This window comes from Micromonospora sp. R77 (assembly GCF_022747945.1).
Taxonomy (GTDB): domain Bacteria; phylum Actinomycetota; class Actinomycetes; order Mycobacteriales; family Micromonosporaceae; genus Micromonospora.
Window position 1 is genome coordinate 1,660,600 of sequence record NZ_JALDST010000001.1, and the last position, 111,741, is coordinate 1,772,340.

The 111,741-nt window shown below is 73.8% G+C and carries 105 protein-coding genes, 3 tRNA genes and 8 pseudogenes (2 of these 116 cut by a window edge); 48 read left to right on the forward strand and 68 right to left on the reverse strand.

The features are described from left to right. Positions 1–80: the 5' end (the start) of a diaminopimelate decarboxylase gene (lysA, locus tag MRQ36_RS07535; protein WP_242794145.1), read on the reverse strand. The gene continues 1,303 nt to the left of window position 1, outside the view; only the first 80 of its 1,383 coding nucleotides appear in the window; its start codon is at positions 78–80; the stop codon falls past the left edge of the window. Between the two features lie 62 nt (positions 81–142). After that, positions 143–1,807, reverse strand: coding sequence for an arginine--tRNA ligase (gene argS, locus MRQ36_RS07540; protein WP_242794146.1), 1,665 nt, complete (start codon positions 1,805–1,807; stop codon positions 143–145). A gap of 99 nt (positions 1,808–1,906) precedes the next feature. Between argS and MRQ36_RS07545 the strand changes: the two genes are divergently transcribed. From MRQ36_RS07545 to MRQ36_RS07560, 4 genes are all read left to right on the forward strand, one after another. After that, on the forward strand, positions 1,907–2,725 hold the full coding sequence (locus tag MRQ36_RS07545) for a DUF3105 domain-containing protein (RefSeq protein ID WP_242794147.1): 819 nt from the start codon (positions 1,907–1,909) through the stop codon (positions 2,723–2,725). A gap of 10 nt (positions 2,726–2,735) precedes the next feature. Continuing rightward, the gene (locus MRQ36_RS07550; RefSeq protein ID WP_242794148.1) at positions 2,736–3,404 is read left to right on the forward strand and encodes a DUF305 domain-containing protein; all 669 of its coding nucleotides are present in this window, start codon (positions 2,736–2,738) and stop codon (positions 3,402–3,404) included. 172 nt (positions 3,405–3,576) lie between these two features. Continuing rightward, positions 3,577–4,269 carry a winged helix-turn-helix domain-containing protein gene (locus MRQ36_RS07555; RefSeq protein WP_242800912.1) on the forward strand — a complete coding sequence of 231 codons (693 nt, stop codon included), beginning with the start codon at positions 3,577–3,579 and terminating at the stop codon, positions 4,267–4,269. A gap of 165 nt (positions 4,270–4,434) precedes the next feature. Continuing rightward, positions 4,435–4,506: transfer RNA gene (locus MRQ36_RS07560), tRNA-Arg, on the forward strand. 61 nt (positions 4,507–4,567) lie between these two features. On the opposite strand, the gene ligD is transcribed toward MRQ36_RS07560, so the two are convergent. Both ligD and MRQ36_RS07570 read right to left on the reverse strand, forming a co-directional pair. Next, complete coding sequence (ligD, locus tag MRQ36_RS07565) at positions 4,568–5,527, reverse strand: non-homologous end-joining DNA ligase (RefSeq protein WP_242794149.1); 960 nt, start codon at positions 5,525–5,527, stop codon at positions 4,568–4,570. A gap of 80 nt (positions 5,528–5,607) precedes the next feature. Further along, positions 5,608–6,381 carry an isocitrate lyase/phosphoenolpyruvate mutase family protein gene (locus MRQ36_RS07570; protein WP_242794150.1) on the reverse strand — a complete coding sequence of 258 codons (774 nt, stop codon included), beginning with the start codon at positions 6,379–6,381 and terminating at the stop codon, positions 5,608–5,610. Between the two features lie 438 nt (positions 6,382–6,819). Here MRQ36_RS07570 and MRQ36_RS07575 point away from each other — a divergent pair, with 438 nt between their 5' ends. Both MRQ36_RS07575 and MRQ36_RS07580 read left to right on the forward strand, forming a co-directional pair. Beyond that, entirely contained in the window at positions 6,820–7,365 is a 546-nt protein-coding gene (locus MRQ36_RS07575) for a TetR/AcrR family transcriptional regulator (protein WP_242794151.1), read from the forward strand. 33 nt (positions 7,366–7,398) lie between these two features. Further along, positions 7,399–9,579, forward strand: coding sequence for an MMPL family transporter (locus tag MRQ36_RS07580; protein WP_242794152.1), 2,181 nt, complete (start codon positions 7,399–7,401; stop codon positions 9,577–9,579). 103 nt (positions 9,580–9,682) lie between these two features. Here MRQ36_RS07580 and MRQ36_RS07585 read toward each other — a convergent pair whose 3' ends face one another. Beyond that, the gene (locus tag MRQ36_RS07585) at positions 9,683–10,939 is read right to left on the reverse strand and encodes an erythromycin esterase family protein (protein WP_242794153.1); all 1,257 of its coding nucleotides are present in this window, start codon (positions 10,937–10,939) and stop codon (positions 9,683–9,685) included. 69 nt (positions 10,940–11,008) lie between these two features. On the opposite strand from MRQ36_RS07585, the gene MRQ36_RS07590 reads away from it, so the two are divergent. After that, entirely contained in the window at positions 11,009–11,200 is a 192-nt protein-coding gene (locus MRQ36_RS07590; RefSeq protein WP_242794154.1) for a DUF2795 domain-containing protein, read from the forward strand. 54 nt (positions 11,201–11,254) lie between these two features. Here the strand turns inward: MRQ36_RS07590 and MRQ36_RS07595 are convergent. The 6 genes and pseudogenes from MRQ36_RS07595 to MRQ36_RS07620 form a co-directional block, all read right to left on the reverse strand. After that, positions 11,255–12,806: pseudogene (locus tag MRQ36_RS07595) on the reverse strand (molybdopterin-dependent oxidoreductase). Positions 12,807–12,835: 29 nt separating this feature from the next. Then, the gene (locus MRQ36_RS07600) at positions 12,836–13,474 is read right to left on the reverse strand and encodes a fasciclin domain-containing protein (protein ID WP_242794155.1); all 639 of its coding nucleotides are present in this window, start codon (positions 13,472–13,474) and stop codon (positions 12,836–12,838) included. Between the two features lie 156 nt (positions 13,475–13,630). Continuing rightward, positions 13,631–14,353 carry an anti-sigma factor domain-containing protein gene (locus tag MRQ36_RS07605; protein ID WP_242794156.1) on the reverse strand — a complete coding sequence of 241 codons (723 nt, stop codon included), beginning with the start codon at positions 14,351–14,353 and terminating at the stop codon, positions 13,631–13,633. Then, positions 14,350–14,814, reverse strand: coding sequence for an ECF RNA polymerase sigma factor SigK (gene sigK / locus MRQ36_RS07610; protein ID WP_308194787.1), 465 nt, complete (start codon positions 14,812–14,814; stop codon positions 14,350–14,352). The genes MRQ36_RS07605 and sigK overlap by 4 nt, the downstream gene beginning before the upstream one ends. Before the next feature lie 248 nt (positions 14,815–15,062). Then, positions 15,063–15,848 (reverse strand): annotated as a pseudogene (erm, locus tag MRQ36_RS07615) (ErmE/ErmH/ErmO/ErmR family 23S rRNA (adenine(2058)-N(6))-methyltransferase). A 357-nt stretch (positions 15,849–16,205) separates the two neighbouring features. Beyond that, positions 16,206–17,108 carry a Gfo/Idh/MocA family protein gene (locus MRQ36_RS07620; protein ID WP_242800914.1) on the reverse strand — a complete coding sequence of 301 codons (903 nt, stop codon included), beginning with the start codon at positions 17,106–17,108 and terminating at the stop codon, positions 16,206–16,208. A 178-nt stretch (positions 17,109–17,286) separates the two neighbouring features. Here MRQ36_RS07620 and MRQ36_RS07625 point away from each other — a divergent pair, with 178 nt between their 5' ends. Both MRQ36_RS07625 and MRQ36_RS07630 read left to right on the forward strand, forming a co-directional pair. Then, positions 17,287–17,682, forward strand: a complete 396-nt coding sequence (locus MRQ36_RS07625; protein ID WP_242794157.1) for a hypothetical protein — start codon at positions 17,287–17,289, stop codon at positions 17,680–17,682. Continuing rightward, entirely contained in the window at positions 17,675–18,121 is a 447-nt protein-coding gene (locus tag MRQ36_RS07630; protein ID WP_242794158.1) for a hypothetical protein, read from the forward strand. The genes MRQ36_RS07625 and MRQ36_RS07630 overlap by 8 nt, the downstream gene beginning before the upstream one ends. Positions 18,122–18,336: 215 nt before the next feature. On the opposite strand, the gene fabG is transcribed toward MRQ36_RS07630, so the two are convergent. Continuing rightward, positions 18,337–19,095 (reverse strand): 3-oxoacyl-ACP reductase FabG, encoded by a 759-nt coding sequence (gene fabG / locus MRQ36_RS07635; RefSeq protein WP_242794159.1) that lies wholly within the window; start codon positions 19,093–19,095, stop codon positions 18,337–18,339. A gap of 109 nt (positions 19,096–19,204) precedes the next feature. Then, positions 19,205–20,857, reverse strand: a complete 1,653-nt coding sequence (locus MRQ36_RS07640; protein ID WP_242794160.1) for an alpha-amylase family protein — start codon at positions 20,855–20,857, stop codon at positions 19,205–19,207. 82 nt (positions 20,858–20,939) lie between these two features. Here MRQ36_RS07640 and MRQ36_RS07645 point away from each other — a divergent pair, with 82 nt between their 5' ends. Then, complete coding sequence (locus tag MRQ36_RS07645) at positions 20,940–21,539, forward strand: DUF1349 domain-containing protein (RefSeq protein ID WP_242794161.1); 600 nt, start codon at positions 20,940–20,942, stop codon at positions 21,537–21,539. A 94-nt stretch (positions 21,540–21,633) separates the two neighbouring features. Further along, the gene (locus MRQ36_RS07650; RefSeq protein ID WP_242794162.1) at positions 21,634–22,305 is read left to right on the forward strand and encodes a DedA family protein; all 672 of its coding nucleotides are present in this window, start codon (positions 21,634–21,636) and stop codon (positions 22,303–22,305) included. A 70-nt stretch (positions 22,306–22,375) separates the two neighbouring features. Here the strand turns inward: MRQ36_RS07650 and MRQ36_RS07655 are convergent, their stop codons facing one another. The 6 genes from MRQ36_RS07655 to MRQ36_RS07680 all read right to left on the reverse strand — a co-directional run bounded on the left by MRQ36_RS07655 (position 22,376) and on the right by MRQ36_RS07680 (position 30,127). Further along, complete coding sequence (locus MRQ36_RS07655; protein WP_242794163.1) at positions 22,376–23,941, reverse strand: cellulose binding domain-containing protein; 1,566 nt, start codon at positions 23,939–23,941, stop codon at positions 22,376–22,378. A 163-nt stretch (positions 23,942–24,104) separates the two neighbouring features. Beyond that, positions 24,105–25,535 (reverse strand): carbohydrate-binding protein, encoded by a 1,431-nt coding sequence (locus MRQ36_RS07660; protein WP_242794164.1) that lies wholly within the window; start codon positions 25,533–25,535, stop codon positions 24,105–24,107. Positions 25,536–25,610: 75 nt separating this feature from the next. Continuing rightward, the gene (locus MRQ36_RS07665) at positions 25,611–26,354 is read right to left on the reverse strand and encodes a membrane protein insertase YidC (RefSeq protein WP_242794165.1); all 744 of its coding nucleotides are present in this window, start codon (positions 26,352–26,354) and stop codon (positions 25,611–25,613) included. A gap of 94 nt (positions 26,355–26,448) precedes the next feature. After that, a complete protein-coding gene (locus MRQ36_RS07670) occupies positions 26,449–26,745 on the reverse strand; it encodes a DUF6412 domain-containing protein (protein WP_242794166.1) in 297 nt (98 codons plus the stop codon). A gap of 74 nt (positions 26,746–26,819) precedes the next feature. Further along, positions 26,820–28,280, reverse strand: a complete 1,461-nt coding sequence (gene lysX / locus MRQ36_RS07675; protein WP_242800916.1) for a bifunctional lysylphosphatidylglycerol synthetase/lysine--tRNA ligase LysX — start codon at positions 28,278–28,280, stop codon at positions 26,820–26,822. Further along, entirely contained in the window at positions 28,181–30,127 is a 1,947-nt protein-coding gene (locus MRQ36_RS07680) for a phosphatidylglycerol lysyltransferase domain-containing protein (protein ID WP_242794167.1), read from the reverse strand. Before MRQ36_RS07680 ends, lysX begins: the two co-directional genes overlap by 100 nt. A gap of 213 nt (positions 30,128–30,340) precedes the next feature. Here MRQ36_RS07680 and MRQ36_RS07685 point away from each other — a divergent pair, with 213 nt between their 5' ends. The 3 genes from MRQ36_RS07685 (at position 30,341) to MRQ36_RS07695 (ending at position 34,509) form a co-directional block, all read left to right on the forward strand. Next, positions 30,341–31,489 carry a glutamate--cysteine ligase gene (locus tag MRQ36_RS07685; protein ID WP_242800918.1) on the forward strand — a complete coding sequence of 383 codons (1,149 nt, stop codon included), beginning with the start codon at positions 30,341–30,343 and terminating at the stop codon, positions 31,487–31,489. A 95-nt stretch (positions 31,490–31,584) separates the two neighbouring features. Next, positions 31,585–32,958: an FAD-dependent oxidoreductase gene (locus tag MRQ36_RS07690; RefSeq protein WP_242794168.1), complete on the forward strand. Its 1,374-nt coding sequence runs from the start codon at positions 31,585–31,587 to the stop codon at positions 32,956–32,958. A gap of 129 nt (positions 32,959–33,087) precedes the next feature. Continuing rightward, positions 33,088–34,509 (forward strand): WGR domain-containing protein, encoded by a 1,422-nt coding sequence (locus MRQ36_RS07695; RefSeq protein WP_242794169.1) that lies wholly within the window; start codon positions 33,088–33,090, stop codon positions 34,507–34,509. On the opposite strand, the gene MRQ36_RS07700 is transcribed toward MRQ36_RS07695, so the two are convergent. Both MRQ36_RS07700 and MRQ36_RS07705 read right to left on the reverse strand, forming a co-directional pair. Beyond that, positions 34,473–35,345, reverse strand: a complete 873-nt coding sequence (locus MRQ36_RS07700; protein ID WP_242794170.1) for a DNA-formamidopyrimidine glycosylase family protein — start codon at positions 35,343–35,345, stop codon at positions 34,473–34,475. The two genes, MRQ36_RS07695 and MRQ36_RS07700, sit on opposite strands and share 37 nt — an antisense overlap. 28 nt (positions 35,346–35,373) lie before the next feature. After that, the gene (locus tag MRQ36_RS07705) at positions 35,374–35,901 is read right to left on the reverse strand and encodes a hypothetical protein (RefSeq protein ID WP_242794171.1); all 528 of its coding nucleotides are present in this window, start codon (positions 35,899–35,901) and stop codon (positions 35,374–35,376) included. Positions 35,902–36,075: 174 nt separating this feature from the next. Between MRQ36_RS07705 and MRQ36_RS07710 the strand changes: the two genes are divergently transcribed. The 4 genes from MRQ36_RS07710 to rocD all read left to right on the forward strand — a co-directional run bounded on the left by MRQ36_RS07710 (position 36,076) and on the right by rocD (position 39,614). Next, positions 36,076–36,309 (forward strand): GntR family transcriptional regulator, encoded by a 234-nt coding sequence (locus tag MRQ36_RS07710; RefSeq protein WP_242794172.1) that lies wholly within the window; start codon positions 36,076–36,078, stop codon positions 36,307–36,309. Positions 36,310–36,473: 164 nt separating this feature from the next. Then, the gene (locus MRQ36_RS07715; protein ID WP_242794173.1) at positions 36,474–37,148 is read left to right on the forward strand and encodes a DMT family transporter; all 675 of its coding nucleotides are present in this window, start codon (positions 36,474–36,476) and stop codon (positions 37,146–37,148) included. A gap of 439 nt (positions 37,149–37,587) precedes the next feature. Continuing rightward, complete coding sequence (gene ddaH, locus MRQ36_RS07720) at positions 37,588–38,403, forward strand: dimethylargininase (protein ID WP_242794174.1); 816 nt, start codon at positions 37,588–37,590, stop codon at positions 38,401–38,403. Next, positions 38,400–39,614 carry an ornithine--oxo-acid transaminase gene (gene rocD / locus MRQ36_RS07725; protein WP_242794176.1) on the forward strand — a complete coding sequence of 405 codons (1,215 nt, stop codon included), beginning with the start codon at positions 38,400–38,402 and terminating at the stop codon, positions 39,612–39,614. The genes ddaH and rocD overlap by 4 nt, the downstream gene beginning before the upstream one ends. 159 nt (positions 39,615–39,773) lie before the next feature. Here rocD and MRQ36_RS07730 read toward each other — a convergent pair. The 9 genes and pseudogenes from MRQ36_RS07730 to MRQ36_RS07770 form a co-directional block, all read right to left on the reverse strand. Further along, positions 39,774–40,920, reverse strand: a pseudogene (locus MRQ36_RS07730) (FHA domain-containing protein). After that, the gene (locus MRQ36_RS07735; protein ID WP_242794178.1) at positions 40,917–41,210 is read right to left on the reverse strand and encodes a 4a-hydroxytetrahydrobiopterin dehydratase; all 294 of its coding nucleotides are present in this window, start codon (positions 41,208–41,210) and stop codon (positions 40,917–40,919) included. Before MRQ36_RS07735 ends, MRQ36_RS07730 begins: the two are co-directional and overlap by 4 nt. A 36-nt stretch (positions 41,211–41,246) precedes the next feature. After that, positions 41,247–42,299, reverse strand: coding sequence for an acyl-CoA desaturase (locus MRQ36_RS07740; protein ID WP_242794179.1), 1,053 nt, complete (start codon positions 42,297–42,299; stop codon positions 41,247–41,249). A gap of 128 nt (positions 42,300–42,427) precedes the next feature. Further along, a complete protein-coding gene (locus MRQ36_RS34355) occupies positions 42,428–43,831 on the reverse strand; it encodes an SCO7613 C-terminal domain-containing membrane protein (RefSeq protein ID WP_374249909.1) in 1,404 nt (467 codons plus the stop codon). A gap of 541 nt (positions 43,832–44,372) precedes the next feature. Further along, positions 44,373–44,984: a hypothetical protein gene (locus MRQ36_RS34360; protein WP_374249910.1), complete on the reverse strand. Its 612-nt coding sequence runs from the start codon at positions 44,982–44,984 to the stop codon at positions 44,373–44,375. 164 nt (positions 44,985–45,148) lie between these two features. Then, positions 45,149–46,012 carry a hypothetical protein gene (locus tag MRQ36_RS07755; protein WP_242794184.1) on the reverse strand — a complete coding sequence of 288 codons (864 nt, stop codon included), beginning with the start codon at positions 46,010–46,012 and terminating at the stop codon, positions 45,149–45,151. 47 nt (positions 46,013–46,059) lie between these two features. After that, complete coding sequence (gene cutA / locus MRQ36_RS07760; protein WP_242794185.1) at positions 46,060–46,380, reverse strand: divalent-cation tolerance protein CutA; 321 nt, start codon at positions 46,378–46,380, stop codon at positions 46,060–46,062. Between the two features lie 56 nt (positions 46,381–46,436). Continuing rightward, a complete protein-coding gene (locus MRQ36_RS07765) occupies positions 46,437–47,456 on the reverse strand; it encodes a 1-acyl-sn-glycerol-3-phosphate acyltransferase (protein WP_242794187.1) in 1,020 nt (339 codons plus the stop codon). Then, entirely contained in the window at positions 47,456–48,289 is an 834-nt protein-coding gene (locus tag MRQ36_RS07770) for a patatin-like phospholipase family protein (RefSeq protein WP_242794188.1), read from the reverse strand. Before MRQ36_RS07770 ends, MRQ36_RS07765 begins: the two co-directional genes overlap by 1 nt. A gap of 199 nt (positions 48,290–48,488) precedes the next feature. Here MRQ36_RS07770 and MRQ36_RS07775 point away from each other — a divergent pair, with 199 nt between their 5' ends. After that, positions 48,489–49,706, forward strand: a complete 1,218-nt coding sequence (locus tag MRQ36_RS07775; protein ID WP_242794189.1) for a serine/threonine-protein kinase — start codon at positions 48,489–48,491, stop codon at positions 49,704–49,706. Next, the gene (locus tag MRQ36_RS07780) at positions 49,700–49,996 is read left to right on the forward strand and encodes a hypothetical protein (protein WP_242794190.1); all 297 of its coding nucleotides are present in this window, start codon (positions 49,700–49,702) and stop codon (positions 49,994–49,996) included. The genes MRQ36_RS07775 and MRQ36_RS07780 overlap by 7 nt, the downstream gene beginning before the upstream one ends. A gap of 4 nt (positions 49,997–50,000) precedes the next feature. Here MRQ36_RS07780 and MRQ36_RS07785 read toward each other — a convergent pair whose 3' ends face one another. From MRQ36_RS07785 to MRQ36_RS07825, 10 genes and pseudogenes are all read right to left on the reverse strand, one after another. Next, positions 50,001–51,047, reverse strand: coding sequence for a glycosyltransferase family 4 protein (locus tag MRQ36_RS07785; RefSeq protein ID WP_242800920.1), 1,047 nt, complete (start codon positions 51,045–51,047; stop codon positions 50,001–50,003). Between the two features lie 125 nt (positions 51,048–51,172). Beyond that, positions 51,173–51,841 (reverse strand): BON domain-containing protein, encoded by a 669-nt coding sequence (locus tag MRQ36_RS07790; RefSeq protein ID WP_242794191.1) that lies wholly within the window; start codon positions 51,839–51,841, stop codon positions 51,173–51,175. Between the two features lie 195 nt (positions 51,842–52,036). Continuing rightward, positions 52,037–53,601, reverse strand: a pseudogene (locus MRQ36_RS07795) (trypsin-like peptidase domain-containing protein). A gap of 62 nt (positions 53,602–53,663) precedes the next feature. Then, positions 53,664–54,908, reverse strand: a pseudogene (locus tag MRQ36_RS07800) (sensor histidine kinase); the annotation flags it as partial. Between the two features lie 149 nt (positions 54,909–55,057). Next, positions 55,058–55,223 (reverse strand): annotated as a pseudogene (locus MRQ36_RS34365) (two-component sensor histidine kinase); the annotation flags it as partial. Beyond that, the gene (locus MRQ36_RS07805) at positions 55,220–55,921 is read right to left on the reverse strand and encodes a response regulator transcription factor (RefSeq protein WP_242794193.1); all 702 of its coding nucleotides are present in this window, start codon (positions 55,919–55,921) and stop codon (positions 55,220–55,222) included. The gene MRQ36_RS07805 and the pseudogene MRQ36_RS34365, both read right to left, overlap by 4 nt. Before the next feature lie 72 nt (positions 55,922–55,993). Then, positions 55,994–56,602 carry a PadR family transcriptional regulator gene (locus MRQ36_RS07810; protein ID WP_242794194.1) on the reverse strand — a complete coding sequence of 203 codons (609 nt, stop codon included), beginning with the start codon at positions 56,600–56,602 and terminating at the stop codon, positions 55,994–55,996. Further along, the gene (locus tag MRQ36_RS07815) at positions 56,599–57,435 is read right to left on the reverse strand and encodes a DUF4097 family beta strand repeat-containing protein (protein ID WP_242794195.1); all 837 of its coding nucleotides are present in this window, start codon (positions 57,433–57,435) and stop codon (positions 56,599–56,601) included. The genes MRQ36_RS07810 and MRQ36_RS07815 overlap by 4 nt, the downstream gene beginning before the upstream one ends. Positions 57,436–57,563: 128 nt before the next feature. Continuing rightward, positions 57,564–58,424, reverse strand: a pseudogene (locus tag MRQ36_RS33200) (lysophospholipid acyltransferase family protein); the annotation flags it as partial. Continuing rightward, positions 58,421–59,198 (reverse strand): annotated as a pseudogene (locus MRQ36_RS07825) (GNAT family N-acetyltransferase). The pseudogenes MRQ36_RS33200 and MRQ36_RS07825, both read right to left, overlap by 4 nt. A 193-nt stretch (positions 59,199–59,391) precedes the next feature. On the opposite strand from MRQ36_RS07825, the gene MRQ36_RS07830 reads away from it, so the two are divergent. From MRQ36_RS07830 to MRQ36_RS07865, 8 genes are all read left to right on the forward strand, one after another. Then, positions 59,392–60,048 (forward strand): hypothetical protein, encoded by a 657-nt coding sequence (locus MRQ36_RS07830; RefSeq protein ID WP_242794197.1) that lies wholly within the window; start codon positions 59,392–59,394, stop codon positions 60,046–60,048. 162 nt (positions 60,049–60,210) lie between these two features. Then, positions 60,211–61,149, forward strand: coding sequence for an ABC transporter ATP-binding protein (locus tag MRQ36_RS07835; protein ID WP_242794198.1), 939 nt, complete (start codon positions 60,211–60,213; stop codon positions 61,147–61,149). Next, positions 61,146–61,967, forward strand: coding sequence for an ABC transporter permease (locus tag MRQ36_RS07840; RefSeq protein WP_242794201.1), 822 nt, complete (start codon positions 61,146–61,148; stop codon positions 61,965–61,967). The genes MRQ36_RS07835 and MRQ36_RS07840 overlap by 4 nt, the downstream gene beginning before the upstream one ends. Before the next feature lie 246 nt (positions 61,968–62,213). Then, positions 62,214–65,960: a multifunctional oxoglutarate decarboxylase/oxoglutarate dehydrogenase thiamine pyrophosphate-binding subunit/dihydrolipoyllysine-residue succinyltransferase subunit gene (locus tag MRQ36_RS07845; protein WP_242794202.1), complete on the forward strand. Its 3,747-nt coding sequence runs from the start codon at positions 62,214–62,216 to the stop codon at positions 65,958–65,960. Between the two features lie 74 nt (positions 65,961–66,034). After that, positions 66,035–66,214 carry a DUF6104 family protein gene (locus tag MRQ36_RS07850; protein ID WP_013735712.1) on the forward strand — a complete coding sequence of 60 codons (180 nt, stop codon included), beginning with the start codon at positions 66,035–66,037 and terminating at the stop codon, positions 66,212–66,214. Between the two features lie 75 nt (positions 66,215–66,289). Then, entirely contained in the window at positions 66,290–67,000 is a 711-nt protein-coding gene (locus MRQ36_RS07855; RefSeq protein WP_242794204.1) for a hypothetical protein, read from the forward strand. 61 nt (positions 67,001–67,061) lie between these two features. Then, complete coding sequence (gene pta / locus MRQ36_RS07860) at positions 67,062–69,137, forward strand: phosphate acetyltransferase (RefSeq protein WP_242794205.1); 2,076 nt, start codon at positions 67,062–67,064, stop codon at positions 69,135–69,137. After that, the gene (locus MRQ36_RS07865; RefSeq protein WP_242794207.1) at positions 69,134–70,255 is read left to right on the forward strand and encodes an acetate/propionate family kinase; all 1,122 of its coding nucleotides are present in this window, start codon (positions 69,134–69,136) and stop codon (positions 70,253–70,255) included. Before pta ends, MRQ36_RS07865 begins: the two co-directional genes overlap by 4 nt. Before the next feature lie 56 nt (positions 70,256–70,311). On the opposite strand, the gene MRQ36_RS07870 is transcribed toward MRQ36_RS07865, so the two are convergent. Beyond that, positions 70,312–70,485 (reverse strand): hypothetical protein, encoded by a 174-nt coding sequence (locus MRQ36_RS07870; protein WP_242794208.1) that lies wholly within the window; start codon positions 70,483–70,485, stop codon positions 70,312–70,314. Positions 70,486–70,700: 215 nt separating this feature from the next. Between MRQ36_RS07870 and MRQ36_RS07875 the strand changes: the two genes are divergently transcribed. Beyond that, positions 70,701–71,255: a nucleotidyltransferase domain-containing protein gene (locus MRQ36_RS07875; RefSeq protein ID WP_242794210.1), complete on the forward strand. Its 555-nt coding sequence runs from the start codon at positions 70,701–70,703 to the stop codon at positions 71,253–71,255. 52 nt (positions 71,256–71,307) lie between these two features. Then, on the forward strand, positions 71,308–72,273 hold the full coding sequence (locus MRQ36_RS07880; protein ID WP_242794211.1) for a chlorophyllase: 966 nt from the start codon (positions 71,308–71,310) through the stop codon (positions 72,271–72,273). A gap of 38 nt (positions 72,274–72,311) precedes the next feature. Here the strand turns inward: MRQ36_RS07880 and MRQ36_RS07885 are convergent, their stop codons facing one another. The 3 genes from MRQ36_RS07885 to MRQ36_RS07895 form a co-directional block, all read right to left on the reverse strand. Continuing rightward, complete coding sequence (locus MRQ36_RS07885) at positions 72,312–73,274, reverse strand: zinc-binding dehydrogenase (protein WP_242794212.1); 963 nt, start codon at positions 73,272–73,274, stop codon at positions 72,312–72,314. Positions 73,275–73,451: 177 nt separating this feature from the next. Beyond that, positions 73,452–74,627, reverse strand: coding sequence for an NADP-dependent malic enzyme (locus tag MRQ36_RS07890; protein WP_242794213.1), 1,176 nt, complete (start codon positions 74,625–74,627; stop codon positions 73,452–73,454). 159 nt (positions 74,628–74,786) lie between these two features. Continuing rightward, a complete protein-coding gene (locus MRQ36_RS07895) occupies positions 74,787–75,140 on the reverse strand; it encodes a S24/S26 family peptidase (RefSeq protein WP_308194788.1) in 354 nt (117 codons plus the stop codon). Between the two features lie 84 nt (positions 75,141–75,224). On the opposite strand from MRQ36_RS07895, the gene sodN reads away from it, so the two are divergent. The 3 genes from sodN to MRQ36_RS07910 all read left to right on the forward strand — a co-directional run bounded on the left by sodN (position 75,225) and on the right by MRQ36_RS07910 (position 76,590). After that, positions 75,225–75,629: a superoxide dismutase, Ni gene (gene sodN, locus MRQ36_RS07900; RefSeq protein ID WP_242794214.1), complete on the forward strand. Its 405-nt coding sequence runs from the start codon at positions 75,225–75,227 to the stop codon at positions 75,627–75,629. Between the two features lie 65 nt (positions 75,630–75,694). Continuing rightward, positions 75,695–76,150 (forward strand): GNAT family N-acetyltransferase, encoded by a 456-nt coding sequence (locus tag MRQ36_RS07905; RefSeq protein WP_242800925.1) that lies wholly within the window; start codon positions 75,695–75,697, stop codon positions 76,148–76,150. Positions 76,151–76,182: 32 nt separating this feature from the next. Next, positions 76,183–76,590, forward strand: a complete 408-nt coding sequence (locus tag MRQ36_RS07910) for an ATP-binding protein (RefSeq protein ID WP_242794215.1) — start codon at positions 76,183–76,185, stop codon at positions 76,588–76,590. 180 nt (positions 76,591–76,770) lie between these two features. Here MRQ36_RS07910 and MRQ36_RS07915 read toward each other — a convergent pair whose 3' ends face one another. Further along, complete coding sequence (locus MRQ36_RS07915; protein WP_278187458.1) at positions 76,771–77,205, reverse strand: hypothetical protein; 435 nt, start codon at positions 77,203–77,205, stop codon at positions 76,771–76,773. Here MRQ36_RS07915 and MRQ36_RS07920 point away from each other — a divergent pair. Next, positions 77,204–78,154: a diacylglycerol kinase family protein gene (locus tag MRQ36_RS07920; protein WP_242794219.1), complete on the forward strand. Its 951-nt coding sequence runs from the start codon at positions 77,204–77,206 to the stop codon at positions 78,152–78,154. The genes MRQ36_RS07915 and MRQ36_RS07920 overlap by 2 nt on opposite strands. A gap of 447 nt (positions 78,155–78,601) precedes the next feature. Further along, the gene (locus MRQ36_RS07925; protein ID WP_089012725.1) at positions 78,602–78,859 is read left to right on the forward strand and encodes a WhiB family transcriptional regulator; all 258 of its coding nucleotides are present in this window, start codon (positions 78,602–78,604) and stop codon (positions 78,857–78,859) included. A gap of 126 nt (positions 78,860–78,985) precedes the next feature. Here MRQ36_RS07925 and MRQ36_RS07930 read toward each other — a convergent pair whose 3' ends face one another. The 4 genes from MRQ36_RS07930 to MRQ36_RS07945 are packed head-to-tail and all read right to left on the reverse strand — an operon-like array spanning position 78,986 to position 82,414. Next, positions 78,986–79,771 carry a sirohydrochlorin chelatase gene (locus tag MRQ36_RS07930; RefSeq protein WP_374251101.1) on the reverse strand — a complete coding sequence of 262 codons (786 nt, stop codon included), beginning with the start codon at positions 79,769–79,771 and terminating at the stop codon, positions 78,986–78,988. A gap of 23 nt (positions 79,772–79,794) precedes the next feature. After that, the gene (locus MRQ36_RS07935; RefSeq protein ID WP_242794221.1) at positions 79,795–80,550 is read right to left on the reverse strand and encodes a phosphoadenylyl-sulfate reductase; all 756 of its coding nucleotides are present in this window, start codon (positions 80,548–80,550) and stop codon (positions 79,795–79,797) included. Continuing rightward, a complete protein-coding gene (locus MRQ36_RS07940; RefSeq protein WP_242794223.1) occupies positions 80,547–80,705 on the reverse strand; it encodes a hypothetical protein in 159 nt (52 codons plus the stop codon). The genes MRQ36_RS07935 and MRQ36_RS07940 overlap by 4 nt, the downstream gene beginning before the upstream one ends. Beyond that, a complete protein-coding gene (locus tag MRQ36_RS07945; protein ID WP_242794224.1) occupies positions 80,702–82,414 on the reverse strand; it encodes a nitrite/sulfite reductase in 1,713 nt (570 codons plus the stop codon). Before MRQ36_RS07945 ends, MRQ36_RS07940 begins: the two co-directional genes overlap by 4 nt. A 381-nt stretch (positions 82,415–82,795) precedes the next feature. Here MRQ36_RS07945 and MRQ36_RS07950 point away from each other — a divergent pair, with 381 nt between their 5' ends. Continuing rightward, positions 82,796–84,400: a glycosyltransferase family 39 protein gene (locus MRQ36_RS07950; protein ID WP_242794225.1), complete on the forward strand. Its 1,605-nt coding sequence runs from the start codon at positions 82,796–82,798 to the stop codon at positions 84,398–84,400. Positions 84,401–84,441: 41 nt separating this feature from the next. On the opposite strand, the gene MRQ36_RS07955 is transcribed toward MRQ36_RS07950, so the two are convergent. Together MRQ36_RS07955 and MRQ36_RS07960 are read right to left on the reverse strand one after the other, a co-directional pair. After that, positions 84,442–85,983, reverse strand: coding sequence for a sensor histidine kinase (locus tag MRQ36_RS07955; RefSeq protein WP_242794227.1), 1,542 nt, complete (start codon positions 85,981–85,983; stop codon positions 84,442–84,444). Positions 85,984–86,008: 25 nt separating this feature from the next. Then, positions 86,009–87,040 carry an SIS domain-containing protein gene (locus MRQ36_RS07960; protein ID WP_242800929.1) on the reverse strand — a complete coding sequence of 344 codons (1,032 nt, stop codon included), beginning with the start codon at positions 87,038–87,040 and terminating at the stop codon, positions 86,009–86,011. A gap of 183 nt (positions 87,041–87,223) precedes the next feature. Here MRQ36_RS07960 and MRQ36_RS07965 point away from each other — a divergent pair, with 183 nt between their 5' ends. Beyond that, positions 87,224–89,056 carry a tetratricopeptide repeat protein gene (locus tag MRQ36_RS07965; protein WP_242794228.1) on the forward strand — a complete coding sequence of 611 codons (1,833 nt, stop codon included), beginning with the start codon at positions 87,224–87,226 and terminating at the stop codon, positions 89,054–89,056. Positions 89,057–89,145: 89 nt separating this feature from the next. Here MRQ36_RS07965 and MRQ36_RS07970 read toward each other — a convergent pair whose 3' ends face one another. Next, complete coding sequence (locus tag MRQ36_RS07970; protein ID WP_242794229.1) at positions 89,146–90,729, reverse strand: MDR family MFS transporter; 1,584 nt, start codon at positions 90,727–90,729, stop codon at positions 89,146–89,148. A gap of 111 nt (positions 90,730–90,840) precedes the next feature. On the opposite strand from MRQ36_RS07970, the gene MRQ36_RS07975 reads away from it, so the two are divergent. Beyond that, positions 90,841–91,410: a TetR/AcrR family transcriptional regulator gene (locus MRQ36_RS07975; protein ID WP_242794230.1), complete on the forward strand. Its 570-nt coding sequence runs from the start codon at positions 90,841–90,843 to the stop codon at positions 91,408–91,410. Between the two features lie 18 nt (positions 91,411–91,428). Here MRQ36_RS07975 and MRQ36_RS07980 read toward each other — a convergent pair whose 3' ends face one another. Continuing rightward, positions 91,429–91,938: a GNAT family N-acetyltransferase gene (locus MRQ36_RS07980; RefSeq protein ID WP_242794232.1), complete on the reverse strand. Its 510-nt coding sequence runs from the start codon at positions 91,936–91,938 to the stop codon at positions 91,429–91,431. Then, positions 91,935–92,150 (reverse strand): biotin/lipoyl-binding carrier protein, encoded by a 216-nt coding sequence (locus MRQ36_RS07985; protein WP_242800931.1) that lies wholly within the window; start codon positions 92,148–92,150, stop codon positions 91,935–91,937. The genes MRQ36_RS07980 and MRQ36_RS07985 overlap by 4 nt, the downstream gene beginning before the upstream one ends. A gap of 228 nt (positions 92,151–92,378) precedes the next feature. On the opposite strand from MRQ36_RS07985, the gene MRQ36_RS34370 reads away from it, so the two are divergent. Next, a complete protein-coding gene (locus MRQ36_RS34370) occupies positions 92,379–92,453 on the forward strand; it encodes a 50S ribosomal protein bL37 (protein WP_369700219.1) in 75 nt (24 codons plus the stop codon). 135 nt (positions 92,454–92,588) lie between these two features. On the opposite strand, the gene rsrA is transcribed toward MRQ36_RS34370, so the two are convergent. From rsrA to MRQ36_RS08010, 5 genes are all read right to left on the reverse strand, one after another. After that, positions 92,589–92,876, reverse strand: coding sequence for a mycothiol system anti-sigma-R factor (rsrA, locus tag MRQ36_RS07990; RefSeq protein ID WP_242794233.1), 288 nt, complete (start codon positions 92,874–92,876; stop codon positions 92,589–92,591). A 2-nt stretch (positions 92,877–92,878) separates the two neighbouring features. Further along, on the reverse strand, positions 92,879–93,688 hold the full coding sequence (locus MRQ36_RS07995) for a sigma-70 family RNA polymerase sigma factor (protein ID WP_308194789.1): 810 nt from the start codon (positions 93,686–93,688) through the stop codon (positions 92,879–92,881). A 253-nt stretch (positions 93,689–93,941) separates the two neighbouring features. Beyond that, the gene (locus MRQ36_RS08000; RefSeq protein ID WP_242794235.1) at positions 93,942–94,559 is read right to left on the reverse strand and encodes an alpha/beta family hydrolase; all 618 of its coding nucleotides are present in this window, start codon (positions 94,557–94,559) and stop codon (positions 93,942–93,944) included. 148 nt (positions 94,560–94,707) lie between these two features. Beyond that, a complete protein-coding gene (locus tag MRQ36_RS08005; RefSeq protein WP_242794236.1) occupies positions 94,708–95,103 on the reverse strand; it encodes a WhiB family transcriptional regulator in 396 nt (131 codons plus the stop codon). 209 nt (positions 95,104–95,312) lie between these two features. Continuing rightward, positions 95,313–96,014 carry an SOS response-associated peptidase gene (locus MRQ36_RS08010; protein WP_242794237.1) on the reverse strand — a complete coding sequence of 234 codons (702 nt, stop codon included), beginning with the start codon at positions 96,012–96,014 and terminating at the stop codon, positions 95,313–95,315. Positions 96,015–96,116: 102 nt separating this feature from the next. Between MRQ36_RS08010 and aroA the strand changes: the two genes are divergently transcribed. The 4 genes from aroA to MRQ36_RS08030 all read left to right on the forward strand — a co-directional run bounded on the left by aroA (position 96,117) and on the right by MRQ36_RS08030 (position 100,302). Further along, positions 96,117–97,418 (forward strand): 3-phosphoshikimate 1-carboxyvinyltransferase, encoded by a 1,302-nt coding sequence (aroA, locus tag MRQ36_RS08015; protein WP_242794238.1) that lies wholly within the window; start codon positions 96,117–96,119, stop codon positions 97,416–97,418. 120 nt (positions 97,419–97,538) lie between these two features. Next, positions 97,539–98,534: a ribosome small subunit-dependent GTPase A gene (gene rsgA / locus MRQ36_RS08020; protein WP_242794239.1), complete on the forward strand. Its 996-nt coding sequence runs from the start codon at positions 97,539–97,541 to the stop codon at positions 98,532–98,534. 31 nt (positions 98,535–98,565) lie between these two features. After that, positions 98,566–99,375: a histidinol-phosphatase gene (gene hisN / locus MRQ36_RS08025; RefSeq protein ID WP_242794240.1), complete on the forward strand. Its 810-nt coding sequence runs from the start codon at positions 98,566–98,568 to the stop codon at positions 99,373–99,375. 60 nt (positions 99,376–99,435) lie between these two features. Then, positions 99,436–100,302: a hypothetical protein gene (locus tag MRQ36_RS08030; RefSeq protein ID WP_242800933.1), complete on the forward strand. Its 867-nt coding sequence runs from the start codon at positions 99,436–99,438 to the stop codon at positions 100,300–100,302. 4 nt (positions 100,303–100,306) lie between these two features. On the opposite strand, the gene MRQ36_RS08035 is transcribed toward MRQ36_RS08030, so the two are convergent. Continuing rightward, on the reverse strand, positions 100,307–101,551 hold the full coding sequence (locus MRQ36_RS08035; RefSeq protein ID WP_242794242.1) for a glycosyltransferase: 1,245 nt from the start codon (positions 101,549–101,551) through the stop codon (positions 100,307–100,309). 232 nt (positions 101,552–101,783) lie between these two features. Here MRQ36_RS08035 and MRQ36_RS08040 point away from each other — a divergent pair, with 232 nt between their 5' ends. The 3 genes from MRQ36_RS08040 to MRQ36_RS08050 all read left to right on the forward strand — a co-directional run bounded on the left by MRQ36_RS08040 (position 101,784) and on the right by MRQ36_RS08050 (position 104,235). Beyond that, a complete protein-coding gene (locus MRQ36_RS08040; RefSeq protein WP_242794243.1) occupies positions 101,784–102,782 on the forward strand; it encodes an SDR family oxidoreductase in 999 nt (332 codons plus the stop codon). Beyond that, positions 102,779–103,570 carry an ATP-binding protein gene (locus MRQ36_RS08045; RefSeq protein ID WP_242794244.1) on the forward strand — a complete coding sequence of 264 codons (792 nt, stop codon included), beginning with the start codon at positions 102,779–102,781 and terminating at the stop codon, positions 103,568–103,570. Before MRQ36_RS08040 ends, MRQ36_RS08045 begins: the two co-directional genes overlap by 4 nt. A 92-nt stretch (positions 103,571–103,662) precedes the next feature. Next, a complete protein-coding gene (locus tag MRQ36_RS08050; protein WP_242794245.1) occupies positions 103,663–104,235 on the forward strand; it encodes a DUF5709 domain-containing protein in 573 nt (190 codons plus the stop codon). On the opposite strand, the gene MRQ36_RS08055 is transcribed toward MRQ36_RS08050, so the two are convergent. Then, the gene (locus tag MRQ36_RS08055; RefSeq protein WP_242794246.1) at positions 104,232–104,891 is read right to left on the reverse strand and encodes a response regulator transcription factor; all 660 of its coding nucleotides are present in this window, start codon (positions 104,889–104,891) and stop codon (positions 104,232–104,234) included. The genes MRQ36_RS08050 and MRQ36_RS08055 overlap by 4 nt on opposite strands. Beyond that, a complete protein-coding gene (macS, locus tag MRQ36_RS08060; protein ID WP_242794248.1) occupies positions 104,888–106,012 on the reverse strand; it encodes a MacS family sensor histidine kinase in 1,125 nt (374 codons plus the stop codon). The genes MRQ36_RS08055 and macS overlap by 4 nt, the downstream gene beginning before the upstream one ends. Positions 106,013–106,133: 121 nt before the next feature. Here macS and MRQ36_RS08065 point away from each other — a divergent pair, with 121 nt between their 5' ends. Beyond that, positions 106,134–106,574 (forward strand): ATP-binding protein, encoded by a 441-nt coding sequence (locus MRQ36_RS08065; protein WP_242794249.1) that lies wholly within the window; start codon positions 106,134–106,136, stop codon positions 106,572–106,574. Between the two features lie 61 nt (positions 106,575–106,635). On the opposite strand, the gene MRQ36_RS08070 is transcribed toward MRQ36_RS08065, so the two are convergent. Together MRQ36_RS08070 and MRQ36_RS08075 are read right to left on the reverse strand one after the other, a co-directional pair. Continuing rightward, the gene (locus MRQ36_RS08070; RefSeq protein ID WP_242794251.1) at positions 106,636–107,574 is read right to left on the reverse strand and encodes a ribose-phosphate pyrophosphokinase; all 939 of its coding nucleotides are present in this window, start codon (positions 107,572–107,574) and stop codon (positions 106,636–106,638) included. 54 nt (positions 107,575–107,628) lie between these two features. Then, positions 107,629–108,462, reverse strand: coding sequence for a phosphoribosylaminoimidazolesuccinocarboxamide synthase (locus MRQ36_RS08075; protein ID WP_242794252.1), 834 nt, complete (start codon positions 108,460–108,462; stop codon positions 107,629–107,631). A gap of 185 nt (positions 108,463–108,647) precedes the next feature. On the opposite strand from MRQ36_RS08075, the gene MRQ36_RS08080 reads away from it, so the two are divergent. After that, positions 108,648–109,970 carry an extracellular solute-binding protein gene (locus MRQ36_RS08080; protein ID WP_242794253.1) on the forward strand — a complete coding sequence of 441 codons (1,323 nt, stop codon included), beginning with the start codon at positions 108,648–108,650 and terminating at the stop codon, positions 109,968–109,970. 41 nt (positions 109,971–110,011) lie between these two features. Here the strand turns inward: MRQ36_RS08080 and MRQ36_RS08085 are convergent, their stop codons facing one another. The 4 genes from MRQ36_RS08085 to MRQ36_RS08100 all read right to left on the reverse strand — a co-directional run. After that, positions 110,012–110,263: a hypothetical protein gene (locus MRQ36_RS08085; protein WP_242794254.1), complete on the reverse strand. Its 252-nt coding sequence runs from the start codon at positions 110,261–110,263 to the stop codon at positions 110,012–110,014. A gap of 113 nt (positions 110,264–110,376) precedes the next feature. Then, positions 110,377–110,450: transfer RNA gene (locus tag MRQ36_RS08090), tRNA-Met, on the reverse strand. A 137-nt stretch (positions 110,451–110,587) separates the two neighbouring features. Continuing rightward, positions 110,588–110,664 (reverse strand) — tRNA-Met (locus MRQ36_RS08095). A gap of 147 nt (positions 110,665–110,811) precedes the next feature. Beyond that, positions 110,812–111,741 carry the 3' end of a UPF0182 family protein gene (locus tag MRQ36_RS08100; protein ID WP_242794256.1) on the reverse strand. It continues 2,040 nt past the right edge of the window, so only the last 930 of its 2,970 coding nucleotides appear in the window; its start codon lies off the right edge, out of view — the gene reads right to left on this strand; the stop codon is at positions 110,812–110,814.

The window sequence follows — 111,741 nt, forward strand, 5'->3', positions numbered from 1 at the left end:
TTGACGTCGCCCGGGGGCCGCAGCCACGGCGGCCGGCTGCCGATGTCACCGTGCAGCGCCCCGGCTTCATGCGCACGCATCAGCTACCTCCGCTTCGCGACTGCGGGGCTCGCAAGCTCACTCCTCGCGCTCGCACGAACGGTCACATCCTCTCGGGGGCGGAGACGCCCAGCAGGCGCAGCCCGTTGGCGATGACCACCCGGGTGGCGTCGTTCAGCCAGAGCCGGGCCCGGTGCAGGTCGGTGACCTCCTCGTCGCCGCGCGGCAGGATCCGGCAGTTGTCGTAGAACCGGTGGTAGGCCCCGGCCAGCCGCTCCAGGTAGCGGGCGACCTGGTGCGGCCCGCGCAGCTCCGCCGCCGTGGCGACCACGGCCGGGAACTCGGCGAGCGCCTTGAGCAGCTCGTTCTCCTTCTCGTGGGAGAGCAGCTCGGCGTGGAAGTCGGCGGCGTCCCCCCGGGTCAGCCCCACCTCGGCGGCGTTGCGCCCGACGCTGGCGGTCCGGGCCGCGACGTACTGGACGTAGTAGACGGGGTTGTCGCGGGTGGCCCGGGTCCACAGCTCCACGTCGATGTCGATCGGCGAGTCGCTGGAGTAGCGGGCCAGCGCGTAGCGGGAGGCGTCCACCCCGATCGCGTCGACCAGGTCCTCCAGGGTGACCACGGTGCCGGCCCGCTTGCTCATCCGGACCGGGGCGCCGTCGCGGACCAGGTTGACCAGCTGGCCGATGAGGATTTCCAGGTTGCGCTCCGGGTCGTCGCCGAAGCACGCCGCCATCGCCTTCATCCGGCCGATGTAGCCGTGGTGGTCGGCGCCCAGCATGATCACGACCCGGTCGAAGCCGCGCTCGCGCTTGTCGAGGTAGTAGGCGCAGTCGGCGGCGAAGTAGGTCCATTCGCCGTTGGACTTGCGCAGCACCCGGTCCTTGTCGTCGCCGAAGTCGGTGGTGCGCAGCCAGGTCGCCCCGTCGGACTCGAAGACGTGCCCCTGCTCGCGGAGCCGGGCGAGGGCCTGGTCCAGCTCGCCCCGGTCGTGCAGGTCCTTCTCGTTGAAGTAGGTGTCGAACTCGACGCCGAAGTCGCGCAGCGAGGACTTGATCTCGGTGAACATCAGCTGCACGCCCTCGACCCGGAACACCTCCTGGGCGGCGTCGTCGCCGAGCTCCAGCACGTCCGGCCGGCGGTTGCGCACCTCGGTGGCGATCTCGGCGATGTACGCCCCGCCGTAGCCGTCCTCGGGGGCCGGCTCACCCTTCGCGGCGGCGAGCAGGGACCGGGCGAAGCGGTCGATCTGCGAGCCGGCGTCGTTGAAGTAGTACTCGGTCCCCACGTCGGCGCCGGTGGCGCGGAGCAGCCGGCTGAGCGCGTCGCCGACGGCCGCCCAGCGGACCCCGCCGATGTGCACCGGCCCGGTCGGGTTCGCCGAGACGAACTCCAGGTTGATCTTCTGGCCGGCGAGGGTGTCGCTGCGGCCGTACTCCGGGCCGGCCTCCACGATCACCTTGGCGAGCTGCCCGGCGGCGGCCGCGTCGAGCCGGATGTTGAGGAAGCCCGGGCCGGCGATCTCCACCGACTTGATCCCCGGCGCCCGGCCGAGCTGCTCGGCCAGCGCGGTGGCCAGCTCCCGCGGCGGGACGCCCACCTTCTTGCTGAGCTGGAGCGCCAGCGTCGAGGCGTAGTCGCCGTGCTCGGGGTTGCGGGGCCGCTCGACGACCGTCTGCGCGGGCAGCGCGGAGCTGTCCAGCCCCCGGTCGGTGAAGACGGCGTGGGCTGCGGAGAGGACGACCTCGGCGAGTTCTGCGGGAGTCACCGAACCATGTTATCGGGGGTAGACTCGGGCACCGCGGCGGCGACCCAGCATGTGAACAGGCCCGCCGGCTCCCCTGACCGACCGACCTGACGAGGCCCGATGAGCATCAGCACCCCGGGCGGCCCGGAACGCCGCCCGACCGTGGTCAGCACCGGCAAGAAGCCGGCCGCCGGCCGGCCCGCCGCTGCCGACAAGCCGTCCGGCGACAAGGCCGGCAAGGGCACGCCACGGCAGGCCGGGGGCGGCAAGGGCCGCAAGCCGATCACGCCGGTCAAGGTGAGCCAGGGCCGCAACTGGGGTCCGATCGCCCTCTTCGTCGCGGTCGGTGTGCTCGCCGCCGGCATCATCGGGTACGGCGCGTACGCCGCGGTCCAGGGCTCCAAGCCGTGGGACAAGCGGGCCGACGCCATCGACGGCATCGTCGACTTCCGCAAGAAGGACAAGGACCTGGTCAAGGGCGGCAACCACCAGCCGGGCCCGATCAAGTACTCGGTGCTCCCGCCGGTCGCCGGCCCGCACAACGCCGCCTGGCAGAACTGCATGGGCGACGTCTACGACGCCCCGATCGCCAACGAGCACGCGGTGCACAGCCTGGAGCACGGCACCGTCTGGATCACCTACCGTCCGGACCTGCCGGCCGACCAGGTGGCCAAGCTGAAGGCCAAGGTGCAGGGCAAGGAGAAGCTGATGCTCAGCCCGTTCGAGGGGCTGGACAAGCCGATCTCGCTGCAGGCCTGGGGCTTCCAGCTGAAGGTCGACAACGCCGACGACGGCCGGATCGACGAGTTCATCAAGACCCTCCGGGTCAACGCCTCCATCGAGGGCCCGAACGCCAACTGCGCCCAGGGCGTCACCGCCACCGGCACCACCCCGCGTGATCTGGGCGACCAGATGGGCGACCAGCCGGTCCAGCAGTAAGGACATCACGATGACCGCTGCTCCCGTGACGGAGAGCGCGCCGGAGGAGACACCGGCCACCGACGACGGTGGCCGGGGCTCCGTGCGCCGGTTCGGCACGCTCGCGCTGGCCGCCGCCGTCGTGGTCGGCCTCCTCCTGGGGTACGCGGGCGGTCTGCTCACGCCGACGTTCACCCGGCCGGGCGAGAACTCCGCCGAGGCGGGCTTCGCCCGGGACATGAGCACCCACCACGCCCAGGCGGTGGCGATGGGGCTGATGGCCTTCCAGCAGGGCGAGGACGCCGAGGTACGGCAGATCGGCGGGGACATCGCCACCGGCCAGCAGGGCGAGATCGGCACCATGCAGACCTGGCTGCGTTCGTGGAGGTTGGACCCGACGGGCACGCAGCCGGCGATGGCGTGGATGCCGGACGGCGCCGGGCTGGTCAGGAACGGCCTGATGCCGGGCATGGCGACGCCGGAGCAGATGGCGAAGCTGCGCGAGGCCAAGGGACGCGCGTTCGACGTGCTCTTCCTCCAGATGATGATCCAGCACCATCTGGGCGGCATCCACATGATCCAGGGGATCCTGGACGAGGGGCACGACAAGGACGTGCTGGCGGTGGCGCAGGTCATGAAGAACACCCAGCAGACGGATCTGACCAACCTGCAGGCCGCGCTCAAGCGCCTGGGCGGCTGATCCGCGTACCACCCGCTCGGCAGGGGCCCGCGTCGTCCGCGACGCGGGCCCCTTCGCTACCGCCGCCCGCACCGCTCCGTGCCGCCTTGGGGCGTATGTCCGATTGAGCTGCTTGGAGAGTTTTCTACCCACATATCGTGACCAGTTGCGATTCGGGCTCGTTGCGCAGGACGTGGGGGTTGCACTCAGAGACGCAGGGCGCTCGGTCACCAGTTGGTGCCGGCGCCACACCATCGGCGGTGACGGGGCGGTGGCAGCCGTCCGTCGCGGACAGCGGCAGGGTGAGTCGGGAACGCTCAGCCGCGAACAGGAACTCGAACTGATCGACGTGCTGCGGGGCGTCCACCCCGACGAGTTCGGCCTGGACGAGGAGCTCTGGACGCGACAGAGCCTGACCAGCCTCATTCAGCGCCGCTTCGACCTGGCGATGGACGCCGGGACGGTCTCGGCGTACCTGCGGGCCTGGGGGTTGGGTCCGCGCGAGCCCCGGGAGCGGGCCTGCGGGCTCTGCGTCGGCGCCGTCGAGCGCTGGGTACGCCTGGAGTACCCGGCCATCACCCGGGCCGCCCAGGAACACCAGGCCGAGATCTACTGGATCGGCCGGGTACGCCTGCGCGGCACCATGCCGGCGGCCGACGTGATCTCGGCGGTCTCCTCCCGGGGGCGGGTCCGTTTCATGATCACCACTCCGTCGGTGGACCCGCCGCTGCCCCGCGACTTCGTGCTGCGGCTCAGCGGCGCCGAGGAGCGCACCGTGCACCTGATCGTCGACGGCTCCTGGCCCCGCAACGAGTGGCCCCGCCGACTCCCCCGCCGCATCGCCCTGCACCCCCTCCCCAGCTGCGGTCGCCCCCTGGCCGCCTGACCCACCCCACCCGACCCCAGCTCGATGATCATGAGGTTGGCGGCGATGTCGATCTCCGTTACTGCCGTCAACCCCATGATCACCGGAAATGGATGGGGTTGGGGGCGCGCCGGATACCGATTCGGTGATCGGGGAGGGGGTTTGCTACTCTTCTCGGGTCGCTGAGCCCCCGTAGCTCAGGGGATAGAGCACCGCCCTCCGGAGGCGGGGGCGCAGGTTCGAATCCTGCCGGGGGCACCGGACGCGAGAAGCCCGGACCGAGTCGGTCCGGGCTTCTTCGCATCCCGGGCGGAGACCGTCAGCCGGCCTCGCGGCGGGCCTTCGCCCGGCGTTTCCCCTCGTGCATGGCCTGCACCCGGGCCACCGGGATGGTCCGCCCCTCGGCGACCAGGTCGGGCGGCAGGGACTGCGGCGCGGGCAGCGCCTCCGCCCACGGGTCCCGCTCGGCGACCAGCGCCGGCACCGTCCGTACGGTGAAGTCGGCCGGCGTCACCGAGGTCAGGTCGTCCCAGCCCACCGGGTACGACACCGGCGTGCCCGGCCGCACCCGAGGGCTGTACGCGGCCACCACCGTCGCCCCGTGGGCCCGGGTCGAGTCGACGAAGACCCGGCCGCCCCGGTCCGCCACGATGAACGCGGTGGTGGCGAGCGCGGGGTCGAGCCGTTCGGCGTGGACGGCGAGGGCCCGGGTGGCGGCTGCCGCCTCCTCGGCGGTGGTCGCCGGTGCCACCGGCACGATCACGTGCACCCCCTTCGCGCCGCTGGTCTTCACCGCCCCGGCCAGGCCGGCGTCGGTGAGCGCCCGGCGGACGAGCAGGGCGGCCCGGACCGCCATCCCGAACGAGTCACCCGGCGGCGGGTCCAGGTCGAGCACCAGGTGGGTGGGGTGGTCGGACTCCCCCGCGCGGCGCAACGTCGGGTGGTACTCCACGGCACGCTGGTTGGCGAACCAGAGCAGCGTCCGGCGATCGTCGCAGAGCGCGTACGAGATGCTCCGGTGCGACGCCTCCGCCCAGACCGAGGTGCGGCGCACCCAGTCGGGGGTGTACTTCGGCAGGTTCTTCTGCATGAACGGCTCCTGCCCGGGCCGCACCCGGACGACCGAGAGCGGCCGGTCCCGCAGCTCGGGCAGGATCCGCTCCCCGACGGCATCCAGATAGTCGACCAGGTCACGCTTGGTCGCCCCGGCCCCGTCGAAGAGCGGTTGGTCCAGGTTGGTCAGTGACACCCCGTCGCGGGTCTCGTCAGCGGCACCCATCCGCCCACCTTCCCGGCCCGTCGACCCGGAGGCAACCCGACGCGGCGACGACTCCCGATTCCCCTCCGGCGGACGGTGGTTCAGGAGCCGAACGGATCCGCGCCCGCGCGGATGGCGGCGAGCAGCTCGGCGGCGCGGGCGCGGGCGGTGGCGTACACCCGGGAGCCGTAGCTGATCCGGGCCACGCCGAGGGCGGCCAGCTCGGCTGGGGCCGGTGCGCCGGGGCGTGCCAGCACGTTCACCGGGCCGGCCACCTCGGTCACCAGGGTGCGGATCTCGTCGGGGTCGGCCAGCACGATCGGATAGACGCTGTCCGCGCCGGCCGCCAGATAGCAGCGGGCCCGGCGGACCGCCTCGGCGAGCCGACCCTCGGCCGGTCCGGCGGCCTGCAGGTGGACGTCCACCCGGGCGTTGAGCACCAGGTCCACGCCGGCGTCCCGGGCCGCCGCCCGGATCCCGGCGAGCAGGTCGGCCTGCTCCTGCGGGTCGTACAGCGCACCGGTGCGGGGGTCGGAGTCCTCGATGTTGCAGCCCACCGCGCCGGTGCCGAGCAGCCGCTCGACCAGTTCGGCGGGGCGCAGGCCGTACCCCCGTTCGAGGTCGGCGGTGACCGGGACCTCGACGGCCGCGGCGACCCGGGCCACCGCGGCGAACATCTCGTCGACCGGGGTGGCCTCGCCGTCGGCGTGGCCGAGCGCGTCGGCGACCGCACCGCTGCTCGTCGCCACGGCCGGGAAGCCGGCGGCCACGACGGCGCGGGCCGAGCCGGCGTCCCAGGCGTTGGGGAGGATCAGCGGGTCACCGGGGCGGTGCAGCGCACGCAGCGCGGCGGCCCGGTCGCTCAGCTCGCTCATGCGCCGATTCTCGCCGGATCGGCGACCGCGCCGGAGTGCCAATCCAGCGGCGCTGGACTGCGCCGATTCTCGATGGACTCAGCCGGTTCGGACGTCGATCTCCGCCTGGTCCGGACGACCGGCGGTCGGCGAGCCGGCCTGGGGCACGTCCGCGCGTCCGGCGGCAGACACGGCTCTGCACGAGCACGGCGTCCCGGCTCGGCCGGGGCCGGCAGGGGGGTCGCAGGCGCACGTCGGTCCGGTAGCGGGGTGGGTTGGGGTGACTACGAGTTTGATGACGTAGCTGAATCAGCCGTCGTACGGGCCGCGATTCATGCACGTCATCAAACTTGTAGCGGGCGAAAGGTGACCCGCCGCCGCCACGCTGTGGCGAACGCCACCCAATCCGTCTGACCGATCGGTCAGGTGCTGACCGATCGGTCAGGCATGCTGGTGGACATGGCTCGTGCGATACCGGAGACCCACGGCGAGATCCTCGCCGCGGCGGGGCGGCGATTCGCCGTCACCGGCTACAAGGGCACCTCGTTGCAGGACATCGCCCGCGAGGTCGGCTGCTCCAAGGCCACCGTGCTCTACCACTTCGCCAACAAGGAGGCGCTCCTCTGCGAGCTGATGGCACCCGCCATCGCCCTGCTGGAGGAACTCGACGCGCGGATCGCCGCCAGCCCGGCGGCGGACGCCCAGCGGGTCGCCGCCGAGGGCTTCGTCGACCTGGCGGTGCGCTTCCGGCGGGAGATCGCGCTGCTCCGCGGCGAGTTCCCCGACCTGCTCCAGCAGCCGGCGTTCGCGCACATCCAGCAGATCTCCGAACACCTGGTCGCGGCGTTCGCCGGCCACTCCGACCGGCCGGCGGCGCGGATCGCCGCGCTGGTCGTCCTCGCCGGGATCGCCGAGACCTGCGGCGAGTTCCTCGACATCCCCGACGACGAGTTGCGGCCCGCCCTGCTGGCCGTGGCCTGTCGCGCGCTCGAACCCACCACCTGACCCAGTTCCGACCCCGAGGACAAAGGAACCTTCATGGCCACCCTGCTGTACCGGCTCGGCCGGGCCTCGTTGCGCCGCCGATGGCTCGTCGCCGTCGTGTGGCTCGTCGTACTCGTCGGCCTCGGCGTGGCCGCGGCGACGCTGCGCGGCCCGACGGCGAGCAACTTCACCATGCCCGGCACCGAATCGCAGCGCGCGATCGACCTGCTCGCCGACCGCTTCCCGGCGGCCAGCGGGGCCACCGGGACCATCGCGGTCAAGGCTCCACAGGCCGGCCAACTGCTCAGCCCCGAGGGGCAGGCGGTGGTCAAGCAGGTCACCCAGGAGGCGGCCACCCTGCCCGGCGTGGTCGGCGCGGTCGACCCGTACCAGGTCAAGGCGCTCACCCCGGACGGCCGGTACGCGCTGATCCAGGTGCAGTTCGCCGGCCGGGCCGACGACGTGACCGACGACCAGCGCACCGCGTACGAGCGGGTCGGCGCGCAGGCCGAGGCGCAGGGGTGGCAGATCGCCCCCGGCGGTGAGGTGCTCAACGGCGAGCCGGAGGTCGGCTCGACCGAGGCGCTGGGCGTGGTGGTCGCCGCGATCGTCCTGGTCGTCACCTTCGGCTCGCTGGTCGCGGCCGGGATGACCATGCTGAACGCGCTGATCGGCGTGGGTGTCGGCATGGCCGGGCTGTTCGCGCTCAGCGGCGTCGTCGAGCTGACCAGCACCGCGCCGATCCTGGCCCTGATGCTGGGCCTCGCCGTCGGCATCGACTACTCGCTCTTCATCACCTCCCGGCACCGGCAGAACCTGCTCGACGGGCTCTCCCCCGAGGAGGCCGTCGGCCGGGCGGTCGGCACGGCCGGCTCCGCCGTGGTCTTCGCCGGCGCGACCGTGGTGATCGCGCTCGCCGGTCTCGCGGTGGTGGACATCCCGTTCCTCACCGTGATGGGTCTGGCCGCCGCCGGTACGGTCACCGTCGCCGTGCTGGTCGCGATCACCCTGGCCCCGGCCCTGCTCGGCTTCGCCGGCCGCCGGGTGCTCCCCCGCAAGCTGCGCGGCCGGGAGGCCGTCGAGTCCGACGCCACCGGCTCGGAGGACCGCTCCGGCTTCGGCTTCCGCTGGGCGCACTGGGTGACGAAGCTGCGGATCCCGGTGATCCTGGTCGGCCTGCTCGGGCTCGGGCTGCTCGCGCTGCCCGCGCAGGACATGCGGCTGGCCCTGCCGGACGCGTCCACGGCGGCGGAGGGCAGCCCGGCCCGGGTCAGCAACGACCTGATCCGGGAGGGCTTCGGCCCCGGCTTCACCGGCCGGCTCGCGGTGGTCGTCACGGCCGACTCCCCGCAGGCCACCCAGGCCGCCGTCCCGCAGGTCGCGGCGCTGATCCAGCGGACCGACGGGGTGCTGGCGGTGGCCCCGCCGCAGACGGACCCGACCGGTCGCACCGCGCTGCTCGGGGTCATCCCGAAGACCGGCCCGACCGACGAGGCCACCGAGACGCTGGTGCACGACATCCGCCGCCAGGTCGCCGACGTGTCGGGGGCCGAGGTGCTGCTGACCGGCGTCACCGCGATCGGCATCGACGTGTCGGAGAAGCTCTCCGACGCCCTGCCGGTCTATCTGCTGCTGGTGGTGGGGCTCTCCATCCTGCTGCTGATGCTGGTGTTCCGCTCGATCCTGGTGCCGGTGAAGGCCGCGCTGGGCTTCCTGCTCACCGTGGCGGCCACCTTCGGCATCACCGTGGCGGTTTTCCAGCAGGGGCACCTCGCCGACCTGGTGGGGCTGGACACCCCCGCCCCGCTGATCAGCTTCCTGCCGATCCTGCTCATCGGCATCCTGTTCGGGCTGGCCATGGACTACGAGGTCTTCCTGGTCTCCCGGATGCGGGAGGACTTCGTGCACGGGGACACCGCCCGGCAGGCCACCATCAACGGCATGGGGCACGGCGCCCGGGTGGTCACCGCCGCCGCGCTGATCATGATCTCGGTGTTCAGCGGCTTCGTCTTCCTCGACGACCCGGTGATCAAGTCGATGGGCTTCGCGCTCGCGGTCGGCGTCGCCATCGACGCCTTCATCGTCCGCATGACCATCGTCCCCGCCGTCATGTCGCTGCTGAACACCGCCGCCTGGTGGATCCCCCGCTGGCTGGACAAGCTCCTCCCCAACGTCGACGTGGAGGGCGAAGGCCTCCGCACCCACCTGGCCGACCGCGAACCCGCCAACGTCTGACCCTGCCCGCCAACCCTGTCGATCATGGAGTTGTGGTGGCCCGACAAAGCCGCGAAAGCGACTTCACGGGCACCACAACTCCATGATCACCGCCAACAGGGCGTCACACGCCGGCGGGGAAGGTCTCCATCTCGCCGGGGGTGGTGAGGGCGGGGAGCGGGTGCAGGGCGGTGGTCTGGTCGCACCAGATGAAGGCGTCGTAGCGGTCGGCCAGACGGGTGGGGACGTAGTTGCCCCAGGACTCGAAGCTCGGGTCGTAGACCACGCCGATGGCGCGGTGGTCGGTCGGCGTGGTGACCCAGTCCGGCTGGTCCGGGCCGCCGAAGACCAGTACCGCCTGCTCCGGCATCAGCTCGTGCAGCCGCCGCTCCACCGAACCCTCCCGGGCCGGCGGGACCACCATCGCCTCGGCCGGTGAGCCCCAGCGCGGCGCGGCCACCACGGTCCCCGAGTAGCTGCCGAAGCCGACCAGCGCCACCGTTTCCGGGCCGTGCCGCTCCCGGGCCAACTGGCCGATGTTCACCATGCCGTCGGCGGCCATGTCGGTCGCCCGGGCGTCCCCCACGTGCGTGTTGTGCGCCCAGACGATGCCGCGGGCCTCCGGGCCGTACCGGTCCAGCAGCCGGTCCAGGGTGTCGGCCATGTGGATGTCCCGGACGTTCCACGACTCCGGGCCGCCGCCGACCATCGCCCGGTAGTAGCGTTCCGCGCCGGCCACCACCTCCGCGTTCTGCCAGGCCGAGAAGCGGTCCGGGCCGTCCGCCGCGGCCTGTTCCCGGGTACGCGCCAGCAGCCGTACCACCTCCTCCTCGCAGCGGGCGGAGACGAAGCGGCTGGCCGTCCCGTAGTCCTCGACCCGCTTCCCGTACGGCTCGAAGCAGCGGTACGCCTCCTGCGCCGCCTCCAGCGAGGTCGGATCCTCCTCGCCCAGATAGTCGAAGATCGCCTGCATCGACTCCCACAGGCTGTAGACGTCGAGGCCGTGGAAGCCGGCCCGCTGCCCCTCGGGACGTTCCAGGTTCCAGGCGCGCAGCCAGCGGGTGAAGCGGGCCACCTCGGCGTTGGACCACATCCAGGTGGGCCACCGTTCGAAGCGTTCCAGGGCGAGCTGCGGGTCGGCCGCGCCGCCCGGGGCACCGACCACCGAACGGTGCACCCGGTCGCAGTCCGGCCAGTCCCCCTCCACCGCCACGAAGTCGAAGCCCTCCTCGGCGATGAGCCGTCGGGTGAGCTGTTCCCGCAGCCGGTAGTAGTCGTACGTGCCGTGGGTGGCTTCGCCGATCATCACGATCCGGGCGTCCCGGACGCGGGCCAGCAACGGGTCGAAGTCGCTCGGCGCGCCGAGCCGCTGTACGAGCATGCGGCGGGCTACCCGACCGCTGCTCCGACAAACCGGCATGCCGGCCGGCGGAACGGGTAGCCGCCCGGCATGACCGTCACCGGGGTGCAGTTGCAGGAGTACCTGGCCGGGCTCGACTATCCGGTCTCCCGCGAGGACCTGGTCCGGTGGGGCCAGGAGAACGGGGCCAGCACCGAGGTGTTGCAGCTGCTCATGGCGCTCCCGCCCGAGCAGTTCGACTCCCCCGCCGAACTGAGCGACGCGTTGAACTCACTGGCCTGAGCGCGTTAAGAAGGGGCCCCTGTACAACGGAATGCGTTAACAGAGGGCCCCTCCTTATCGCACGGTGGCGGTGATGGTGTGCCATCCGGTGGCGCCGGCCGGGAACGGCGGGCGGCGTTGCTCGGGCTGGGTGGCGCCGGTGCCGTCGGTGGCGCGTACCCGCAGGGTGTGCGCGCCGGCCGGGGCCGGCCAGTCGTACCGCCACTGGACCCAGGTGTCGGTGGACGGGGTGGGCAGCAGGCGGGCCGGCCGCCACGGGCCGTCGTCGACCGACACCTCCACCGCCGAGATGCCCCGGTGCTGCGCCCAGGCCACCCCGGCGACGCTGACCGTACCGGCGTCGAGCTGGGCGAACGGGGTCGGCCGGTCGATCCGGGAGGCGGTCCGCACCGGCGCGTCCCGGGCCCACCCCCGCCGCACCCAGTACGCGTCGAACGCGTCGAAGGTGGACACCTCCAGCTCGGTGACCCACTTGCAGGCGCCCGCGTAGCCGTAGACGCCGGGGGTGAGCATCCGCACCGGGAATCCGTGCGCGAACGGCAGGGGCGCACCGTCCATGCCGACGGCGAGCATCGCGTCCCGGCCGTCCAGCACGGTGGCCAGCGGGGTGCCGATGGTCATCCCCTCGGATGAGCGGGCCACCAGCTGGTCCGCGCCGGCCCGGATCCCGGCCCGGCGCAGCAGCGGCGCGAGCGGCGCGCCGAGCCACCGGGCGGTGCCCACGTACGGGCCGCCGACCTCGTTCGAGACGCAGCTCAGGGTGACGTCCCGTTCGATCAGGCCCCGGTCGAGCAGGTCGGCGAAGGTCAGCTCGATCGGCCGGTCGACCATCCCGTGCAGCCGCAGCCGCCAGGCGTCGACGTCCAGGCGGGGCACGGTCAGCGCGGTGTCCACCCGGTAGAAGTCGGCGGTGCGGGTGTGGAAGCCGGGGCGGTGCCCGGCGGCAGCGGCCAGGCCGGGTCCGCCGGGGCGGGCAGCCGGACCGCCGCCCGGGACCGGGCCGCGTCGGCCACGCCGGCCCGACGGAGCACCGCCGTACCGGCCCCGGCCAGTGCGGTCCCGGCCGCCACCAGCGCCGCGTTGCGGACCAGCTCCCGCCGGCCCGGCCCGACCGGTCCGCCCGTGCCGGACGGGTCGCCCGTGCCGGACATGTCGGCCGCACCCGGGGCCGGCGACGCGTCGGTGAGGCCGGGCAGGGGCAGCCGGTGCAGCAGGGTGGCGGCGACGGCCGCGCCGGCCAGGGCCGGCAGGGCGTCGGTCGGCCGGGCGTCGGTCGGGTCAGCGCGGCGGCCACGCCGACCGCGCCGAACAGCGCCGCCCCGAGCAGCCCGTACCGGGCCCGGCGGCGGGCCAGCACCCCGGTCGCGCCGGCCAGCACCCCCAGTGCCAGGCCGATCCCGGCCAGCAGCAACGGCTTGTCGTACGTGCCGAAGGTGCGGACCGCGAACTCCTTGACCGGGGTCGGTGCCCCGTCGATGACGGTGGCACCGACCGCGACCAGGGGTGCCGCCTGCGGGCGGGTCGCCGTGGCGAGCAGCTCCGCCACCGCCACGCCGGCCGCGGCGGCGAGCAGCCCCGCTCCGGCCGGTACGAGGATGCGGCGCACGGTGGACCTCCTCTGGACGACGGACCCGGTCAGGACTTCGGCATCAGCACGGTGTCGACCAGGTAGACGGTCGCGTTGGCGGTCTGCACGTTGCCGCAGACGACCATGGACTTCCCGTCGACGGTGAACTCGGTGCCGCTGCCGGCGACCGTCACCTCGCCGCCCTGGAGGGTCTTGTGCGCTCCGGCGAGCTGGTCGGGGCCGAGCTTCTCCGGCACCACGTGATAGGTGAGGACCTTCGTCAGCAGCGCCTTGTCGGCGAGCACCTTGTCCAGGTCGGCCTTGGGCAGCTTGGCGAAGGCGTCGTTGGTCGGAGCGAAGACGGTGGCGGCCGGCGCGCCGTTCAGCGAGTCGACCAGGCCGGCCTTCTTGACGGCGGTGACCAGGGTGCTCAGCAGCGGGTTGCCGGAGGCGGCGGTGGCAACCGGGACCTTCGCCATCGCCGCGAAGCTGCCCGGGTCGGCCGCGTCGGTCGGTACGGCGGCGCAGCCGGGGCCGAACTGACCGTCCATCATGGCCGGCGCGCTGGTCATCGGGGCACTGCTGGTCATCGGGGCACTGCTGGCCGGGGCGGCAGCGGTGTCGTCCCCGCCGTCGCTGCCGCAGCCGGCGGCGGCGAGGGCGAACACGGCGGCGGCGGCGACGGCGGTGAACCTGGTGGTACGCATCAGGATGGATCCCTCCATGTCATGAATCGCTGTCTCTGTCAGTGATTCGGCACCGTCGCCGCACCGGATGGGTGCGGACCGGAAAAGTTCTCCGGGAGCCGTCGCCGGACACGACAGCGCCCCGGCCGAACCTCGGCCGGGGCGCGTAGGAGCAGGTCAGGTGAGGGTGATCGCCACCAGTGGGTCCATCGTGGGCTGTCCCGACCCGCCGGCCGGCTCCTCGGTCACCCCGACGACGGCCCCGCCGCGTACGCCGCCGATCAGCACCGTCGCCGCGTTCCGCCCGGCCGGCAGGACACCCGCCGAGGCGGCGGTGCCGTCGGAGATGAGCCAGAGCTGGTAGGCCCGCCCGGAACCGGGCGTCGCCAACCCGGCCAGCGCCACCACGCCCTCGGCCCGGCCGGTGGAACTCACCACGGTCACCCGGCCGCCCGAGGGGACGAACGTCGAGCGGACCACCGCGTCCGGGGCGGCCAGCACCGCCCGGATCCGCTCGGTCTCGGCGCGGGCAGCCACGGTGGCCGCGTGCTCGTCGCGTACCCGCTGCTCCTGGACCAGCCAGGTGGCCGTGCCGGGCCGACGGCCAGGATGCCGGCGGCGACCGCCGCGGCGGTGCGCCGCCAGCGGGCCGGTGCCGGCGTCCCGCCCGGCGCGGCCGCTCCTGCAGGTACGGCGCACCGCCGCCAGCACCTCGTCGCGCAACCGGGGCGGCGGCACCGACCAGGTCGGTTCGGCGAGCCGGGCCGCCGCCTCGCGCAGCTCGGCCACCTCCAGCGTGCAGCTCTCGCAGCCGGCCAGGTGCCGGGCGAACGCCGCCCGCTCGACGTCGTCCACCGCGTCGAGCACGTACGCGCCGGCCAGCGCGTGGATGTCGGTCATCGGGCCACCTCCACTCCCAGGCAGTCGCGCAGCCGGATCAGGCCGTCCCGCATCCGGCTCTTCACGGTCGGCAGGGCGGCGCCGAGCAGGTCGGCCACCTCCCGGTAGCTGTGCCCGCCGTAGTAGGCGAGGGTGATCGCCTCCCGCTGCACCTCGGTCAGCGTGTCCAGGCAGCGGCGCACCTGCTGGCGTTCCAGCCGCGTCGCCGCCTCCTCGGCCACCTCGTCGTACGGGACGTGGCCGGAACCGGCGGCCACCCGGCGGGCCCGCTCGGCGCCGGCCTGCTCGGAGCGGACCCGGTCGACCGCCCGGCGGTGGGCCATGGTGAACACCCAGGCGGTCGCCGAGCCCCGGGCCGGGTCGAACCGCGCGGCGGTCCGCCAGACCTCGACCAGCACCTCCTGGGTGACCTCCTCGGCCTGCGCCGGGTCCCGCAGCACCCGGCGGGCCAACCCGTACACCCGGGGCGCGACGATCCCGTAGGGCCGCTCGAAGGCCGCCTCGTCGCCCCGGCCACCGCGCGCAGCAGCGCGTCGGCCTCGGCCCGGGGTCGGGGGCGGGCGGCCCGGCGGGCGGCCCGCAGCCGCGGACCGTCCGGCGACCCGCCGTCGGTCGGGTCGCCGGTGGTCATCGTGGGAAACCTTCTCTCCGGTCCGTCTGCCAGCACACCCGGCATTCGGAGCCGTCGCGCGCCCGGATGGGTGCGGGGTCAGCGCAGTAGCCGGGCCAGGGTGAGCCACTGCTCGGGCCAGACCTCGCCGACCAGGGTATCGGCGGAGAGCCGACCGCGCGCAGCGCCGCGTCGACCCGGGCCCGAGGATGGTGCCGGCGCAGCGAGCCGGCCAGCGAGCCACCGACCCCGGCGAACCCGGCCTCGACCAGCCGCCGGTACGCCGGCAACGCGTCCGGCGGCAGCAGCGGCTCCGGCCGGCGTTCCAGCCGCAGGATCCCGGCGTCCACCCGGGGCACCGGCCGGAACGCGGTCCGGGGCACCGTGCCGGCCAGCCGCCAGAAGTGCTCCGGCCAGCTCGGCACGGTCAGCCGGCTCCACCGGCCGGCGTGGCCGGTGCGCCGGCGGGCGTACTCCAGCTGGGTGAGCAGGGTGGCCGAGCGCAGCCGGTCGGCGGCGAGACACCAGGACCACCGCCGCGGTGAGCGACCACGGGATGTTGCCGACCACCGCGAACGGCTCGTCCGGCAGGACCGCGGCGAGGAAGTCGGCCTGCCGGGGACCACCCGCGGCAGGTCGCGCAGGCCGCCGCCAGTTGCGCGGCGGCGACCGGGTCGACCTCGTACGCGACCAGCCGGCGCACCGGGCGGCCAGCGGCCGGGTCAGCCGACCCCGGCCGGCCCCCACCTCCAGCAGCAGGCCGTCCGGGTCGGGTCGGGCCGCCCGGACGATCCGCGCGACGGCGGCCGGGTCGGCGAGGAAGTTCTGGGACAGTACGCGACGGGACCGGTCGCGTTCGGTGGCACGGGTACGGCGGGGCGCCATCTCGTCGTCCTGTCTGTCGCCGGGCGGCGACGGGACGGACAGGCGGCCGGCGGGCAGCCGGCATCGGGGCCTGTCCGAGCGAATGGGACTCGGACGGCCCTCGGCGCGGGCGGGATGCGGACAGCGGTCGCCGACCGACCGGCCGGCTGTCGGCCGGCGGCGGGACGGTGTTCCTGGTCGGATCAGGCGCGGGTCGCGTCCCGGCCGGCCGGGGCCGGACGCCGGACTCGCGGGCGGGCCACCTGCGGCGGGGCCCACGCGGCCGGCGTACCGACCACGTCGATCAGGGCATGCGTGGACATGCGGCGAGGCTAGCCGGGCCGACCGGCCGGTACGACCCGTTTTCCGCCCGCCCGGTCAGTCGACGGTGACGGTGCGCCCCTCGGTACGGGCGGTCTCGGCGGCGTCGAGCACCGCCACCACCTCCAGGCCGAACCGGACGTCGCAGCGATGGTCGCGGGTGCCCGCCTCGATCTCCTCCAGCAACTGGTCGATCGCGGTGCCGAACGCGGCGAGCACGCTGCCGTCGCCGGGCGGCACGACCTCGGTGCCGTTCTCGCCGAAGAAGACGAAGTCCCGGGTGACCGCCTCGGGCGGGGCGTCCAGGGTGAGCGAGAGGGTGCTGGTGGCGCCGCCGTCGTGGGTGAGCAGCAAATGCACCAGCCCGCTCGGGCCGTCCATCGCGGCGACCCGGGCGACCCGGCCGAGCACCGGCAGGACGATCGACAGCGCGTGCGGGCCGATGTCCCACAGCGCCCCCCGGTCGCGCCGCCACTGCGAGTTCCCGTACGGGTTCCCGGGCTGGTAGATGGAGGCGAACATGGTGGCCCGGGCGTGCTGCCAGCCCCCGGCGGCGGCGGTGGCGGCGAGGAAGCCGGTGACGTTCGGGTGGTAGCGCTGGGTGAAGAAGACCACGGACGCCACCCCGGACGCCTCGGTTGCCGCGACCACCCGGTCGGCGTCGGCGAGGCTGAGCGCCAGCGGCTTGTCCAGCAGCAGGTGCCGGCCCGCGGTGGCGGCCCGGGCGGCGATGTCGGCCTGCACGTCCGGCGGCAACGCGACCGCGACCGCGTCGCACGCCTCGATCAGCGCGTCGACGTCCTCGAAGACCGGTACGCCGTGCCGCTGCGCCAGCGCCGCGGCCTTCTCCGGGTCGCGCCCCCACACCCCGGCCAGCTCGGCCCGGGGATGCGCCCCGATCGCCGCCGCGTGGGTCTCCGCCGCCCAGTGACCGGTGCCGAACAAGCCGAACCGCAGCACGAGGACCCCCAGCGTCGTCACCCGCCACGGCGTGTCCGTGGCCGTGATCCACGCTAGTCGCCCGGACGCCCCGGTGCAGGCGACGGGGCCGGTCCGCGGCACCCGGCCCGGGCGACCGCCATTACTACGCCGGTTAGTAGGCTGTGCCGGTGATCGGGACTGCGGCGGGACGCCGCCGATGACCAGCGCGGCCGGGGCAGGCTCGCCGGTGGACGGACCCCTGGCGACGGCGACGATCGTGCTGTCGCTCGTACTCGCGGGATGGGCGCTGGTGGCGGCGGTCCGGCACCGGCCGCCGGACCGGGTGCAGTTCTACGGCCTGGCCGTGCTGGAGGCCGCGCTGCTGGTGCTGGCCGTGCTGGCGCTGGTCGCGCTCGGCGGTGGCGAACGCCCCGGCGAGCCCGGCGCCTTCTTCGGCTATCTGGTGACGCTGGTCTGCCTGCCGCCGCTGGCCTGGGTGCTGGCCCGGATGGAACCGACCCGCTGGGGCTCCGCGATCGTCTGCGCGATCTGCCTGGTGACGCCGGTCGTCGTGGTCCGGCTCCAGCAGACCTGGGAGGTGCTCGGTGGTTGAGCCGATCGGGCTGGACCCGGACGACGACCCTGCGCCGGCCCGCGAACAGGCCACCAACCGGGGGCCGGGCCGGCTGCTGATCGCGGTCTACATCCTGTTCGCCATCGCCGCGACCTCGCGCGCCGGCCTGCAGATCGCCACGAAGTTCGACGAGGCGCCGGTGGCCTACCTGCTCTCCGCCGTGGCCGCACTGATCTACATCGTGGCCGCCGTCGGGCTGGCGAAGGCCGGGCACACCGGCCGTCGGGTCGCCCTGGCGTGCTGCTCGGTGGAGCTGTTCGGGGTGGTCGCGGTGGGCATCCTCAGCCTGGCCGACCGGGCCCTCTTCCCCGACGAGACGGTCTGGTCGGACTTCGGCAGCGGCTACGGCTACATCCCCCTGCTCCTGCCCGTGCTCGGCCTCTTCTGGCTCTGGCGCACCCGCCGCGCTCCCGCCTGACACACCCACCCGTCCACCGCGCCCGCCCCGCACGCTCTCGCGCCTCTCGCGCCCGCGCCGCGCGCGCCCGCGCCGCGCGCGCCCGCGCCGCGCGCGCCCGCGCCCGCGCCGCGCGAGGCCACTGATTCACGGAAATCGGGGCTGTGGAACGCGGAATGGCCACTCTTTCCGGGAAAGAGTGGCCATTCGCGGAGGCGCGGAGGGGGCGGGGTGGGTCAGTCCTTGGGGCCGCCGGCTACGTAGATGACCTGGCCGGAGACGAAGGAGGCGCCCTCGCTGGCCAGGAACGAGATGGTGTGTGCGACGTCCTCGGGACGGCCGGTGCGGCGTACCGGGATCTCGCTCGCGGCGTGCTGCTGCAACGCCTCGAAGTCGACCTTCATCCGGGCGGCGGTGGCGGCGGTCATGTCGGTGACGATGAAGCCGGGCGCGACCGCGTTGACGGTCACCCCGAACGGGCCCAGCTCGATCGCCAGGGTCTTGGTGAAGCCCTGCATGCCGGCCTTGGCCGCGGCGTAGTTGGCCTGCCCCCGGTTGCCCAGCGCCGAGGTGCTGGAGAGGTTGACGATCCGGCCCCACTTCTGCTCGACCATGTGCTTCTGGGTGGCCTGGCTGAACAGGAAGGCGCCGCGCAGGTGCACGCCGAGCACGGTGTCCCAGTCCGCGTCGGTCATCTTGAACAGCAGGTTGTCGCGGAGCACGCCGGCGTTGTTGACCAGCACGGTGGGTGCGCCCAGCTCGGCGACGACCCGCTCGACGGCCGCCTCGACCTGGGACCGCTCGGCGACGTCCGCGCCGACCCCGAGCGCCCGGCCGCCGGCGGCGACGATGGCGTCCACGGTCTCCTTGGTGGCGGACTCGTCGATGTCGACGACCGCGACGGCCATGCCGTCGGCGGCCAGCCGGCGGGCGGTCGCCGCGCCGATGCCGCGCGCCGCTCCCGTCACGATGGCGACGCGGGTCTCCTCCGACATGATTACCTCCCGGTAACTTGGGCTCGATCGAAGGAGCTTAACCCAGGGGTACGCGAACCGGGCCGCCGCCGACGAGCGGCGGCGGCCCGGTACGTGGCCCGGTGCGCGGTCAGGCCGACCAGCTGCGGCAGAGCCGGATCCAGCGGTAGCCGTGGCCGGCCAGCTTGAGCCGGTCGAGCTTGCCGACCTCCTCGTAGCCCCGGTCGGAGAGCACGTCGATCGGCAGGTCCGCCTCGCCCTGCAGGGTGCTGAGGTCGACCTCGACGTCGGCGGTGCTCAGGTTGTGCAGGAAGACCATCGTGCCGGTGGGGCCGTCGGCCCGGTGGGCCAGCACCCCGGCCGGCATCGGCACGTCGATGTGGGTGGTGCTGCCGGAGCCGACCTCGGGCGCCTCGCGCAGGGTCCGGATCATCCGCTCGAACCAGGCGAGCAGCGAGCGCGGGTCCTTGCGCTGGGCGGTCACGTTGACCTTGTCGTACGCGTAGTCGCCCTTCTCGATCACCGGGCGGATCAGCTTCTCCGGCTCGGCGGTGGAGAAGCCACCGTTCGCCTGGTACGACCACTGCATCGGGGTGCGGATCGCGTCCCGCCCCTTGAGCGCCAGGTCCTCCCCCATGCCGATCTCCTCGCCGTAGCGCAGCACCGGCGTGCCGCGCAGCGAGAACTGGAGCGCGTACGCCAGCTCCAGGTGCCGGCGGTCGTTGCCGAGCATCGGCGCGAACCGACGCCGGATCCCCCGGCCGTAGAGCTGCATCTCCTCGTCCGGGCCGAACTTCGCCAGCACGTCGTTGCGCTGGTCGGCGGTGAGCCGGGACAGGTCGATCTCGTCGTGGTTGCGCAGGAAGGTGGCCCACTGGCCGCCCTCGGGCAGCTTCGGGGTGTCCCGCAGGGCGTCGATGATCGCCTCGGGGTCCTCCCGGGCGAGGGCGAGCATCAGCCGGCCGTTGAGCATGAAGTCGAAGAGCATGTGGATCCGGTTGCCCGACCCGCTGCCGTCGCCGAAGTAGACCGGCAGCTGGTCCGGCTCGACGTTCGCCTCGGCCAGCAGGACGGCGTCGCCGCGCCGCCACTGCACGTGCTGGCGCAGCTCGGTGAGGAAGTCGAAGTTCTTCGGCGAGTCCGGGTTGCCCGGCTCGGTCTCCTCGATGATGAACGGCACCGCGTCCATCCGGAACCCGGAGACCCCGAGCTGGAGCCAGAACGAGGTGATCTTCTTGATCTCCTCGCGCACCTTCGGGTTGGTGATGTTCAGGTCCGGCTGGAACTTGTAGAACCGGTGGTAGTACCAGGCCTTGGCGGTGCGGTCGTAGCTCCACGTCTCGTTCTGCTCGCCGGGGAAGACCATGCCCTGGTGGCGGTCGGCCGGCTCCTGGTCGGCCCAGACGTACCAGTCGCGGTAGGGCGAGTCGGGCGAGGAGCGGGCGGACTGGAACCAGGGGTGCTGGTCCGAGGTGTGGTTGACCACCAGGTCGATGATCACCCGGATGCCCCGGTTCTGGGCCTGGTGCAGCAGCTCGGCGAAGTCGCCGAGGGTCCCGAAGCGCGGGTCGACGTTGTAGAAGTCGGTCGCGTCGTACCCGTCGTCCTGGTTGGGTGACGGGTGGATCGGGTTGAGCCAGAGGCAGGTCACCCCCAGCCGTGCCAGGTAGTCGAGCCGGCCGATCAGGCCACGGAAGTCACCGACCCCGTCGCCGTCCGAGTCCACGTACGAGTCCACGTCGAGGCAGTAGACGACCGCCTCCTGGTACCACCTGTCACCCATGTCCGGCTAACTTCTCCGATCGGCCGCGCCGGCAAACCCGGAGCCGTCTCACGTCCGCCGGTCCCGGCGGTACGGTGCCGGCATGAGCGCCGACACCCACCCCGTCGACTGGTCCACCGGAACCTGGCTCCACCCACCGGTACGGGCGCAGGAGTCCGCCGACGGGCTAACCGTCGAGCCGCGCGAGGGCAGTGACCTGTGGCGGCGGACCAGCTACGGCTTCGTGCACGACGACGCCTCCGCCCTGCTCGCCCCGTTCCCGGTGGGCAGCGCCGTGGAGGTGAGCTTCCACCTGGACTACGCCGCGCAGTTCGACCAGGCCGGCGTGCTGGTCCGGGTGGACGAACGGCAGTGGACCAAGGCCGGCGTGGAGGTCAGCGACGGGCAGCCGCAGCTCGGCGCGGTGGTCACCCGGGAGGTGTCGGACTGGTCGGTGGCCCCGGTGCCGGAGTGGTCGGGGCGGGAGGTGACGGTCCGGGTGAGCCGGGCCGGCGACGCGCTGACCGTACGAGCCCGGGTGGCCGGCGAGCCGTGGCGGCTGGTACGCCTGGCCCCGCTGGACCCGGCGGCCGAGGCGTCGGCGGGTCCGTTCTGCTGTTCGCCCAGCCGGGGCGGGCTGGTCGTCCGGTTCACCGGTTGGCGGGTCGGCCCGGCCGACGAGGCGCTGCACCCCGAGGACTGAGCGGCTGACCAGTGGGACGGGTCACCGGCAGGTGTGACCGGCCGCTGCCGGGGTACCACCGTTCGATCCCGCCGGCTCGACGGAAAGGCAGCCCATGGCACTCGCCCAGAATGTCGACCCGAACCAGTTCACCGGGCTGACCGGGTGGGTGGCGAGCGTCATCGACTCGCTGGGCGGGGTCGGGGTGGCCCTGCTGGTCGCCCTGGAGAGCATCGTCCCGCCGATCCCCAGCGAGATCGTGCTGGCGATGGCCGGCTACCTGTCGTCCCAGGGTCGGTTCAACGTGGTGCTGATCGTGCTGGCCGCCACCGCCGGCTCGCTGCTCGGCGCGCTGGTGCTCTACTGGCTCGGCGCGGCGCTCGGTGAGGAGCGGCTGAAGCGCTGGCTGGACCACATCCCGCTGGTGGACCGGGACGACCTGGAGCAGGCCGACCGTTGGTTCGAGCGGCACGGGCGGTGGGCGGTGCTGTTCGGCCGGGTGGTGCCGGTGGTGCGCAGTCTCGTCTCGATCCCGGCCGGCGCGAACCGGATGCCGCTGGGCGAGTTCGTCCTGCTCACCACGGTGGGCAGCGGGGCGTGGAACGCGCTGATCGTCGGGCTGGGCTTCGCCCTGGGCTCCCAGTGGCAGCAGGTCGACCGCTACAGCAGCTGGTTCAACTACGCGATCTTCGTGGTCTTCGGCATCATGATCGTCAGCTGGGTGACCAAGAAGGTCCGCAAGCGCCGCGCGCGGCGCGACCGGCAGTCGGTGACCACCGGTCGCTGACCGCTCGGGCCCCCGGGGGGTGAGAAGGGTTCCCTTCTCTACCGCAGGCGTTAACAGGGGGCCCCTCCTTTCAGTACTGCGCGGTGATCGAGGTGAACTCCCAGGTGTTCTGGGCGATGCCGGAGCAGTTGGCGACCACTCCCCCGCCCGCACAGGGCCGGTCCCGGTTGACCGACCAGAAGGTGAACCGGGACAGCGACCGGGCCTTCGCCCAGTCCCGGATCTGCGTCCAGGTGGCCGGCGAGGTCAGCTCCTGCTGGTCGGAGAGCCCGTTCATGCCGGAGATGCCCATGTGGGCGTACGCGGTGGCGTCGGACCAGCCGAACGCGGTCTTCAGCGCGTTCTTCAACCCCTCGGCCGCGTTCACCGTGTTCTGGTACATGTTCGCGCCGCCGCCGAAGTCGAACGGCATGATGGTGAAGGTGTCGATGTTCGCGCCCAGCGCGGCGGCCTGGTTGATCAGCCGGGTGCCGTAGTACGACGGCCCGGTGGTCGAGGTGCCGAAGGTGACGATCGTCCGCAGCCCCGGGTTGTTCTGCTTGACGATCTTCAGCGCGCCGAGGATCCGGTCCTGCACCACCTCGTTCTCGAACTCGTCGCTGTTCTCGATGTCGATGTCGATGGCCTTCAGCCCGTACGCGTTGATCACCTGCTGGTACGCCCCGGCGAGCGCGGCGGCCGACGAGCAGTTCGGGCCGAGCTTGTTGCCGCTCCACCCGCCGAACGACGGGATCACGTCGCCGCCGGCCGCCCGGACCGCGGCGATGGTGCTGGCCCACGCGCTGCCGGTGAGCGGGCCGGTGCCGTCCCAGGCGGGGGTGCAGCCGCCGCCGGAGAGCACGAACGCGATGGTGAACCACTTGACCCCGGTCGCCCCCATCACGGTCGACGGCGCGGGCGGGTCTCCCCAGCCCGGGTAGAGGTAGGGCGCGGCGGCCATCGCCCCGGTGCCGCCGCCGGTGCAGCCGGTGGTGCTGGCCGACACCGGCGCCGACTTCGCCGACTCACCGCTGGCGTTGTACGCGGTGACCGTGTAGCTGTGCGCCGAGCAGGCGGCGAGGCCGGAGAGGGTGACCGAGGTGCCGGTGCCGGTGGCCTTCACGGTGCTGCCCTCGTAGACCCGGTAGCCGGTGACCGTGCCGGAGACGGCGTTCCAGGCCAGCGAGACCGACGAACTGGTGGTGCCGGTGACCCGCAGGCCGCCCGGGGTGGCCGGGGCGGACGGGTTGCCGCCACCCCCGCCGGTGCAGGGGCCGCCGTTGACGGTGCAGGTGGTCGGGTCGCCGGTGCCGCTGACGATGAAGCCGAAGGTGGTGCTGGCGCCCGGGGCGAGGGTGCCGTTCCACGACTGGTTGACGGCGGTGACGTGCTGGCCGGCGGTGCTGAGCTGGGCGTCCCAGAACGAGCCGACGGCGCTGCCGGCGGGCAGGTCGAACTGGACGTTCCACGAGGAGATGCCCGCCGAGGTGTCGTTGGTGACGGTGAACTTCGCCTCGTACCCGCTGCTCCAGCTGGAGGTGCGGACGAAGGCTGCGGTGGCGGCCGACGCCGGTGGCGCGGCCACGACGGTGGCCGCGGCCAGGGCGGCGGTGAGCGCGGCGGCGAACGTCGCCACGCGGGTACGGCGGAGTGTCACGGTGGCCTCCAGGGACCTGACGCGGTGGGGGTGGACATCCACGACCGTCGACGTCCGCGCTCATTATTAAGAGTCTTTACTAATCGTGTCCAGAGGGTACGGACAGGGAACGGGCCCCCTGCGCCGCCGGCACGGCGACGCAGGGGGCCCGGAAGGCGGGAGGTCAGCGCCGGAAGGTGAACCAGTTGACGTTGACGAAGTCGCCGGCCTGGCCGCTGGTGAAGGTGAGATAGACCGAGTGCCGGCCGGTCACCGTCGAGACGTTGCCCGGCACCGAGGTCCAGGTCTGCCAGCCGCCGGTGTTGGCCAGCGCGAAGCTGCCGATCGGCGGGGCGGTCGGGCTGTCCACCCGCACCTCGACCAGCCCGCTCACCCCGGCCGGCGCGCCGGAGGCGACCCGGGCCAGGAAGTCCCGTGGCCCGGCGCTGCCGAAGTCCACGTTGTCGTACCGGGCCCAGTCGCCGTTGCGCAGGTAGCCGATGTCCTGCCCGCCCTCGGCACACGCCTCGACGACCACCCCGTTCTGCGCGCTGAACGCCTCCGCCTGGATGGTCCCGTACGCGTCGACCGTGCCGCCGGGCGGCGGGGTGGTGGCGGTCGGGGTCGGCGACGGGCTCGTGCCGCCGCCCTTGCGGTAGACCGCCACGTAGTCGACCAGCATCGGCCTGCCCGACACGGTGGACGCGGTCGGCGTGGTCGCACCGGCGACACCGTTCGGGAACGAGCCGCCCATCGCGACGTTGAGCAGCAGGAAGTATCCCCCGTGGCCGGTCATCTGGGTCCAGTACGGCTCACCGACCTGGCTCTGGCTGACGGTGTGGAAGAGCTGACCGTCGACGTACCAGCGCAGCTGCTGAGGGCTGACCGAGGCGTCCCACTCGGTGCGGTAGGTGTGGAACGCCGACTGGCAGCTGCTGCCCGGGCAGACCCGGGTGTTTCCCAGCCCGTTGAACTCGTTGCACGGCCCGCCCGGCGCGACGCCGCAGTGCAGGGTGCCCCAGACCTGGTTCAGGCCGTTGACGTTCTCCATCACGTCGATCTCGCCGACGCCCGGCCAGTTCTGGTAGTTGCCCCGGTAGGGCGAACCGAGCGACCAGAACGCCGGCCAGTAGCCGGCCGCCTGCGCGCCGGTGACGTTGGGCATCTGGATCCGGCCCTCGATCGCGAGCACCCCACCGGACGGCGGCTTGAAGTCGGCGCGGACCGTCTCGATCCGGGCCGAGGTCCACCGGCCGGCACCGTCGCGCAGCGGGGTGATCCGCAGGTTGCCGGCACCGTCGTGGGCCAGGTTGGCGGTGCTCGAGGTGTACGTCTGGATCTCGCCGGTGCCCCAGTTCGCCGGGCCGCCCGGATAGCTGGTGCCGGTGTCGATGATCCAGTTGGTCGAGGACGGCAGGGTGCCGGCCGCACCGGTGAAGTCGTCGCTCCACATCAGGTTCCAGCCGGCCGGCGGCGCCGGGACGGCGGCGTGCGCGGTCATCGACACGGCGGCCAGCGCGGTGGTGGTGGCGAGCACGGCCACGGCCAGGGGGAGCCGTCGGCGCGACCGGCGCGCGACGGACGGGGCGGCGGGTGCCGCCGGGGCAGGACTCATCGGGGTGCCTCTCTGCGGGGACGGGGCTAGAGAGCGCTCTCTGTGAGCGTTTTCTACGCGCCCACCCGAGACTTGTCAACGTTCGTCGATCCCTGCCGGCTGAGGGCGGCGCAACGTCACCTGCTCCAGCGCCGTCCACGCGGTGGTGGTGACCAGGTAGACCACCGCCGCCAGCGGCACCACCAACGCGACGAGCACCGTGCTGAAGGGCAGCAGTGGCAGCAGCCGACCCAGCACGGCCGCCCCCGGCCCCTCGGTCGGCGTACCGGCGACGGTGCCGGTGGCCTGCGCCGCCCGGCGGGCCCGCCGGGACGAGAACCAGGCCAGCGCGAGCAGCGCCACCAGCAGCACCCCGAACACCGCCATCACCGGCCCGGTCAGCCCGTCGCCGAGGTGCCAACCCAGCGGCACCCCGGCCAGCCGCTGGTCGAGCAGCCCCGAGTTGCCGTCCCCGGTGGCGAAGAGCCGGTACATGACCAGGAAGAACGGCGCCTGCAGCAGCGCCGGCAGGCAACCGGCGACCGGATTGGCCCCGGCCTGCCGATAGAGCGCGAAGAGTTCGCTCTGCAGCTTCGCCGGGTCGTCGGCGTGCCGGCGCTGCAGGTCGCTTACCTGCGGGGCGAGCGCCGCGCGCCGCCGCTCGCCGCGCACCTGGGCGAGGGTGAGCGGGGAGATCAGCAGACGGACCCCGAGGGTGAACAGGACGATGGCCGCGGCGGTGGCCGCCCCGCCGGTCAGCGGGGTCAGCGTGTCGGCGAGCCAGGAGACGACGGACGCGGCGACGGAGACCGCGGCGTGCAGTGGTGCGAAGGCGAGCATGGGAAGACCCCTCGGTCCGATTCCGGAGGTCCCGACGGGACGACGTGTCCCGGCGGAACGGAGACGACGACGGAATCGGCCGCGCGGCGCGGCGCTACGCGGCCGAGGGGTGGCGGCCGGGTGCGCGGGGACGCGGACGGCCCGCCGCGTCCGGGTCGACCTGTCGGGGCACCCGGCGGCCCCGCGACCGCGCCCGCAGCGCGACGGCCCGCCGACCGGACCGCGGTGCGCCCGGCAGCGCCCGCACCCGCAACGCCAGCACCGTCGCCAGCAGCAGCGCGGCCGCCACCGCCGCCCCGGCCAGCACCTCGACCGGGCGGTCGGCCAGCACGGTGAACCGGGCGAGGGCGTACGCCCACGTCCCCGCCACCGCCATCAGCAACCCCGGCACGCGCCCAGCCTAGGACCCGGTGTCACGCCCCGGGTCGGATCGCCCCTTCCCGGCGCGGCGCGGCCGGTGCCGGGTCAGGACGACTCGCGGACCATCGGGAAGGGCAGCGTCTCCCGGATGGAGCGACCGGTCAGCAGCATCACCAACCGGTCCACGCCGAGCCCGAGGCCCCCGGTGGGCGGCATCGCATACTCCAGCGCGGTGAGGAAGTCCTCGTCCAGCTCCATCGCCTCGACGTCCCCGCCGGCCGCCTTCAGCGACTGCTCGGTGAGCCGACGCCGCTGCTCGGTCGGGTCGACCAGCTCCGAGTACGCGGTGCCCAGCTCCATCCCGAACGCCACCAGGTCCCACCGCTCGGCCAGCCGGGGGTCGTCCCGGTGCTGCCGGGTCAACGGCGAGACGTCGGTCGGGAAGTCCAGATAGAACGTCGGCACCTCGGTACGCGCCTCGACCAGCCGCTCGTAGAGCTCCAGCAGCACCGCGCCGCGCTCCCAGCGCGGGTCGTACGGCACCTGCGCGGCGTCGCAGAGCTTGCGCAGGGTCGCCACCTCGGTGTCGGCGGTGACCTCCTCGCCCAGCGCGGCGGAGACCGCCTCGTTCACCGTCCGCGCCGGCCACTCGCCGCCGATGTCCACCAGCTCGCCGGTGCCGGGACGGCGGGCCACCGGCGACCCGTGCACCGCCACCGCCGCCGCGACGATCAGGTCCCGGGCCAGCTTCCGCATCACGTGGTAGTCGGCGTACGCCTGGTAGGCCTCCAGCACGGTGAACTCCGGGTTGTGGCTGAAGTCGACGCCCTCGTTGCGGAACGCCCGGCCCAGCTCGTACACCCGCTCCACGCCACCCACCGCGAGCCGCTTGAGATATAGCTCCGGCGCGATCCGCAGGCTCAGCCGCACGTCGTACGCGTTGCTGTGGGTGACGAACGGTCGGGCGTTCGCCCCGCCGTGCACCCGTTGCAGGATCGGCGTCTCCACCTCCAGGAAGTCCCGCTCGGCCAGGGTGCGCCGCAGGCTGCCCAGCGCCGCGCCCCGGGCCTGCAGCAGCTCCCGCGCCTCCGGGTTGATGGCCAGGTCCAGGTAGCGCTGCCGGACCCGGGCCTCCGGGTCGGCCAGCCCGTGGTGCTTGTCCGGCAGCGGCCTCAGGCACTTGGCGGTCAGCCGCCAGTCGGCGACCCGCACCGACACCTCGCCGCGCCGGGTGGCGTAGACCTCGCCGGTGGCCCCGACGTGGTCGCCGATGTCGATCGTCGCCCGCCAGCGGTCCAGGTCGTGCTCCAGCACCAGTTGCAGGTCGCCGCTGCCGTCCCGCACGGTGACGAAGCAGATCCCACCGTGGTCGCGGACCAGCAGCACCCGCCCGGCCACCGACACGGTCTCCCCGGTGGCGGTGTCGGGGGCCAGCCCGGTGTGCCGGCGGCGCACCTCGGCGCAGCTCACCGTGCGCGGAAAGCCCACCGGGTACGGGTCGACGCCCTCGGCGCGCAGCCGGTCCAGCTTCGCCTGGCGTACCCGGATCTGTTCCGGCCGCTGCACCGCGGTCGGCTCGGGCGGCACCGCCCGGACCGTCGCGGCGGCCGGCGGCACGAAACCGACCGCCCCGCCGCCCGGCGGCACCCCTGCAACGGGGTGGGCCGGCCACCGGGCAGGGCCAGGAAGCCCTCGGCGACCGCCGCGGCGAGCCCCACCCGGGCCAGTTCCCGGCGTTCGGCGAAGCAGAGGTAGCGGGGCGTCCAGTGCGGCTGGTACTTGGCGTTGGAGAGATAGAGCGACTCCAGCTGCCACCAGCGGGAGAAGAAGAGCAGCGCGTGCCGCCAGAGCCGGATGATCGGGCCGGCCCCGATCCGGGCGCCCTGCTCGAAGACCGACCGGAACACCGCGAAGTTCAGCGACACCCGTTCCACCCCGTGCCGGGGCGCGGCCCCGAGCAGCGCGGCGACCATGAACTCCATCACCCCGTTGTCGGCGGTGCGGTCCCGGCGCATCAGGTCCAGCGAGAGCCCGTCGGCACCCCACGGGCTGAGCGACAGGATCGCCCGCACCCGGCCGGCACCGTCGCGGGCGTCGACCAGCACGCAGTCGCCGTCGGCCGGGTCGCCGAGCCGGCCCAGCGCCATCGAGAAGCCCCGCTCGTGCTCGGTGTCCCGCCAGGTGGTGGCCAGCCGGGCCAGCTCGGCCAGCTCCTCCGGCGGGATCTCCGCGTGCCGGCGCACCCGGGCGGTGTAGCCGGCCCGCTCCACCCGGTGCACCGCCTGCCGGACCGGGCGCATGTCCGGGCCGTTCAGGTCGAACTCGCGGGTCAGCAGGATCGCCTCGTCCCCCAGGTGCAGCACCTTCAGCCCGTGCCGGTGGTAGGCCCGCGCGCCGGCCTCGCTGGCGCCCATCACCGCCGGGGTCCAGGCGTACTCGCGGGCCTGGCCGAGCCACGCCTCGATGGCCGGGCCCCACGCCTCGGGGTCGCCGACCGGGTCGCCGCTGGCCAGGCACACCCCGTTGACGACCCGGTAGGTGACCGCCGCCTTGCCGCTGGCGGAGAAGACGGCCGCCTTGTCGCGGCGGGTGGCGAAGTAGCCGAGCGAGTCCCGGCCGCCGTGCCGGGCCAGCAGCGCCCGGATCCGCTCCTCCTCGTCCGGGTGCAGCACGGCGGCGGCCCGCTGCGAGCGGACCAAGGTGAACAGGCCGGCCACGAAGGCGGTCGCGCCGAACGCGCCGAGCAGCAGGTTGACCCAGCCGGGGGCCTGCCCCCGGCGGGTGAGGTCCAGCGTGATCGCGCCGCCGAAGACCTTCTCGACCGCGTAGACCAGCCGGTCCGACCAGGTGTGCAGGCTGCCCGGCACGGCGGTGAGCAGCAGGTAGCCGACGCCGACCGAGACCGCCGCCAGGCCGAGGAAGACCGCGAGGGCCCGCCAGGTGCTGCCGCTGCGGACCCGGGCGTAGAACTCCCGCCGGGCGGCGAGCAGCAGACCCAGCGCGGCGGCGGTGAAGGCGATGCCCACCCACACCCCGACGGTCTCCAGCGAGTCGAACAGCCGGCGGCCGGCGTCGTCGGTGAGGTCGTTGGCGCCGACCACCAGCAGCAGCACCCCGGCCAGCACGCCGACGGCCAGGGTGAGGCTGAAGTAGCCGACCAGCACCCGGTAGGCCAGCCGCTTGCGGCGCAGCACCGCCGAGGCCAGGGTGCCGATGAAGACCGCGTACGCGAGGTTGGCCGGCGCGGGCAGCAGCAGCGCGTCGATCGCGGTACGGACCGGCTGGATGTCGGTCCGTACGACGCTGCTCAGCGCGGCCAGCGCGCAGACCACCGCGATCACCCAGAGCAGCGTCGCGAAGGTGCGCGGCACCTGACCCCGCCAGTCCCGCTCGGCCCGCCGTTCGTCCGCCACCGTCCGCACTCCTCGAAGAGGCCCCCTGTTGACGCCTCCGGTATAGCAGGGCTCCCCTACGGACGCCCGCCCAGGCGGTGCGCGGGCGCGGCGCGGCGCACCGAGCGCGGCACGCGGGGCGACACGCCGAGGGAGGTGTTTCCCGAATCGGACACGGTGGGTAATGGCGGGTCGACGTACGCGGCAGGGCGCCGCGACCGGCACGAGCGGACGGTGATGGAGATGAGCGGGTCAGTGGCGGAGCGGGAACCGGACGTCGCCCCGGGCGGCACCGACCTGCTCACGGTCGGCGTGGAAGAGGAGTTCCTGCTGGTCGACCCGCACACCGGCGCCGCCGTCCCGGCCGTGGACCTGGTCATGGAGCAGGTGCCGGCCGAGCTGCGCGGGCAGGTGGAACGCGAGTTCCAGACCAGCCAGATCGAGATCGGCACCCCGCCGGGGCTGGAACTGAGCTCCATCCGCCACTCACTGGGCGTGCTGCGCGGCGAGTTGTCCGCCGCCGCCGAGCGGGCCGGCGTACGGCTGCTCGCCATCGGCACCGGCCCGGTGGACGGCCCGGTGCCGCCGGTGGTCGACAAGCCCCGCTTCGACCGGATGATCGAGCGGTTCCGGCTGCTCGTGCCGGGTCCCGGCAACAACGGCATGCACGTGCACGTCGGCGTGCCGGACGGCGACACCGGCGTGCAGGTGCTCAACCACGTCCGGCCCTGGCTGCCGATCCTGCACGCCGTCACCACCAACTCCCCGTTCTCCCGGGGTGAGGACACCGGGTACGCGAGCTGGCGCTCGGTCGAGTGGGAACGCTGGCCGTCGGTGGCGCCGACGCCCTACCTGACCTCCCACGAGCACTACGAGCGGCTGATCCGGCAGCTCATCGCGACCGGCGTGATGCTCGACGAGGGGATGCTCTACTGGTACGCCCGGCTGTCGGCGAAGTACCCGACGGTGGAGATCCGGATCGGTGACGTCTGCCCGTCGGTGGACGACACGGTGCTGGTCGCCGCGCTGGTGCGGGCCCTGGTGGCGACCGCGATGACGGACATCGCCGCCGGCCGGCCGCCGATCCGTACCGACCACCACCTGCTGGTCGCCGCGCACTGGCGGGCCGCCCACGACGGGCTGGAGGGCGAGGGCGTGGACGTCACCGACGGCGAGCTGCGTCCGATGTGGGAGCTGCTGGACCGGCTGGTCGACCGGCTCCGCCCCGAACTGGAGCGGCACGGTGACCTCGACCAGGTGACCGAGCTGCTGGGCGGGCTGCGCCGGCACGGCAGCGGCGCGGCGCGGCAGCGGGCGGTCTTCGCGCGTACCGGCCGGTTGGTGGACGTGGTGGCGGACGTGGCCCGGCAGACCCGTGGTTGACCCGGCCCTCCGAAGGCGCGGGGCGGCCCGGGGCGGGCCGTCCCGGCGCGCGCGGGCGGCCCCGCGGGCGGCCGGGGCGTGACAGGATGGGCGGCGTGGCGGAACGGCTGATCGTCGTCGGCGGGGACGCGGCCGGGATGGCCGCCGCGTCGCAGGCCCGGCGTCGCCGGGACCGGAGCGACCTGGAGATCGTCGCCTTCGAGCGGGGACACTTCACGTCCTATTCGGCCTGCGGCATCCCCTACTGGATCGGCGGGCTGGTGCCCGACCGGGAGCAGCTCGTCGCCCGCGACCCGGAGACCTTCCGCGAGTCGTTCGACATCGACGTCCGGCTCCGGCACGAGGTGACCGGCATCGACCTGGACCGCCGCGAGGTGGTCGCCCGGGACCTGGCCGGCGGCGGCGAGGTCCGCGAGTGGTTCGACCACCTGGTGTACGCCACCGGCGCGTCCCCGCTGACCCCGGAGTGGGCGCGGACCGACGCCGACGGGGTGTTCGGCGTGCAGACCCTCGACGACGGGGCGGCGCTGCTGGAGTGGCTGGACCGGGAGCCGAGGCCGCGCCGGGCGGTGGTGGTCGGCGGCGGCTACATCGGCGTCGAGATGGCCGAGGCGCTGATCCAGCGGGGGCTCACCGTCGACCTGGTCGAGCAGGCCGACCACCCGATGTCCACCGTGGACGCCGACATGGCCGGGCTGGTCGCCGAGGCGATGCGCGGCATCGGCATCGGCATCCGTACCGGCCTGGCGGTGACCGGGTTGGAGACCCGGGACGGCCGGGTCAGCGCGGTGGTCACCGCCGAGGGGCCGTTGCCGGCCGACGTCGTGGTGCTGGGTCTCGGCGTACGCCCGAACACCACCGTCGCGGAGGCCGCCGGCCTGCCGATCGGGCCCTCCGGCGGGGTACGCACCGACCGGCGGATGCGGGTGCCCGGGGTGCCGGGCGTCTGGGCCGCCGGGGACTGCGTGGAGACCCTGCACCTGGTCAGCGGGCTGCCGGTGCACATCCCGCTCGGCACGCACGCCAACAAGCAGGGCCGGGTGGCCGGGATCAACATCGGCGGCGGGTACGCCACCTTCCCGGGCGTGATCGGCACCGCGGTGACCAAGGTCTGCGACCTGGAGGTGGGGCGTACCGGCCTGCGCGAGCGGGACGCCGAGGCGGCCGGCTTCGAGTTCGTCTCGGTGGTCGCCGAGTCGACCAGCCGGGCCGGCTACTACCCCGGTGCCCGGCCGATGACGGTCAAGCTGCTCGCCGAGCGGCCCAGTGGGCGGCTGCTCGGGGCGCAGATCGTCGGCTGGTCCGAGGCGGCGAAGCGGATCGACACCCTGGCCGTGGCGCTGTGGAACGGCATGACGGTGGACGAGATGACCGCCCTGGACCTGGGCTACGCCCCGCCGTACGCGCCGGTCTGGGACCCGGTGCTGATCGCGGCCCGCAAGGCCGTCGACACCCTCGCCCGCCGGTAAGGAAGGGCCCCTTCTTAACGCCTCCCGCATAGCAGAGGCCCCCTGTTAACGACCCGATCTTGTCGGGGGGCGCGGTTAGGTTGTGCGGGCTGTCGGCGGTTCCGGCCATTTCCCCTCGGAGGCATTCCCATGTCGCAGGAGACGACCTATCTCGAACTGTCCGAAGTGGACGGTGGAGCGCACAAGTTCTACGAGGTCGTGGTGGACGACACCGCGATGACCGTGCGCTACGGCCGGATCGGCGACCAGGGCCAGGTCAAGACCGCGAGCTACCCCGACAACGCCCGCGCCCGGGCCGCCGCGGCGAAGAAGATCGGCGAGAAGATCCGCAAGGGGTACGCCCCGGCGGTGCCCGGCGGCCGACCGAAGCGGTCGGTCTCCCGGCGGCAGATCGTCAGCACCCGCTCCACCGCCCGCACCGCCCCGGTCCTCTGGCGGTACGCCTCGGGCGCGCCCGCGTTCGGCATCTTCGTCGACGGGCAGAGCTGCATGGTGGGCAACGAGCACGGGGTGATCACCACGCTCGGGCACGACGCGCGGGTGCTGAACCAGGTCCGCCTCCCGGACGGGGTGAAGTGCATCGTGGCCGACGACGCGTGGGTCTACGCCGGCTGCGACGACGGCAACGTCTACGACCTCTCCGGCAAGGTGCCCCGGGCGGCGTACGCGATCGCGCCGGAGATCGACATCTACTGGCTGGACATCCACGACGGCGTGCTGGGCGTCTCCGACGCCGACGGCGGCATCGCCGCGATCGACCACGAGGACGAGTTCCTCTGGCGGCGGGCGGGACGCGGCCGGTCCGCCTGGATGGTCCGCTGCGACACCGACGCCCTCTACCACGGCCACTCCCAGGGCGTGACCGGCTACGACTGGCGGACCGGGCGGGAGCTGTGGCACACCCGTACCGGGTCGGTGCTCTTCGGCTGGCAGGAGCGGGAGGCGGTCTTCGCGGGCACCGGCACCCGGGAGGTGGTGCGGCTGCGCAAGGACGGCCGCGCCGAGCGGACGTACCGCTGCGACGCCCCGGTCTTCTCCTGCGCCACCGCCGAGGGCGGCCGGTACGTCTTCGCCGGCGACAGCGCCTCCTCGATCTACTGCTTCGACGCCGCCGGCAACCGGCTCTGGAAGCTCGGCACCGGCTGCGGCTCGGCCTACTCGATGCAATACCACGACGAGCGGCTCTACGTGGTGACCACCAGCGGCCACCTGGCCTGCATCGACGCCAGCGAGCCGGCGATCCGGGCGGCCGAGGCGGGCGACGTGCCGGAGGTCGTCGACGTCAAGGCGCCGGCCCGGCTGCCCGAGCCGGCGGCCTGGTCCACGGTGGAGGTGACCACCGACGACTCCGACGGCGTGGTGGTGCAGTGCGTCGACGACGGCGGCCGGCTGCGGATCCACGTGCTCTCCTCCGGCTACCGGCGGGACTGGTCGGTGCAGTTCCCCAAGGGCATCCGGGAGCCGGGCGCGCGCTACCTGGTCACCGAGGTCCGCGAGGCCGGCCGGGGCGGCTTCTACCGGGCGTACGGCGACATCCGCCGGCTGCGCTGACCGCGCGCGGGCGGCGTCGACCGGGGTGTGCCCTGCTGGCAGGTGGGACACCAGTAGAGGTTGCGGCCGGCCAGTTCGCCCCGGCGGATCTCGGTGCCGCAGACGTGGCAGGGGTCGCCGGGGCGGCGGTAGACGTACACCTCGCCGCCGTGCCGGTCGACGCGGGCCGCACGGCCCATCGCCTCCGGCAGGTGGGCGTCGCGCACGGTGTCGATCCGGCCCCGCTCGACGGCCACGGTCATCAGCGCGACCAGGTCGGCCCAGAGTTCCCGCCAGCCGGCCGGGGTCAGCTCGCGGCCGGGCAGCAGCGGCGGCAGGCCGGCCCGGAACAGCGCCTCGGTCACGAAGATCAGGCCGGTGCCGGCCACCACGGACTGGTCGAGCAGCAGCGCCGCGAGCGGCGTCGGGCTGCGGGAGATCCGGGCGTACGCCCGGTCGGGTTCGGCGTCGGCGCGCAGCGGGTCCGGGCCGAGCCGGTCGCGCAGCGCCGCCACCTCGGGCGGGGTGAGCAGCTCGCACGCGGTCGGCCCACGCAGGTCGAGCCAGTGCCGGTCACTGGTCAACCGCAGCCGCACCTGCCCGACCGGTGGGGGCGGCTCACCGGGGCCGTCGGTGAACCGGCCGTAGAGCCCGAGGTGGACGTGCAGGGTCAGCTCGCCGGCGTAGTGGTGCAGAAGATGCTTGCCGTACGCCTCGGTGCCGTCCAGGACGGTGCCGGTGAGCCGGGCCGCGCCCTCGGCGAAGCGGCCCTGCGGGCTGGCGGCGTGCACCTTGTCGCCGGCGAAGAGCTCGGCGTGCCGGGCGGCGAGGCGGTGAATGGTGTGTCCCTCTGGCACGCCGGCAACGGTAGTGCCGCCGGGTGGGCTATGCCCAGCGGCCGGCGTTCCGGCTGGCCCTGGCCACGTCGAGCAGGTGGGCCAGCCGGTAGCGCAGCACCCGCGCCTGCCTGATCGAGAGGACCACGCTCCCCGCAGCACCGTCCGCCACGCCGGTCAGGTGGACCATCGGCTCGGCGGCCGGGTGCAACGCCTGGGCCAGGGCCACGTCGACGACGAACGCCTCCGGCCGGTCGGTGTCGGTGTAGCGGGCGCGGGAGCGGTGCCGACCCCGCCGCCGGCAGTCGTCCCGGTCGCACCAGCGCGGGCAGGCGGCGGGGGCCGGCCCGGCCAGGGTGCCGGTCGGGAAGACGTGCACATATCCGCAGGGACGGTCCACGTCTGGGGCCAGGCCGATCGGATGGGCGTCCAGGCCGGCCCGGGCGCTCACGGTCGTCGCGTGGCCGGTGTGCGCCGGGCAGGTGTACGCGCAGGCGTCGAGGGAGTCGGCGGTGTACAGCTCGATCCGGGCGGTCGCCGGCTCCGCGCAGTCGGGCAGGGTGGGTAGGGTGCCCATGGGTCGCCTCCCGGGGCGATCAAGGCCCCCGGTCAGCGCCGCAATCGCTGCCCGGGGGCCGTCTTGGTGTTGGCCCTCACAAACGTACAGGCAAAGGACGTCCATACACTAGACGTCTATTTGCTGGACAACCCCGAACACGTACAGATCCTGTGCGTGCTTACGCTCGCGCCCATGACGAGCCCGCTCAACAACGTGCCGCTCTACCGGCAGTTGGCGGACCTGCTCGCAACGCAGATCGAAGAGGGCAAGCTGCGCCCCGGTCAGCCGCTTCCGAGCGAACTCCACCTGCAGCAGACCTACGGCGTGGCCCGAGGCACCGTCCGAATGGCGATGCGTGAACTACGGGACCGTGGCCTTGTCGTGACCATCCACGCACGCGGCACCTTCGTAGCCGAGCGGCACTAGCCCCGGAGCCGCAGGTCGTCGACGGGTGTCGCTGGCCGGGCGCCGGGGTACCTCTCCCACGTCATGCGTGGCTGTCATCCGCGTCTGCGGCCTCCACGCCCTTGACCAGGAGGTGTGAAGTGAAGATTCTGTCGCGCCGGAACGGACCGGCACGGAACGGAGACGTGAACGGCGACGGGCGGGTCGACGGGAAGGACCGCGTCGCGGCGACGGTGGACGAGCCGGGGCAGCCGGTGGTCACCGATCGGGAGGGCGACGGCGCGACGTACCGGAGCAGCACCACCCCCGACGACGACCGGCGCGAGTGGGCGGCCGACCGGGCGGCGACCGCGCGGGCCGTCACCGGGCGGTCGGCGACGCCGGGCGCCGTGCGGGGCAGCGATCCCGACCCGGTCCACGACCGCACCGTCGACCTGGCCGGCAAGCAGTCCCTCGACCGGGACCGGGAGCCCACCCTGGAGCAGCCTGTACACCCGGACCTCGACCACCCGGCGGAGCCGCCGGTCGTCGGCCGGAAGCCCCGGGCCAGCCTGCTGGCGACGCTCGGTCTGATCGTCTCGGTGGTCGGCGCGCTCTTCGTGCTGACCGGCACCCTCGCCGGGTACGGCGTGGGACTCGGCGCGGTCGGCGCGGTCCTCGCCGTGCTGGGCCTGATCGCCACCCGCCGCCGGCACGTCGCCGGCAAGCTGGACGCGCTGATCGGCATCGCGGTCGGCCTGGCCGCCGTGGTGCTCGGCGTCGTGGCGCTGACCGGGCAGTTCGACTGGCCGACCACCGACGGTGACTGGGTAGGCCGATTCCGCGAGTGGCTCGACTCACAGTTTGCCGGCCGCTTCTGACGGGCACCTTTCGACTCGCCAGCGCACAGCGGGCACGCCCGACCAACTCCGGTGGTTCACCGGACTCCGGTGGTTCACCGGACGGGCAGCACCTCTTTCGGGGGGCGGCGATTCGCCGCCCCCCGAAGTGCGTCCCCCTCCCCTCCGTGACGCCCGTCGATCATGAAGTCGTGGCGCCCGACAAGCCCCGCCAATGCCCAGTAATCCGGCGCCACCACTCCATGATCGGCCGCACCCGCGGTCGGCGGCGGGTGCGGTCGGCGGCGGGGTTGGCGCAACGAATCGTCGTCGGGTGGGGGGTAGACGCAAGGATTCGGCGGCCTACGCAAGTTCTGGCGGTGGATGTCGTCGGGGCGGGGCGCATACCGTTGACCAACGGCGCCAGCCCGTGGGCCACGGTGGCCGGGGCGCGCCCGACGCTGGGAGCAGGACAATGACGATGGACGCCACCAGGCAGCGTTTTCTGATGTGCCGGCCGACGTACTTCGCCGTCGACTACGCGATCAACCCGTGGATGGACCCGACCGCCCCGGTCGACGCCGACCTGGCGATCCGCCAGTGGGAGCAGCTCCGGCAGACGTATCTGGACCTGGGCCACGAGGTCGAGCTGGTCGACCCGGTCGCCGGCCTGCCGGACATGGTCTTCGCCGCCAACGGCGGCACGGTGATCGACGGCAAGGCGATGGCGGTGCAGTTCCGCGACCCGCAGCGCGCCGACGAGGCGCCCGCCTTCCGGGCCTGGTTCGAGGCCGCCGGCTTCGAGATGTACGACCCGAAGCACGTCAACGAGGGCGAGGGCGACGTCCTGCTGGTCGGTGACCACCTGCTCGCCGGCACCGGGTTCCGCACCGCGCACGCCTCGCACGCCCAACTCCAGGAGGTCTTCGGTTACCCGGTGATCACCATGCAGCTGGTCGACCCGCGCTTCTACCACCTGGACACCGCGCTGACCGTGCTCGACGAGCGGACCGTGGCCTACCTGCCGGAGGCGTTCTCGCCCGGCAGCCGGGCGGTGCTGCGCCGGCTCTTCCCCGACGCGATCCACGCCACCATGGCCGACGCCGAGGTGCTGGGCCTGAACGCGGTCAGCGACGGCCGGCACGTGGTGCTGCCCGCGCAGGCCACCGACCTCGCCGCGAAGCTGCGCGACCGGGGCTACGAGACCATCGGCATCGACCTGTCCGAGCTGCGCAAGGCCGGCGGCGGTCCGAAGTGCTGCACGCTGCGACTCCGTCAGGGAAAGGCCACCAAGTGATCGACGACATGCTGCGGACGCCGGGAGCGGTACGCGACGCCGAGCGCCACACCGCGCACAACTACCACCCGCTGCCGGTGGTGATCTCCTCCGCCGAGGGCGCCTGGCTGACCGACGTGGACGGCCGGCGCTACCTGGACTGCCTGGCCGGCTACTCGGCGCTGAACTTCGGCCACCGGCACCCGAAGCTGATCGAGGCCGCGCACGCGCAGCTCGACAAGCTGACCCTGACCAGCCGGGCGTTCATCCACGACCAGTTCGCCGACTTCTGCAAGGAACTCGCCGAGCTGTGCGGCAAGGACCTGGTCCTGCCGATGAACACCGGCGCCGAGGCGGTGGAGACCGGCATCAAGGTCGCCCGCAAGTGGGGCTACCAGGTCAAGGGCGTCGCCCCGGGCCAGGCCAACATCGTGGTGATGGAGGGCAACTTCCACGGCCGGACCACCACCATCGTCAGCTTCTCCACCGACGAGGACGCCCGCGCCGACTTCGGGCCGTACACGCCGGGCTTCACCGTGGTGCCCTACGGCGACCTGGCCGCGCTGACCGCCGCGATCGACGAGAACACCGTCGCGGTGCTGCTCGAGCCGATCCAGGGCGAGCAGGGCGTCGTGCTGCCGCCGGAGGGCTACCTGCCGGCCGTCCGCCAGGTCTGCACCGACCACAACGTGCTGTTCATCGCCGACGAGATCCAGTCGGGTCTGGGCCGGACCGGGCACACCTTCGCCTGCGAGCACGAGGGCGTCGTGCCCGACATGTACCTGCTGGGCAAGGCGCTCGGCGGCGGCATCGTGCCGGTCTCGGCGGTCGCCGCCAACGCCGACGTGCTGGGGGTGCTGAAGCCGGGCCAGCACGGCTCGACCTTCGGCGGCAACCCGCTGGCCTGCGCGGTCGCCACCGAGGTGGTCCGGCTGCTGGCCACCGGCGAGTTCCAGCGCCGCTCCGCCGAGCTGGGCGAGCGGCTGCGGGCCGGGCTGGAAGGGCTGCTCGGCAAGGGCCTCGTCGCGGTCCGGGTCCGGGGCCTCTGGGCCGGTGTCGACCTCGACCCGGCGCTGATGACCGGCCGGCAGGCCTGCGAGCGGCTGATGGAGCGGGGCGTCCTGGCCAAGGACACCCACGGCTCGACCATCCGGCTCGCCCCGCCGCTGGTGATCACCGAGGAGGAGATCGACCACGCGGTGGCGCAGCTCGCCGCCGTCCTGGCCGGCTGACCGCCCGGGAAGGCCGCCGGAAAAGGGGCGGCTGACTCAGGGACGGGCCGCCGCAAAGGGGCGGCTGATCCGCACAGCAGGCCGCCGGAAAGACGATCCGCGCGTACGCGAAAGGGCGCCGGGACCGTGATGGTCCCGGCGCCCTTCGTCGTTTCCGCGTCAGGGACGCGGCAGCCGCATCGCCATGGTGGGCGCCTCGGCCATCACCGAGGTGGGGGTGAACGGGGCGCCGCTGGGCAGTTCGTCGGCGCGGCCGATCTGCACCCCGGGGTAGAGCTCCACGATGTCGCCCTCAGTCAGCACCCGGGACTGCTGCGGGGCGAGCGTCAGCCGGTCCGGCTCGGCCATCGAGCCGCCCGGCCGGATGCCGGAGCCGTTGGTGCTGGTGTCGGTGACCACCACCTCGCCCACGCGCAGCTCGAAGCGGACGTGGCTGCGGCTGATCCACCGCCGCGACTCGTCGTTGAGCCACTGGCCGAGGGTGATCCCGCCGGTGGCGTCCGGCGCGCGGCCGACCAGCACCGGCTGCGCCTCGGTGAGCACGAAGCGGCGCCGGATCAGCCCGCCGATCCGCACCGCCAGCACCTCCGTACGCGGTCGCGGCCCGGCGTCGCCGAGCCGGGTGCCGTGCCGGGGCAGGTCGGCACGCCGCCGCGCAGGGTGGGCGGCGGCTGGCCGGCCGGGGCGCGGTCCACCCGGGCCAGGTCGGCGAAGGCGCCGCCGCCCCCACCGCCGCCGAAGAGCGCACAGCCCGGCTCGGGCAGCGCCACTGCCGGGCCAGCAGCTTCGCGCCGACCGGTGACCGGCTGCCGGACGCCGGGCTCTGCCCGCCACCGACGTGCGCGATGAACACCGGCCCACCGGCGCCGGGCACCGGGGCGAGCACCCGGCCGGGCTGCCCGAGCCACGGGAACCGGCCACCCAGCCCGTCGAACCGGACCCGGCTGAGGATGGGCAGGCCGAGCAGGTCGGCCACCTCCAGCATCCGGTCGCCGGGCTGGTCCAGCACCTCGACCAGGCCGTCGTCGGCCCAGCGGCGCACCACCATCCGCTCGTTGGAGGTCAGGTCGGCGTCGGAGAGCAGGGCCCGGTGCACGACGGCATAGACCGGGACGCTGTCCTCCTCCAGTTGGCGGGCCAGGGCGTCGATCACCATGCCGAGCCGGAGCAGGCTGGCCGGCCGGCCGCCGTCCAGGTCCTGCCAGCGGATCACCTCGGCCAGGTCGACGACGGCGCGGGCCAGGGAGGGGTCGGTGCAGACCCGCCCCTCGATGGCGTCCAGCACCTTGCTGATCTCGAATCTCATCGGGCGCTCCGGACGATCTCGTCGATCCGCCGGGCCAGCTCCACGTCGCGGTGGGTGACCCCGCCGGACGAGTGGGTGACGCAGCGGAAGGTCAGCGTCCGCCATCGGATGTCGATGTCGGGGTGGTGGTCCAGTTCCTCGGCCGCCTCGGCGACCCGGTCGACCACCGCGACGGCGGCCGGGAAACTACCGAGCTCGACGGTACGACTGATCCCGGTCGGATCACCCGACCACTCCGCCAACCCGTCCAGCTCGTCTCGCACCGCCTCCGCGGTGAGCACGTCTGCCATGGGACGACCCTACCGGGAGGCGGTGAGCAGGCATTCTCAGCCGGCCCGCAGCGGGCGGCCGACCTCGTGCAGGTGGGCCAGCGCCTGCCGGTACGACTCGACCAGCCCGGTCTCCGCGTACCCGACGCCCACCTGGGCGCAGTACGCCCGGACGATCGGCTGTGCCCGGCGCAGGTTGGCGCGGGGCATGTTCGGGAAGAGGTGGTGCTCGATCTGGTAGTTGAGCCCGCCCAGCGCCGTGTCCACGAACCGACCACCGCGTACGTTGCGCGAGGTGAGCACCTGCTTGCGCAGGAAGTCGAGGTCGTCGTCGGCGGTCGGCATCGGCATGCCCTTGTGGTTCGGGGCGAACGCGCAGCCCATGTAGAGGCCGAACAGCGCCTGGTGGACGACCGCGAAGAGCAGCGCCCGCACCGGCGACATCACCGCGAACAGCAGCCCGAGGAAGCCGACGGCGTGCGCGACGAGCAGCACCGCCTCCACCGCCCGGTGCCGGACCGGGGTGGCCCACCGGCCGTCCGGTCCTCGGCCCACTAACGCCCGGACGCTCGCCACGTGCAGCGCCAGCCCCTCCAGCAGCAGCATCGGGAAGAAGAACCACGCCTGCCGGGCCGCCACCCACCGGCCGGCCCCCCGGGTCGCCGCCGCCTGCCCGTACGTCCAGACCAGCGCGCCCGCCCCGACGTCCGGATCCTCGTCGGTGTGGTTCGGGTTGGCGTGGTGCCGGTTGTGCTTGTCGACCCACCAGCCGTAGCTGAGCCCGACGGCGAGGTTGCCGGCGATCAGCCCGGCCAGCTCGCTCGGCCCACGGCGGCGGAACATCTGCCGGTGACCGGCGTCGTGCCCGAGGAACGCCACCTGCGTGGTGGCCACCGCCATGCCGACCGCGAGCAGCAGCTGCGCCCACGAGTCGCCGAGCGCCACCACGCCCGCCCAGCCGGCGAGGAAGGCGCCCAGGGTGAGCACGATCCGCACCACGTACCGGCCGGGGCGGCGGTCCAGCAGGCCGGCCTCGGCGATCCGCCGCGACAGGTGGGCGTAGTCGCTACCCCGGCGTACCGGGGGCTCCGTCAGGGTCAGGGCGGTCATCCGTGCGCTCCCGTCGTCGGTGCGGGGTCGCGCCGACCGGCGCGACCCTCGGTAACCGATTCTGGCCGGCACGGTCGCCCTGGGTAATCCTGACAACCCCCGGACCGGTGGTGGGGCCGTCCCTACCCTCACCCCATCCGGCCGACCAGGGTCCGGAGCCGGTTCAGGTCGCGCCGGCGCCGTTCGTAGGTGGCGGCCAGCGCGATCAGGGCCAGCCCGCCGACCGCGAGGAAGATCCACCGGGGCAGCAGGTCCCAGCCCCGGGCCAGCTCGTGCAGGGCGAGCGGCACCAGCGTGGCGCTGCCCAGCAGCACCGGCGCCTGCCAGCGCCGGACCGCCCCGGCCAGCACTGCGGCGACCGCCGCCGCGCCGAGCGCCAGCCGCCGCCACGGCTGCGGGTCGGGGGCCACCAGCACCGAGACCAGGCTGGGCAGCAGCGCCGCGACGAGCCCCGGGCCGAGCGCCAACCAACTGGTCAGCCCGGGTCGGGCACCGAGCGCCACCAGGCCGGCGGCGAGGGCCAGGCCGGCCGCCGGCAGGGTGTACGCCTCCAGCAGCACCACCCCGCCGGCCGCGAGCAGCAGCCAGCCGCCGAGCAGTTCGCTGACGCCGGCGACGGCGGCGAAGGCCCGCCGCCGGGCCGGCGACTCACCCCGCCGCAGCACCCGCAGCGCGACCGCCACCCCCAGAGCCCGCAGACCGCCGCCGCGTACCGGGGTGCTCCCCAGGTCAGCAGGACCGCCAGCACCGCCACCGCCTGCCCGACGGCCGTCACCGCCGGCCCGACCGTGGCCGCCCCGCCGGGCTCCCGCCGGGCCAGCAGCGGCGCGGCGTGCAGTGCCGCCACGGCGACCGCCAGCACCGCGAACGCGGCGGTCCGCACCGGCAGCCCGCCGGCCAGCGAGGCGGTCACCGCGAAGCCGGTCGCCGCCAGCACCGCCGCCGGCCAGCCGGCGATCCGGGTGGCCGCCTGCCGGCCGGCCGTACCGACGACCGCCGCCGCGACGACCAGCACACCCAGGCCGGCGAGCGTCCCGGCCCGGGTGGCGAGCAGGCCGCCGAACCCGGTCCCGCCGAGCATCATGCCCACCGGCAGCGCGACCGGCACGAGCGCCCGATGCGGCCTGGCGAGCGCCGCGACCAACAGCGCGGCCACCCCGACCGCGAACGCGACGGCCGCTGTCACCGGCCACGGCGCCCGGACGGCGGTCGACAGCACCGGCAGCGCCAGCGCACCGAACGGCAGCGCGACCAGGGCCGGCAGCCGCCGCCGCCCGGCAAGGATCCGCAGGTACGCCGCCCCGGCCGCGCCGAGCAGCAGCGCCGACCCGGCACCCCAGACCCCCGGCACCCGGTCCACGGTGGGCACCCCGACCAGGGCCGCACCGGCAGTTCGGCGAGCACCCGCAGCACCACCGGGGCGGTGACCAGCAGGGCGAGCCCGGCCAGCGTGACACCCGCCGCCCGGGGGGCGAGGGCCGGCCGGTCTCCGCCACCGGAGGCCAGCGCCAGCAGCACACCCAGCGCGGCATAGCTCGCCACCGGTTCGTCGGCCGGTACGACCAGCGGCGCCACGCCGAGCAGCACGAGGGTCACGGCCAGCCCCGCCGAGGCGTACCCGAGCAGGTCCGGCCAGCGGCGACGGACCGCGAGCGTGGCGACCACCAGCAGCCCGGCGGCGGCGGCCGTCCCCCGCAGCTGCCACCAGGCCGGCACCCCGACGGCGAACAGCCCGACGGCCACTCCGGCCGGTACGGCGAGCGCCGCCGCGAGCAGCGCACCTGCCGCCGACGGCCGGTTGGGTGCCGAGGCCGCGCCGGCCCCGGGCCGCAGCGGCGAGTCCGACCGCGACGACCACCACCAGCGCCCCGCCCAGCGCGGCCGGGTCGGCGCACGCCACCAGCAGCGCGTGCCCGGTCAGCACGGCGCCGGCCAGCGCCGAGGCCAGGACGGTCGCGTACCGGGCGGTGGGACGCCGCACGGCGGCCAGCAGCAGCACCGCGCCGACCAGCAGGTCGACCGCCACCACCACCGGCCACGGGGTGGCCGCGACCGCCGGAGCGGCCAGCACGGTCAGCGCACCGCCGACCACCCCGACCACCGGCCGGGCGGCCCGGGGCAGCAGCACCGCCGCCGCCCCGGCGGTGAGCAGCACGGCGACGGGGAGTTGCCAGCCCCAGTGCGGTGCGGGCACCTCACCGGCGCCCGCCAGGCCGGCAGTGAGCCGTCCACCACCCGACCGGCCTGGTAGGCGGTGAGCGACGCGACCGCCTGGGCCAGCCCGGCGGCCACCACCAGCGCACCGATCCGGGGCCCGGTACGCAGCCGCGCCGGCAGCAGCCGGACCGCCCCCGCGAGGGCGAGCACGATCACCCCGGCGGCCACCAGCAGCAGCCCCGGACGCAGCGCGGCGACCGGCCGGAACAGCGCGGTGGCGAGCACCGGCACCAGCAGCCCGGCGGTCACCGCCCGGAAGGTCCGGCCACCGGCCAGCAGCGCGCCGCCGAAGAGGGCCAGCGCCACCACCAGCAACGGACCCCCGGCCAGCAGCGGCGTACCGGCGGCCCGCCCCCAGGCCAGCGGCACCAGCGCGCAGCCGGCGGCGACGGTCAGCGCGACCGCGTACCCGAGCCAGCCGAGCACCCGACCGGCGGCGACCGCCGTCGACCCGGCCGGGGCGGTCACCGGAGCCGGCGGTGCGGCGACCGACCCCCGCCGGCCGCCGCACCCCGATCCCCGCCGGGGCGGGGTGGACCGGTCCCCCACCGGTCACCCCGCCCCCCACCGTGACGCCGACCGGTGCCGGTGCGGCACCGCCCCGGCCGCGCAGGGCGACCACCACCACGAGGTCACCCAGCGCCACCACGGTGAGCACCAGCGCCCAGCCGGCGGCGGACGGTCGCGCCGCCGCGACGAGCAGCGGCAGCACCGGCTGCGCCACCAGCAGCGCCGCGAACCACGGCACGGTCAGCCGACTGAGCAGCGCGTACCCGGCGGCGATCGCCGCGCCGGCCCCCGACCAGCGCGGCATACCGGGTCCCGGGCCAGTCGGCCACCCCCGCGAGGTCGACGCTCCAGGCGGCGTACCCGTCGAGGAGCACCAGCAGCAGCCCCACCGCGGCGAACGTCTCGGCGGTGCCGCGCAGTCCGCGCCACCGGGCGACCAGCGGCACGGCGAGCGTGAGCCCGGTGAGCGCGACGAGGATCAGCGCCCGACCGGCCACGCCGACCGCCGCCCAGGCCACCGCCGTGAAGACCACGGCCGCGGTGCCGAGCAGCAGTCCACCCAGGACGAACAGGAGCCCCTGCACGGTCCGCGTCGAGGTCTCCGGCCGGCCGGGCCGGGCCGCCGGTGCGGCGTACCCCGTCAGCGGCGGCCCGACCGGCTGGGGTGCGACCGGCATCGTCGCGGGCCCGACCGGCACCGTCGCGGGGCGGACCGGGACCGGCCGCGCCGGGTTCGGCGGCGGGATCTCCGCCCGGATCCGGGCGGCCAGCTCGGACCGGCGCTGCCGGGCGGTGCCCAACCGGCCCAGCAGTTCCTGGTACGTCACCCGGGCCCGCTCCACCTCCGGCGTGAGCGTCGCGATCTGCCGGTCCAGCCGCACCACCTCCGCGGCGGGCGGGTACGGCGGGCGACCGCAGCCGGGGCACCCGGCGACGAGATCGGCGGGCGCGCCGCAGCCGGGACAGGGGTAGCCGGTGTTCTCCACCCGCACAGCATGGTGGCCGCGTCAAGGGCCGCCCAGAGTAGGAGTACCTAGGGTCGGGTGTGCTCGTGCACCCAGGCCGCGTACGCCGGGTTGCCGCTCTCCACCCGGGTCACCAGGATCTCCGGCACCTCGTACGGGTGGTTGGCGCGGAGCTGGTCGACCAGGGCGGTCACCCGGTCCGGGGCGGTCTTGAACTGCACCGTCCACTCGGCGGTGGTCTGGATCGCGTTCTGCCACCAGTAGGTGCTGTCCACCTGCCCGCCGACCTGGGCACAGGCGGCCAGTCGCCCGGCGACGGCCGCCGCCGCCAGCACGTCGGCGACCCCGCGCGCGTCCACCACCGTCGTCACCACGCAGATCTGCTCCACGAGCGCACCATACGTGGGATTCCTGCCAATCGGCTGTAGGCCGGTCCGCGGCGGGGTCAGGCGATCGCGCCGTCCCGGTTCGCGGCGATCCACCGGTCGATCCGCGCCCACCAGTCGAAGAGCCAGTCGATGCGTTCCTGCCGGCCGGTCGGCACCTCCTCGGGCGGCACCGACCAGAAGCGCATCACGATCCGCTTGTCCATCGGCAGCTCCCGCCAGACGTCCGTCACGGTGAGCATCCGGTCCAGGCCAGTGTGCGCCACGAAGATCACCCCGGCGTCGGGGGCGGCGTCCAGGGCGGCGAGCAGCCCGCCCGGCTGCGGCGCGAGCACGTGCTGCATCCGTTCGGCCCGCAGCGCCATCCGCTCCAGGCCCAGCGTCCGGAGCCGGGCGATCGCCCGCAGCCGCCGGCTCGGGGTGAAGTTGCCCCCCTCCGGGAAGATCACGAACGCGTCGTCGTCGTCCAGGCCGGCGGCGAGGTGGCCGATCTGGCCGACCACGGCCTCCCGGCCGTCCGGTCCGGGGGCGATGAACCGGTTGGGCAGCCGGTTCAGCAGGACGTCGATCGCCGGGTCCCACTGGAGGCTCTCCTTGAGCACGATCCGGGGCTCCCGGTGGAACCAGTTGACCAGGGCGTGGATGAGGATGAACGAGTCGCCCGGCCCGGCGTGCCGGCAGAGCACCAGCTCCGGCCGGCCGGGCAGCGCGGTGTCCGGGTCGGTGCCGACCACGTCGATGCTCAGCCGCAACGTCCAGCGCGCCTGCCAGAACATCACCCGCAGGAACCAGCCGGCCACCACGTAGTGCGCCCGCTGGAAGGCCGGTGACCGCTTGTACGCGCCGAAGCCGGACGCCAGCCAGAGAGCGAAGAGGACGAGCAGCGCCGCCGCGTCCCAGACCAGGTAGACGGTGCCGATCCAGAGCAGCCGCAGGGGCCGCAGCCGGCCGGGCACCAGCGGCGAGGCGGCCAGCGCGAGCAGCGCCCAGACCGGCAGCGTGGTGACCAGCGCGACGGCGAGCAGCACCACGCCCGGGGCGAGCAGCAGCCGACGTACCCAGCGCGGGGGCAGCGGCATCAGTGGTCCAGCCGGGTGTCCAGATAGCGGCGGGAGGCCGTGTACGCGCGACTGATCCGCCGCCCCACGGCCGCCATGTCCCGGTACGCCCACGGGCTGTCGTCGCGCGGCTCCCCGCCGCCGGTCGGCAGCACGTGCACCTCCACCCCGTCGGGCAGCGCCGCCATCTCCCGGGCGAACCGGTGCCGGCGGGCGATCTCGAAGGCCACCTGGGCGATCTCCCAGGGCCGCCGGGGCGGCGTCAGCTCCCGCTCGATCCGCCCCACCTGGAGCACGAAGATCTGCTTCGCGCCCTCGGCGACCGCCTCCCCGATCGGGATGGAGTTGACGATGCCGCCGTCGATGTAGTGCTGACCGTCGATCTGGGCCGGCGGCAGCAGGCCCGGCACCGAGGCGGAGGCGAGCACCGCCGGCACCAGCGGCCCGTCGTGGAACCAGTGTTCGGCGGCCCGCTCGATGTTCGCCGCGCAGCACCGGAACGGCACCTTCAGGTCGGCGAAGGTGGTCTCCTCCCCCAGCTCGCCCTCCAGCAGCCGGCGCAGCGGTCGCGGCGAGTGCAGGTGGGTACGCGCCGCGAACCGGCGCAGCTGCCGGGCGACGGAGTCGCCGTACACCTCGCTGGCCTCGGGGGACGCCCAGAGCCGGACCAGCCGGTCGGTGACCGCCTCGGTCGGGTCGGCGGCGACCAGCGCCCCGTTCACCGCCCCGATCGAGGTGCCGAGCACCATGTCCGGCTTGATCCGGGCGCGGAAGAGGGCACGGAGCATGCCCACCTCCACCGCGCCGAGCACTCCCCCGCCGCCGAGCACGAACGCCACCGGACCGCCACCCATGCCGTTCATCCTGGCACGCACCCTCACCACCGGCCCGGTCCCGCCGTCCCGACCCGGTGCTCCGGTCACCACGGTGGACCGTCCGGTCGCACTCCGCGACGGCGGGTCGGACCCTCCGCGGCCTCGGACGGGACACCCGTTGACAGGTCGGACACATTCCCGCAACCTGATACCGCTCCCAAGCCCAGGCAGGTGCGATGTGAAGGCGTCACTGCACGCCGGCCGGTTACTGGCCCGCAGGTACCGGCTCATCGACCAGATCGGGGCCGGTGGCATGTCGGTGATCTGGCGGGCCCGCGACGAGGTGCTGGACCGGATCGTCGCGCTGAAGGTGCTGGCCCCGTCGCTCGCCGCCGACGCGCGCTTCCGGGACATGGTCCGCGAGGAGGCCCGCTCCGCCGCCCAGCTGGTGCACCCGCACGTCACCTCCGTGCACGACTACGGCGAGACCCTCGCCCCGGACGGCTCCATCACCTCGTTCGTGGTGATGGAGCTGCTCAGCGGGGAGGAGCTGGAGGACCGGCTCACCGAGGGCCCGCTGCCCTGGCCGCAGGCGGTCGAGCTCGGCGCCGAGGTGGCCGAGGCGCTGGCCGCCGCGCACCGGCTGGGCATCGTGCACCGGGACATCACCCCGGCCAACGTGATGATGACCCAGGTCGGCGCCAAGGTGCTGGACTTCGGCATCGCCACCCGGATCGGCGCCCCCGACGAGGACGAGGACGGCGGCACCTTCGGCACCCCGGCGTACGTGGCGCCGGAACGGCTCGACGGGGCGCCGGCCCAGCCCGCCACCGACATCTACTCGCTCGGTGTGCTGCTGCACGAGACGCTGACCGGGCAGGTGCCCTATCCGGCGGACACCTGGGAGCAGCTCGGCGCGGCGCTGGAGTCCGGCGAACCGCCGTCGCTGGACGGCGTACCCGGACTGCCGTCGCCGGTGGCCGACATCTGCCTGCGCTGCCTCTCCCGCGACCCGCGCCGCCGACCCACCGCCCACCAGGTCGCCGTGGTGCTGCGCGACCAGCTCCTGCCCGCCGACCCGCAGGCCGCCACGATGCTCTCGCCGACGGTGACCCTGCCGGCGCTCGCCGCGCCCGCACCGCCCGCCGCGACGGCGACCACGCTGCCCTCACCCGGGCCCACCGAGCCGGTGGACGACGGCACCCCGGCCGGTGGCGGGCGGCGACGGGCCGCCCGCGGACGCCGCTGGCCGGTGCCGGCCGCGCTGGTCGCGGTCGCGGTGGCCGTCGGGGCGGCGCTGCTGGCCCCCGGGTTGCTCCGCGACGAACCCCGGGCACCGCAGGTGCTGCCCACCTACGACCCGATCGTGCCGGCCACGACCGCCACGCCGGCCGCGACCCCGACCCGGACGCCGTCCCGGTCCCCGCCCCCACCCGGGTCCGGCCGCCGGTGGTGACCAGCAGCCCGCCCGCCCCGTCGGGCGGCAGCCTGGTGGCGGCGGCCGACCGGGTCGACGGGCTGATCGCGGAGGGCCTGGCGGCCGGTCAGATCCGCAGCGACGTCGGCATCGACCTGCGCAACCTGCTGCGCATCGCCGCCACCGCGACGAACCAGGCCGACCTCACCGCCGCGGTGGCCCGGCTCCGCGACAAGATCGGCGAACGGCAGCGGGAGGGCAGCGTCAGCCCGGCGTACGCGAGCCGGCTCGACGCCGCCGCGGCGCAGCTGGGTGCGGCCCGGACCTGAGGAGTCAGCGGGCCGCGAGCCGGACCGGTTCCCGCCGGTGGCCGGCGGCGAACCGCCGGTAGATCGCCTCGTAGCCGGCCGCCATCCGCACGACGGAGAAGTTCTCGGCGATGTGCGCCACGCAGCCGGCCGGGTCCAGCCGGACCGACTCCCGCAACGCCGCCGGCAGCTCGTCGGCGCGGTCGCAGAGCAGCCCGCTCACCCCCGGACGGACCAGCTCGGGCACCGCGCCGCGGCGCAACGCCACCACCGGGGTGCCGGTCGCCATCGCCTCCAGCATCACCATGCCGAACGGTTCCTCCCACTGGATCGGCATGATCAGGCACCGGGCGTCCAGCAGCAGCCGGAAGGTCTCCTCCCGGTCGGCGTTCAGCACCAGGGAGACGTCCTCGTCCAGCAGCGGCTCGACCACCTGCTCGAAGTAGCGCCGCTCGGCCGGCTCGTTGCACTTGCCGGCCAGGGTCAGCGGCAGGCCGGCCGCCCGGCAGGCCCGGATCGCCACGTCGGGGCCCTTGTCCGGGCTGAACCGGGCCAGCCAGAGCACCGGCCCCCGGGCCGGCGCGCGCTTGTGCGGGAAGTCCGCCAGCGGCATCGCGTTGTGCACCGTGCCGGCCCAGGGCAGGCCCGGGTTCGCCCGGCGCTGGGTGTGCGAGATGGCCACCAGGCCCACCCCGTGGTCGGTGTCGCCGAGCACGGTGCCGTACTCGCCGACCGGGTTGCCGTGCACCGTGGCCACCGTCGGCACCGCGCGCCGGCCGGCCACCAGCGGGCCGATGGTGCTGTGGTCGTGGATCACGTCGAAGTCGGCCGGGGTGACGAGGTGGTTGACCCGGGCCAGGTGGGCCAGTTCGGGCAGCGACTCGCCGAGACGGTCGTACTGCAGCTCCGGCACGGTGGAGACAAAGTCGGCGCTGGTGCCGTGTTCCCGGCCGGCACCGAACACGGTCACCGCGTGGCCGCGTCCGACCAGGGCGTCCACCAGGCCGGCCACCACCTGCTCCAGGCCGCCGTAACCCGGGGGCGGCACGCAGAGCCACGGCGGCACCACCATCGCGATCCGCAGCGGGTCCTCGCGTACCCGGTCCGGCGGCGGATGCTTTCCGGCCACGAGCCCTCCCGTTGGTCCCGAACGTGATCGTCGGCGTCTTCCCGACCCCGGTGGCGGTAAACGGCGGCTCAGCCGGCCACCACGATGCGGTCGTGCACCTCGCGGACCCCGGGGGTGGCCCAGGCGGCCCGTTCCGCCTCGTCCCGCTGCCACCAGGAGCGGACCACCCCGGTCAGCACCACCGTGTCGCCGGTGACCTTGATGTCGATCCGTTCGACGCCGGCCCGCCGGACCAGCACCCGCGCCAGGTCGCGGCGGGTCTGCTCGTCGCTCGGCGGCGCCGACGCGCGCACCTCGACCAGGTTGGTGATCCCGCGTACGCCCCGCAGCCGGCGCAACTCCCGCTCGGCGGTCCGCCGCTGGAAGCCGTACTCCACCTCGCCGCGGAGCATCAGCCAGCCGTCGGCCACGGTGACGTCCAGCCGTTCGGCGGGGACGAAACTGTCCCACTCCAGCGCCCGGCTCGCCGCGATGGCGATGTCCGCGTCGGTACGCTCGTCCCCGCCGGCCAGGCGTACCTCCAGCTGGCTGGCCACCGCGCGGACGCCGCGCACCCGGTGTGCGCAGCGCTCGGCCGCCCAGCGTCGGGCGTAGCTGTCCACCCAGCCGGTCAACGTGACCACGCCGTCGGCGACGGTCACCCCGATCTCGGCCGGCCGGGTCTGCGCGTCCCAGTCGAGTTCGTCCAGCACGTCCCGCTGGATCTGCGGATCGGCGGCGGCGGTGGTGGTGGTCATGGCGTCCCCTCCCCGTGCGGCTGGTCCGTCGAGGGTGCCGCCGGACGGGGTGAAGCCGGCTCACCCGGTAGGGGTGAGCACGGAAAAGGCGGCGGCCGCCGGACCAACCCCCTTGGTCCGTCAGCCGCCGCCCGGGACGGAACCAACCCCCTTGGTCCCGTCACCCGCCGCCCAGGGGAGGCAGGTCCGTATCGGTTAGGACGTCTCGGCGAGCGTCACGGTTGCCTTCTGCGTCGAACCGTTTCGCTTGTACTCCACCTCGACCCGGTCGCCCACCTTGCCGGCCTGGACGGCGCCCACCAGGTCGTTGGAGTCGTTGACCGGCTCGTCACCGAACTTGGTGATCACGTCACCGCGCTGGAGGCCGGCCTTCTCGGCCGCACTGCCCGGGACGACCGCCGCGACCAGCGCCCCGCCGTCCTCGGCGGCGTTGACGCTGACCCCGAGCGACGGGTGGCTGACCTTCTCGCCGCGCTGGAGCTTCTCGGCCACGTCCTTGGCCTTGTTGCTGGGGATCGCGAAGCCGACGCCGATGTTGCCGTTGCTGCCCTGCCCGGCGGTGGCGATGGCGGTGTTGATGCCGATCACCTCACCCCGGGTGTTGACCAGGGCGCCGCCGGAGTTGCCCGGGTTGATCGGCGCGTCGGTCTGGAGCAGGCCGGAGATCGAGCTGGCGCCCTGCTGCGGGTTCTGCTGCTGGCCGCCCTCACCGGCGGAGATGGTCCGGTCCCGGGCGCTGAGGATGCCGGCGGTGACCGAGCCCTGGAGGCCGAGCGGGCTGCCCAGGGCGAGCACCTGGTCGCCGACCTGCATCCCGTCGCTGTCGCCGAACTTCGCCGCCTTGAGACCGCTCACCCCGCCGGCCTTGACCACCGCCAGGTCGGTCTTCGGGTCGGTGCCGACGATCTTGGCCTGCGCGGTCTTGCCGTCGGCGAAGACCACCTTGACCGTGTCGCCGGTGGCCGAGGCCACCACGTGGTTGTTGGTCAGCACGTACCCGTCGGCGCTGAGGATCACCCCGGAGCCCTCACCACTGCCCGTCATGATCGTCACGATGCTGTCCTGCACGGCGGCCGCGATCTTCGGCAGGTCGGCGCTGTTGATCACCGGCGCGGCCGAGTAGGTGCGGGTCACGCCGCCGGAGTTGCCGTCCACGGCGAGCGCGAGCGCGCCACCGGCCACGCCGGAACCGAACATCAGCGCCAGCACCAGGGCACCGGCGCCGACGAACTTGGCCGCCCGGCCCGGGCGGGCCGGCGCCGGGGCCCACGGCTGCCCGGCGAGGTGCGGCGGGTACGGCTGTCCCGGCCCGGACTGCTGCCCGGGGTACGGCTGTCCCGGGTACGGCTGCTGCCCCTGGTACGGCGGCACCGGCCCGGTGCCGTGCGGCGGGTACGCCGGGCCCTGCTGCGTACCGGTGGTCCAGCCGGTCTGCGGCTGCCCCCCGTACCACGGGGTGCCGGACGGCGCCCCTGCTGCGGCGGGGCGAACGGGCTGCCGCCCTGCGGCGCGTACGGGTCGGCGCTCGGCGTGTCGGCCCGCTGGGCGGTCGGCGCGTCGGCCCGGTCGGCGGTGGGCGGGGCGTCCGGGCTGCCCGTGGTGGCTCCGGCCGCCGGGGAGTCGGCCGGAACCGGGCCGCTGGCCGGCGCCTCGGCGACGGGCCGCGCATCCTCGACACGGGACAGCTCGGCGGTGGGGTGCGACGGCTCGGCGTCCGCGGGAGCCGGCCGCCGCTGCGGGTCGGTCTCGTACTCGGTCATGCATCCACCTTCTCCGCTGGCACTGCGACCAGCCTGGAATCGGCCTGGAAGTTTCCTGAAAGTCAGTCCGCCTCGTCCGGCGGGGCGGGCAGCAGCGGCAGCCGGACCCGGAAGGTCGCCCCGCCGCCGGGGGTGTCGGTCACCTCGACGGTGCCGTGGTGCGCGGCCACCAGCGCCGCGACGATGGCCAGGCCCAGGCCGGTGCTGGTCGGTCCGCCGGCCCGCCGGGTCCGCGCCGCGTCCGCCCGGTAGAACCGCTCGAAGACCCGCTCGGCCTGCTCCGGCGTCAGCCCCGGGCCGGTGTCCGCCACCTCGACCACCGCCAGGTTCCCCGGTTCGGTACGCAGCCGCAGCGTCACCGCGGCGTCCGACGGGGTGTGGGTGAGCGCGTTGGTCATCAGGTTGCCGATCACCTGGCGCAGCCGGGCGTCGTCACCGAGCACCACCAGCGGGCCGGCGCCCGGCTCGATGTCCAGCTCGATCCGGCGCTCCGGCTCGACCGCCCGGGCGGCCTGCACCGCGTCGGACGCCAGCACCGGCAGCTCCACCGGGGCCAGCGTGATCGGGCGTTCCCGGTCCATCCGGGCCAGCAGCAGCAGGTCCTCCACCAGCAGCCCCATCCGGGACGCCTCGTCCTCGATCCGGCGCAGCAGGCCGGCGGTCTGCTCCGGCTGCCGGGCCGCGCCCTGCCGGTACAGCTCGGCGAAGCCCCGGATGGTGGTCAGCGGGGTGCGCAGTTCGTGTGAGGCGTCCGCGATGAACTGCCGCATTCGCTCCTCCGAGCGGCGGGCCCGGGCCTCCGACACCTGGGCGGCGACGGCGGCGTCCCGGGCGCTGACCTCGGCGCTGCGGGCCGCCGCCTCGGAGGCGGCCCGGGCGGTGAAGGCCGCCTCGATCTGGGCGAGCATCGCGTTCAGGGCCCGGGCGAGACGGCCGAGTTCCGAGGTGGGGCAGGGGTGCCCGTCCTCCGGGTCGGGCACCCGCCGGGTCAGGTCGCCACCGGCGATGGCGGCGGCCGTACGCTCGATGTCCACCAGCGGCTTGAGGCTGGTCCGGACGATCGCCGCGCCGACCGAGGCCAGGATGAGCAGCACCGCGCCGCCGACCAGCAGGTCGATCCAGACGAGCCGCTTCACCGCGAGGTCGACGTTGGTGAGGTGCTGGCCGACCGCCGCCATCTGTCCACCGGGCAGTTGCAGATAGAGCATCCGCCAGCGGCTGTGACCGTCCCGGGACCGCACGGTGAAGGGATCGCCGGCAAGGTCCTGGAAGCCGTCCGCGTTCTGCGGCCAGGGCGGCAGGTCCTCCGCCCGCAGGTCGGGGTTGTAGTACCAGGCCTCCACCTCGCCCTGACCGTCGACCGCCAGCAGCACGTAGTCGCTGGGCAGGGGGAACTGTGCCCGCTGGCCGGGTTGCAACTGCTTGAGCGTGTCCGCGACGCTGCGGGTGTAGAGCCGCAGGTCGCCGTCCACCTGACTGACGAGGTAGTTGCGCAGGAAGAAGGTCGTGGAGACGCTGATCACGACCAGCGCGGCGGCCACCAGGGTGAGCACCGCCGCGACCAGCTTGACCCGCAGCGGAACCGAACGCAGCCGCCCCTTCGCGTCCTGGACCGTGTTCACGCCGCCGGCTTGCGCAGCACGTAACCCACCCCGCGCAGGGTGTGGATCAGCCGGGGCTGGGTGTTGTCGACCTTGCGCCGCAGGTAGGAGATGTAGGACTCGACGATGTTGTCGTCGCCCCGGAAGTCGTAGTTCCAGACGTGGTCGAGGATCTGCGCCTTGGACAGCACCCGGTTGGCGTTGAGCATCAGATAGCGCAGCAGCTTGAACTCGGTCGGCGAGAGCTGCACCCGCTGACCGGCCCGGTGCACCTCGTGGGTCTCCTCGTCGAGCTCCAGGTCGGCGAAGGTGAGCCGGGACGGCGCGTGCTCACCGGTGGCGGTACGCCGCAGCACGGCCCGGATCCGGGCGGTCAGCTCCTCCAGGCTGAACGGCTTGGTGACGTAGTCGTCGCCGCCCAGGGTCAGCCCACGGATCTTGTCGTCGGTGGCGTCCCGCGCGGTCAGGAAGACCACCGGGGTACGCGTACCGCCCTCGCGGAGCATCCGGATGACCTCGAAGCCGTCCAGGTCGGGCAGCATCACGTCGAGCACCACCAGGTCGGGCCGGTGGTCCTTGGCGGCGCTCAGCGCCGCGCTGCCGCTCATCGCCGTCGCCACGTCGAACCCCGCGAAGCGCAGGCTCGCGGAGAGCAGTTCGAGGATGTTCGGGTCGTCCTCGACGACGAGCAGTCGGGCCTCGGTCTGGGTAGCCGCCATGCGCCCCATCATCCGCGCCCCGGCTGCGGCTGCGCTGGGCGGTTCCTGAAAACAACCTGTGAGCGACCCGGGTCAGCGCAGCAGCCGGCGCAGCCCGTCCAGCGCGCCGTCGAGCACCCGGATCGCGGTCCGCAGCTGGGTGTCGCTGAGCCGACCGGCCCGGACCAGCGCGCCGACCTCGACGGTGAACGCGGCGAGCCGCTGGTCGAACTCGGCGAGCAGGGGCGCCTCCCCGTTCGGCGGCGGGGTGGCGGGGCGGGTGGGCGGCGGTTCCCAGCGGGCCCGGCGGGTCTGCCGGGTCGCCTCGCGCAGCTCCCGCTTGAGGTCGCGGACCGAGCCACGGACCTCGGTCCGGATCTCGCCGGCCAGGGCGGAGAGGTCCTCGACGGAGGCGGTGATGTCGGCCTCCAGGGTGGCCAGCTCGTCGGCGCGTTGCCGCAGCTCGGCCCGGCCCGCCTCGGTGATCTCGTAGACCTTGCGGCCGCCGGCGGCGGTGTGGCTGACCAGGCCCTCGACCTCCAGGCGTTGCAGCCGCGGATAGATGGTGCCGGCGCTCGGCGCGTACAGGCCGAGGAAACGGTCCTCCAGCAGCCGGATCAGCTCGTAGCCGTGCTTGGGGCCGTCGTCGAGCAGCTTGAGCAGATAGAGCCGCAGCCGCCCGTGGCTGAACACGGCGGTCACGGCAGCTCCCTCTCCTCGTCGGCACCCTCGACCGGGCGGGCCAGCAGGGCGATGCTGCCGGAGGTCGCGGAGGCCCAGAGCTTACCGTCGCCACCGCCGAGGACCCCGTGGCTGTCCTTCATCGCACCGAATCCCGATCCGCCACCCACCTGGGGGAACCCGCTGGTGATCCGGCCGGCCGTGGTGTGCAGGTGGACGGCGAGGTCGCTGTCCTCGCGGACCCGGACGGTGATGCCGCCGGAGATGGTGCTGAGCCGGATCTCGCTGTGCCGGGGGTTGTCCAGGTCGCAGGTGATCGCCCCGGAGACGGTGTTGGCGTGCACCCGGTCGGCCGCGCTCTCGGCGAGGATCACCTCGCCGGAGACCGTCTCCAGGGTCAGGTCGCCGGAGACGCCGAGCGCCTCCACCGGGCCGGAGACCACCTTGGCGGCGGTCCGGCCGCGCAGACCGCGCAGGGTGACCTGCCCGCTGGTGACGTCCACCTGGGTGTCCCGACGCAGGCCGGAGACAACCAGCGCGCCGTCGACCAGGCGCAGGTCGGCCGGCGCCTCGGCCGGTACGGCGATGGTCACCTCCGCCCGGTACCGCCGGCCGAGCTGCCCGAGCCACCACCGGATCCCGGCCCGGCGCGGGGGGTGTTCGTGGCGGACGACGAGGTGACCGTCGCGGTGCTCGACGATGACCGGCCGGCTGCTGACCTGGGTGACGTCGACCCGGGCCGGGCCGTCGGTGCCGACCACGTTGAGTCGCCCGGTGGTCAGCCGGACGTCGAGCCGGGTGACCGGCTCGTCCAGGGTGAGCCGTTGCGGGCTGTCGACCGTCCAACTGGCCATGGCCGTACTCCTCTCGGCGACGCGCCGCTGCGGCACGTCTGGTGACGAGAGAAGAGTAACGCGATACATCGCGACTGAACAAGACTGTTACGTGTCGCGGATCCGTCAGGCGGCCATCCTCGGCCGAACGGACGCGACGCGGGGCCGCAGGACAGCCGCCTCGGCCGGTCGGGGTCGGTCGGCACCAGGTGCACCGCCGACTCGGCGACCCGGGCCAGCAGCCGCCGGTCCGCGCCGGGCGCCGGATGCAGCGCCGCGCCCACCGCCACCGACACGGTCAGGTCGCGGGCCGCCAGGACCCGGCGTACCGAGGCCCACAGGGTGTCGTCGCCGAGGAAGGCGGCGGCCGTGGTCGCCGCGTCGGTGCCCGCGTACCGGTAGCCGATCCGCAGCGGCACGACCGGGCGCCCCGGCGTCGATCGCCGCCTGGAACATCGCCGGCCGGAACCCGCCACCCGGCCGGCAGCCCGCGGCCTCGCCGCACCAGGTCGTACCCTCCGGAAGACCGCGACCGGACGGCCGCCGCGCAGTGCGGCGGCGACCCCGGCCACGGTGGCGGGCAGGTCGCGGGGGCGGGCCCGGTCCACGAAGACCGTGCCGGCCCCGGCGGCCAGCGCCCCGACCAGCGGCCAGCCGCGCACCTCGCGCTTGCCCAGCAGCCGGGCCGGCGAGACCGCGAGCACCGCCAGCACGTCCAGCCAGGAGACGTGGTTGGCGACCAGCAGGCCCCGGCGCGGCAGCCGGCCCCGCACCACCAGCCGCACGCCCAGGGCACGCAGCGTCGCCCGCGCCCAGCCGCGCAGCGCCGCGTCCCGCTCGCGGGCCGGCAGCACCGGCAGCAGCACGACCGTCGCCACCCCGACCAGCACCATCCCGAGTACGCCCACCAGCCGGCCCACCCGCCGCCGGGCCGGCACGGCCGGCTCACCGGGGACCGGCAGGCAGTCCGGCCCACAGCCGGAGACCGGCCGCCACAGCGGGGCGCTCATTCCCCGCCGCCGAGGAAGTGCCGCAGGTAGCGGGGGTTCATCCGGTCCAGCGAGAAGAGCACGTAGAAGTCGGCCACCCGGAAGTCCGGGTCGTACGCCGGCTCGCCGCCGATCCACGCGCCCAGCCGTAGGTAGCCGCGGAGCAGCGGCGGGACGAGCGCCCAGGCGCACGGCCGGGTCGGACCCCACCGGGTCGACGGTCGCCGACGGCTCGGCGAACCAGGGCCGCCACGGGCGTACCCGCAGCGGCGGCGGGGCCAGGTGCCGGGCGGCGACCTGGGCCCACACCTCGGCCGCCGCGACGCCGCCGTCGGCGACCGGCACCGACGCGCAGCCGCCGAGCCAGCGGGACCCGCGCAGATGCAAGTAGCGGGTCAGCCCCGCCCACATCAGGTTGATCACCGCGCCGGTGCGGTGGTCCGGGTGCACACAGGAGCGGCCGGTCTCCACCAGGTCGTCGCGGAGCGGGTCGAGCGCGGTGAGGTCGAACTCGGCGTCGGCGTACCGCCGGTCGGTCCGGCCCGGCGGCAGCAGCCGGTACGTGCCGACCACCTCGCCGGTGCGGTCGGCGACCACCACCAGGTGGTCGCAGTGGGCGTCGAAGTCGTCGACGTCCCGCCCGGCGGCGGCCGGGTGCAGGGTCGCGCCGAGCTCGGTGGCGAACACCTCGTGACGCAGGCGTTGCGCCGCACCGACCAGCGCCGGGTCGTCGGTGATCAGCAGGGTGTATCCGCTGGTCGTCAGGGGTGTACCAGCGGCATGCAGAACGGCCATGAGGACTGTGTAGGGGCACCGGGTTGCCGGCTGCGGTGGTCAGGGGTGTCGATCCGGTGAACGGCACCCGGCGCGGGAGGCCGGGGCGACCCGCGCGGCGACGGCACCGGGCGCGCGGTGCCGGGACGGGGCGTGCGAGGCTGCCGGTCGGGCCCGGCGACGAGGCCGGCACCCGGACCAGCCGGAGGACACCATGCTCATCGAATCGCGCTTCGCCGGCCCGCCCGGCTCGGGCAACGGCGGCTGGAGCGCCGGGGTGTTCGCGGCGGCGCTCGACGACCGGGGACCGGTCGAGGTGACCCTGCGCCGGCCGCCGCCCCTGGAGACGCCGCTGACCGTGGTCGACGGCGAGGTCCACGACCCGGGGGGCGCCGTCGTCGCCCAGGTACGCCGGGTGGAGCCGTTCCGCGCGGTGGTGCCGCCGGTGGACCGGGCGACGGCCGAGGCCGCCTCGGTGGCGTACCCCGGGCTGGTCGACCACCCCTTCCCCGGCTGCTACGTCTGCGGCCCGGAGAACCCGCACGGCCTGCGGATCTTCCCCGGCCGGCTGCCGGACGGCCGGACCGCCGCGCCGTTCGACGCCCCCGACCCGGTGGCCCCGGCGACGGTCTGGGCCGCGCTGGACTGCCCCGGCGGCTGGGCGGTGATCGCCCCCGGCCGGCCGTACGTCCTGGGCCGGATCGCCGCCGTGGTCGCCGCGCTGCCCGAGCCGGGCGACGCGTGCGTGGTGACCGGCGCGACGGTCGGCGGCGCGGGCCGCAAGGCCGAGGTGCACTCCAGCCTGTACGGCCCGACCGGGACGCTGCTCGGCTGGGCCCGGGCCACCTGGATCGCCCTGCCGCCGGCCTGACGTCTCATCCCTGCGGATGATCACCTCCTGCCCAGGGCGGAGAGGAGACTCCGGACCGCGCCGGATTGACCGGGTTGCACGGCCTTGCCAGGCTGTTCGTCGGCGCCTCCGCAACGGCGTCCCAGCGGCGTGCCCCGCGCGCCGTGGCAGGAGAGGAGAACGATGTCCGACGGGCAGTGGAGCCCCAACGCCGGTACCGGCCAGATCGTGGTGTCCGGACTGACCAAGCAGTACAAGAACGTCCGGGCGGTCGACGATCTGTCCTTCACCGTCGAGCCGGGACGGGTGACCGGCTTCCTCGGCCCCAACGGCGCCGGCAAGACGACCACCCTGCGCATGCTGCTCAACCTGGTCGCCCCGACCGCCGGTACGGCGACCATCGGCGGCCACCGGTACGTCGACCTGGCCGACCCGCTGCGCTCGGTGGGCGCGGTGCTGGAGGCGTCCAGCGCGCACAAGGGCCGCACCGGCATCAACCACCTGCGGGTGATCTGCGCCGCGGCCGGCCTGCCCAGCAGCCGGGCGGACGAGGCGCTGGCGCTGGTCGGGCTGACCCCGGCGGCGAAGCGCAAGTTCAAGGGCTACTCGCTGGGCATGAAGCAGCGGCTCGGCATCGCCGCCGCGATGCTCGGCAACCCGCAGGTGCTGATCCTGGACGAGCCGGCCAACGGCCTGGACCCGGAGGGCATCCGGTGGATGCGCGGCTTCCTCAAGGGGCTCGCCGCCGAGGGTCGTACGGTGCTGGTCTCCAGTCACCTGCTGTCGGAGATGCAGCTGCTCGCCGACGACGTGGTGATCATCGCGGCCGGCAAGCTGGTCCGGCAGGGCCCGGTGGACCAGGTGATGGGCTCGATGACGCACGGTGGCCAGGTGCGGGTCCGCACCCCGCAGGCGGCGGAGCTGACCGCCGCGCTGCGTGAGCAGGGCGCCACGGTCACCACCGACGAGCACGGCGTGCTGCTGGTCGCCGGGGTGGACGCCCCGACGGTCGGCCGGGCCGCGCTGACCGCCAAGGTGGAGCTGCACGAGCTGACCGCCGAACGCCCCGACCTGGAACGGGTCTTCCTGGAACTGACGGCCGGAAAGGCGGACATCCGATGAACCTCGTCCGATCCGAGCTGCTCAAGATCCGTACGACCAGCACCTGGTGGATCTTCGGCCTGATCACGCTGCCGCTCTGGGGCGTGGCCATGCTGCTCAACTGGTTGCAGGCCGCGACGGTGACCAGCTCGACCGCCGACATGCCGGCGGACCAGGCCGAGCAGATGCAGGCGGCGGCCAACCCGGACAGCCTGGCCGCCAACCTCTACACCAACGGCCAGTTCCTCGGCCTGATGATCGTGATGCTGCTGGGCATCGTCGTGGTGACCAGCGAGTTCTTCCATCAGACGGTGACCACCACGTTCCTCACCGCCCCGCACCGCACCGCGGTGATGCTGGCCAAGCTGGCCGCCGCGGGCGTGCTGGCGCTGCTCTTCTGGCTGGTCACCACGCTGCTCAACCTGGCCGTCGGTCCGCTGGTGCTGCACGCGGTGGACGTCGGGCCGCAGCTCGGCAGCGGCGCGGTCTGGCGGGCGATCGGCCTCAACGCGCTGGCCTACCTGCTCTGGTCGGTGCTGGGGGTCGGGCTCGGCGTGCTGATCCGCAGCCAGATCGGCGCCACGGTGACCGGCATCCTGCTCTATCTGGGCGGCACCATCGGCGCCGGCATCGCGCTCAGCCTGCTGGCCGCCCGGTTCGGCGACTGGATCAACCAGCTCCAGTTGGCGGTGCCGTCGCTGGCGTCCGGGCTGATGGTGAGCGGTGCTGACATCCCGGGACAGCCGCCGCGCTGGGCCGGGGCCGCGGTGCTGATCGGCTACGCCGTGGTCGCCGGGGCGATCGGCGTGCTGACCATCCGGCGGCGCGACATCTCCTGACCTGCCACGTCGGACGGCCCCGGGACATCGTGCCCGGGGCCGTCCGGCACTAGCAGGAGTCGGCACGGCACGCAGCGGTTGCCGAACTTCTGGCATCTTCTGTGAAACGGGCCACCAGCCGGAGGCGAGAATGCCGGGGGCATTCGCACGGCGTAGCCTGGGGACCGTCTTCCGTGCGTCGCTGTTTCCGGCACGGGAGGACACCGCGTGACATACGAACCCGCGTGAAAGAGGCGATTACCGGCCGTGTCGACCCAGCAGACTTCGCAGGAGAACCCACTGGCGGGTTTCGGCCCGAACGAGTGGATCGTCGAGGAGATGTACCAGCGCTACCTCGCCGACCCCTCGAGCGTCGATTCGGCCTGGCACGATTTCTTCGCCGACTACCGACCCGCCCCCGGCGCCGCCGGTCGCCCGGCTGACGGTCAGACCAAGCCCGCCGCCCGGCCCGAGCCCGCCGAGCAGCAGGAGGCGGTCGCCACCGTCACCCAGCCGGCCGCCGAGAAGCCGGCCGCGAAGGCCGCCCCGGCCCCGGCCAAGCCGGCGCCCGCGAAGCCGGCCGCCGCCAAGCCCGCCGCCGAGAAGCCGGCCGCGAAGCCCGCCCCGGCCAAGCCGGCCGCCAAGGCGCCGACCGCGAGCGCCGCCGGCACCACCCCGCTGCGCGGCGTGGCCGCCAAGATCGTCCAGAACATGGACGCCTCGCTGGCCGTGCCGACCGCCACCAGCGTGCGCGCGGTCCCGGCCAAGCTGCTGGTGGACAACCGCATCGTCATCAACAACCACCTGGCCCGCGGCCGCGGCGGCAAGGTGAGCTTCACCCACCTCATCGGGTACGCGATGGTCCGGGCGCTGGTCGAGCACCCGGAGATGAACAACTCCTTCGCCGAGGTCGACGGCAAGCCGGCCATGGTCCGCCCGGAGCACGTCAACCTGGGCATCGCCATCGACCTGGCCAAGCCGGACGGCTCCCGCAACCTGGTGGTCCCCTCCATCAAGGCCTGCGAGCAGATGGACTTCCGGCAGTTCTGGCAGGCGTACGAGGACGTGGTCCGGCGCGCCCGCCGCAACGAGCTGACCATGGAGGACTACTCCGGCACCACGATCTCGCTGACCAACCCGGGCGGCATCGGCACGGTGCACTCGATCCCGCGCCTGATGCAGGGGCAGAGCGCCATCATCGGCGTCGGTGCGATGGAATACCCGGCGCCGTACCAGGGCATGAGCGAGGCGACCCTGGCCGAGCTGGCGGTCAGCAAGATCATCACGCTGACCAGCACGTACGACCACCGGATCATCCAGGGCGCGCAGTCCGGCGAGTTCCTCAAGGTGATGCACGAGCTGCTGCTCGGCGAGCGCGGCTTCTACGACCAGATCTTCACCTCGCTGCGCATCCCCTACGAGCCGGTGCGCTGGGTGCGGGACGTGGCGGTCGACTCCGAGGGTCAGATCAACAAGACCGCGCGGGTGCACGAGCTGATCCACGCGTACCGGGTGCGCGGCCACCTGATGGCCGACACCGACCCGCTCGAGTTCAAGATCCGCAAGCACCCGGACCTGGACGTCCTCCAGCACGGGCTGACCCTGTGGGACCTGGACCGGGTCTTCCCGGTCAACGGTTTCGCCGGTAAGCAGCGGATGAAGCTGCGCGAGATCCTCGGCGTGCTGCGCGACTCGTACTGCCGCCGGATCGGCATCGAGTACATGCACATCCAGGACCCGGAGGAGCGGCGCTGGATCCAGGAGCGGATCGAGCGGAAGTACGAGAAGCCCAGCCCGGAAGAGCAGAAGCACGTGCTCAACCGGCTGAACGCCGCCGAGGCGTTCGAGACCTTCCTGCAGACCAAGTACGTCGGGCAGAAGCGCTTCTCGCTGGAGGGTGGCGAGTCGCTGATCCCGCTGCTCGGCGAGGTGCTGGAGTCGTCCGCCGAGGGCGGGCTGGACGAGGTCGTCATCGGGATGGCCCACCGGGGCCGGCTCAACGTGCTGGCCAACGTCGTCGGCAAGCCGTACGAGAAGATCTTCTCCGAGTTCGAGGGGCACCTGGACCCGCGCTCCACGCAGGGCTCCGGCGACGTGAAGTACCACCTCGGCCAGAACGGCAAGTTCAGCACGCCGGACGGCGAGCACCAGGTCAAGGTGTCGGTGGTGGCGAACCCGTCGCACCTGGAGGCCGTGGACCCGGTGCTGGAGGGCATCGTCCGGGCCAAGCAGGACCGGATCGACCTCAAGCTGGAGGGCTACACCGTGCTGCCGCTGGCGGTGCACGGTGACGCCGCCTTCGCCGGCCAGGGCGTGGTCGCCGAGACGCTCAACCTGTCGCAGCTGCGCGGCTACCGCACCGGCGGCACCGTGCACGTGGTGGTCAACAACCAGGTCGGCTTCACCACCGCCCCGGAGTACAGCCGCTCCAGCCTCTACAGCACCGACGTGGCCCGGATGATCCAGGCGCCGATCTTCCACGTGAACGGCGACGACCCCGAGGCGGTCGTCCGGGTGGCCCGGCTGGCCTTCGAGTACCGCCAGGCGTTCAACAAGGACGTCGTGATCGACATGGTCTGCTACCGCCGGCGCGGGCACAACGAGGGCGACGACCCGTCGATGTCCAACCCCCAGATGTACAAGATCATTGACTCGAAGCGCTCGGTGCGGAAGCTCTACACCGAGGAGCTGATCGGCCGGGGCGACATCACCGTGGAGGACGCCGAGGAACTGCTGCGCGACTACCAGTCGCAGCTGGAGCGGGTCTTCAAGGCCACCCGGGACGCCGCCACCACGCCGCGCCAGCTCAGCCGCCCCAAGCGCGAGGACGAGCCGGAGCCGCAGGTCGACACCGCCACCGACGCCGCCGTGGTCAAGGCGATCGGCGAGGCGCACGTCAACCTGCCGGAGGGCTTCACCCCGCACAAGCGGATCCAGCAGCTGCTCGACCGGCGGGCGAAGATGTCCGTCGAGGGCAACATCGACTGGGGCTACGGCGAGATCATCGCGTTCGGCTCGCTGCTGCACGACGGGGTCACCGTCCGGCTCGCCGGGCAGGACTCCCGCCGGGGCACCTTCGTCCAGCGGCACGCCTCGGTCGTCGACGCGAAGACCGGCGACGACTACCTGCCGCTGAAGTCGCTCACCGCCGGCGGCGAGCGGTCCCGCTTCTTCGTGCACGACTCGCTGCTGAGCGAGTACGCCGCGATGGGCTTCGAGTACGGCTACTCGGTGGAGAACATCAACGCGCTGGTCTGCTGGGAAGCCCAGTTCGGTGACTTCGTCAACGGCGCCCAGTCGGTGATCGACGAGTTCATCTCCTCCGGCGAGGTGAAGTGGGGCCAGCGCTCCGCGGTCACCCTGCTGCTGCCGCACGGTCACGAGGGCCAGGGCCCGGACCACACCTCCGGCCGCCCGGAGCGCTTCCTCCAGCTCTGCGCCGAGGACAACATGCGGGTGGCCATCCCGACCACCCCGGCGAACTACTTCCACCTGCTGCGCCGCCAGGCCCTGTCGCCGAAGCGCAAGCCGCTGGTGGTGTTCACGCCGAAGTCGCTGCTGCGGCACAAGCTCTGCGTCTCCCCGGTGGAGGACTTCACCACCGGCACCTTCTCCCCGGTCCTGGCCGACACCGCCGCACCGGCACCGGAGCAGGTGAAGCGGGTGCTGCTCTGCTCGGGCAAGGTCTACTACGACCTGTTCCAGGCGCGGGCCGAGCGGGGTGTCACGGACACCGCGATCATCCGGATGGAGCAGCTCTACCCGCTGCCCGTCGAGGAGGTCCGGGCCGCCCTGGCGCAGTACCCGAACGCGGAGGACTTCGCCTGGGTGCAGGAGGAGCCGGCCAACCAGGGCGCCTGGTCGTTCGTGGCGCTCAACCTGCTGGAGCACCTGTCCGAGGTCCGGCTGCGCCGCATCTCCCGGCCCGCCGCCGCCGCCCCGGCGGTGGGCTCGGCGAAGATGCACGAGGTCGAGCTGAACGCGCTGATCGAGGCGGCGCTGCCCCGCCCGTGACCCGTCCGGCAGCGGCCCGTCCCGGCTCCGGGGCGGGCCGCTGCCGTCGGCGTCCGTACGACGAGAGGAACACCGTGTACTTCACCGACCGTGGCATCGAGGAACTGGTCGAGCGCCGGGGCGAGGAGCAGGTCAGCCTGGAGTGGCTGGGCGAGCGGCTGCGCGACTTCGTCGACCTCAACCCCGAGTTCGAGACCCCGATCGAGCGCTTCGCCACCTGGCTGGCCCGCCTCGACGACGAAGACGACGACTGAAAGTCACCGATTGACGCCGGGGCGTCATGGGTGTGAACTGGGAGGAAGCGTCCCGCCGCAGGTCAGGAGGCGGAAATGAACCCCACCGCCCGCAAGCCCCCGCAGGACGCGGTGACCGTCCGTCGGCTGCGCCTCGGTGTCGGTGCCGTCGGCATCGCGCTGCCGGTCGTGCTGATGGTGGGCCACCTCCTCGCCACCCGGCGGCCCACCCTGCTCGACTCGCTCAGCGGCTACTACCACTCCGAACTGCGGGACGTCTTCGTCGGCGCGCTCTGCGCGATCGGGGTGTTCCTGATCAGTTACCGCTACCGCCGGCCGGACGACGTGTTGAGCACCGTCGCCGGTCTGCTGGCGATCGTGGTGGCCCTCTGCCCCACCACGGTCGGCGTGCCGGTCGGCAGCACGGACCGCGTCGACCGGACCGTCGGGGTGGTGCACCAGGTGGCCGCCGCCGCCCTGTTCGTGCTGCTCGCGGTCTTCTGCCTGTTCCTCTTCACCCGGCCCGACCGGGCGGGCGTGCCGCCGTCCCGCCCGGCCAACCGGTTCTACCGCGGGTGCGGCCTGCTCATCCTGGTCGCGATCGGGCTGGCGCTGGCCAGCACCGTGCTGCCCGCCGACGTGCGACACACGGTCAAGCCGGTGCTGTGGTGCGAGACGGTCGCCGTCATCACCTTCGGTGCCGCCTGGGTGGCGAAGAGCGACGCCCTGCTGCGCTCCGCCGAACTGCCCGAGCCGCCGCCGGTCGACGAGGCGACCGGCCGGGCCGCCACGCCCACCGCGCCCTGACCGACCGGGTCGGCCGGCCCGGGCCCAAGGACCCGGGCGGGCCCCACCGCGATCTTGTAGCGTGGTCCTCGTGGCCCGCAGCGTCTATGTGACCAGCGTGGGGTCCGGCGGGGGGAAGTCGACCATCGCCCTCGGCCTCGCGGAACTCCTCTCCCGGCAGGTGGACCGGATCGGCGCGTTCCGGCCGCTGGTCGCCGGCACCGGCCCCGACCCGATCCTCGCCCTGCTCACCGACCGCTACCGGGTCGACCTGCCGGTCGACGACCTGCACGGCAGCAGCTACGCCGACGCGAACGCGCTGGTCGCCGACGGGCGACGGGAGGAGCTGATCTCCCGCATCGTCGAGCGTTACCGGGAGGTCGAGCGGCGCTGCCCCGCCGTCGTCGTGGTGGGCAGCGACTTCGCCGACGGGGACGGCGCCGGCCCCCGCGAGCTGGCCTTCAACGCCCGGCTGGCCACCGAGTTCGGCAGCGTGGTGGTGCCCGTGATCGACGGGTACGGCCAGGAGCCGGAGGCGATCGCGGCGGCGGCGCGCGGGGCGTACCACGACCTGGCGGACCTGGGCGCGACCGTGCTGGCGGTGATCGCCAACCGGGTGCCGGGGCCGATGACGCTGCCCGAGCTGCCCGTGCCGACGTACGCCATCCCGGAGGTGCCGACCGTGTCGGCGCCGACGGTGGCCGAGGTGGCGGCGGCGCTCGGCGCCACCCTGCTCGCCGGCGACGACGCCGCGCTCGGCCGGGACGTGCTCGACTACGTGGTCGGCGCGGCGCACGTGCCGACCCTGCTCGACCACCTGACCGAGGGCGCGCTGGTGATCACCCCCGGCGACCGGGCCGACCTGCTGGTCGCGGCGAGCGCCGCGCACGTCGCCGGCCAGGTGTCGGTGGCCGGGCTGGTGCTGACCCTCGGCGAGCAGCCCGACCCGCGGGCGATGCGGCTGGTCGAAGGGCTGAACACCGGGCTCGCGGTGCTCTCCGTGCCCAGCGACAGCTATGACACGGTCGCCGCGTCCAGCCGGATCGAGGGCCGGCCCAGCGCGGAGAACCCGCGCAAGGTCGAGGCCGCGCTCGGCGCCTTCGAACGCTGCGTCGACACCGTCGACCTGGCCCGCCGGCTGCGGGTCAGCCGCAGCGAACGGGTCACCCCGCTGATGTTCGAGTACGACCTGATCGACCGGGCCCGGGCGGCGCGTCGCCGGCTGGTGCTGCCGGAGGGGAGCGAGGAGCGGATCCTGCGCGCGGCGGAGATCCTGCTACGCCGGGGCGTCGCCGACCTGACCCTGCTCGGTCGCCCCGACGACATCGCCCGGCGCACCCGGGAACTGGGCATCGACGTCGGCGACGCCCAGGTGGTCGACCCGGCCACCAGCCCGTGGCGGGACGAGTTCGCCGAGGCGTACGCGAAGCTGCGCGCCCACCGCGGCGTCACCGTCGAGCTGGCCCACGACATCGTCGCCCAACCCAACTACTTCGGCACGATGATGGTGCAGACCGGCCACGCCGACGGCATGGTCTCCGGGGCCACCCACACCACCGCCGCCACCATCCGCCCCGCCTTCGAGATCATCCGGACCGTGCCGGGCGTCTCCGTCGCGTCCAGCGTCTTCTTCATGCTGCTCGCCGACCGGGTGCTGGTCTACGGCGACTGCGCGGTCAACCCCGACCCGGACGCCGCCCAGCTCGCCGACATCGCCATCTCCTCGGCCGACACGGCGGCCCGGTTCGGCATCGAGCCGCGGGTGGCGATGCTGTCGTACTCCACCGGCAGCTCGGGGGCGGGCGCCGACGTGGAGAAGGTCGCGGCGGCCACGGAGCTGGTCCGCGAGCGCCGCCCGGAGCTGCTGGTCGAGGGCCCGATCCAGTACGACGCGGCGATCGACCCGCAGGTCGCGGCGACGAAACTGCCGGACAGCGAGGTGGCCGGCCGGGCGACGGTGTTCATCTTCCCGGACCTGAACACCGGCAACAACACGTACAAGGCGGTGCAGCGGTCGGCGGGGGCGGTGGCGGTCGGCCCGGTCATGCAGGGCCTGCGGCGGCCGGTCAACGACCTGTCCCGGGGCGCGACCGTGCCCGACATCGTGAACACCGTCGCGATCACCGCGATCCAGGCGTCCGCCGGGGAGTCGTCATGAGCCGGGTCCTCGTCCTCAACTGCGGGTCCTCGTCGGTGAAGTACCGGCTCTACACGGGTGAGACGGTCGACGCGAAGGGCACGGTCGAGCGGGTCGGCGAGCCGGGCGGCGGTCCGGCCGACCACGAGACGGCGGTCCGGCAGATCCTGGACGGGCTGGACCTGACCGGGCTGGACGCGGTCGGGCACCGGGTGGTGCACGGCGGGCGCCGCTTCACCCAGCCGGTCGGAATCGACGACGCGGTCTTCACCGCGATCGAGGAGCTGGTGCCGCTCGCCCCGCTGCACAACCCGGCGAACCTGGCCGGCATCCGGGTGGCCCGGGAGGCGCTGCCCGACGTGCCGCAGGTGGCCGTCTTCGACACCGCGTTCCACCACACGCTGCCCGAGGCCGCCGCCACGTACGCCATCGACCGGGAGACCGCCCGGCGGTACGACATCCGCCGCTACGGCTTCCACGGCACCTCGCACGCGTACGTCTCGAAGCGCACGGCGGAGCTGCTGGACCGCCCGTACGGGGAGCTGAACACGATCACCCTGCACCTGGGCAACGGGGCGAGCGCCTGTGCCGTCGAGGGCGGCCGGAGCGTGGCCACCTCGATGGGCATGTCCCCGCTGGAGGGCCTGGTGATGGGCACCCGCAGCGGCGACCTCGACCCGACGATCATCTTCCACCTGCGCCGCGAGGCCGGGATGGCCGTCGACCAGATCGACGACCTGCTCAACCACCGCAGCGGGCTGCTCGGGCTGACCGGGGTCAACGACATGCGGGAGGTGCTGGCCCGCCGGGCGGACGGGGACGCCGCCGCGACGCTCGCCTTCGACGTCTACCGCCGCCGGATCACCGGCTACGTCGGGGCGTACTACGCCCTGCTCGGGCGGGTCGACGCGATCACCTTCACCGCCGGGGTGGGTGAGCACTCCCCCGAGGTCCGGGCCGCCGCGCTGGCCGGGCTGGAGCGGCTCGGCGTCGTCGTCGACCCGGCCCGCAACGACGACAGCGGCGACCGGGTGATCTCACCGGACGGCGCAGAGGTGGCGGTCTGCGTGATCGGCACCGACGAGGAGCGGGAGATCGCCCGGGAGACCCGGGCCGTGGTGGCCGCCGCAGGAGGCTGACCAGCGCGCCGCTCCCGAACGGGGTTTGTCGTGGTGGCGTGCCGGGCCGACCGTGGTCAGCCCAGGGCCAGCCAGGCGACCAGGCCGACCAGCACGACGGCGGCAACCGCGACGCCGGCGATCAACGGCAGCCGGGACGGTGCCGGTGCCGCCCCGGCCGGCTCGGGCGCGTCGACGAAGGCGCGGAACTGCGCGGTGTTGCCGCTCGGGTCGGTGTAGTTCTCAGCCATGCGCGTGACCCTAGCGAAGTCGGTCGCCGGTCAGGGTCCCGCCGGGCCGGTGCCGGGAACCCCGATCCACCCGGCCGAGGCGTCCCGACCGGACGGCACCCGCAGCCGGTCCGCACGGCCGACCCGCCTCACCGCACCCCCAGCCGGCCCGGCCGTCCGCGTATCCCGGCGGACCAGGGCTGCGGCCGGCGGGACGCGGCGGTAGCGTGCGGCCGGTGACGGAGGACGGGCTGGCCGGGCGGCAGCTGGCGGCGATCGACGAGGTGGTACGGGTCGCCGGGGCGGCCGGGATCGCGGTGTGGCTGCGCGGCGGCTGGGCGATGGACTTCCACCTCGGCGAGGTGACCCGGCCGCACGTGGACGTCGACTGGTACTGCTGGCGGTCCGACGCCGACCGGCTCGCCGCGCTGCTCACCGCCCGGGGCTGGCGACCGGACCCGCGGATGCCGGTGGAGTTGCAGCTCGACCTGCTCCGCGACGACGTCGAGCTGAGCGTCGCCCACCTGGCCCGGGACGCCGCCGGGCGGGTGGTGGTGGGGGCCGGACCGTGGACGGGGACGCCGCTGCCGGACGGCTTGCTGGACGCCCCGCCCGGCCGGATCGGGGCGCTCACCGCACCGGTGATCGCGGTGGCCGCGCAGATCGAGTTCAAGGAGATGTTCCCGGTGTGGATGCCGGAGCGGCCCCGCCGCCCGAAGGACGCCACGGACCTGGCCCGGCTCCGTGCCGCCCGGACCGCACGACCGACGGGCCGGCCGCCCGGGCTGTGACCCGACCCGAAGTCGGGACGGCCGGCGCGGATCGCGAGGCACAATCGTCTTCATGCTCCGAAGCCGTACCCCCGCCCTGGTCGCCGCCGCGCTGCTCACCGTCGGTCTGGCGGGCTGCTCGGCGCAGACCGCGCCCGCTCCGCGCACCGCACCGACCGGGTTGCCGACGGCGACCACTCCCGCGCCCCGGGTCCCCGCCGGGCACGCCCCCACCGACCCCTTCGCGGTCGGCGTACGCCAGCTGAAGCTGAACCGGGGCGGCGACCGCGCCCTGCCGGTGACCGTCTGGTATCCGGCCGAGGGTGCGGCGGGCGGCGCGGCGAAGCGCTCGGCACCGGCTGCGGACGGCCGGTTCCCGGTGGTGATGTTCAGCCACGGGCTGGGTGCCCGGCCGGAGGACTACCAGCTGCTGCTCACCCGCTGGGCGGCGGCCGGTTTCGTGGTCGCCGCGCCCCGGTTCCCGCACACCGGTGCCGGCGGCGACGGCAACGTGCTCGACGTGCTCAACCAGCCGGCCGACGTGTCGTACGCGTTGACCCGGGTGCTGGCGCTCGACGCGAAGGCCGGCGACCCGCTGCGCGGCCGGCTGGCCACCGACCGGGTGGCCGCGGCCGGGCACTCGGCCGGCGGGGTGACCACGATCGGGCTCTTCACGGCGGGCCGGGACGAGCGGTTGGACGCCGGGGTGGTCTTCGCCGGCACCGGGCTCGGGGTCGGCACCGCCTTCGCCGGGGCCGCCGCCCCGCAGCTCTTCGTGCACGGCGAGGCCGACGAGGTGGTGGCCTACGCGGCCGGGAAGGCGGTCTACGACGCGGTGCCCTGGCCGAAGGCCATGCTGAGCCTGCCGAAGGGCGACCACGGCCGGGCCCTGCTCAGCGACGGCAAGGCGCTGCGGGTGGTCTCCGACACCACCGTCGAGTTCCTCCGCTGGACCCTCTACGGCGACGCGGCGGCGAAGGACCGCCTCCCCACCGACGCCACCCGCGGCAACCTCGCCACCCTCGACGACCACCTGTGAGGAAGGGGCCCCTGCCGTGAGGCCCCTTCCCCACCGGCTCAGGCGGTGTGGTCGATGACGACCTTGCCGAAGACGTCGCCGGAGGCGAGCCGGGCGAAGGCGTCCTCGATGCGGCTGAACGGGATCACGCTGTCGACCACCGGGCGCACCTCGTGCTCGGCGCAGAACGCGAGCAGCTCGGTCAGCTCGGCGGGGGTGCCCATCGAGGTGCCCAGGATCTCCAGCTGCATGGCGAAGACCCGACGCAGGTTGACCTTGGGCTCGTGGCCGGCGGTGGCCCCGGAGACCACGATCCGGGCCATCGGGGCCGCCGACTTCAGCGAGTGGTCGAAGGTGGCCGCGCCGACCGTCTCGATCACCACGTCGACCCGTTCGGGCAGCCGGGCGCCGGGTTCCAGCGCGGTCGCGCCCAGCTCGGTGATCCGCTCCCGCTTGGCGGCGTCGCGGCTGGTCGCGTACACCCGCTTGCCGAGCGCGACACCCAGCGCGACGGCCGCGGTGGCCACGCCGCCGCCCGCGCCCTGCACCAGCACCGCCTCGCCCTCGTCGACCCGGCCCTTGGTGGTGAGCATCCGCCACGCGGTCAGCCAGGCCGTGGGCAGGCACGCCGCGTCGGTCGCCGCCAGGCCCGCCGGCAGCGGCAGCAGGTTCATCCGGGGTACGGCCACCCGCTCGGCGAAGGTGCCCTGGAAGTGCTCGGAGAGGATGGAGACCCCGCGCGGGTCGCCCGGGGTGGGCACGACCGGGTAGATGACGACCTGGTTGCCGTCCGGGTCGGTGCCGACCGCGTCGCAACCCAGGATCATCGGCAGCTGGTCGGCGCCGAGCCCGACACCGCGCAGCGACCAGAGGTCGTGGTGGTTGAGCGAGCTGGCCGCGACCTGCACGGTGACCCAGTCGTCCTGCGGATGGGTCGGCTCGGGACGGTCGCCGACGGTGAGCGCGGTGAGCGGGTTGTCGGCGTCGAAGGCCGAGGCATAGGCGGCACGCATGATCCGCACCGTAACAACCCCCACGCCCCCACCCCCACCCACCGCCGTCCACGATCGCGCTGTTTCACGGAAAAAGTGGCTTCCCGACGAGGGGAAGCCACTTTTTCCGTGAAACTGTGCGGATCTTGACGGGCGCGGCGGGGCGACGCGGGGCGGGAGCGGCGGGGCGACGCGGGGGCGGGGGGGTCAGCGGCGGGCTACGCCGTCGCGGCGGGCGGCCTCGGCGACCGCGTCGGCGACCGCGGGGGCGACCCGCGGGTCCAGCGGGGACGGCACGATCGCCTCGGGCGTCAGCGCCTGCGCGACCACGCCCGCGATCGCGTCGGCGGCGGCCACCTTCATCCCCTCGGTGATCCGGGTCGCGCGGGCGTCGAGCGCACCCCGGAACACGCCGGGGAAGGCGAGCACGTTGTTGATCTGGTTGGGGTAGTCGCTGCGCCCGGTGGCCACCACCGCCACGTGCCGGGCGGCCACCTCCGGGTGCACCTCCGGGGTGGGGTTGGCCAGCGCGAACACGATGCCACCGGGAGCCATGCCGGCGATCGCCGCCTCGGGGATCTGGCCGCCGGAGACGCCGACCAGCACGTCGGCGCCGCGCAGCGCCTCGGTGATGTCGCCCTGGCGGCCCTCGGCGTTGGTGGTCGCCGCCAGCTCCGCCTTGGTGCCGGTCAGCTCGCGGTGCCGGCCGATGATCCCCTTGGAGTCGCAGACCACCACCTGATCGGGGTTCACTCCCCCGGCGACCAGCATCTTGGTCACCGCCACGCCGGCCGCGCCGGCACCGCTGACCGCGACCCGCAGGTCGCCGAGCTTGCGGTTGAGCAGGGTGGCGGCGTTGCGCAGCGCGGCCAGCACCACGATCGCGGTGCCGTGCTGGTCGTCGTGGAAGACCGGGATGGGCAGCTCCTCGTCCAGCCGGCGTTCCACCTCGAAACAGCGCGGGGCGCTGATGTCCTCCAGGTTGATCCCGCCGAACGAGGGCGCGAGCGCCTTCACCGTCGCCACGATCTCGTCCACGTCCTGGGTGTCCAGGCAGATCGGTACCGCGTCCACGCCGGCGAACTGCTTGAACAGCACCGCCTTGCCCTCCATCACCGGCAGCGCGGCGCGCGGGCCGATGTTGCCCAGGCCGAGCACGGCCGAGCCGTCGGTGACGACGGCGACGGTGTGCGACACCCAGGTGTAGTCGTCGGCGAGGGCCGGGTCGGCGGCGATCGCCTCGCACACCCGGGCCACCCCCGGCGTGTACGCGAGGGAGAGGTCTTCCCGGCTGGTCAGCGGAACGGTCGAGGCGACGGCCATCTTGCCGCCGACGTGCAGCCGGAAGACGGGATCAGCGGGGTCCACGGTGGACGAAGACATTGGTGACTCCAGGATCTGTCGAGCAGACGGACCGGCCGGCTCAGCCGCGAGGTCAGCGACGAGCGGGGCGGGCGGTGCGGGGGGTCACCCGGGCACTTTCCGAGCATAGTGGCGCGCGCGGAGCGCCGATGTGAGCGGGGTCATATCCACTCCCGGGCGTCACCGCCCCGGCCGGTTCCGCACCGGCCCGGGACGGGGCCAGTAGCGGGCCACCACCCGCCCCCGGACGTCGGCCACCCCGTACGCCCGGGAGTCGTCGGTGACCAGGTCGTTGTCGCCGCGTACCCACCAGCCGCCGTCGTGGCGGCGGACCGCGCGCTTGACCACGAGCAGCTCGGGGCGGCTGCGGAAGACCGCGACCACCACGTCGCCGGGGCGGACCGCCCGGCCGCCGGTACGCACCAGCACGGCGTCCCCGTGCCGCAGGGTCGGCGCCATGGACGGCCCGGTGACCAGGACCGGTACCAGCGGACCGCGCAGGGCGGGGGCGGCCGGTTCTTCTCCGGTACGCACCGGGTTTCACCTCCAGCCCGCCGGGGAGCATGTCCAGGAGTAATGTCGGCTTGGATCATCGCAAACATCCCATGGAGGACCCTGATGCGACTTCCCCGCATCCTTTCGCCCCGTGTGACCGCCAGCGCGCACTGCGACCTGCCGTGCGGCGTGTACGACCCGGCGCAGGCCCGGATCGAGGCCGAGTCGGTCAAAATGATCTGCGAGAAGTACCAGGCGAACACCGACCCGGAGTTCCGCACCCGGGCCATCCTGATCAAGGAGCAGCGGGCGGAGCTCGTGAAGCACCACCTCTGGGTGCTCTGGACCGACTACTTCAAGCCGGCCCACTTCGAGAAGTACCCGCACCTGCACCAGCTCTTCAACGAGGCCACCAAGGCGGCCGGCGCGGCCGGCGCCAAGGGTGCTACCGACCCGGCCAAGGCCGATGAGCTGCTCCAGAAGATCGACGAGATCTCGAAGATCTTCTGGGAGACCAAGAAGGCGTGACCCTGGTCAACCAGGCACCGACGATCCGGCCGGCACGTCCCTCCGACGTGCCGGCCGTCGTCGCGATGGTGCACGAACTCGCCGACTACGAACGCGCCCCCGAGCAGTGCCACCTCACCGCCGAGCAGCTCACCGCCGCTCTCTTCGGTCCGGCACCGGCGCTGTACGGGCACGTCGCAGTCGATCCGGCCGACCAGCCGATCGGCTTCGCGCTCTGGTTCCTCAACTTCTCCACCTGGGAAGGTGTCCACGGCATCTACCTGGAGGACCTGTACGTCCGCCCGACCGCCCGGGGCACCGGCGCCGGCCGACTGCTGCTGGCCACCCTGGCGGCCATCTGCGTCGAGCGGGGCTACCGGCGGCTGGACTGGTGGATGCTCAACTGGAATCCCGCCGCGCACTTCTACGCCGCCATCGGCGCGACGCCGATGGACGAGTGGGTGCCGTACCGGCTCGCCGGGAAGGCGTTGCACGAGCTCGCCGGTCAGGCGACGGCCGCGCCGAGGCGGCCCGCCGACTGACCGGGTAGAGTCCCGCACCAGGGGGATGAGGCGTGACTCAACTGACCGGCCAGCCAGCGACCGACGACGACGTGGTGCACCTCACCGTGCCCGCCGACGGCGGCTATCTCGGCGTGCTCCGTACCGCCACGGCGGGCCTCGCGGCCCGGCTGCAGTTCGCCCTCGACGAGATCGAGGATCTGCGGATCGCGGTCGACGAGGCGTGCGCGATGCTGCTCGCCATCGCCACCCGGGACGCCGAGTTGGAGTGCCGCTTCGCGGTCACCGACGACGCGCTCACCGTCGAGGTGACCGTACCGACCGTACGCGGCGCCACACTGCCGTCCGAGTCGTCCTTCGCCTGGAAGGTGCTGACCGCGCTGACCACGGGCGCGGCCGCGCGGGCGGCCGACGGCCGGGCCACCATCTCGCTGCTCACCCGCCGCGCCTCCCGCTACTGACCCACCCACGCCTCGCCCCGCCCCGCCTGGTTGATCAAGAGGTTTGCGTCGGCGTTCGCCGCCTGAGCGACGCAAACTTCTTGATCAGCTACGGCCGGAGCGCCGGCCGGTCATGGTCCGGCGCTCGGGGGTGCCGGGATGGGCCGGCGTGGTGCCGCCGGGGGTTGGGCGGCGGAGGGCTCAGTGCAGGCCGAGGGCCCGGGTGGTCGGCGGGCTGACCAGCAGACCGGTGACGCCCAGGCCGAGCGCCATCAGCGGCAGGCCGAGCCAGCCCAGCCCGCCCTGGATCATGTACCAGCCGATCGGCAGCAGCATCAACTGGAGCACGATGGCCGGGGCGCGGGCGCCGGCCTTCCGGCGGGCCAGCGCCGCGCCCAGGGCCCAGAGCGCCGCCGCGCCGGCGACCGCGAACCCGGTGACGAGCAGCGCCGAGGTGAGGTCGGTGGTCCGGGCGGTGAGGTCGGACCAGATCAGCCAGACCGCGACCAGCCCGAGCGCGACCGCTTCGGCGCGCAGCAGGAGCACCGCCCAGCGGAGCGTGGTCGGGGCCGGGTCCGAGTCGATCGTCACGCGCGCCACGATACCGGTGGGTGATCGCGGTACAGTGCCGCCCATGCGGGCCGTCCTGGTGGTCAATCCCAAGGCCACCACCACCAGCGAACGCAGCCGGGACGTCCTGGTCCGGGCGCTGCGCAGTGAAGTAGACCTGTCGGTGCGGTACACCCGCCGCCGGGGCCACGCGATGGACCTGGCCCGGGAGGCCGCCGAGGAGGGCGTCGACCTGGTGGTCACGCTCGGCGGCGACGGCACCGTCAACGAGGTGGTGAACGGGTTGATGGCGGCGGAGCCGCCGACGTTCCGCACCGGCGACTCCTCGGCGGAGCGGCTGCCCGCGCTGGCCACCGTGCCGGGCGGTTCGACCAACGTCTTCGCCCGCGCGCTCGGCCTGCCCCGGGAATGGCCGGACGGCACCAGCATGATCCTGGAGGCGCTGCGCCTGGGCCGGTCCCGGACGATCGGCCTGGGCCGCGCCGACGACCGCTACTTCACCTTCTGCGCCGGCTTCGGCATCGACGCCGCCGTCATCCACCGCGTGGAGCAGGCCCGCAAGCGGGGCCGGGTGTCCACTCCCGCGCTCTATCTGCGGTCCACGGTCGGGCAGTACTTCCTCGGCTCGGACCGTCGGCATCCGGCGATCAGCCTGGAACGGCCGGGTGAGGCCGCCGAGGGCGAGCTGGCCACGGTCATCATCCAGAACACGGCCCCGTGGACGTACCTCGGTGACCGGGAGATCAACCCGAACCCGGAGGCGTCGTTCGACCTCGGGTTGGACGTGCTGGCGATGCGTCAGCTACGCGTGGCCAGTACGACACGCACAGTGACGCAGTTCCTGTCCCGAGACGCCGATCCACGCGGTCGCCAGGTGTTGCGGCTGCACGACGTGGCCGAGTTCACCCTGCTCTCAGCCCGTCCGCAGGCCTTTCAGCTCGACGGCGACTATCTCGGGGAGCGGGAGAAAGTAAGATTCACATCCGTTCCGGCCGCACTGAGAGTAATCTGCTAGGTCTCGGGTACTCCCGTCGGTTGAGGCGGTGACCCACCGCACCCGGGCGGTGGCACGCCACACCGAGGAGGAGGTGCCGGAAATGTCAGCAATGTCACGCGGACCGTACTATATTGATCCTCGACTGTGGTATCCCGGGTCACCAGGGCGCTCTGGAAACCGGACATAAGGGTGGTGAGCCCGCTCACTGATCGGAGTTTTTCCGAGCGTCACCCTTGACATCGCGACAGTTCGTGAAAGTATTCACAAGCGAACTTGAGTTACCGGGACATTGCCTGGATATGCTCGGCAGGTTGAGCTGTTCCAGCAGGTCCAGGGGACCCGCAGCCTGCTCACGCAGCGCCGAAATGATGGATGCTGACCGTCACCAATCGGCATTGCGGATGCATATAGGAAAAGCACGAAAGCGTTATCTGCCGCCCATCCAGAATGAGGAGTGTTGCCGCCATGGACTGGCGTCACCATGCTGTCTGCCGCGACGAGGACCCGGAGCTGTTCTTCCCGATCGGGACGTCCGGTCCGGCTCTCCTGCAGGTCGAGCAGGCCAAGGCTGTCTGCCGGCGCTGCTCCGTGACCGACGAGTGCCTGAAGTGGGCGCTCGAGTCCGGTCAGGACGCCGGTGTCTGGGGCGGGATGAGCGAGGAGGAGCGCCGCGCGGTCAAGCGCCGCGGCGGTCTCCGGGTGCTGCGCGCTCACTCTGCCTGACCCATCTCACACAGCTCCACGCCCCGGCCGGGCTCTCCGGCCGGGGCGTCTTGCTGCCCACACCCCCCTGCGTGATCATGGGGTTGACGGCGATGTGGATCGCGTTCACCGCCGCCAACCGCATGATCACGCAGGGTGGGGGTGGGTGGTGGCGTCGGCGCGGCGGAGGATCAGGTCGGCCAGGGCGGGGACGTCGGTGAGGGGGTCGGCCACGGCCACCGCGCCGGCGGCGCGGGCGTCCGCCACCACGGCGTCGTGGAAGAGGCCCGGCGCGAGGAAGTAGGCGGCCACCGCGACCCGGCGGGCACCCGCCGCCCGCAGTTTCGCCACCGCCACGCCGACCGCCGGGGGTGCCGCCGAGGCGTACGACACCCGGGCGGGGACACCCAGGGTCGCGCCGAGGACCGCCGCCACCCGACCCACCGAGCCACGCGCCCGATGGTCCCGGGTGCCCGCCGCGGCCAGCACCACCGCGTCGTACCGGCCCGGTTCCGCCTCCGCCAGCCGCTGACGCAAGCCGCTGAGCAGGGCGCCGTCCACCGTCCCGTCGGCCGGCCCCAGCACGTCGGTGATCCGCACGTCCAGCTCCGGCCCCGACTCCCGCGCCGCCGCCACCGCCGCCGGGATGTCGACCTTCCGGTGGTACGCGGCGGTCAGCAGCAGCGGCACCAGCACCGCCCGGCGCTGCCCGGCGTCGGCGAGCCCGCGCAGCACGGTGGCCGGACCGGGCTCGGTGTGATCCAGCCAGCTCGGCAGCACCGTGACGCCCGGGCGGGCCGCCGCCACGGCCCGGGCCAGCGCCCGGATCGCCTCGGCGGCACGGGGATCACGACTGCCGTGAGCGACCAGGACCACCGGGACGGGTGGGTCCGCCGCCGCTGCGCCCGGCCCACCGGCCGGACCGGCCCCCACGTCCGCCCCGGCGTCCGTCGAGGTCACACGTGCAGGCCGCACTCGGTCTTCTCGAACATGGCCCAGCGGCCCGCCCGCGGGTCCTCCCCCGCCTTGGTACGCCGGGTGCACGGCCAGCAGCCGATCGAGCCGTAACCGCGGCCGAGCAGTTCGTTGACCGGGATGTCGTGCCGGGAGATGTAGGCGTCCACGTCCTGCTGGCTCCAGGTCGCGATCGGGTTGACCTTCACCTTGCCGCGCCGGGCGTCGAAGGTCACCACCGGCGTGTTGGCCCGGGTCGGCGACTCGTCGCGGCGCAGCCCGGCGGCCCAGGCGTCGTACCCGTTCAGGGCGCGTTCCAGCGGCTCCACCTTGCGCAGCTGGCAGCAGTCGTCCGGGGACTTGCTGAACAGCCGGGGGCCGTACTGGCCGTCCTGCTGACCCACGGTCATCCGGGGACGGATCGAGCGCACGTTCACCGGCAGCCGGCGGGCCACCTCGTCGCGCACCCGCAGGGTCTCCGGGAAGTGCAGCCCGGTGTCGAGGAAGACCACGTCCACCCCCGGCGCGACCCGGGACACCAGGTGAGCCAGCACCCCGTCGGCCATCGAGCTGGTGACGCAGAACCGGTCGCCGAAGGTCTCGGCGGCCCAGCGGGCGATCTCCAACGCCGGGGCGCCCTCCAGCTCACGGCCGGCCCGTTCGGCCAGCGCGCGCAGCTCCTCCGGGTCGCGGCGCTGCGGGTCGGCCGCGCCGCCGATGCCGACCAGTCCCAGGTTGGTCGCCGACGCCAACGTCATCGGGTCACTCCCTTGCTGAGCAGGCCGGTGAACTTCACGGTGAAGACCCGGGCGCAGGCGTGGCACTCCCAGGCGCCGTGGCCGGCCTCGCTCGGCCGCAGGTCCTCCTCCCCGCAGTACGGGCAGTAGAGAGGCGCAGATCGGGCATCGCTCATCGCAAGTCCTCCTCGTCGACCCTGATCACCCAGTTGGCGAACGTCTCACCCTCGGTCCGGCCGGCCAGGTAGCGGCGGGCCAGCCGTTCCACGTACTCCGGAAGCTCGTCGGCGGTGGTCTTCAGGCCGCGCAGCTTGCGGCCGAACCCGGCGGTCTGCCCCTGCGCCATGCCGAGGCCACCGCCCAGGTGCACCTGGAAGCCCTCCACCTGGCGGCCGTCCGGGCCCACCACCAGCTGGCCCTTCAGGCCGATGTCGGCGACCTGGGTGCGGGCGCAGGCGTTCGGGCAGCCGTTGAGGTGGATGGAGATGTCCGCGTCGAAGTCGCGCAGCCGCTCCTCCAGCCGGGCCACCAGCTCCTCACCGCGCCGCTTCGTCTCGACAATGGCCAGCTTGCAGAACTCGATGCCGGTGCAGGCCATCGTGCCGCGCCGCCAGGCCGACGGCCGGGCCTCCAGGCCGATCCCGCGCAGCGCCGTGACCAGGTCCTCGGTCCGCTCCGGCGGCACGTCGAGCACCAGCAGCTTCTGGTACGGGGTGAGCCGCACCCGGCCGCTGCCGTGCGCCTCGACCACGTCGGCCAGCTCGGCGAGCTGCCCGCCGGAGACCCGCCCGACCACCGGGGCGGCCCCGACGAAGTTGCGGCCGTCGCGCTGCCGGTGCACGCCGATGTGGTCGATCGGCTTGCTCGGCAGCTCCGGGGCCGGACCGTCGAGCAGCGTGCGGCCCAGGTATTCCTTCTCCAGGATCTCGCGGAACTTCGCCACGCCCCAGTCGGCGACCAGGAACTTCAGCCGGGCCCGGTTGCGCAGCCGGCGGTAGCCGTAGTCGCGGAAGATGCCCACCACGCCCGCCCAGACGTCCGGCACCTCGGCCAGCGGCACCCAGACGCCGAGCCGCTGGGCCAGCATCGGGTTGGTGGACAGGCCACCGCCGACCCAGACGTCGAAGCCGGGGCCGTGCTCGGGGTGCTCCACGCCGAGGAAGGCGATGTCGTTCGTCTCGTACGGCGAGTCGGCCAGCCACGAGATCGAGGTCTTGAACTTGCGCGGCAGGTTCGAGTACGCCTTGTCGCCGACGTACCGGCTGACGATCTCGTCGAGGGCGGGGGTGGGATCCAGCAGCTCCGCCTCGGCCACCCCGGCGACCGGGCTGCCGAGCACCACCCGGGGGCAGTCACCGCAGGCCTCGGTGGTCTGCAGGCCGACCGCCTCCAGCCGCCGCCAGATCTCCGGCATGTCCTCCACCCGGATCCAGTGGTACTGGATGTTCTGCCGGTCGGTGATGTCGGCGGTGTCCCGGGCGAACTCACGGGAGATGTCGGCGACGACCCGCAACTGGGCCAGGTTCAGCTCACCGCCGTCGACCCGTACCCGGAGCATGAAGAACTCGTCCTCCAGCTCGTGCGGCTCCAGCACGGCGGTACGCCCGCCGTCGATGCCGGCCCTGCGCTGGGTGTAGAGGCCCCACCAGCGGAACCGACCGCGCAGGTCCTGCGGGTCGATCGAGGCGAAGCCCTGGTGGGCGTAGATGTTCTCGATCCGCGCCCGGACGTTCAGCGGGTCGTCGTCCTTCTTGATCCGCTCGTTGGCGTTGAGGGGCTCGCGGTGACCGAGCGCCCACTGCCCCTCGCCGCGTGGACGGCGGGGAGCCCGGGCGGCAGGGGCCGCCGGGGTCTCGGGCCGGGTCGGGGTGCTGCTGACCGCCATCGCGGCGTCCTCCGTTTGTCTGCGGTGCCTGGGAGCGCGGACGCGGCGGCCGGCCCCTGAGGGAGGACCGTGGACGGCGATGTCGTGACGGCCGGCGCGGGTACGCGCCCGAGACAGATGGGTCGGGCGTCGTCAGGTGGCCGGACAGATCGCGCTGCGCACGCGGCCGTAATCGACGTGGCGACGGGCCACGAAGCGGCGGACGACAGCGGCGGTCATGGCCTCATGCTTCCACACGCCGGGTCGACCGGCCAATGACCGCGTGTGTGATCCCACATCACGGGCTACCCGGTCCCGATCCAGGATCGAGCGTGATCTTCGAGCTCGCGCAGCTCGGCAGCGGCGGCGGGCGCGTTGTGGGAGGCTCGGCGCGTGGGGGCTATGTCCGGAAGGTGGGGTTTCTCGCAGGCGAGACGTCCGGCGGTGTGGGTGGCGCCGACCGTGCTCACCCTCGGCGTGACCCTCGTCGGGCTCGGCCGGGCGCAGCTGTGGCGGGACGAGCTGGCGACCTGGAGCGCGGCCACCCGACCGGTCGGCGACCTGGTCCGGCTGGCCGGCACCATCGACGCGGCCACGGGACCCTACTACCTGCTCATGCACGGCTGGACGGCACTGGCCGGGGATTCCACCGTCGCCCTGCGGCTGCCGTCCGTGCTGGCCATGGCGGGGGCGGCCGGACTGACCGCCCGGCTCGGTGAGCGGCTGGTCGACGCCCGGGTCGGGCTGCTGGCCGGGCTGCTCTTCGCCGTCCTGCCCGGCACCTCCCGGTACGCCCAGGAGGCCCGCCCGTACGCGCTCGCCACCTTCCTCGCCGTCCTCGCCACCCTGCTGCTGGTCGGGGCGCTGAGCCGGCCGTCGTGGCCACGCTGGGCGGGGTACGCCGCCGCGGTCGCGGCGCTGGGCCTGACCCACCTGATCGCCCTCACCCTCCTCGCCGCCCACGCCCTCGCGGTGCTGGCCGCAAGGCGGCGCGACCCCACCACCCACCGGCCGATTCGCCCCGCCCACACCCCGCCCGAACCGGACCGGCCCGCACACACCCAGACCCAGCAACACCAGCCAGCCCGCATCCGAGCCCCACGGGACGAGCCCGCACACAGCCCACCCGAGCGGCCCGCACCCGTCGACAGGTCGGTGGAGCGCGGGCGGCGGGTGGCGCTGCGGTGGCTGGTGGCGCTGCTGCCGGCCGTACTGCTGGTCACCCCGCTGGTGCTGGTGGCCCGCGGCCAGCGGTCCCGGCAACTCGACTGGGTGGACGCGGCCCGGCTCACCGACCTGGCGGCGTTGCCCGGCGGGGTGGCGCAGAGCGGCGTGGTGGGCGGGCTGCTGCTGGGGCTCGCCGCGCTGGGCGCGGGGCGGCTCGGCCGGCGGGCGCTGCTGCCGGGTGCCTGCGTGCTGCTGCCGGTGCTGCTGCTCTTCGCCGTCGGGCTGGTGGTGCCGCTCTGGGTGGCGCGCTACCTGGTCTTCACGGTGCCGTTCGGCTGCCTGCTGGCCGGGGCGGCGCTGGCCGGCGTACGACTCGGGCCGGCGCTGGCCGTGGTGGCCCTGGCCGGGCTGGTGGGCCTGCCCGACCAGGCGGTGCTGCGGCGGACCCACGAGTGGCCGCGCAGTGCGACGGTGGACTACCGGGGCGCGGCCCGGGTGATCGCCGATCGGCAGCAGCCCGGCGACGCGATCGTCTACTCGCCCCGGGACAGCTGGCTCTTCCTCGACCTCGGCATGGCGTACCACCTGGGGTCGGACCGGCCACGCGACGTGCTGGTGCTGCGCGACCAGCGGCAGCGCGCGGACCTCTGGGCCGGCGAGTGTCCCCGCCCGGCGGAGTGCCTGGCCGGCGTGCGGCGGGTCTGGCTGGTGGTCGCCGGGCGGCGGGCCGACCCGCTGGCGGCGGTGCCCGGCGCGAAGGGCGCGGCGCTGCGGGACGGCTTCCGGGTCGCGCAGGTCGACCCCCGGCCCGGCCTGACCGTCGCCCTGCTCATCCGCTGACGCAACCGCCGGACGCCCGCGCGCCGAGGGACACGCGCAGGTCAGGCGCGGTCGGCGGCGGGACGGGCCAACGGCACGACCAGAACGGCCTCGGTGCCGCCGGCCGCGCCGTTGCGCAGCTCGATGGTGCCGCGCAGCTCCCCGGTGACCAGCGCCCGGACGATCTGCAGGCCGAGCTTGCCGCCCCGTTCGGCGTCGAACTGCGCGGGCAGCCCCCGGCCGTTGTCGGCGACCGAGACGTGCAACTGCTTGCGGTGTCGCTGCGCGGTGACCACCACCTCGGGCTTCTCGCCCTGCTCGGGGCCGGCCGGGCCCTCGTCGTCGGCCGGCGGGAAGCCGTGCTCGACCGCGTTGAGCAGCAGTTCGTTGAGGACCATCACGAGGGAGGTGGCGATCTCGGCGGGCAGCACCCCGAAGCTGCCCCGGCGGCGCATGCCGACGGTGACCTCGGTGGCCGCCACCTCGGTCGCCGCGCTGGCCACCCGGTCGACGATGCCGTCGAACTCGACCGCCTCGTCGCTGGACATGGAGAGCGTCTCGTGGACCAGCGCGATGGAGGCGACCCGGCGTACCGACTCCTCCAGGGCGACCCGGGCCTCCGGCATGGCGACCCGCCGGGCCTGGAGGCGCAGCAGCGCGGCCACGGTCTGCAGGTTGTTCTTCACCCGGTGGTGGATCTCCCGGATGGTGGCGTCCTTGGTGATCAGGGCCCGGTCCCGGCGGCGTACCTCGGTGATGTCGCGGACCAGCACCAGCGCGCCGATCGGCACACCGGCCGGCATCAGCGGCAGCGCCCGGGTGAGCATGGTGGCGCCGCGGGCGTCGACCTCGCGGCGGGGCGGGGCGTCGCCGCGCAGCGCGGCCAGGATGCTGTTCGCCGCGTCGGTGCCTTCGAGCGGGTCGCCGGCCAGCCGGCGGTGCAGCTTCGCCAGGTCCTCGCCCACCAGGTGGGAGGCGTAGCCCAGCCGCCGGTACGCGGACTGCGCGTTCGGGCTGGCGTAGGTGACCTTGCCGTTGGCGTCCAGCCGGACCAGCCCGTCACCCACCCGGGGGGCGGAGGTGGTCTCGCCCGGGTGCCGGGGCGGCGGGAAGGTGCCGTCGGCGATCATCTGGGCCAGGTCGTCGGCGGTGGTCAGATAGTTCAGTTCGAGTTGGCTGGGCGTCCGGGCGGTGGAGAGGTTGGTGTCCCGACCGACCACAGCGATCACCTCGCCGGCCTCCCCGTCGGCGGTGCGCAGCCGTACCGGGATCGCCTCGTGCCGGGCGGGCACGTCGCCGTACCAGACGGGGTCGCCCTCCCGCCAGATCCGGCCCTGCCGGTGGGCGACCTCCAGGTGCGCCACCTCGGGCCCGCCGACGATCCGCCCGACCTGGTCGTCCAGGTACGCCGTCGGGGCGGTCGTCGGGCGGACCTGGGCGACGCAGACGAAGGTGCCGTCACCGTCCACCGGGACCCAGAGCAGCAGGTCGGCGAAGGAGAGGTCGGACAGCAGCTGCCAGTCCCCCGCGATCCGGTGCAGGTGGTCGATGTCGGCCGGGCGGAGCTGGGTGTGCTCCTCGGCGAGGTCGCGCAGCGTGGACACGCCTCACAGGGTGCCACGCCGGGGGTCACATCGTCGCGGTGACCTTCTTCAAGCCGCGGGGCGCGTCCGGGTCCTCGCCCCGGGCGAGTGCCAGCGCCAGCGCCAGCCGTTGCAGCGGGAGAATGTCGAGCAGCGGGGCGTACCGCTCGTCGACCTCGGGGACGGCCATCCGGGTGGCGCCCTCGACCGCGGCGGAGCCGACCACCACCACGTCGGCGCGGCGTTCGCCGAGCCGGGGCAGCACCTGGCGCATCGACTCGCCGCCGGGGCCGGAGCCGACCACGGCGAGCACCGGCACGTCCGGGTCGGTCATGGCGAGCGGGCCGTGCAGCAGGTCCGCGCCGGAGAAGGCCAGCGCCGGCAGGTAGGAGGTCTCCATCAGCTTCAGCGCCGCCTCCCGGGCGGTCGGGTACGCGTAGCCCCGGCCGGTGGTGACGAGCTGGCCGGCGAACCGGTAGCGGGGGGCGAGCTGCGTCGGGGTCGGGTCGGCGAGGGTACGGGCGGCCAGCTCGGGCAGGACGGCGAGGGCGGCCCGCTCGGCCGCCGGCAGCACCCCGTCGCCGGCGCGTACCCCCTCGACGAGCAGCAGCAGCGCGAGCAGCTCGGCGGTGTACGTCTTGGTGGCGGCGACGGCCCGCTCGTGCCCGGCGGCGATGTCGACGCTCAACTCGGCGGTCTCCACCAGCGGCGAGTCGGGGGCGTTGGTGACGGCGAGGGTGAGCGCGCCGGAGGCCCGGGCGACCCGGAGCACCTCGGCGAGGTCGGGTGAGCCGCCGCTCTGGCTGACCCCGACGACGAGGGCGTCGGAGAGGTCGGGCCGGGCGCCGTAGACGGTGACCGCGCTCGGCGAGGCGAGGCCGGCGGGCAGCCCGAGGCGGATCTCGGTCAGGTAGGCCGCGTAGAGGGCCGCGTGGTCGGAGGTGCCGCGCGCGGTGAAGACCACGTGTCGGGGCCGACGTTCGGCGATGACCGCCGCCACCCGGGCGATCGCCGCGGCGTGTTCGGCGGAGAGCAGCCGCTCGTAGCCGGCCGGCTGCTCGTCGATGTCGGCGGCCATGCCGGCCCCTGGACGCGTCACGAAGAACTCCCTCCTGCGCGGTTCTCGCGCGTTCGGTGCTCAGTCTTGCACCTTTGCGCCGAAAATAGCAACGCAACGAGCAGCAATGCGCAGTGGATCACCGAATCGACGCAGCATCCCCTAGGCTTGCCCGGCCGGTGAATCGACGAGCGAGAGGACGACGTGCCCGAGGGAACGGACGACCCCGCGCTGCCCGCGGAGGGGGAACTCGCGCTGGCCCGGCTGGCCCTGGCCGACGGCGACCTCCGGCACGCGGCCGAGCACGTCTCCGCCGCGCTCGTCCTCGCCCCCACCCTGCCCGAGGTGCACGAGACGCTGGCCCGGGTGGCCGCGGCCAGCGGCGGCGACCTCGACCTCTTCCCGATCGGCCACCACGCCTTCGTCGGCGCGGTCGTCGCCCGCGCGCACCTGCTCGCCGCCGCCGGCCGACCCGCCGAAGGGCTCGACCTGCTGGCCGCCGCCACCGGCTACGCGCCCGCCGTCGACTGGGCCGGGGTGCCCTGGGTGACCGCCCCCGAGCTGGCCGAACGACTCGACCCGGAGCGGATCGCCCGGATCCTCATGCAGATCTGCGCCGCCGCACCGGACCCGGTGCCGCGCCGCGCCCGGGAACCGCTGCGGCCCTACCTCACGCTGGCCCGCAACGCGGTCACCGTGCACCCGGAGCACGCGCTCCTGCTGGGGGCGGCGTCCGCGCTGGCCCGGCGGATCGGCGAGGTCGCCCTCGCGATCAAGTGGGCCTCCCGGGGGGTACGCGCGGAGCCGTCCAAACTCGGCGAGGTCTGGCTCGGGTACGCGTACCGCAGCGCCGGCCGCACCCGGGACGCCCTCGCCGCGCTCGGCCGGGCGGTCGCCCACGACCCCGACGACCTCGCCGTCTACGCCGACCTCGCCGGCACCCTGGCGGACAACGGCCGGCTGGACGAGGCGCTGGAGTGGATCGACCGGGCGCTGGCCCGGGACCCGACCTTCGACTGCGCGGTGCACACCGCGCACCGGTTGCGGTTCCAACGCGACGGGGACGTGGCGCACTTGGTCGCGCTCGCCGACTTCGCCCGCGACCACCCCGACGACAGCCACGAGCACGCCGACCTGGCCGAGTGCTGCCGCAGCCGACCGTGGCTGGGTCAGGTCACGCCGGCCGGCGGGCCGATGCTGGACGCGCTCCGCCAGGCGCTGGTCGACGAGAACACCGCCCGGGTGGCCGTACGCCTCGACGCCCCGGAGCCGCCGAGCGCGATGCGTACCGTGGCGGCGGCGGTGCCCGGCCTGGACGTCGAGGTGACCGGGACGGTCGAGCCCGACCCACGGGAGCCCCGCCGGGCCACCACCTGCCAGCTCTGGCGGTACGACGGCGCCACCGCCGCCCCCACCCTGCCCGTCCCGTCACCGGCGGCGGCGGAACGGGTCCGGCAGCTCGCCCACCCGGCCTGGCCCCACCCCCCGGCCGCGTACGACGCCGCGGTGAGCCTGGCCACGCTGGAGCTGACCGATCTGCTCGGCGTGCTGGTGCACCCGCCCGAGCCGCCGACCACCGCGCTGGGGCGGGTGCTGGGCGGGCAGGACCCCTCGCTCTGGGTGCGCTGCGTGCAGGTCTGGGCCTGCCTGGGCCTGCTGCACCACCGCACCGACGAGCCGTGGGCGGAGTCCACCCGGCGCCGGGTGCTGGTGGAGCTGGTCTGGGGCGTGGAGGACTGGATCACCGAGGCGGCGCTCTTCGCCCTGGTCACCGCCGCCTGGGTGGACCCCGCGGTACGCCCCGACGTGGCCGCCGTGGTGGCCGAACGCCTCGCCGACGTGGCCGCCGTGGCCCGCGAACGCCGGGTGCCGATCGCCGCGTCGCTGGCCCACCTGGCGCTGGCCACCCCGGCCCTGGACGAGGCGACCGCCGCCCTGGCCCACGAGCTGACCGCCGCCCCACCCGGCGGTCCGACCCGCCCCGGTCCCCTGCGCCGGCTCTGGCGCCGCCTCGCCGCCCTGTTCGGCCGCGCCTGACCGCCACGCCGCACGGCGACCCGGCCGGAATGCCGCGCGGCCACGCCGTACCCCTGGAGTGGGGTGGGCGTGGCCGCGAGGGACGGGCGTCAGGCGACGGGTGCCTTGCCGAGGGCGACCTCGGCCTGCTCCTCGGCGCTGGCGTCCGACGGAGCGTCGTTGCTGGAGCGCAACGGGATCTCCTTGATGAACCAGGCGAGGACCGGCACCGCGACGGTGAAGAGCACCGCCCAGAGGAACACGTGCGAGATCGCGTCGGCGAGGCCGCCGAGCACCAGCTCCCGTGCCTGCGCCGGCAGCTCCTTGAGCTTCTCCAGGTCCATCCGGCCACCCTCGCCGCCGCCGCTGAACGCGTTGCCGGCGGCGGAGTCGGCGAGCCGGTTGGCGAAGATCGCGCCGAAGAGCGAGATGCCGAACGAACCGCCGATGGAGCGGAAGAAGGTGGCCCCGCCGCTCGCCGCGCCGAGGTCCTTCTGCTCGACGCTGTTCTGCGCGATCAGCATCGAGGTCTGCATCAGGAAGCCCATGCCGGCACCGAGCACCACCATGTAGAGCGACGACATGGTCTTGCTGGTGTCCACGTCGAGCCGGCTGAGCAGGAACATGCCGAGGGTCATCACCACACCACCGACGATCGGGAAGATCCGGTAGCGGCCGGTGGTGGTGATGGCCCGGCCGACGACCAGCGACACGACCAGCATGCCGAACATCAGCGGCAGCAGCAGCAGGCCGCTGTTGGTGGCCGAGGCGCCCTGCACGGTCTGCTGGTAGAGCGGCAGGAAGTTCATCGCGCCGAACATCGCGAAGCCGAGCAGGAAGCCGATCACCGAGATGAGGGCGAAGTTCCGGTTGGCGAAGAGGCTCAGCGGCAGGATCGGCTCGGGGACCCGCCGCTCGACGAGGCCGAAGAGCACCAGGGCGACCAGGGCCAGGCCCGCGAGGCCGAGGATCTGCGGCGAGGTCCAGTCGTACTCGTTGCCGCCCCAGGTGGTGAGCAGCACGATCGCGGTGATGCCCACGGAGAGCAGCGCGGCACCCAGCCAGTCGATCTTGTGCTCGGTGCGGTACTTCGGCAGGTGCATGGTGGTGATCAGCAGCAGCAGCGCGACGCCGCCCAGCGGGAGGTTGACATAGAACGCCCAGCGCCAGGAGAGGTTGTCGGTGATGAAGCCGCCGACCAGCGGGCCGGCCACCATGGCGATGGCCATGATGCCGGCGATCATGCCCTGGTAGCGACCCCGCTCCCGGGGCGGCACCAGGTCACCGATGATCGCCATCACGCCGACCATCAGGCCACCCGCACCCAGGCCCTGGACGGCCCGGAACGCGATCAGCTCGATCATCCCGTTGTCGACGCCGCCGAGCATGTCCGAGCCGGACATGCCGCAGAGGGCGGAGCCGATCAGGAAGATGACCACCGAGGTGAGGAAGACGGCCTTGCGGCCGTAGAGGTCGCCGAGCTTGCCCCAGATCGGGGTGGAGACCGTGGTGCCCAGCACGTACGCGGTGACGACCCAGGTGAAGTGGTTGACGCCGCCGAACTCGCCGACGATCCGCGGCAGCGCGGTGCTGACGATCATGTTGTCGAGCATCGCGAGCATCATCGCGATCATCAGACCGAACAGCACGACCCGGACGTTGGGTCGCGCTCCGGCCTGGGTTTCCTGAGTCATGGGTAAGCTCCCCCTGAAATGTGACCGACTTACTTGCCGCCCGGCTAGCTACCTTACTAGCCGCACGGTAAGTTGGACAGCGAACCCCGTCAAGCGAGTTAGGTGGTACAGGTGAGGGAGAGCACAGGCGGCACGCGGCAACGGATCCAGGCCGTCGCGCTGGAGCTCTTCACCGAGCAGGGGTACGAGAAGACCTCGCTGCGGGAGATCGCCGAGCGGCTGAAGGTCACCAAGGCCGCGCTCTACTACCACTTCAAGAGCAAGGACGAGATCGTCAACAGCTTCGTCGAGGACCGCCTCCAGCGGATGGACGAGCTGATCGACTGGGCCCGGTCGCAACCGGCCACCCTGGCCACCCGCCGCACCCTGATCAGCCGGTACGCCGACGCCATGTTCGCCAGCGAACAGCCCTCGGTGATGCGCTTCTTCGAACAGAACCAGACCGTGCTGAAGAGCCTCTCCGCCGGCCAGCAGATGCGCGACCGGATGCTGCGCCTGGCCGACCAGCTCTGCCGCGGCGACGACACCCCGGCCGCCCAGCTCCGTGCCACGCTGACCCTCTTCGCCGTGCACAGCAGCTGGTTCGCGGTGCGCGCCCCGGACATCACCGACGACGAGCGGAAGAAGATCGCGCTGGAGGTCGCCGACGAGCTGCTGGCGAAGATCGGCAACGCCGACTGACCGTGCGGCCCTGCCCGGTCAGCTCCGGGTCAGCGCCAGGCGCAGGCCGAGCAGCTCCACGCCGGGCAGCGGCGACCAGTCCTTCTCCGGCAGCCGGACGAAGCCCAGCCGCTCGTACATCTGCTGGGCGACGGCCGCCTTTCCACTGCGTACGCAGATGACCACGGCCGAGCAGCCCAGCTCGGCGGCGCGCGCCACGCAGGCGCGGACCAGGGCCGACCCGGCGCCCCGGCCCTGCGCGGCCGGGTCCACGGCGAGCATCCGGAACTCCGCCTCGCCCGGGCCGGCGAGTTCCGCGTACGGGGTGCCGGGCAGCACGAAGGTCACCGCGCCGAGCACGACACCGCTCGCCTCGTCGACGGCGACCAGCAGCTCACCGCTCGCCGCCCGGGTGGCCACGTCGGCCAGCACCACGGCGTAGCTGTTCTCGTCCTTGAGCTGGCCGTCGGCCTCGTACGCGGCGACCGTCAGCCGGGCCACCGCCGCGAAGTCGGCCGGCTCGGCCCGCCGGACCCGGAGGCCGGTCAATCGATCACCGCGATCAGGTCGCCGTCCTGCACCACGTCACCCTCGTTCACGGCGAGCCGGGTGAGCACGCCGTCCGATTCGGCGACCACCGGGATCTCCATCTTCATCGACTCCAGGATCACCAGCGTGTCCCCCTCGGACACGGTGTCCCCGGCCGACGCGACGACCTTCCAGACGTTCGCCACCATCTCGGCGCGGATCTCCTCGGCCATGTGCCGGCCCTCCCTCTCCACCCGGTGTTCCTGCGAACGGTATCCAATCATGACCCCGGCCACAGCGGCAGCGGTCGGTCGGCACGCCGCTCCCGCCCCCGGCGGTCCGGGAGCGACCCGGTCGGCACTAGCATCGTCCGGGTCGGCCCCGGATGCCGCGAGGACCGGTACGCGACCTCCGCCGCGCTCGCCCGCGGTCGGACCGTGACCAGCACAGGGAGGTACAGCATGGCGAAGAAGGCCCGTAAGAAGAAGGCCCGTAAGAAGAGCGGCGCGAACCACGGCAAGCGCCCCAACTCCTGATCGGCGGCGGGCGTACCCGCCGAGCGGATCAAGAACCACCCCGGCCCCGGGCCGGGACAGACCGGTGGCCCGGGTCGGATCCGACCCGGGCCACCGGTCCACGTGCTCCCGCCTGCGCTCGCGCGGCGGCGGCGGTCACTCCGCCAGTTCGCGCGACTCCGTGCTCTCGAAGACCACCAGCTCGGTGAGGCGCACCCGCAGGCGTTCCCGCAGCTGCTCCGGCGCGGTCTCGTTGCCGCAGCAGCGGGCGACCAGCGCCTTCACCTCCTGCTCGATGCCGTACTCACGCAGGCACGGCCCACACTCGTCGAGGTGGTGGCGGATCAACGTCCGCCGCTCCTCCCCGCACTCCAGGTCCAGATAGAGGTAGACCTCCGCGAGCACCTCACGGCAGTCCGTCTCGTGCGGATTCCCACAGCTCACGGTCACACCTCCCGGCCGGCAGCGGCGGTCGAACCCTTCGAGGACGCGGACTTGAAGCCACGCTCCGCGGCGTACTGCTCGAGCAGTTTGCGCAGATTACGACGCCCGCGGTGCAGCCGCGACATCACCGTGCCGATCGGCGTGCCCATGATGTCGGCGACCTCCTTGTAGGAGAAGCCCTCGACATCGGTGAGGTAGACGGCCAGGCGGAACTCCTCCGGCAGCTGCTGGAGGGCCTCCTTGACGTCGCTGTCGGGCAGCCGGTCCAGCGCCTCGGTCTCGGCCGAACGCAGCCCGCTGGAGGTGTGCGACTCGGCCTCGGCGAGCTGCCAGTCGGTGATCTCCTCGGTGGGCGCCTGCACGGGCTGGCGCTGCCGCTTGCGGTAGGAGTTGATGTAGGTGTTGGTCAGGATCCGGTAGAGCCAGGCCTTCAGGTTCGTGCCCTGCTCGAACTGGTGGAAGGCCGCGTACGCCTTCAGGTACGTCTCCTGGACCAGGTCCTCGGCATCCGCCGGGTTGCGGGTCATCCGCAGTCCGGCAGCGTAGAGCTGATCGACGAAGGGCATCGCGTCCCGCTCGAATCGGGCCCTGCGCTCGTCCGTCTTCTCGGTGGTCAACCGCACATCCCCTCGCGTCGGATGCTTTCCCGCCGAGGATACGCGTAGGAACCTGCCCGTAGATTCAGTTCCGGCCGGTGTGCTGGTGCTCACCACGGCCGCCCCGTCCGCGGGCCACTCCGGCGCTTCCAGCAGCTGCCTCAGCTGCCGTGCGTCCCGGTCGTCCCGCTCCCGGCTCCGTGTCTCGATCGGCACCGGCCACCCCCTCGGCTGGAAAAGTCGTCCGGGGGTAGTAACGCGTGCCGACGGCCGTCGCATTCCGCGAGCCGCCCGCCGTTCCTGGTCCCGGCCTCGGCCGCGACCGACGCTGGGACCAGGAAGGGCCTGGGAGGAGGCCCCGGACGCCCGAACCGGACACCCGGCACCATCGGTAGCAACGACCCGCCACCGCCCCCGGTCACGCAGCCCGCCCCACAAGATCGCCCCAACCCGCGCCGGGGAGGTCGGGTCAGCGGGTTGTCCAGGCTCGTTCCCGGAGCCAGTCGTGCACCGCCGCGGCGGTGCCCGCCGGGTCGCGCTTCAGGTCGTGCGTCTCGCCGGGGCGGACCACCACGTCGACGTCCGGCCCGGGGGCCGGCACCCCGAACGGGTCCCGGTCGCCGTTGACCACCAGGGTGGGCAGCCCGGTCGCCAGCTCAGCGGCGCGCGAGCGCTCCGGTCGCCCGGGTGGGTGCAGCGGGAACGCCAACGCGACGACACCGCTCGCGCCGACGGCCACCGCGGTACGGCAGGCGACCCGGGCGCCGCTGGAGCGGCCCCCGACCAGCCACCGTGGGACGGCCGGGTGACGTTTCCGGAGTACGGCCAGCACCGCCGTCCACGCCTCGTCGAGGTGCCCGGCCGGGGCGGGTGCGCGACGGCCGGCCACCCGGTACGGCTGGGTCACCCGGAACACCGCCACCCCGGCGGTGACCAGCGCGTCCCGGACCGCGAGCAGGTCGGGGGCGTCCACCGCACCGCCCGCGCCGTGCCCGAGCACCAGCGCCGTGGCCGCCGGACGGGCCGGCAGGTCGGTGTCGACGCGGGCCGGTCCGCGGGGTGTCTCGATCTCGTCGCTCTGCCGCACCGGCCCATTCTGCGCCGCACCACCCGACCGACGATCCGAACCGCCCGGACGAGGCGAGGACCGGCGCGCCCGGACGCCGGAGCGGGAGAAACGAAGCGCCGCCCGCCTCGACGGTGCGAGGGCGGGCGGCGCCAGCCTGACGGGCCGGTCAGCGGCTGAGCGGCATCAGGGTGAGCAGTTGGTCGCGGACCGGTGGACCGGCCTCGTCGACCGCGTCCGGATCCGGTTGCACCTCGCTGCGCCAGGCGACGAGCATCGCCCGCCGTTCGCGCGGTGTGGTGCCGCCCCAGACGCCGTGGCAGTCACCGACCTCCAGCGCCCAGGCCAGACAGGACCCCTGGACGTCACAGCTGCGGCAGAGCGCCACGGCCGCGTCGGCCGGCTCGTTGGGCGCCGGAAAGAACGTCTCCGGATCCACGCTCTGGCAGGTCCCTCTGGTCCGCCACGCCTCGTCCTGGCGCCGCTCACGCAGTGCCCGTAACAGTCGCGGGTCGCGTCGCGCGGCAGCCACCTCGTGCGGACGGGGCATACGTGCCCGTGTCAAATCCACCCACCTCCCCCGTGGGACCGGCATAGATCACGAAGATCGATGGGTGACATCCGCCCCGTGCGAACAGACACCCACCACCGGCGCTGTGTTCTATCGCACTTGCGGACACGGAGACAAGAGTCTGCCGTAAAGATAGCTAAACAGTCAGGCGACGTTTCCGGCCCAACTGCGGCAAATCAGCACACGACAATGTGCCGGTGATGTCAGAAGAGCGTGCCGATCTCCGCCGGCGCCGGGGACACCCGGGCGGTCAGTTCCGGGCCGTCGTTGCGGACGTCGCCGACCGCCGGGGAAACCGGGCGGATCTCCAGCCCGGCGAGCCACTCCGCCGACGGCGGCACGAGCAGCGCGGCGGGCTCGTCGGCCGCGTCCAGCCAGGACGACCACCGCTCGCGGGGCAGCAGCAGCGGCATCCGGTCGTGCACCTCGGCCAACTCCCCCACGGCGGCGGTGGTGAGCACGCTGAAGGTGAGCAGTTCGGTGTCGCCCGACTGCCACACCGACCAGATGCCGGCCAGCGCCAGCACCGAGCCGTCCACCGGGGTCATGAAGTAGGGCTGTCGCCGGCCACCGGTCTCGCGGACCCACTCGTACCAGCCGTCGGCGGGGACCAGGCAGCGGCGGCGGGCGAAGGAGGAGGCGTACGCCCGGCTGGTGGCGACCGTCTCGGCCCGCGCGTTGATCATGCGGGCGGCGCCGCCCGCCGTGCGGGACCAGTGCGGGACGAGGCCCCAGCGGCCGACGGAGAGCAGCCGGTGCCCCGCCGGGTCCAGCCGGACCAGCGGCACCGGATCGGTCGGGGCCACGTTGAAGTCCGGGCCGACCCCGCCGTCGGTCTCGTCGTACGACTCGAACAGCGCGCTCAGGTCGCCCGCACTCCGGGTCGTCGCGTACCTCCCGCACATGGCGCACACGCTAACCCGCCACGGCACTTCCGGCTGTCCCGCCAACCGGGAGGTGGACCCGCGGACGGCTCCGCACCCGGCCGGAGTTGGCAGAATGTGACCGTGGGGAATCCGATCGCGACCCGGCCGCCGCAGCCGTGGACGGCACCGACCGCCAGCGACCCGGTGGCGGCCACGCTGCGCCTGCCCGGTTCCAAGTCGATGACCGCCCGGGCACTGGTGCTCAGCGCGCTGGCCAGTGGCCCGTCGACACTGCACGGGCCGCTGCGCGCCCGGGACACCGAGCTGATGGCCGGTGGGTTGCGCGCGCTGGGTGCCCACATGTCGGTCTCCGACGACGACCGCTGGCTGGTCCGGCCGCACCGGCTGGTCGGCCCGGCGCACGTCGACGTCGGCCTGGCCGGCACCGTGATGCGCTTCCTGCCGCCGGTCGCCGGTCTGGCCGAGGGGCGGGTCACCTTCGACGGCGACCCGCAGGCCCGGGTCCGCCCGCTCGGCCCGCTGATCGGGGCGTTGCGCTCGCTCGGCGTACGCATCGACACCCCCGCCACCGGCAGCCTGCCGCTGGCGGTCCTCGGCACCGGTCGGGTCACCGGCGGCGAGGTGGTCATCGACGCCTCCGCCTCCAGCCAGCTCGTCTCCGGCCTGCTACTGGCGGCCTCCCGCTTCGACCGGGGGGTGGTGGTCCGGCACGAGGGCCCACCGGTGCCCTCGGCGCCGCACCTGCGGATGACCGTGCAGATGCTCCGGGCCGCCGGCGCGGCGGTCGACGACACCACCCCCGACGTCTGGACGGTCGAGCCGGGCCCGCTCACCGGGCGCGGCTGGGAGATCGAGCCGGACCTCTCCGGTGCGGTGCCGTTCTTCGCCGCCGCCCTGGTCACCGGGGGTGAGGTGACGTTGCAGGGCTGGCCGCGCAGCAGCATGCAGCCGGTCGAGCAGCTCCGGACCCTGCTGCACCGGATGGGTGGCGAGGTGACCCTCTCCACCGCGGGGCTGACCGTGCGCGGCACCGGCACGGTGCACGGCCTGGACGCCGACCTCTCCGACGTGAGCGAGCTGACCCCGGTGCTGACCGCGTTGGCGATGCTCGCCGACTCGCCGTCCCGGTTGACCGGCGTGGGGCACATCCGGGGTCACGAGACCGACCGGATCGCCGCGCTGGCGAGTGAGTTCACCGCGCTCGGCGCGGACCTGACCGAGTCCGCCGACGGGCTGGAGATCCGGCCGCGCCCGCTGCGCGGCGGCACCTTCCGCACGTACGCCGACCACCGGATGGCGCACGCGGCGGCGGTGGCCGGGCTGGCCGTCCCCGGCATCGAGGTCGACGACGTGGCGTGCACCTCCAAGACCATGCCCGAGTTTCCGGCACTATGGTCTGGGATGGTGACCGGAAAGAGCTGACGCGACAGGGGGCAGGTCCTGGCGACCAAACGGCGCGAGTACGACGAGGACGACGTCCGGGTCCGGCCCGGGAAGTCGTCGCGCCCGCGTACCCGCACCCGCCCCCGGCACTCGGACGCGGTGGACGGCTTCGTGATCGCCGTCGACCGGGGTCGCTACACCTGCGTCCGTCCGGACGCCCCCGACGAGCCGACGGTCACCGCGATGCGCGCCCGGGAACTGGGCCGCAAGTCGGTGGTGGTGGGCGACCGGGTCGCGCTGGTCGGGGACACCTCCGGGGCGCCCGGCGCGCTGGCCCGGATCGTCCGGATCGACGAGCGCCGGTCGGTGCTGCGGCGCACCGCCGACGACGACGAGTCCACCGCCGAGGGGCGGCTCGAACGGGTCGTGGTGGCCAACGCCGACCAGCTGGTGATCGTCAGCGCGCTGGCCGACCCGCCCCCGCGCACCGGGTTCATCGACCGCTGCCTGGTGGCCGCGTACGACGCGGACATCGAGCCGCTGCTCTGCCTGACCAAGGCCGACCTGGCCGGCCCGGAGGCGGTGCTCGACTACTACACCGAGCTGGAGCTGCCGTACGTGCTGGTCCGGCCCGACTCGGACCTGGCCGCGCTGCGCACCCTGCTCGCCGGTCGGGTGTCGGTCCTGGTGGGCCACTCCGGGGTGGGCAAGTCGACGCTGGTCAACCGGCTGGTGCCGGCGGCAGAGCGGGCGGTCGGGGTGGTCAGCGCGATCGGCCGGGGGCGGCACACCTCGACCAGCGCGGTGGCCCTGCGACTGCCGGCCGCGCCCGGGGCCGCCGTCGGCTGGATCGTCGACACCCCGGGGGTGCGCAGCTTCGGGCTGGCGCACGTCTCCGCGAACAGCCTGCTGCACGGCTTCCCGGACCTGGTGGAGGGGACCGTCGACTGCCCGGCCAACTGCCAGCACACCGCCGAGGAGGCGGACTGCGCGTTGGACGCCTGGGTGGCCGCCGGCAAGGCCGACCAGCGGCGGCTGGCGTCGTACCGTCGGCTGCTGGCCTCCCGCAGTGGCGAGGGCGACGCGCGGGAGACCGACCACCGCGGGCCCGGCGAGGGCGACCGGCGCGGGCCGGACGCCCCGGCCGCCGGGTGAGGACCCGGCCGCCGCCGCTACCGTGTCGGGCATGACCGGGTACGCCGACGACCTCGCCCTCGCCCACCTGCTCGCCGACGCCGCCGACGCCGTCTCCACGGCCCGGTTCCGCGCCCTCGACCTGCGGGTCGACGCCAAGCCGGACCTGACCCCGGTCTCCGACGCGGACACCGCCGTGGAGCGGGAGATCCGGGCCCTGCTGGCCGCGCACCGGCCCGGTGACGGCCTGCTCGGCGAGGAGTACGGCGAGCAGCCGGCCACCGGCCCCGACGGCCGCCGGTGGGTGGTCGACCCGATCGACGGCACCAAGAACTTCGTCCGCGGGGTGCCGGTGTGGGCCACCCTGATCGCCCTGCTGGAGGGCGACCGCCCGGTCCTCGGGCTGGTCTCCGCCCCGGCGCTGGGCCGGCGCTGGTGGGCCGCCCTGGGCGCGGGCGCGTACGCCGGCCCGCAGCTCGCCGCCGGTGAGCCGATCCGGGTCTCGCACGTCGCCGACCTGGCGGACGCCAGTTTCTGCTATTCGTCGTTGAGCGGCTGGGAGGCGGCCGGCCGGCTCGACGGGATGCTCCAGGTCATGCGGGAGACCTGGCGCAGCCGCGCCTACGGCGACTTCTACGGCTACATGCTGCTGGCCGAGGGGGCGCTGGACGTGATGGTGGAGCCGGAGCTGTCGCTCTGGGACATCGCCGCGCTGGTGCCGATCGTGACCGAGGCCGGTGGCACCTTCACCGACCTGGCCGGGCGGCCCGCACCGGCCGGCGGGGAGAACAGCGCGATCGCCACGAACGGCCGGCTGCACGCCGACATCCTGAGCCGGCTCGGCCGGCCAGCCGCGCGCTGACCCGCCCGCAACCTCTATCCTCGCCAGGTGGTCTCCTCCGGTTGGTGCTTCCTGGCGGCGATGATCGTCGCGTACGGCTTCGCCAACCTGCTCCAGTCGGTGGCGGCGGCGCGGACCACCGTGCACCACACCTTCGACCCGGGGCTGCTGCTGCGGCTGGCCAGCCACCGCACCTACCTGATCGGGCTGATCTGCCAGGTCACCGGCTTCGTGCTGGCCTTCCTGGCCCGTCGGGACCTGCCGCTGTTCCTGGTCCAGGCGAGCGTGGCCGCCGGCCTGGGGGTTACCGCCGTGATCGGGGTGGTGGTGCTGAAGTGGCGGCTGCCGGCGGCCGAGGTGGTGCTGCTGGTGCTGCTCTTCGCCGGGATCACCGGGCTGGTGCTCGCCGCCCAGCCGGCGCCGTCCCGGCAGTTGGGACTCACCGGTGTGGTCGCGCTGGCGGCGGCGGTCGTGGTGATCGCCGTGCTCGGTTTCTTCGCGGTCCGGCTGCACGGGGCACCCGGTTCGGTGGCGCTCGGCTCACTGGCCGGGATGGCCTTCTCGGCCGCCGCGGTGGCCGCCCGACCGCTCGCGTCGGCCGACTCGGCGGAGGCGTTCGCCCGGGACCCGCTGCTCTATCTGCTGGTGGCGCACTCGGTCGTCGGGCAACTGCTGCTCGGGCTGGCCATGCAGCGGGGCTCGACCACGGCGGCGGTGGCCGCGATGGACGCCGCCGGGGCGGTGCCCGCCGCGATCGTCGGCCTGCTGCTGCTGGGCGACCGGATCTGGCCGGGGCGGGAGTGGCTGGCCGCCGCCGGCTTCCTGGTCACCCTGGTCGCGGTGGTCGGCCTGACCCGGTACGCCGAGCCGCAGCACCACCATGCGGTGGCCCGGAGCCAGAAGCGGCTGATGGTGGGGGCCGGCTCCGCCGCCCGTCCGCGCCGCTGACCGGTCAGGCCGCCTCGACGGACTTCTCCTCGGCCGTCTCCAACGGCTGCTCGACGGCCTTCTCGACCGGCTTGCGCCGCCCGATGACCCGCTCGTAGAGGCGTTCCAGCGCGCCGGCCGTCCGTTCCCAGGTGTAGCTGCACCGGACCCGGTCGACCGCGGCGTGCCCGTACGCGAACCGCCCGGCGTTGTCGGCGAGCAGCCGGCGCAGGGTGACGCCGAGCGTACGGACGTCACCGGGCGGGATCAGCTTGCCGGTCACCTCGTCCACCACCGCGTCGGCGATGCCGCCCATCGCATAGCCGACCACCGGCACGCCGCAGGCCATCGCCTCCAGCGAGACCCGCCCGGCGGACGAGTAGTGCGGGGTGCAGGCGACCACGTCGGCGGAGCGGTACCAGGTGGCCATCTGGTCGTGCGGCACCGCGCCGACGAGCTTCACCTGACCGGCCACCCCGTTCCGCTCGGCCAGCTCCCGCAGTCGGCGCGCCTCGGCGTGCCCGGCGAGCTGCTCGGCGGGCGGCCCGCCGGCGATCACCAGCTCGGCGTCGCCGACCAGGCGCATGGCCCGGATCAGGTCCTCGTGGCCGTGCCCGGCCCAGAGCCCGCCGACGGCAAGGATGCGGGCCCGCTGGTCGCGGGGGGCCGCCTCGCCGTCGGGGTGGAACTGGGTGGTGTCGACCCCGGTCGGCACCATCGCCACGGCGGTGCGTTGCAGCCCCATCCGGGTCAGCTCGTCCACCTCGTCGTTGCACTGGGCCACCGCGATGTCCACCGCCCGGGTCAGCGCCCGTTCCAGCGGGATCCGCTCCCCCGGGCCGTCGTAGCCGCGGCCGAGGTGGCGCAGCTGCTCCACGCCGAGCGAGTGGAAGGTCTGCACGATGGGGATGTCGGTCTCGCGGACCGCCTGGGCGGCCGCCAGCCCGCCGACCCAGTAGTGCCCGTGCACCACGTCGGGCGTCCAGTCGCCGGACCACCGCCGCGCCAGCCACTGCCCGTACGCGGTCACGTGCGGGATCAGTTCGGCGGTGGGCAGCTGGGCGGCGGGGCCGATCGGCACCCGGTCCAGCCGGTAGCCGTCGACCTGGACGCTCTCCGGCAGGTCGGGGCCGTCGAGACGCTCGTAGACCCGCACGTCGTGGCCCCGCTCGGCGAGCTGGGCGGCGACCCGCGCGATGTGCTCGTGCGTGCCGACGGCAGGACCGTCAGTGGACGGGCCGGCGTGTGCGCACACAAGGCCGACGCGCATGGTGCACCTCCATGCGTTCTTTCGAGCGGTGGTCCTCCGGTCAGAGGGTCCCATTAACCCGGCCCCGGCGAGCCGAAACCTGGCAGATCGGACCGACGGACCGGGGTGGTGAGGCTGCCCCGATTGCGGTTCCGTCGGCTTCCGCCCCACTCTGCCCGCTGGCGGGTCGCGTCAACCGTGATCCGGGGGTCGGACTCGGCATGACCCTCCGGCCCGGGGGTACGGGCCAGGAATGCCTCTCACCCGCACCCTCGACGACGCCACGGTGGTGGTCACCGGCGCGTCCAGCGGCATCGGCGCCGCCACCGCGTACGCGCTCGCCCGCCGGGGCGCCGACGTGGTCCTCGCCGCCCGCAGTGCGGACGCCCTCCAGCAGGTGGCCCGGCGCTGCCGGGAACTGGGCGGTCGCGCCCTGGTGGTGCCGACCGACGTGACCGATCCGGAGGCGGTGAACCGGTTGGCCGCCCGGGCGGCGGCGGAGTTCGGCCGGATCGACGGCTGGGTGAACAACGCGGCGGTGAGCGCGGTGGGGCTCTTCGACGAGATCCCGGTGGCCGAGTTCCGCCGGGTGGTGGAGGTGAACCTGCTCGGCACCGTGCACGGGGTCCGGGCCGCGCTGCCGTGGCTGGCGGCGGCGGGCGGCGGGGTGCTGGTCAACAACGCGTCGGTGCTGGCCGAGGTGGCGATGCCCTACCAGTCGGCGTACAACGCCACCAAGCACGGCATCCGCGGACTGGCGGACACCGTCCGGCAGGAGCTGCGGGTCACCGGTCGCAGCGCCATCTCGGTGTGCACGGTGCTGCCGGCCACCATCGACACCCCGTTCTTCCGGCACGCGGCCAACCACACCGGCCGCGAGCTGACCCCGCCGCCGCCGGTGTACCCGCCGGAGGTGGTCGCCGAGACCATCGTCCGGTTGCTGTGCCGGCCCCGCCGGGAGACGTACGCCGGTGGCGCGGCCCGGCTGCTCGGCCTGCAGTGGCGGCTCGCCCCGGCGCTGGCCGAGCGGGCGCTCGGCTGGTACGCCCACCGCACCCAGTTCGGCCCGGGGACCCGCCTGGACAGCAGCGGCAACGTGTTCCGGGCGGACGCGGACGCGGAGCGGGTCGGCGGCTGGCACGGGCGACGGCGCCGACTGGTCCGGCTGACCGCCGCCTTCGGGCTGGCCGCCGCGGGTACGGCGGTCGGGACGGCGGCGGCGATGGCGCGACGGTCGCGGACAGCGCCGTGACGAACCAGATCGAGCGGCCGGATGCGCCCCGGGTGCCGGACGTGCACAATGGGACGATCATGCCGACGGACGTACGCTGCCTGGTGGAGCTGGACGATGCGTCCGCGCTGGCCACGGTGACCGGGGTGCTCGACCCGGTGGGCGTCGGTTCGGTGCGGGACGCGCTGCTGACCCGGCTCTGGGAGCGGCCCGGCCCGGTGATCGCCGACCTGTCCGGGTTGCGGGTGCCCGACCCGACCGACCGCTCGGTCTTCGACGAGGTGCACCGGGTGGCCGGTGACTGGCCGGCCGCGGGGCTGCTGGTGGTGGACCCGGCGGGTGGCTGGCCGGGTGCCTCGACCCCGGTCTGCGCGAGCCTCGACGAGGCGCGGGCGGCGGTCGCCACGCCGCCGGCGGCGATGCTGGGCGGCGAGCTGCTCCCCGCCGTGGAGGCCGCCCGGGAGGCCCGGGCGCTGGTCACCGACGCCTGCCTGCGGTGGGGGATGCCGGAGCTGGCCGAGTCGGCCTGCATCGCGGTCACCGAGATGGTCAACAACGTGGTCGCCCACGCGCGCACCCCGATGACCGTCCGGGTGGCACCCGGGGACCACTGCCTGCACCTGGCCGTGCGCGACCACTCGCGCCGGCATCCCGCGTTCGCCGGGGTGGCCCCGGTGAACTCGGCGGGCGGGCGGGGCCTGCTGCTGATCGACACGGTGGCCCGGCGCTGGGGCAGCACCCCGCTGCCGGACGGCAAGGTCGTCTGGTGCGTGCTGCACACCGAGGACGAGGACGGCTGCCCGCGCTGACCGCCGCCCGGCTGCGCCGTTTCGTCGTTTTCCTCCCGATCGCCGCCGCCGGAACCGGTTAACCGGGCCGGGGCAGTGGGTAGTGACCGGTCATGCGCGACGACGAGTACCCGACCCCCCTGTCCGACCCCGAGGCGGAGGGGCTGCCCGACACCGCCGACGACGACTCCACCGCCAACGACGACGTCCTGACCGGCCGCGAGGCGGACGGCCCGGAACCGGCCCAGCTGCCCGGCGACCGTACGCCGGTGGCCGTCGACCGCTTCGGGACCACCGCCGAGGAGCAGCTCGACGGCGAGTCGCTGGACTACAAGCTGGAGCGGGAGAGCTACGAGCGGCCGGCCGACGACCCCCTGGCCGGACCGATCGACCCGGACATCGCCGCCGAGGCGGACAGTGACGAGGCCGCCGCGCAGGCCCAGCTCGACGCCGACGTGATCGACCCGGGCCCGACGTCCGACCCGCACTCGCCGGTCTCCCTCTACGACCACGGCCAGCTCGGCACCGTCGCCGACCACCAGGTGGGTCGGCTGGTCGAGCCGGACGAGGGCGCGCACACCGACCAGGAGACCGACAACGTCGCGTACGACGCCGGTTCGGCCGGTGGCGGGGCGTCCGCCGAGGAGCTGTCCGTGCACGAGACCCGGCCGCCCGAGGCGCACTAGTCGTCCAGGCCCCGCTCGATCGCATAGCGGGTCAGCTCGACCCGGTTGTGCAGCTGGAGCTTGCCCAGCGTGTTCTGCACGTGGTTCTGCACCGTCCGGTGCGAGACCCCGAGCCGCTCGGCGATCTGCTTGTACGACAGCCCCTTCGCCACCAGGCGCAGCACCTCGGTCTCCCGTTCGGTGAGCCGGGGTGCTTCGTCGTACGCGGAGCCGGCGGGTGGGCCGGCCGCCAGCCGGCGGTACTCCCCCAGCACCAGGCCGGCCAGACCCGGGGTGAAGACCGGCTCGCCGGCCGCGGTGCGCCGGACCGCGTCGAGGAACTCGGCCGGCGCGGCGGACTTCACCAGGTAGCCGGTCGCGCCGGCCTTCACCGCGTCCAGGACGCTCTGCGGCTCACCGCTGGCCGACAGCATCAGCACCCGCACGTCGGGCAGCGCCGCGCGCAGTCCCCGGATCACCTCCACCCCGGAGACGTCCGGCAGTTGCAGGTCCAGCACCACCAGGTCCGGGCGGGCGGCGGCGGCCACCCGGACCGCCTGCCGGCCCTCCCCGCTGGTGGCCACGACCTGGTGCCCGGCCTCGGCGAGGTCGCGGGCCACCCCCTCGCGCCACATCGGGTGGTCGTCGACCACCATCACCCGTACGCCGGTGCTCATCGCCCGCTCCGGGGCACGACCAGTTCGATCTCGGTGCCGGCCCCGGGGGCGGAGACGATCCGGGCCTCACCGCCCAGGTCGGCCACCCGACCCCGGATGGACTGCGCCACCCCGAGCCGCCCCTGCGCCGCAGCCTCGGCCAGCCGGCCCGCCGGGATGCCCGGCCCCTCGTCGCGTACCGAGACGGTCACCGTCTCCTCCTCGTCCTCGATCAGCACCCAGGCCCGCCCGTCGGCGTGCCGGGCCACGTTCTCCAGCGCCGCCCCGACGGCGGCGGCGAGTTCCCGGGCGGCCCGCGCGGGCAACCCGACCGGGGTGGCCGGCGCGGAGACCGCCACCGTCGCGGAGGCGTACCGGTCGATCAGGTCACGCAGGTCCAGCGTGCCGCCGTCGTCGGGCGCCGGCCCGCCGGCCCGGCCGATCAGGGCGCGCAGCGCGGCCTCCTGCTCGCCGGCCAGCCGGGCCAGCTCGCCGCCCTCGCCGTCGAGCTGCGCTCCCCGGCGCTGCACCAGGGCCAGCACCTGGAGCACCGAGTCGTGGATGTCCCGGGCCAGCCGTTCGCGTTCCCGGGTGGCCGCCTCCAGCTCCACCGCCCGTTGCAGCCGCTCCTCGGCGGTGACCGCCAGCCGGGCGACGTGCCCGACCACCACCCCGGCGAGCAGCATCAGGATCACCCCGGTCAGCGAGGACTGGCTGATCCGTTCCCGGGTGAGCAGGTCGACCCCGCCGGCCACCAGCGCGGCCACCGCGCCGCGCCGCCGGCCGCCGGAGACCGCCCAGGCCAGCACCGGACCGGCCAGCCAGGCCACCGTCAGGGTGGGCAGACCGGCGACGAGCGCGGCCCGCCCCATCACCCACGGGGTCACCGCCATGATCGCCAGCAGCACGCCGAGGTCGGCCAGGAGCAACGGCCAGCCCCGGCCCGCCGGCCGGGCGTAGCCGGCGGCGGTCACCCCGCTCCAGGCCAACATCACCAGGAGGACGCCGCCGGCCGCCAGCGGGTGCGCGTACCGGTCGGCGTCGCGGAGCACCAGCACGCAGACGTACGCCAGCGAGGCGAAGCGGAAGACGGCGATGGACCGCCAGAGCGGGCCCTCCAGACCTCCCCGGGACGACGGCATGCCGGCCACCCTGCCACACGCCGTCGATCCGCTCGGATCGGCGGCGGATGCGACTCCGGAAAACCTGACGTACGGTGGAAAAGCCGCAAAATCGAGAGAGATCCACTGTCGGGACGGGGCCATGACGAACGCAGAACCCCGCGCACCGCGTACGGTTGTGCCCATCGAAACTTTCCTCCTCATCGCCGAAGCCTTCGACCAGGCCCAGGTGACCGAGCTCCGACACTCGGTCACCTCCTGCGCGCACGCTTCCGGCCTGGACGGGCAGCGGCTGGACGACTTCGTGCTGGCGGTCAACGAGTTGATCACCAACGCCGTGCGGCACGGCGGCGGCCAGGGCTCGCTCCGGTTGTGGCGCCGGTCCGGCGCACTCGTCTGCGAGGTGGCCGACCACGGCCGGGGGATCAGCGCGCAGCGGCTCGACGACCGCCGGCGCCCCGCCCCGGACACCGCCGGTGGCTGGGGCCTCTGGCTGGCCCGGGAGCTCAGCGACTCGATGGAGGTCGAGACCGGCGACGCGGGCACGCTCGTCCGGATCAGCGCCGCCCTCGACCCCCAGTAGGTCACGCCGGATCGGCGCCCCGGATCACCCACGTCGGCGAGCCGGCGTGCGGCGGAGCCGGTCAGGCGAAGAGGGCGCTGACCGACTCGCCGTTGTGGATCCGCCGCATCGCCTCGGCCAGCGCCGGTGCCACCGACAACACCGCCAGCTTCGGCACCCGCTCCTGCGGCGGGATCGGCACCGTGTTGGTGCAGACGATCTCCAGCACCCCCTCCTGGGCGCTCAACCGCTCCAGGGCGTGGCTGGAGAAGAGGCCGTGGGTGCAGGCCAGCCGGATCGAGCGGACCTTCCGCTCGCGCAGGTGACTCATCAGCTCGATCACCGTGCTGCCCTTGGCGATCTCGTCGTCCAGCACGATCACGTCCCGGTCCGCCACCTCGCCGATCACCGTGCTGATCTGCACCCGGTCGTCACTGAACCGCTGCTTCGCCCCGGCCGCGACCGGCGTACCGAGCATCCGGGCGAAGGCCGCCGCCTCCTTGGCGTTGCCCAGGTCCGGCGAGACGACCACGGTGTTGCTCAGGTCGTACCCCCGGAAGTGGGCGGCCAGCTCCCGCAGCGCGTGCAGGTGGTCGACCGGGACGCTGAAGAAGCCGTGCACCTGCGGCGAGTGCAGGGTCATCGCCAGCACCCGGTCCGCCCCGGCCGAGGTGAGCAGGTCGGCGACCAGCCGCCCACCGATGGAGATACGCGGGGCGTCCTTCTTGTCGGAGCGGGCGTACGCGTAGTGCGGCAGCACCACGGTGATCCGCCCGGCGGACGCGCCCCGGGCTGCGTCGATCATGAGCAGCAGTTCGACCAGGTGCTCCTGCACGGGCGGCACCAGGGGCTGGATCAGGAAGACGTCCCGTTCCCGGCAGTTCGCCTGCAACTGCACTTCGAGGCAGTCGTTGGCGAACCGGGACACCCGCACGGGGTGCAGCGGGACGGCGAGGTGGGCGCAGATCTCGGCGGCGAGGTCGGGGTGGGCGGTTCCGCTGAAGACGGCAATGTCACGCACGCCTGTTGATCGTACGGAACCGGCCCGCCCCCACGCCGGGTGACACCCGACCGGTCAGTCCCAGCGGTTGCCGGTGAGCTTCTCGTAGACCTCGACGTAGCGGGCCCGGGTCGCCTCGACCACCTCGGCGGGCACCTCGGGCGCGGGCGGGGTCCTGTCCCAGCCGCTGCCGGTGGCCCAGTCGCGGACGTACTGCTTGTCGTAGGAGAACTGCGCCCGGCCCGGCTGGTAGGACTCGGCCGGCCAGAACCGGGACGAGTCGGAGGTGAGCACCTCGTCGGCGAGGACCAGGGTGCCGTCCGGCGCCCAGCCCAACTCGATCTTGGTGTCGGCGACCAGGATGCCCCGGTCGGCGGCGATCTCCGCGCCGCGCCGGTAGACGTCGATGGTGATCTGCCGCAGTCGTTCGGCGACCTCCGCGCCGACCTTGTCGACCACCTGGGCGTAGGTGATCGGCTCGTCGTGCTCCCCCTTGGGGGCCTTCGTCGACGGGGTGAAGATCGGCTCGGGCAGGATCGACGCCTCGACCAGGCCCCGGGGCAGCTGCACGCCGGAGACCGCGCCGGTGTTCCGGTATTCGACGAGACCGCCGCCGGTCAGGTAGCCCCGCGCGACGCACTCCACCGGGACCATCTCCAGCCGGCGGCAGCGGATCGCCCGGCCGGCGAACTCCGCCGGCACGTCGGTGGCGGAGATGACGTGGTTCGGCACCAGGTCGGCGAGCTGGTCGAACCACCACAGCGACAGCGCGGTGAGCAGGCGTCCCTTGTCCGGGATCGGGGTCGGCAGCGCCACGTCGTAGATCGAGATCCGGTCGGACGCGACCAGGATCAGGTCGTCACCGTCGGCGTAGACGTCCCGGACCTTTCCGGAGTGCAGAAGTTCCACGGCGCCTAGTACACCACGCGAAGACGCGACGTCCGGCCCGGCCACCGGGCGTCCCAGACGGCCGCCGCCGCCCGACTCCCGCCCCACCCGTACGGGTCGGCACGGCCCCCGCCGTTGACACCTGCGCGTCGGGCCTGTGTAAATGGTCCGTCCGCACCCGCTCGCCAGCGCCCCAGGAGACCCCCGTGCGCGCCCTGCATCCCGACCCGCCCCGCGTCGGCGTCGACCGGCGGCGGTTCCTCGGCGCGCTCGGCGGCCTGCCCCTGGTCGCCGCCGGCCTGGCGGGCTGCACAAACGAGGAGCGTGCCCAGGTCGACGACGGTCCGATCGAGCTCTCCGTCTTCTGGTGGGGCGGCACCCGGCGGGCGGAGGCGACCGAGCGGGTGCTGCGGCTCTATTCGCAACAGAACCCCCGGGTCAGTTTCCGGGTCACCTGGCAGAGCCTGACCGGCTACTACGACCGGATCGCCACCCAGGCGGCCGGCGGCAACGCCCCCGACCTGTTCCAGATCGACGACTCCCTGCTCACCGAGTACGCGCAACGCCAGATCGCCCTCGACCTCACCGACTACGTCGCGGACAACCGCCTCGACCTGCGCGGGCTGCCGTCGGGCCTGGCCCGGTACGGCCAGGTGGCGGAGCGGACGGTGGCGGTCGCCGCCGCGCAGACCGCCGCCGCCCTGGTCTGGAACCGCGACCTGGTACGCCGACTCGACGTCCCGGAGCCGCGCACCGGCATGTCCTGGCGGGACTATGTGGAGTGGGCGGCCAGGATCACCCGGGCCTCCGGCGGCCGGGTGGCCGGCACGATGGACCCCTCCGGCGACTACCGCGCGTTCTGGCTCTGGCTGCGGGGCCAGGGCAGCGAGCTCTACCAGGCCCGGCAGCTCGGCTTCGGCTCCGCCGAGCTGCTCGACTGGTTCGAGCTCTGGCAGGTGGCCCGGTCCCGGCGGGCCACCCCGAGCGCCGCCCTGGTGGAACAGGCGGACACCGGTGAGCTGGCCCGCCAGCTCGTGGTCACCGGACACACGGCCGCGTCCTTCGCCTGGTCGCACCAGCTGCCCGAACTCCAGCGCTACACCGACGACGAGCTGGCGCTGGCGAGCCTCCCCGGCACCCCGGTGGCCCAGTGGCCCCGGGCGTCGATGTACTGGGCCGGCTTCCGGGGCACCCGACACCCCGGGGTCGTCGTCGACGTGCTCAACTTCCTGACCACCAACGTGGCCGCCGGCCGGATCCTCGGCTTCGAGCGCGGACTGAACGCCAGCGTGCCGGTCCGGAAGTTCGTCCAGGAGGGCATCACCGAGCAGACGCAGAAGCGCGTCGCCGCCTTCGGCACCACCCTGGACGACCTGCTCGGTCCGGCGCCCGCGCCGCCGCCGAAGGGGCACGCGAAGGTACGTACCCTGCTCGTCGCGACCGCCGAGAGCATCCGCTCCGGGGAGTCCGGCGCGCGCGCCGCCACCTCCCGCTTCATGGCCCAGGCCAACGCGGCCCTGGCGGTGTGACGCGCCCCGGCGCGGCGTCTGCCGCGCCGGGACCGCCCGCGTCAGCGGGGCGGGCCACCCCGCCGGTTACGCATCAGCCGCAGCACCAGCAGCACGATGCCGCCCACCACCACCAGGCAGCAGAGCAGCCCGAAGATGCCGACGCCGCCGCCGCGCGACCGCCGCCGGGCGGCCTCCACCACCAGTTCGCCCGAACCCGTGGACGCCCAGGCCGCGACCGGCACGAACACCGAGAGCGCGACCGTACCGAGGACCGCGCCGAGCCGGCCCCACCACTTGCTCCATGCAGACATGTCACCCATCCTCGCCGAGGAGCGCAACCGCGGCATGTCGGACGGGTGCTGGGCGGTGCCGGAGAAACGGCGAAGGGCCCCGGAGATCTCTCTCCGGGGCCCTTCGCGTCGAGTAGCGGGGACAGGATTTGAACCTGCGACCTCTGGGTTATGAGCCCAGCGAGCTACCGAGCTGCTCCACCCCGCGTCGCCTCGCAAAGCTTATCCCATCCCCGTACCGGAGATCAGCCGACCCCCCGGATCGGAGACAGGGCCCCGTCGACGCCGCCGGGTCGGTGGAACGGGAACGGCCCCGAGGATCAGATCCTCGGGGCCGTTCCGTCGTGGTAGCGGGGACAGGATTTGAACCTGCGACCTCTGGGTTATGAGCCCAGCGAGCTACCGAGCTGCTCCACCCCGCGTCGGTAGCTAAACCGTAGCGCACGCACCCCACCGCATGCAAAACGGGGCCGGACGCCGCGTCGGCACTGATTCGTCGGGTACGCGAAGAGCCCGTGACCGGGACCGCTGAGGGTCCCGGCCACGGGCTCCGTGGTCCGTCGGCGAGGTCAGCCGTTCGGTGACGGCGACACCGGGGGCGACGCGGGCGCGCTGCCGCTGGGCGCCGGTGCCGACGACGGGGTGGTCGCCGACTGCGCCTGCTGGAACGCGGTCATCGCCTCGTCCAGCGTCTTCAACGCCCGCCCGTACCGCTCGAAGTCACCGGACGTCTGGGCGGCCTTGACCTCGGCGATGGCGCTCTGCACCTTGCCGGCCGCCTCGGCCAGTTCGCCAGTGAGCGGCGGCGGGCTGTTGGTGCCGGTGCCCGGTGTGGTCCCGCCACCCGGGGGCGGGGTGCCCTGAGGCGCCCGCTTGCCCTGCTCGACGAGCTGCTTGATGCCGTCGGCGAGGGTGGGCGCCAGCGCCACGTACGAGCCGCCGTCGCCGTACGACAGCAGCACCCGTTGCAGCGACGGGAAGGCGTCCTGCTGGTTGCTCTTCACATAGACCGGCTCGACGTAGAGCATCCCGTTGGCGAACGGCAGCGAGAGCAGGTTGCCGTACTGCACCTGCGCCTGGTTGGAGGAGAGCAGGTTGAGCTGCTGCCGGATGTCGCCGTTGTTGGTCATCTGCTGGTGCACCTGTACCGGGCCGGCGGTCCGGGTCTGGTCGGGCAGCTCCAGCACCTCCAGCCTCGGCTGCCCGTCGACGTACGACCCGGAGATCAGCGCGGCGAGGTTCTGCCGGCCGTTCGGGGTGACCGCCGCGGTGAGCTGGAAGCGCGGCCCCTCCTCCTGCCCCGGGAACTGGGTGAACAGGTAGTACGGCGGCTGCTTCTGCCCGCTGTCCGGCGCGTCCGGCACATTCGGCACCTGCCAGAAGTCCTGGCCGGAATAGAAGTCGCCCGGGTCGGTGACGTGGAACTTGGTGAGCAGGTTGCGCTGCACCTTGAACAGGTCGGCCGGGTAGCGGAAGTGCTCGGCCAGCTCCGGCGGGAT

Excerpts from the sequence above, each read along its gene's own strand:
- MRQ36_RS07545 (WP_242794147.1), top strand. The coding sequence starts at position 1,907 with ATGAGCATCAGCACCCCGGGCGGCCCGGAACGCCGCCCGACCGTGGTC.
- MRQ36_RS07550 (WP_242794148.1), top strand. The coding sequence starts at position 2,736 with ATGACCGCTGCTCCCGTGACGGAGAGCGCGCCGGAGGAGACACCGGCC.
- ligD (WP_242794149.1), bottom strand. The coding sequence starts at position 5,527 with ATGGGTGCCGCTGACGAGACCCGCGACGGGGTGTCACTGACCAACCTG.
- MRQ36_RS07570 (WP_242794150.1), bottom strand. The coding sequence starts at position 6,381 with ATGAGCGAGCTGAGCGACCGGGCCGCCGCGCTGCGTGCGCTGCACCGC.
- MRQ36_RS07575 (WP_242794151.1), top strand. The coding sequence starts at position 6,820 with ATGGCTCGTGCGATACCGGAGACCCACGGCGAGATCCTCGCCGCGGCG.
- MRQ36_RS07580 (WP_242794152.1), top strand. The coding sequence starts at position 7,399 with ATGGCCACCCTGCTGTACCGGCTCGGCCGGGCCTCGTTGCGCCGCCGA.
- MRQ36_RS07585 (WP_242794153.1), bottom strand. The coding sequence starts at position 10,939 with ATGCTCGTACAGCGGCTCGGCGCGCCGAGCGACTTCGACCCGTTGCTG.
- MRQ36_RS07590 (WP_242794154.1), top strand. The coding sequence starts at position 11,009 with ATGACCGTCACCGGGGTGCAGTTGCAGGAGTACCTGGCCGGGCTCGAC.
- MRQ36_RS07600 (WP_242794155.1), bottom strand. The coding sequence starts at position 13,474 with ATGCGTACCACCAGGTTCACCGCCGTCGCCGCCGCCGCCGTGTTCGCC.
- MRQ36_RS07605 (WP_242794156.1), bottom strand. The coding sequence starts at position 14,353 with ATGACCGACATCCACGCGCTGGCCGGCGCGTACGTGCTCGACGCGGTG.
- MRQ36_RS07625 (WP_242794157.1), top strand. The coding sequence starts at position 17,287 with ATGACCAGCGCGGCCGGGGCAGGCTCGCCGGTGGACGGACCCCTGGCG.
- fabG (WP_242794159.1), bottom strand. The coding sequence starts at position 19,095 with ATGTCGGAGGAGACCCGCGTCGCCATCGTGACGGGAGCGGCGCGCGGC.
- MRQ36_RS07640 (WP_242794160.1), bottom strand. The coding sequence starts at position 20,857 with ATGGGTGACAGGTGGTACCAGGAGGCGGTCGTCTACTGCCTCGACGTG.
- MRQ36_RS07645 (WP_242794161.1), top strand. The coding sequence starts at position 20,940 with ATGAGCGCCGACACCCACCCCGTCGACTGGTCCACCGGAACCTGGCTC.
- MRQ36_RS07650 (WP_242794162.1), top strand. The coding sequence starts at position 21,634 with ATGGCACTCGCCCAGAATGTCGACCCGAACCAGTTCACCGGGCTGACC.
- MRQ36_RS07660 (WP_242794164.1), bottom strand. The coding sequence starts at position 25,535 with ATGAGTCCTGCCCCGGCGGCACCCGCCGCCCCGTCCGTCGCGCGCCGG.
- MRQ36_RS07665 (WP_242794165.1), bottom strand. The coding sequence starts at position 26,354 with ATGCTCGCCTTCGCACCACTGCACGCCGCGGTCTCCGTCGCCGCGTCC.
- MRQ36_RS07695 (WP_242794169.1), top strand. The coding sequence starts at position 33,088 with ATGTCGCAGGAGACGACCTATCTCGAACTGTCCGAAGTGGACGGTGGA.
- MRQ36_RS07705 (WP_242794171.1), bottom strand. The coding sequence starts at position 35,901 with ATGGGCACCCTACCCACCCTGCCCGACTGCGCGGAGCCGGCGACCGCC.
- MRQ36_RS07710 (WP_242794172.1), top strand. The coding sequence starts at position 36,076 with ATGACGAGCCCGCTCAACAACGTGCCGCTCTACCGGCAGTTGGCGGAC.
- ddaH (WP_242794174.1), top strand. The coding sequence starts at position 37,588 with ATGGACGCCACCAGGCAGCGTTTTCTGATGTGCCGGCCGACGTACTTC.
- MRQ36_RS07735 (WP_242794178.1), bottom strand. The coding sequence starts at position 41,210 with ATGGCAGACGTGCTCACCGCGGAGGCGGTGCGAGACGAGCTGGACGGG.
- MRQ36_RS07740 (WP_242794179.1), bottom strand. The coding sequence starts at position 42,299 with ATGACCGCCCTGACCCTGACGGAGCCCCCGGTACGCCGGGGTAGCGAC.
- MRQ36_RS34355 (WP_374249909.1), bottom strand. The coding sequence starts at position 43,831 with ATGCCGCGCTGGGTGTGCTGCTGGCGCTGGCCTCCGGTGGCGGAGACC.
- MRQ36_RS07765 (WP_242794187.1), bottom strand. The coding sequence starts at position 47,456 with ATGCCGCTGCCCCCGCGCTGGGTACGTCGGCTGCTGCTCGCCCCGGGC.
- MRQ36_RS07770 (WP_242794188.1), bottom strand. The coding sequence starts at position 48,289 with ATGGGTGGCGGTCCGGTGGCGTTCGTGCTCGGCGGCGGGGGAGTGCTC.
- MRQ36_RS07785 (WP_242800920.1), bottom strand. The coding sequence starts at position 51,047 with ATGGTGGTGCCGCCGTGGCTCTGCGTGCCGCCCCCGGGTTACGGCGGC.
- MRQ36_RS07790 (WP_242794191.1), bottom strand. The coding sequence starts at position 51,841 with ATGACCACCACCACCGCCGCCGCCGATCCGCAGATCCAGCGGGACGTG.
- MRQ36_RS07805 (WP_242794193.1), bottom strand. The coding sequence starts at position 55,921 with ATGGCGGCTACCCAGACCGAGGCCCGACTGCTCGTCGTCGAGGACGAC.
- MRQ36_RS07815 (WP_242794195.1), bottom strand. The coding sequence starts at position 57,435 with ATGGCCAGTTGGACGGTCGACAGCCCGCAACGGCTCACCCTGGACGAG.
- MRQ36_RS07830 (WP_242794197.1), top strand. The coding sequence starts at position 59,392 with ATGCTCATCGAATCGCGCTTCGCCGGCCCGCCCGGCTCGGGCAACGGC.
- MRQ36_RS07835 (WP_242794198.1), top strand. The coding sequence starts at position 60,211 with ATGTCCGACGGGCAGTGGAGCCCCAACGCCGGTACCGGCCAGATCGTG.
- MRQ36_RS07840 (WP_242794201.1), top strand. The coding sequence starts at position 61,146 with ATGAACCTCGTCCGATCCGAGCTGCTCAAGATCCGTACGACCAGCACC.
- MRQ36_RS07855 (WP_242794204.1), top strand. The coding sequence starts at position 66,290 with ATGAACCCCACCGCCCGCAAGCCCCCGCAGGACGCGGTGACCGTCCGT.
- MRQ36_RS07865 (WP_242794207.1), top strand. The coding sequence starts at position 69,134 with ATGAGCCGGGTCCTCGTCCTCAACTGCGGGTCCTCGTCGGTGAAGTAC.
- MRQ36_RS07870 (WP_242794208.1), bottom strand. The coding sequence starts at position 70,485 with ATGGCTGAGAACTACACCGACCCGAGCGGCAACACCGCGCAGTTCCGC.
- MRQ36_RS07880 (WP_242794211.1), top strand. The coding sequence starts at position 71,308 with ATGCTCCGAAGCCGTACCCCCGCCCTGGTCGCCGCCGCGCTGCTCACC.
- MRQ36_RS07890 (WP_242794213.1), bottom strand. The coding sequence starts at position 74,627 with ATGTCTTCGTCCACCGTGGACCCCGCTGATCCCGTCTTCCGGCTGCAC.
- sodN (WP_242794214.1), top strand. The coding sequence starts at position 75,225 with ATGCGACTTCCCCGCATCCTTTCGCCCCGTGTGACCGCCAGCGCGCAC.
- MRQ36_RS07905 (WP_242800925.1), top strand. The coding sequence starts at position 75,695 with ATGGTGCACGAACTCGCCGACTACGAACGCGCCCCCGAGCAGTGCCAC.
- MRQ36_RS07920 (WP_242794219.1), top strand. The coding sequence starts at position 77,204 with ATGCGGGCCGTCCTGGTGGTCAATCCCAAGGCCACCACCACCAGCGAA.
- MRQ36_RS07915 (WP_278187458.1), bottom strand. The coding sequence starts at position 77,205 with ATGGGCGGCACTGTACCGCGATCACCCACCGGTATCGTGGCGCGCGTG.
- MRQ36_RS07925 (WP_089012725.1), top strand. The coding sequence starts at position 78,602 with ATGGACTGGCGTCACCATGCTGTCTGCCGCGACGAGGACCCGGAGCTG.
- MRQ36_RS07935 (WP_242794221.1), bottom strand. The coding sequence starts at position 80,550 with ATGACGTTGGCGTCGGCGACCAACCTGGGACTGGTCGGCATCGGCGGC.
- MRQ36_RS07940 (WP_242794223.1), bottom strand. The coding sequence starts at position 80,705 with ATGAGCGATGCCCGATCTGCGCCTCTCTACTGCCCGTACTGCGGGGAG.
- MRQ36_RS07945 (WP_242794224.1), bottom strand. The coding sequence starts at position 82,414 with ATGGCGGTCAGCAGCACCCCGACCCGGCCCGAGACCCCGGCGGCCCCT.
- MRQ36_RS07950 (WP_242794225.1), top strand. The coding sequence starts at position 82,796 with ATGTCCGGAAGGTGGGGTTTCTCGCAGGCGAGACGTCCGGCGGTGTGG.
- MRQ36_RS07960 (WP_242800929.1), bottom strand. The coding sequence starts at position 87,040 with ATGGCCGCCGACATCGACGAGCAGCCGGCCGGCTACGAGCGGCTGCTC.
- MRQ36_RS07970 (WP_242794229.1), bottom strand. The coding sequence starts at position 90,729 with ATGACTCAGGAAACCCAGGCCGGAGCGCGACCCAACGTCCGGGTCGTG.
- MRQ36_RS07985 (WP_242800931.1), bottom strand. The coding sequence starts at position 92,150 with ATGGCCGAGGAGATCCGCGCCGAGATGGTGGCGAACGTCTGGAAGGTC.
- MRQ36_RS08010 (WP_242794237.1), bottom strand. The coding sequence starts at position 96,014 with ATGTGCGGGAGGTACGCGACGACCCGGAGTGCGGGCGACCTGAGCGCG.
- hisN (WP_242794240.1), top strand. The coding sequence starts at position 98,566 with ATGACCGGGTACGCCGACGACCTCGCCCTCGCCCACCTGCTCGCCGAC.
- MRQ36_RS08030 (WP_242800933.1), top strand. The coding sequence starts at position 99,436 with ATGATCGTCGCGTACGGCTTCGCCAACCTGCTCCAGTCGGTGGCGGCG.
- MRQ36_RS08035 (WP_242794242.1), bottom strand. The coding sequence starts at position 101,551 with ATGCGCGTCGGCCTTGTGTGCGCACACGCCGGCCCGTCCACTGACGGT.
- MRQ36_RS08040 (WP_242794243.1), top strand. The coding sequence starts at position 101,784 with ATGCCTCTCACCCGCACCCTCGACGACGCCACGGTGGTGGTCACCGGC.
- MRQ36_RS08050 (WP_242794245.1), top strand. The coding sequence starts at position 103,663 with ATGCGCGACGACGAGTACCCGACCCCCCTGTCCGACCCCGAGGCGGAG.
- MRQ36_RS08055 (WP_242794246.1), bottom strand. The coding sequence starts at position 104,891 with ATGAGCACCGGCGTACGGGTGATGGTGGTCGACGACCACCCGATGTGG.
- macS (WP_242794248.1), bottom strand. The coding sequence starts at position 106,012 with ATGCCGTCGTCCCGGGGAGGTCTGGAGGGCCCGCTCTGGCGGTCCATC.
- MRQ36_RS08065 (WP_242794249.1), top strand. The coding sequence starts at position 106,134 with ATGACGAACGCAGAACCCCGCGCACCGCGTACGGTTGTGCCCATCGAA.
- MRQ36_RS08085 (WP_242794254.1), bottom strand. The coding sequence starts at position 110,263 with ATGTCTGCATGGAGCAAGTGGTGGGGCCGGCTCGGCGCGGTCCTCGGT.